Annotated in this window: 97 protein-coding genes and 1 pseudogene (1 of these 98 only partly in view); 54 read left to right on the top strand and 44 right to left on the bottom strand. The window is 72.2% G+C overall.

Going from position 1 to position 115,343, the window contains the following annotated elements; genetic code table 11:
* The 7 genes from ACNYS0_RS00705 to ACNYS0_RS00675 form a co-directional block, all read right to left on the bottom strand.
* On the bottom strand, positions 1-1,177 hold the 5' portion of the coding sequence (locus ACNYS0_RS00705; protein WP_422470634.1) for a Gfo/Idh/MocA family protein. It extends 56 nt beyond the left edge of the window; the window shows 1,177 of its 1,233 coding nt (coding positions 1-1,177); it begins with the start codon at positions 1,175-1,177; its stop codon lies off the left edge, out of view.
* Positions 1,174-2,262, bottom strand: coding sequence for a glycoside hydrolase family 130 protein (locus tag ACNYS0_RS00700; RefSeq protein WP_422470633.1), 1,089 nt, complete (start codon positions 2,260-2,262; stop codon positions 1,174-1,176). Before ACNYS0_RS00700 ends, ACNYS0_RS00705 begins: the two co-directional genes overlap by 4 nt.
* 8 nt (positions 2,263-2,270) lie before the next feature.
* Positions 2,271-3,101 (bottom strand): carbohydrate ABC transporter permease, encoded by an 831-nt coding sequence (locus ACNYS0_RS00695; protein WP_422470632.1) that lies wholly within the window; start codon positions 3,099-3,101, stop codon positions 2,271-2,273.
* A 1-nt stretch (position 3,102) separates the two neighbouring features.
* Positions 3,103-3,987 (bottom strand): carbohydrate ABC transporter permease, encoded by an 885-nt coding sequence (locus ACNYS0_RS00690; protein ID WP_422470631.1) that lies wholly within the window; start codon positions 3,985-3,987, stop codon positions 3,103-3,105.
* Positions 3,984-5,276: an extracellular solute-binding protein gene (locus ACNYS0_RS00685; protein WP_422470630.1), complete on the bottom strand. Its 1,293-nt coding sequence runs from the start codon at positions 5,274-5,276 to the stop codon at positions 3,984-3,986. Before ACNYS0_RS00685 ends, ACNYS0_RS00690 begins: the two co-directional genes overlap by 4 nt.
* 95 nt (positions 5,277-5,371) lie before the next feature.
* On the bottom strand, positions 5,372-6,394 hold the full coding sequence (locus ACNYS0_RS00680; RefSeq protein WP_422470629.1) for a LacI family DNA-binding transcriptional regulator: 1,023 nt from the start codon (positions 6,392-6,394) through the stop codon (positions 5,372-5,374).
* A 166-nt stretch (positions 6,395-6,560) separates the two neighbouring features.
* Positions 6,561-7,811, bottom strand: a complete 1,251-nt coding sequence (locus tag ACNYS0_RS00675; protein WP_422470628.1) for an MFS transporter — start codon at positions 7,809-7,811, stop codon at positions 6,561-6,563.
* 134 nt (positions 7,812-7,945) lie between these two features.
* Here ACNYS0_RS00675 and ACNYS0_RS00670 point away from each other — a divergent pair, with 134 nt between their 5' ends.
* Complete coding sequence (locus ACNYS0_RS00670; protein ID WP_422470627.1) at positions 7,946-8,839, top strand: LysR family transcriptional regulator; 894 nt, start codon at positions 7,946-7,948, stop codon at positions 8,837-8,839.
* Between the two features lie 323 nt (positions 8,840-9,162).
* Here the strand turns inward: ACNYS0_RS00670 and ACNYS0_RS00665 are convergent, their stop codons facing one another.
* From ACNYS0_RS00665 to ACNYS0_RS00625, 9 genes are all read right to left on the bottom strand, one after another.
* The gene (locus ACNYS0_RS00665) at positions 9,163-10,815 is read right to left on the bottom strand and encodes a thiamine pyrophosphate-binding protein (protein ID WP_422470626.1); all 1,653 of its coding nucleotides are present in this window, start codon (positions 10,813-10,815) and stop codon (positions 9,163-9,165) included.
* A gap of 2 nt (positions 10,816-10,817) precedes the next feature.
* Positions 10,818-11,621 (bottom strand): cyclase family protein, encoded by an 804-nt coding sequence (locus ACNYS0_RS00660; protein ID WP_422470625.1) that lies wholly within the window; start codon positions 11,619-11,621, stop codon positions 10,818-10,820.
* Positions 11,622-11,734: 113 nt separating this feature from the next.
* A complete protein-coding gene (locus ACNYS0_RS00655; protein ID WP_422470624.1) occupies positions 11,735-12,280 on the bottom strand; it encodes a DinB family protein in 546 nt (181 codons plus the stop codon).
* 103 nt (positions 12,281-12,383) lie between these two features.
* Positions 12,384-13,946 carry a PucR family transcriptional regulator gene (locus ACNYS0_RS00650; RefSeq protein WP_422470623.1) on the bottom strand — a complete coding sequence of 521 codons (1,563 nt, stop codon included), beginning with the start codon at positions 13,944-13,946 and terminating at the stop codon, positions 12,384-12,386.
* On the bottom strand, positions 13,943-15,010 hold the full coding sequence (locus tag ACNYS0_RS00645) for a DUF917 domain-containing protein (RefSeq protein ID WP_422470622.1): 1,068 nt from the start codon (positions 15,008-15,010) through the stop codon (positions 13,943-13,945). The genes ACNYS0_RS00650 and ACNYS0_RS00645 overlap by 4 nt, the downstream gene beginning before the upstream one ends.
* Before the next feature lie 117 nt (positions 15,011-15,127).
* The gene (locus tag ACNYS0_RS00640; RefSeq protein WP_422470621.1) at positions 15,128-16,246 is read right to left on the bottom strand and encodes a DUF917 domain-containing protein; all 1,119 of its coding nucleotides are present in this window, start codon (positions 16,244-16,246) and stop codon (positions 15,128-15,130) included.
* A gap of 36 nt (positions 16,247-16,282) precedes the next feature.
* Positions 16,283-17,836 (bottom strand): hydantoinase/oxoprolinase N-terminal domain-containing protein, encoded by a 1,554-nt coding sequence (locus tag ACNYS0_RS00635; protein ID WP_422470620.1) that lies wholly within the window; start codon positions 17,834-17,836, stop codon positions 16,283-16,285.
* Positions 17,837-17,848: 12 nt separating this feature from the next.
* Positions 17,849-19,264: a purine-cytosine permease family protein gene (locus ACNYS0_RS00630; RefSeq protein ID WP_422470619.1), complete on the bottom strand. Its 1,416-nt coding sequence runs from the start codon at positions 19,262-19,264 to the stop codon at positions 17,849-17,851.
* Between the two features lie 170 nt (positions 19,265-19,434).
* Positions 19,435-19,962: a TIGR03086 family metal-binding protein gene (locus ACNYS0_RS00625; RefSeq protein ID WP_422470618.1), complete on the bottom strand. Its 528-nt coding sequence runs from the start codon at positions 19,960-19,962 to the stop codon at positions 19,435-19,437.
* Between the two features lie 104 nt (positions 19,963-20,066).
* Between ACNYS0_RS00625 and ACNYS0_RS00620 the strand changes: the two genes are divergently transcribed.
* On the top strand, positions 20,067-20,876 hold the full coding sequence (locus tag ACNYS0_RS00620) for an SAM-dependent methyltransferase (RefSeq protein WP_422470617.1): 810 nt from the start codon (positions 20,067-20,069) through the stop codon (positions 20,874-20,876).
* Between the two features lie 21 nt (positions 20,877-20,897).
* Here the strand turns inward: ACNYS0_RS00620 and ACNYS0_RS00615 are convergent, their stop codons facing one another.
* From ACNYS0_RS00615 to xsc, 6 genes and pseudogenes are all read right to left on the bottom strand, one after another.
* The gene (locus ACNYS0_RS00615; RefSeq protein WP_422411953.1) at positions 20,898-21,182 is read right to left on the bottom strand and encodes a cupin domain-containing protein; all 285 of its coding nucleotides are present in this window, start codon (positions 21,180-21,182) and stop codon (positions 20,898-20,900) included.
* A gap of 62 nt (positions 21,183-21,244) precedes the next feature.
* A complete protein-coding gene (locus tag ACNYS0_RS00610) occupies positions 21,245-21,682 on the bottom strand; it encodes a VOC family protein (RefSeq protein WP_422470616.1) in 438 nt (145 codons plus the stop codon).
* Positions 21,683-21,798: 116 nt separating this feature from the next.
* Positions 21,799-23,259, bottom strand: coding sequence for a sodium:solute symporter family protein (locus tag ACNYS0_RS00605; protein ID WP_422470615.1), 1,461 nt, complete (start codon positions 23,257-23,259; stop codon positions 21,799-21,801).
* Positions 23,256-23,441, bottom strand: a pseudogene (locus tag ACNYS0_RS00600) (DUF3311 domain-containing protein); the annotation flags it as partial. The gene ACNYS0_RS00605 and the pseudogene ACNYS0_RS00600, both read right to left, overlap by 4 nt.
* 72 nt (positions 23,442-23,513) lie before the next feature.
* On the bottom strand, positions 23,514-25,193 hold the full coding sequence (locus tag ACNYS0_RS00595; protein WP_422470614.1) for an amidohydrolase: 1,680 nt from the start codon (positions 25,191-25,193) through the stop codon (positions 23,514-23,516).
* An 88-nt stretch (positions 25,194-25,281) separates the two neighbouring features.
* Complete coding sequence (gene xsc / locus ACNYS0_RS00590; RefSeq protein ID WP_422470613.1) at positions 25,282-27,108, bottom strand: sulfoacetaldehyde acetyltransferase; 1,827 nt, start codon at positions 27,106-27,108, stop codon at positions 25,282-25,284.
* 232 nt (positions 27,109-27,340) lie between these two features.
* Between xsc and ACNYS0_RS00585 the strand changes: the two genes are divergently transcribed.
* Positions 27,341-28,111: an IclR family transcriptional regulator gene (locus ACNYS0_RS00585; RefSeq protein ID WP_422470612.1), complete on the top strand. Its 771-nt coding sequence runs from the start codon at positions 27,341-27,343 to the stop codon at positions 28,109-28,111.
* A gap of 31 nt (positions 28,112-28,142) precedes the next feature.
* Here the strand turns inward: ACNYS0_RS00585 and pdxR are convergent, their stop codons facing one another.
* Positions 28,143-29,615 (bottom strand): MocR-like pyridoxine biosynthesis transcription factor PdxR, encoded by a 1,473-nt coding sequence (pdxR, locus tag ACNYS0_RS00580; protein WP_422470611.1) that lies wholly within the window; start codon positions 29,613-29,615, stop codon positions 28,143-28,145.
* A 253-nt stretch (positions 29,616-29,868) separates the two neighbouring features.
* On the opposite strand from pdxR, the gene ald reads away from it, so the two are divergent.
* The 8 genes from ald to ACNYS0_RS00540 all read left to right on the top strand — a co-directional run bounded on the left by ald (position 29,869) and on the right by ACNYS0_RS00540 (position 39,791).
* Positions 29,869-30,984, top strand: coding sequence for an alanine dehydrogenase (ald, locus tag ACNYS0_RS00575; RefSeq protein ID WP_422470610.1), 1,116 nt, complete (start codon positions 29,869-29,871; stop codon positions 30,982-30,984).
* 29 nt (positions 30,985-31,013) lie between these two features.
* Positions 31,014-32,381: an aspartate aminotransferase family protein gene (locus ACNYS0_RS00570; protein WP_422470609.1), complete on the top strand. Its 1,368-nt coding sequence runs from the start codon at positions 31,014-31,016 to the stop codon at positions 32,379-32,381.
* Positions 32,382-32,532: 151 nt separating this feature from the next.
* Complete coding sequence (locus ACNYS0_RS00565) at positions 32,533-33,975, top strand: amino acid permease (protein WP_422470608.1); 1,443 nt, start codon at positions 32,533-32,535, stop codon at positions 33,973-33,975.
* Between the two features lie 17 nt (positions 33,976-33,992).
* Positions 33,993-34,301, top strand: coding sequence for a hypothetical protein (locus tag ACNYS0_RS00560; protein ID WP_422470607.1), 309 nt, complete (start codon positions 33,993-33,995; stop codon positions 34,299-34,301).
* 169 nt (positions 34,302-34,470) lie between these two features.
* Positions 34,471-35,916: a CehA/McbA family metallohydrolase gene (locus ACNYS0_RS00555; RefSeq protein ID WP_422470606.1), complete on the top strand. Its 1,446-nt coding sequence runs from the start codon at positions 34,471-34,473 to the stop codon at positions 35,914-35,916.
* On the top strand, positions 35,913-36,917 hold the full coding sequence (locus ACNYS0_RS00550; RefSeq protein WP_422470605.1) for an extracellular solute-binding protein: 1,005 nt from the start codon (positions 35,913-35,915) through the stop codon (positions 36,915-36,917). Before ACNYS0_RS00555 ends, ACNYS0_RS00550 begins: the two co-directional genes overlap by 4 nt.
* 21 nt (positions 36,918-36,938) lie before the next feature.
* Complete coding sequence (locus ACNYS0_RS00545) at positions 36,939-38,630, top strand: ABC transporter permease (protein ID WP_422470604.1); 1,692 nt, start codon at positions 36,939-36,941, stop codon at positions 38,628-38,630.
* A gap of 15 nt (positions 38,631-38,645) precedes the next feature.
* Positions 38,646-39,791, top strand: coding sequence for an ABC transporter ATP-binding protein (locus ACNYS0_RS00540; RefSeq protein ID WP_422470603.1), 1,146 nt, complete (start codon positions 38,646-38,648; stop codon positions 39,789-39,791).
* Here the strand turns inward: ACNYS0_RS00540 and ACNYS0_RS00535 are convergent.
* Positions 39,736-40,425 (bottom strand): FadR/GntR family transcriptional regulator, encoded by a 690-nt coding sequence (locus ACNYS0_RS00535; protein WP_422470602.1) that lies wholly within the window; start codon positions 40,423-40,425, stop codon positions 39,736-39,738. The two genes, ACNYS0_RS00540 and ACNYS0_RS00535, sit on opposite strands and share 56 nt — an antisense overlap.
* Positions 40,426-40,600: 175 nt before the next feature.
* Here ACNYS0_RS00535 and ACNYS0_RS00530 point away from each other — a divergent pair, with 175 nt between their 5' ends.
* The 9 genes from ACNYS0_RS00530 (at position 40,601) to ACNYS0_RS00490 (ending at position 53,280) form a co-directional block, all read left to right on the top strand.
* Positions 40,601-41,767, top strand: coding sequence for an aminotransferase class V-fold PLP-dependent enzyme (locus tag ACNYS0_RS00530; RefSeq protein WP_422470601.1), 1,167 nt, complete (start codon positions 40,601-40,603; stop codon positions 41,765-41,767).
* A 240-nt stretch (positions 41,768-42,007) separates the two neighbouring features.
* The gene (locus tag ACNYS0_RS00525; RefSeq protein WP_422470600.1) at positions 42,008-43,339 is read left to right on the top strand and encodes an ABC transporter substrate-binding protein; all 1,332 of its coding nucleotides are present in this window, start codon (positions 42,008-42,010) and stop codon (positions 43,337-43,339) included.
* Positions 43,336-44,316: a carbohydrate ABC transporter permease gene (locus tag ACNYS0_RS00520; RefSeq protein ID WP_422470599.1), complete on the top strand. Its 981-nt coding sequence runs from the start codon at positions 43,336-43,338 to the stop codon at positions 44,314-44,316. The genes ACNYS0_RS00525 and ACNYS0_RS00520 overlap by 4 nt, the downstream gene beginning before the upstream one ends.
* Before the next feature lie 29 nt (positions 44,317-44,345).
* Positions 44,346-45,158, top strand: a complete 813-nt coding sequence (locus tag ACNYS0_RS00515; protein ID WP_422470598.1) for a carbohydrate ABC transporter permease — start codon at positions 44,346-44,348, stop codon at positions 45,156-45,158.
* A gap of 36 nt (positions 45,159-45,194) precedes the next feature.
* Positions 45,195-48,365, top strand: coding sequence for a glycoside hydrolase family 38 N-terminal domain-containing protein (locus ACNYS0_RS00510; RefSeq protein ID WP_422470597.1), 3,171 nt, complete (start codon positions 45,195-45,197; stop codon positions 48,363-48,365).
* A gap of 39 nt (positions 48,366-48,404) precedes the next feature.
* Positions 48,405-50,075 carry a class I mannose-6-phosphate isomerase gene (locus ACNYS0_RS00505; RefSeq protein WP_422470596.1) on the top strand — a complete coding sequence of 557 codons (1,671 nt, stop codon included), beginning with the start codon at positions 48,405-48,407 and terminating at the stop codon, positions 50,073-50,075.
* Entirely contained in the window at positions 50,072-51,001 is a 930-nt protein-coding gene (locus ACNYS0_RS00500) for an ROK family protein (RefSeq protein WP_422470595.1), read from the top strand. Before ACNYS0_RS00505 ends, ACNYS0_RS00500 begins: the two co-directional genes overlap by 4 nt.
* Before the next feature lie 68 nt (positions 51,002-51,069).
* Positions 51,070-52,065: a LacI family DNA-binding transcriptional regulator gene (locus ACNYS0_RS00495; RefSeq protein ID WP_422482394.1), complete on the top strand. Its 996-nt coding sequence runs from the start codon at positions 51,070-51,072 to the stop codon at positions 52,063-52,065.
* A 39-nt stretch (positions 52,066-52,104) separates the two neighbouring features.
* Positions 52,105-53,280: a damage-control phosphatase ARMT1 family protein gene (locus tag ACNYS0_RS00490; protein WP_422470594.1), complete on the top strand. Its 1,176-nt coding sequence runs from the start codon at positions 52,105-52,107 to the stop codon at positions 53,278-53,280.
* A gap of 9 nt (positions 53,281-53,289) precedes the next feature.
* On the opposite strand, the gene ACNYS0_RS00485 is transcribed toward ACNYS0_RS00490, so the two are convergent.
* A complete protein-coding gene (locus ACNYS0_RS00485; protein ID WP_422470593.1) occupies positions 53,290-54,672 on the bottom strand; it encodes a sugar porter family MFS transporter in 1,383 nt (460 codons plus the stop codon).
* A 135-nt stretch (positions 54,673-54,807) separates the two neighbouring features.
* Here ACNYS0_RS00485 and ACNYS0_RS00480 point away from each other — a divergent pair, with 135 nt between their 5' ends.
* The 3 genes from ACNYS0_RS00480 to ACNYS0_RS00470 all read left to right on the top strand — a co-directional run bounded on the left by ACNYS0_RS00480 (position 54,808) and on the right by ACNYS0_RS00470 (position 58,432).
* Positions 54,808-55,989: an ROK family transcriptional regulator gene (locus tag ACNYS0_RS00480; RefSeq protein ID WP_422470592.1), complete on the top strand. Its 1,182-nt coding sequence runs from the start codon at positions 54,808-54,810 to the stop codon at positions 55,987-55,989.
* Positions 55,990-56,051: 62 nt separating this feature from the next.
* A complete protein-coding gene (locus tag ACNYS0_RS00475; protein WP_422482392.1) occupies positions 56,052-57,527 on the top strand; it encodes a sulfatase family protein in 1,476 nt (491 codons plus the stop codon).
* Positions 57,524-58,432 carry a formylglycine-generating enzyme family protein gene (locus tag ACNYS0_RS00470; RefSeq protein ID WP_422470591.1) on the top strand — a complete coding sequence of 303 codons (909 nt, stop codon included), beginning with the start codon at positions 57,524-57,526 and terminating at the stop codon, positions 58,430-58,432. The genes ACNYS0_RS00475 and ACNYS0_RS00470 overlap by 4 nt, the downstream gene beginning before the upstream one ends.
* On the opposite strand, the gene ACNYS0_RS00465 is transcribed toward ACNYS0_RS00470, so the two are convergent.
* Both ACNYS0_RS00465 and ACNYS0_RS00460 read right to left on the bottom strand, forming a co-directional pair.
* Positions 58,420-59,115, bottom strand: coding sequence for a B3/B4 domain-containing protein (locus ACNYS0_RS00465; RefSeq protein WP_422470590.1), 696 nt, complete (start codon positions 59,113-59,115; stop codon positions 58,420-58,422). The two genes, ACNYS0_RS00470 and ACNYS0_RS00465, sit on opposite strands and share 13 nt — an antisense overlap.
* 34 nt (positions 59,116-59,149) lie before the next feature.
* The gene (locus ACNYS0_RS00460) at positions 59,150-59,986 is read right to left on the bottom strand and encodes an EamA family transporter (protein ID WP_422470589.1); all 837 of its coding nucleotides are present in this window, start codon (positions 59,984-59,986) and stop codon (positions 59,150-59,152) included.
* A gap of 159 nt (positions 59,987-60,145) precedes the next feature.
* Between ACNYS0_RS00460 and ACNYS0_RS00455 the strand changes: the two genes are divergently transcribed.
* From ACNYS0_RS00455 to ACNYS0_RS00440, 4 genes are all read left to right on the top strand, one after another.
* Positions 60,146-60,718 carry a helix-turn-helix domain-containing protein gene (locus ACNYS0_RS00455; protein ID WP_422470588.1) on the top strand — a complete coding sequence of 191 codons (573 nt, stop codon included), beginning with the start codon at positions 60,146-60,148 and terminating at the stop codon, positions 60,716-60,718.
* 135 nt (positions 60,719-60,853) lie between these two features.
* Complete coding sequence (dctA, locus tag ACNYS0_RS00450; RefSeq protein ID WP_422470587.1) at positions 60,854-62,242, top strand: C4-dicarboxylate transporter DctA; 1,389 nt, start codon at positions 60,854-60,856, stop codon at positions 62,240-62,242.
* 84 nt (positions 62,243-62,326) lie between these two features.
* On the top strand, positions 62,327-63,232 hold the full coding sequence (locus ACNYS0_RS00445; protein WP_422470586.1) for a LysR family transcriptional regulator: 906 nt from the start codon (positions 62,327-62,329) through the stop codon (positions 63,230-63,232).
* 164 nt (positions 63,233-63,396) lie between these two features.
* Entirely contained in the window at positions 63,397-64,479 is a 1,083-nt protein-coding gene (locus tag ACNYS0_RS00440) for a tartrate dehydrogenase (protein WP_422470585.1), read from the top strand.
* A 129-nt stretch (positions 64,480-64,608) separates the two neighbouring features.
* Here the strand turns inward: ACNYS0_RS00440 and ACNYS0_RS00435 are convergent, their stop codons facing one another.
* Positions 64,609-65,607 carry an endonuclease/exonuclease/phosphatase family protein gene (locus tag ACNYS0_RS00435; RefSeq protein ID WP_422482390.1) on the bottom strand — a complete coding sequence of 333 codons (999 nt, stop codon included), beginning with the start codon at positions 65,605-65,607 and terminating at the stop codon, positions 64,609-64,611.
* A 20-nt stretch (positions 65,608-65,627) separates the two neighbouring features.
* Positions 65,628-66,317, bottom strand: a complete 690-nt coding sequence (locus ACNYS0_RS00430) for a M15 family metallopeptidase (protein ID WP_422470584.1) — start codon at positions 66,315-66,317, stop codon at positions 65,628-65,630.
* Between the two features lie 87 nt (positions 66,318-66,404).
* Here ACNYS0_RS00430 and ACNYS0_RS00425 point away from each other — a divergent pair, with 87 nt between their 5' ends.
* The 10 genes from ACNYS0_RS00425 (at position 66,405) to ACNYS0_RS00380 (ending at position 75,530) form a co-directional block, all read left to right on the top strand.
* On the top strand, positions 66,405-67,094 hold the full coding sequence (locus tag ACNYS0_RS00425) for a response regulator transcription factor (protein WP_422470583.1): 690 nt from the start codon (positions 66,405-66,407) through the stop codon (positions 67,092-67,094).
* Positions 67,087-68,169 (top strand): sensor histidine kinase, encoded by a 1,083-nt coding sequence (locus tag ACNYS0_RS00420; RefSeq protein ID WP_422470582.1) that lies wholly within the window; start codon positions 67,087-67,089, stop codon positions 68,167-68,169. Before ACNYS0_RS00425 ends, ACNYS0_RS00420 begins: the two co-directional genes overlap by 8 nt.
* Positions 68,170-68,238: 69 nt before the next feature.
* Positions 68,239-69,750: an MFS transporter gene (locus tag ACNYS0_RS00415; RefSeq protein WP_422470581.1), complete on the top strand. Its 1,512-nt coding sequence runs from the start codon at positions 68,239-68,241 to the stop codon at positions 69,748-69,750.
* Positions 69,747-70,304, top strand: coding sequence for a TetR/AcrR family transcriptional regulator (locus tag ACNYS0_RS00410; protein ID WP_422470580.1), 558 nt, complete (start codon positions 69,747-69,749; stop codon positions 70,302-70,304). Before ACNYS0_RS00415 ends, ACNYS0_RS00410 begins: the two co-directional genes overlap by 4 nt.
* Positions 70,305-70,420: 116 nt before the next feature.
* Positions 70,421-71,137, top strand: a complete 717-nt coding sequence (locus tag ACNYS0_RS00405) for an MIP family channel protein (protein WP_422470579.1) — start codon at positions 70,421-70,423, stop codon at positions 71,135-71,137.
* A gap of 85 nt (positions 71,138-71,222) precedes the next feature.
* Positions 71,223-71,837 carry a DNA polymerase ligase N-terminal domain-containing protein gene (locus ACNYS0_RS00400; protein WP_422470578.1) on the top strand — a complete coding sequence of 205 codons (615 nt, stop codon included), beginning with the start codon at positions 71,223-71,225 and terminating at the stop codon, positions 71,835-71,837.
* Entirely contained in the window at positions 71,834-72,838 is a 1,005-nt protein-coding gene (gene ligD, locus ACNYS0_RS00395; protein WP_422470577.1) for a non-homologous end-joining DNA ligase, read from the top strand. Before ACNYS0_RS00400 ends, ligD begins: the two co-directional genes overlap by 4 nt.
* Before the next feature lie 2 nt (positions 72,839-72,840).
* On the top strand, positions 72,841-73,488 hold the full coding sequence (locus ACNYS0_RS00390; RefSeq protein WP_422470576.1) for an HhH-GDP family DNA glycosylase: 648 nt from the start codon (positions 72,841-72,843) through the stop codon (positions 73,486-73,488).
* Between the two features lie 56 nt (positions 73,489-73,544).
* Entirely contained in the window at positions 73,545-74,201 is a 657-nt protein-coding gene (locus ACNYS0_RS00385; protein ID WP_422470575.1) for a GntR family transcriptional regulator, read from the top strand.
* A gap of 51 nt (positions 74,202-74,252) precedes the next feature.
* The gene (locus tag ACNYS0_RS00380; RefSeq protein ID WP_422470574.1) at positions 74,253-75,530 is read left to right on the top strand and encodes an MFS transporter; all 1,278 of its coding nucleotides are present in this window, start codon (positions 74,253-74,255) and stop codon (positions 75,528-75,530) included.
* Here ACNYS0_RS00380 and ACNYS0_RS00375 read toward each other — a convergent pair.
* The 5 genes from ACNYS0_RS00375 to ACNYS0_RS00355 all read right to left on the bottom strand — a co-directional run bounded on the left by ACNYS0_RS00375 (position 75,508) and on the right by ACNYS0_RS00355 (position 81,707).
* Positions 75,508-76,467, bottom strand: coding sequence for an Lrp/AsnC family transcriptional regulator (locus ACNYS0_RS00375; RefSeq protein ID WP_422470573.1), 960 nt, complete (start codon positions 76,465-76,467; stop codon positions 75,508-75,510). The genes ACNYS0_RS00380 and ACNYS0_RS00375 overlap by 23 nt on opposite strands.
* Before the next feature lie 168 nt (positions 76,468-76,635).
* Positions 76,636-78,969 (bottom strand): DHA2 family efflux MFS transporter permease subunit, encoded by a 2,334-nt coding sequence (locus ACNYS0_RS00370; RefSeq protein ID WP_422470572.1) that lies wholly within the window; start codon positions 78,967-78,969, stop codon positions 76,636-76,638.
* A 220-nt stretch (positions 78,970-79,189) separates the two neighbouring features.
* Positions 79,190-79,888, bottom strand: a complete 699-nt coding sequence (locus ACNYS0_RS00365; RefSeq protein WP_422470571.1) for a GntR family transcriptional regulator — start codon at positions 79,886-79,888, stop codon at positions 79,190-79,192.
* Between the two features lie 36 nt (positions 79,889-79,924).
* Positions 79,925-80,686 (bottom strand): maleate cis-trans isomerase family protein, encoded by a 762-nt coding sequence (locus ACNYS0_RS00360; protein ID WP_422482388.1) that lies wholly within the window; start codon positions 80,684-80,686, stop codon positions 79,925-79,927.
* A gap of 118 nt (positions 80,687-80,804) precedes the next feature.
* On the bottom strand, positions 80,805-81,707 hold the full coding sequence (locus tag ACNYS0_RS00355) for a maleate cis-trans isomerase family protein (protein WP_422470570.1): 903 nt from the start codon (positions 81,705-81,707) through the stop codon (positions 80,805-80,807).
* A gap of 370 nt (positions 81,708-82,077) precedes the next feature.
* Between ACNYS0_RS00355 and ACNYS0_RS00350 the strand changes: the two genes are divergently transcribed.
* The 3 genes from ACNYS0_RS00350 to ACNYS0_RS00340 are packed head-to-tail and all read left to right on the top strand — an operon-like array spanning position 82,078 to position 85,103.
* Positions 82,078-83,085, top strand: a complete 1,008-nt coding sequence (locus ACNYS0_RS00350; protein ID WP_422470569.1) for a D-2-hydroxyacid dehydrogenase — start codon at positions 82,078-82,080, stop codon at positions 83,083-83,085.
* Positions 83,082-84,554: an amidase gene (locus ACNYS0_RS00345; protein ID WP_422470568.1), complete on the top strand. Its 1,473-nt coding sequence runs from the start codon at positions 83,082-83,084 to the stop codon at positions 84,552-84,554. Before ACNYS0_RS00350 ends, ACNYS0_RS00345 begins: the two co-directional genes overlap by 4 nt.
* Positions 84,555-84,587: 33 nt before the next feature.
* The gene (locus ACNYS0_RS00340; RefSeq protein WP_422470567.1) at positions 84,588-85,103 is read left to right on the top strand and encodes a putative immunity protein; all 516 of its coding nucleotides are present in this window, start codon (positions 84,588-84,590) and stop codon (positions 85,101-85,103) included.
* Positions 85,104-85,110: 7 nt separating this feature from the next.
* On the opposite strand, the gene ACNYS0_RS00335 is transcribed toward ACNYS0_RS00340, so the two are convergent.
* Entirely contained in the window at positions 85,111-88,230 is a 3,120-nt protein-coding gene (locus ACNYS0_RS00335) for an amidohydrolase family protein (RefSeq protein ID WP_422470566.1), read from the bottom strand.
* Between the two features lie 208 nt (positions 88,231-88,438).
* Here ACNYS0_RS00335 and ACNYS0_RS00330 point away from each other — a divergent pair, with 208 nt between their 5' ends.
* The 6 genes from ACNYS0_RS00330 to ACNYS0_RS00305 all read left to right on the top strand — a co-directional run bounded on the left by ACNYS0_RS00330 (position 88,439) and on the right by ACNYS0_RS00305 (position 95,689).
* Positions 88,439-89,395, top strand: coding sequence for a LysR family transcriptional regulator (locus ACNYS0_RS00330; RefSeq protein WP_422470565.1), 957 nt, complete (start codon positions 88,439-88,441; stop codon positions 89,393-89,395).
* 144 nt (positions 89,396-89,539) lie between these two features.
* Positions 89,540-90,832: an FAD-dependent oxidoreductase gene (locus ACNYS0_RS00325; protein ID WP_422470564.1), complete on the top strand. Its 1,293-nt coding sequence runs from the start codon at positions 89,540-89,542 to the stop codon at positions 90,830-90,832.
* Between the two features lie 12 nt (positions 90,833-90,844).
* A complete protein-coding gene (gene ilvD, locus ACNYS0_RS00320; RefSeq protein ID WP_422470563.1) occupies positions 90,845-92,527 on the top strand; it encodes a dihydroxy-acid dehydratase in 1,683 nt (560 codons plus the stop codon).
* Complete coding sequence (locus tag ACNYS0_RS00315) at positions 92,524-93,804, top strand: aconitase X (protein ID WP_422470562.1); 1,281 nt, start codon at positions 92,524-92,526, stop codon at positions 93,802-93,804. The genes ilvD and ACNYS0_RS00315 overlap by 4 nt, the downstream gene beginning before the upstream one ends.
* Complete coding sequence (locus ACNYS0_RS00310) at positions 93,801-94,247, top strand: aconitase X swivel domain-containing protein (protein ID WP_422470561.1); 447 nt, start codon at positions 93,801-93,803, stop codon at positions 94,245-94,247. Before ACNYS0_RS00315 ends, ACNYS0_RS00310 begins: the two co-directional genes overlap by 4 nt.
* Entirely contained in the window at positions 94,244-95,689 is a 1,446-nt protein-coding gene (locus ACNYS0_RS00305; protein WP_422470560.1) for an MFS transporter, read from the top strand. The genes ACNYS0_RS00310 and ACNYS0_RS00305 overlap by 4 nt, the downstream gene beginning before the upstream one ends.
* Positions 95,690-95,754: 65 nt before the next feature.
* Here the strand turns inward: ACNYS0_RS00305 and ACNYS0_RS00300 are convergent, their stop codons facing one another.
* Together ACNYS0_RS00300 and ACNYS0_RS00295 are read right to left on the bottom strand one after the other, a co-directional pair.
* Complete coding sequence (locus ACNYS0_RS00300) at positions 95,755-96,276, bottom strand: DUF3830 family protein (protein WP_422470559.1); 522 nt, start codon at positions 96,274-96,276, stop codon at positions 95,755-95,757.
* A 68-nt stretch (positions 96,277-96,344) separates the two neighbouring features.
* The gene (locus ACNYS0_RS00295; RefSeq protein WP_422470558.1) at positions 96,345-97,829 is read right to left on the bottom strand and encodes an NAD-dependent succinate-semialdehyde dehydrogenase; all 1,485 of its coding nucleotides are present in this window, start codon (positions 97,827-97,829) and stop codon (positions 96,345-96,347) included.
* 164 nt (positions 97,830-97,993) lie between these two features.
* Here ACNYS0_RS00295 and ACNYS0_RS00290 point away from each other — a divergent pair, with 164 nt between their 5' ends.
* The gene (locus tag ACNYS0_RS00290; RefSeq protein ID WP_422470557.1) at positions 97,994-99,262 is read left to right on the top strand and encodes an aspartate aminotransferase family protein; all 1,269 of its coding nucleotides are present in this window, start codon (positions 97,994-97,996) and stop codon (positions 99,260-99,262) included.
* 336 nt (positions 99,263-99,598) lie between these two features.
* Positions 99,599-102,547: an FAD-binding and (Fe-S)-binding domain-containing protein gene (locus tag ACNYS0_RS00285; RefSeq protein WP_422470556.1), complete on the top strand. Its 2,949-nt coding sequence runs from the start codon at positions 99,599-99,601 to the stop codon at positions 102,545-102,547.
* Positions 102,548-102,585: 38 nt separating this feature from the next.
* Here ACNYS0_RS00285 and ACNYS0_RS00280 read toward each other — a convergent pair whose 3' ends face one another.
* On the bottom strand, positions 102,586-103,917 hold the full coding sequence (locus tag ACNYS0_RS00280) for an MFS transporter (protein ID WP_422470555.1): 1,332 nt from the start codon (positions 103,915-103,917) through the stop codon (positions 102,586-102,588).
* Positions 103,918-103,954: 37 nt separating this feature from the next.
* A complete protein-coding gene (locus ACNYS0_RS00275; protein WP_422470554.1) occupies positions 103,955-105,016 on the bottom strand; it encodes a C45 family autoproteolytic acyltransferase/hydrolase in 1,062 nt (353 codons plus the stop codon).
* A 150-nt stretch (positions 105,017-105,166) separates the two neighbouring features.
* Here ACNYS0_RS00275 and ACNYS0_RS00270 point away from each other — a divergent pair, with 150 nt between their 5' ends.
* Together ACNYS0_RS00270 and ACNYS0_RS00265 are read left to right on the top strand one after the other, a co-directional pair.
* Entirely contained in the window at positions 105,167-106,189 is a 1,023-nt protein-coding gene (locus tag ACNYS0_RS00270; RefSeq protein WP_422470553.1) for a LacI family DNA-binding transcriptional regulator, read from the top strand.
* A gap of 116 nt (positions 106,190-106,305) precedes the next feature.
* Positions 106,306-106,878 (top strand): dihydrofolate reductase family protein, encoded by a 573-nt coding sequence (locus ACNYS0_RS00265; protein WP_422470552.1) that lies wholly within the window; start codon positions 106,306-106,308, stop codon positions 106,876-106,878.
* 19 nt (positions 106,879-106,897) lie between these two features.
* Here ACNYS0_RS00265 and ACNYS0_RS00260 read toward each other — a convergent pair whose 3' ends face one another.
* Positions 106,898-107,731, bottom strand: a complete 834-nt coding sequence (locus ACNYS0_RS00260) for an oxidoreductase (protein WP_422470551.1) — start codon at positions 107,729-107,731, stop codon at positions 106,898-106,900.
* A 102-nt stretch (positions 107,732-107,833) separates the two neighbouring features.
* Between ACNYS0_RS00260 and ACNYS0_RS00255 the strand changes: the two genes are divergently transcribed.
* The gene (locus tag ACNYS0_RS00255; RefSeq protein ID WP_422470550.1) at positions 107,834-108,805 is read left to right on the top strand and encodes a LysR family transcriptional regulator; all 972 of its coding nucleotides are present in this window, start codon (positions 107,834-107,836) and stop codon (positions 108,803-108,805) included.
* On the opposite strand, the gene ACNYS0_RS00250 is transcribed toward ACNYS0_RS00255, so the two are convergent.
* Positions 108,720-110,213 (bottom strand): UbiD family decarboxylase, encoded by a 1,494-nt coding sequence (locus ACNYS0_RS00250; protein WP_422470549.1) that lies wholly within the window; start codon positions 110,211-110,213, stop codon positions 108,720-108,722. The genes ACNYS0_RS00255 and ACNYS0_RS00250 overlap by 86 nt on opposite strands.
* Before the next feature lie 137 nt (positions 110,214-110,350).
* Here ACNYS0_RS00250 and ACNYS0_RS00245 point away from each other — a divergent pair, with 137 nt between their 5' ends.
* The gene (locus ACNYS0_RS00245) at positions 110,351-110,818 is read left to right on the top strand and encodes a MarR family winged helix-turn-helix transcriptional regulator (RefSeq protein ID WP_422470548.1); all 468 of its coding nucleotides are present in this window, start codon (positions 110,351-110,353) and stop codon (positions 110,816-110,818) included.
* A gap of 18 nt (positions 110,819-110,836) precedes the next feature.
* The gene (locus ACNYS0_RS00240) at positions 110,837-111,385 is read left to right on the top strand and encodes a putative immunity protein (protein WP_422470547.1); all 549 of its coding nucleotides are present in this window, start codon (positions 110,837-110,839) and stop codon (positions 111,383-111,385) included.
* 15 nt (positions 111,386-111,400) lie between these two features.
* Here ACNYS0_RS00240 and ACNYS0_RS00235 read toward each other — a convergent pair whose 3' ends face one another.
* Positions 111,401-111,877 carry an SRPBCC family protein gene (locus ACNYS0_RS00235; protein ID WP_422470546.1) on the bottom strand — a complete coding sequence of 159 codons (477 nt, stop codon included), beginning with the start codon at positions 111,875-111,877 and terminating at the stop codon, positions 111,401-111,403.
* A gap of 110 nt (positions 111,878-111,987) precedes the next feature.
* Here ACNYS0_RS00235 and ACNYS0_RS00230 point away from each other — a divergent pair, with 110 nt between their 5' ends.
* Positions 111,988-113,631, top strand: a complete 1,644-nt coding sequence (locus tag ACNYS0_RS00230) for an isocitrate lyase/phosphoenolpyruvate mutase family protein (RefSeq protein ID WP_422470545.1) — start codon at positions 111,988-111,990, stop codon at positions 113,629-113,631.
* A gap of 7 nt (positions 113,632-113,638) precedes the next feature.
* Here ACNYS0_RS00230 and ACNYS0_RS00225 read toward each other — a convergent pair whose 3' ends face one another.
* Together ACNYS0_RS00225 and ACNYS0_RS00220 are read right to left on the bottom strand one after the other, a co-directional pair.
* Entirely contained in the window at positions 113,639-114,475 is an 837-nt protein-coding gene (locus tag ACNYS0_RS00225; protein WP_422470544.1) for an acyl-CoA thioesterase domain-containing protein, read from the bottom strand.
* A gap of 11 nt (positions 114,476-114,486) precedes the next feature.
* Complete coding sequence (locus ACNYS0_RS00220) at positions 114,487-115,158, bottom strand: TetR/AcrR family transcriptional regulator (RefSeq protein ID WP_422470543.1); 672 nt, start codon at positions 115,156-115,158, stop codon at positions 114,487-114,489.
* Positions 115,159-115,343: the final 185 nt, after the last annotated feature.

Raw genomic sequence — 115,343 nt, 5'->3', positions numbered from 1 at the left:
GGCCCGTCGCGGCGGCGACCGTGGCCGCCTCGGCGACCGCCACCGCGCCGAAACCGCTGAGCGCGTCCGCTGCCGGCGGGGTGCCTTCGCGCACCGCACGGACGAGGTCGGCCATCGCCGCGCGCACACTCTGCGTGTACACGTACGGCTTGCGGGCCTCGCCGCCGAGGTCGACGACGGCGCGCACATGGTGCGGCGCGGCGCGGTCCTCGCCGCGTCCGCGGGCGGTCGCGGCGGCTCCCGCGTCGCGTGCGACGTGGACCGTGAGCTGTTCGTCGCCGTGCGGCAGGAAGCCGTCGACGGACAGCAACGGTCCGATCTGGAGGGGAAGTTGCTCCCAGCGCCGGGCGCCCGCCTCGTCGGTCCACGCCGAGATCTCCGCGTACGCGGGGATCCAGCCGGTGATCCGCGTCTCCTCGAACCCGTGGTCCAGGCGCATGAGTTGTCGCTCCGCGCGGTGCGCGTGGGTGAAGGAGTGCAGGTGAGAGGCGAGGACGCCACCGGGGTGCACGACATCCGCGCTCACCATGTCGACCGGGCCACCGGGCCGCGCCACCGCCGTGGCCCGCACGCTCACCGGGTCCGAGCCGAGCAGCTCCCGTGCCGCGTCGAAGAAGTGCACGCCGTGCTCGACGAAGATTCCGCCGGAGTGCGCCGGGTCCCAGAACCAGTGGTCGGGGCCGAGGTCCTCGTCGGCGGCGTCGTTCTCGAACAGGAACCGGCGCACGGGCGAGAGCAGCTCCCGCTCCATGAGCCGCCGCACCGCCCGCAGCAGCGGGTTGTAGCGCAGCACGTGGTCCACGACCAGGACGCGGCCCGCGCGGCGCGCCTCCTGGGCGACGGACGCCGCGTCCTCGGTCGTGGTGGCGAGGGGCTTCTCGCAGAAGACATGGCGCCCCGCACGCAGCGCCCGGGTGGCCATCGCGGCATGGGTGGCGGGCGGCGTCGCGATCAGCACGGCCGCGACGTCGTCCCGTTGCAGGAGGTCGTCGAGCGAGCCGAGAGCGGGGACGCCGTGCCTCGCGGCGAGCGCGACGGCGCGCTCGCGCGACGGGTCGGCGACCGCCGCCAGGCGCAGGCCCGGAAGGCCGGCGACCGCGTCCAGGACGAACTCCGCGAAGCCGCCGCAGCCGACCAGTCCGATCCCGAGCGTTTCGTGCGGGGCGCCCGCGGTCATGCGGTGCGCTCCAGGAGGGCCACGCCGATGTGGGCGTCGGCCATGCCGTAGAAGACGTACAGCTCGCCGTCGACCTCCTCGATCGCCGTCGGGAAGACGACGTTCGGCACCGTGCCGGAGATCTCCTCCTCGGTCTCGGGCGCCATCAGCGGGGCGTCCGAGCGGGCGATGATCCTCGAGGGGTCGGCCGGGTCGAGGATCATCGCGCCCGCCGCGTACGACACCTTCTGGTTCTGCGCCCACGGGTCCTCGATGGAGCCGGAGACACCGTGGTGGATGAGCAGCCAGCCCTCGGGCACCCGGATCGGGGCCGGGCCGCCGCCGATCTTCAGCGACTCCCACTCGTACTCGGACAGCGCGACCAGCGTGTGCTGCCGAGGGCGGACGAGGGCGCGGATGTCGGCCTCGACCTCCCTCACCGGCACGTAGCTGATCCAGATGCCGGGCCGCTCGTCCGTGACACCGGCGGGCAGGTGGACGCCCTCCCCCTCGCGGAACCAGCCGAGGTCCCACATCGGGCGGTGCAGCATCGCGTACGACAGCTCGCCGTCGGGGGCCGGGACCGGCTCGGGAAAGTGGACGACGTCCTTGTTCGGGAAGAGGTTGAGGTCGGTGTCCAGGTCCGCCTGGTACTCGAACTGGATCGGGCCGAGGCGCGTCCAGTCGGTGAGGTTCTCGGAGACGGCGAGCGCGGGCTTCGGGCCGAGCGGGCCGTAGGCGACGTAGGACATGACGTGCCGGCCGAGCGAGGGGACCCAAGTGACGCGCGGGTCCTCGACGCCGGCGTTGTTCTTGCCGCGCTCCCAGCCCTCGTCGGGGGAGAGGACGACGCCGCGGCGCTCGACGCCGCTGGGGACGCCCGCCTCGTCGAAGGTGACCTCGGCGAGGCCCACGCGCGAGACGTTGCCCTCCGCGACCAGGCGGGGCAGGAGATGCAGCTTTCCGTCCGGGGTGCGGCCCGCGGCCGGGTTCAGGACGCCCTCGACCTCGTTCGCCTCGCCGGCCAGCGGGGACATGACGACGCCCTTGCGGACCATGCGGTACGGGATGGTGGCGGTGGCGGTGTCAGCGGTGGGATTGCTCATGTGTCGGTTCAGCCCTTGGTAGCGGAGTCGATGTCGGTGGAGGTGAAGTGGCGCTGGAACACGAGGAACAGGACCACCGCGGGGACGGCCAGGACGCAGGCCCCGGCCAGCAGGGCGCCGGCCGGGTTGGCCACCGTGCCCTGAAGATTGGAGAGGAAGCTCGCCAGGGAGACCGCGAGGGGCTGCATGTCGGCGTTCTTGGTGACGAGGAACGGCCACAGGAACTCGTTCCACGGCCCGATGAACGTGAGCAGCAGCGCGGTCAGGATGGCCGGCTTGGCCATCGGCAGCGCGATCCGCCACAGGATCCGCAGCTCGCTCGCGCCGTCGATGCGCGCCGCCTCGAAAAGCGACTGCGGCATCTGCGAGAAGAACTGCCGGAACAGGAAGACGGCCGTGGAGTTGATCGCGAACGGCAGGATCATGCCGAGGTAGTTGTCGCCGAGCCCGTAGTCGCGGACCACGAGCACGTACAGCGGCAGCGTGAGCAGCTGGAACGGGACCATCTGCACCAGCAGCAGCGCGCCGAACACCGCGCCCTTGCCGCGGAACCTCAGCACCGCGAGCGCGTACCCGGCGAGCACACCGAAGACCAGCGTGCACAGCAGGACGCCGATCGTCATGATCCCGGAGTTCAGGAGCGAGCGGCCCAGCGAGATCGTGCTGTTGATGGCCGCGTAGTTGGCGCCGGTCAGGCCGGAGGGGACGGCCGCCGACAGATCGCCGGCCGTGACCTTCCGCAGCGAGCCGACGACCATGTAGTAGAAGGGGAAGAGGAAGACGACCGCGCCGAGCGACAGCAGGACGTGGCGCAGGGCCTTGCCACCGGTGAGCCTCATGTCAGTTGCCCCTCTCGGTGAGCTTGCGGGCGGCGAGCGAGACGACCATGACGAAGGCGATGAGGACGACGCCGAGCGCCGCCGCCACATCGGGATGTCCCTGCTCGATGCCCTTCTGGTACATGAGCAGCACCGGCGACGTGGACGCGTGGTCCGGGCCGCCGCCCCCGGTCAGCAGATAGGGCTCGCTGAACATGTTGGCGCCGGTGATGATCGCGTAGATGACGACCAGGGTCGTCGCGGGGCGCACGCCCGGCACGGTCACCGAGAAGAACTGCCGCACGCGGCCCGCGCCGTCCATGGCGGACGCCTCGTACAGCTCCTTGCCGACGTTCTGGAGCGCGGCGAGGTAGAGCATCACGAAGAAGCCGAGCTGCTTCCAGGTCACGAAGACGGCGATCATCGGCATCGCGAGATGCGAGTTGACCAGCCACGACGGGTCCGGGGCGTGCGAGCCGAGCAGATGGTTGACGAAGCCGTCCTGGCCGAAGAGGAACTGCCACACGGCGACGAGCGCGACGCTCGCCGTCACGTACGGGAGGTAGAACGCGGCGCGGAAGAACGCCCGCCCGCGCAGCTTCGCGTTGAGCGCGGAGGCCAGGACCAGCGAGAGGCCCACCGTCAGCGGCACGTTGATGACCAGGAAGATCAGGATGTTCACGAACGCCTGGCCGACGACCGGGTCGGTGAACACGTCCCGGTAGTTGGACAGGCCCACCCACGGCGCGTCCACGTCCGTGCCGGGAGCCGTGAAGTAGAAGCGGTGGAAGGACATCCACACCGTGTAGACCAGCGGGATCGCGAAGACCACGAGCAGGAAGAGTATGTACGGCGATACGAACAGCGCTCCGACGCGTGCCCTCAGGTGGGCCTTGGGGGCGCTCATGACCGGTCTCCGTACTCGTTCAGCAGGTCGGTGATCTCTGAGGAGGCGTTGCGCAGGCCCGCGTCCGTGGACTCGCGGCCGAAGACGACCGACTTCGTCCACTCGTCGCGGAAGGCCTGCCAGATGTCGACCGAACCCGGCACGTTCGGCACCTCGACGACGCGCTTCGCCTGGTCGGCGAAGGCCCTGTACGTGGGGTGCTTCGTGAAGTAGTCCGCGTAGCGCGTGGTCAGGTCCTCGCGCATCGGCATCTGGCCGGTCGTCTCCAGGAACTTCCCGTCCTGCGCGCTCGACGTCGCGAACCTCAGGAGGTCCCAGGCCGTGCCGCGGTTCTCGCACGCGCTGAACATGGACACCGACTTCTCGTCACTGAACGAGTGCTTGCCCGCGCCGCCCTCGGCGGTCGGCACCGGCGCGACACCGATGTCCACGCTGTTCTTGTACGCGGAGATCGCCCACGGCCCGACGGTGGCCATCGCGGCCTTCCCGTCGTTGAGGGCGTCGCCCGGGTACGCCTCCTGCGGTGCCAGCTTCTGCGCGTAGAGCTTGCGCCAGAACGCGGCGACCTGGCGGCCCGCCGCCGAGTCGAAGCGCGGCTTGCCGTCCTCGATCAGTTGCTTGCCGCCGCTCTGCGCGGCGAACGCGGGATAGAAGTCGTACCAGGGCTGGAAGAAGTCACTGGAAGGCGACGGCCAGATCGCCGCCTTCGCGGCGCCGCTGCGCACCAGCTTCCGGGAGGTCGCGAGGAACTCCTCGTACGTGGCGAGCCTCGGGTGCTCCGGGTCGAGGCCGGCCTTCTTGAACAGCTTCTTGTTGTAGAGGATCATCACCGGGTTGCTCTTCCAGGGCAGTTGGTAGAACTTGCCGTCCGGCGACGTGTACTGCTCGGCGAGGCCGCCGCTGCGCTTCGTCACGTACGCCCTGCCGCCGGGAAAGTCGTCGAGCGGCACGAGCCCGTTCTGCTTCTGGAAGGTCGGCACCGCCGCCGGCGAGGTGTTGAAGGCCAGACAGGCGCTCGTGCCCGCGATGATCGAGGCGCTGATCGCCTCCTCGGACGTCTTGCCCGCGGGGATCTGCTGGGCGGTGACGTGCTGATCGGGATGGCGCTCGTTCCACGCGGCCACCATCCGCTTGCCCCACTGCACCTCTTGGGCGTTGTTGGACAGCCAGACCGTGATGGGGCCGCGCGCGTCGGCGGCCACGGTCGCGTCGGGGGCGGCCCGGCCGCAGGCCGTCGCCGTACCCGCGGCCACGAGCACGAGCAGCGCGGACGCCGTTCTCCTCAGCATGATGATCTCCGAACTGTTCACGCGCGGCCTCGTCGCCGTGCGCAATCACCAGTCCGCGCGCGGGCGCGGCCGAAGTGTGGTGGAGCCCCGGCGGCTCAGTCGCGCGGCGCAGGACCGATGGAGGCGCGGGTAACGAACTCGGCGGGCGGCAGCGCCACGTGCGCCGCTCCCTCGTCCCCGGCGAGCACCGCGTCCAGGGCGCGGGCCGCGGCCTCGCCCCAGCCGCGGGCGTCCGCGCGGGCCGAGGAGAGCGGCGGATAGCTGTAGCGGGTCAGGGGCGCGTCGTCGTAGCCGACGACCGAGAGGCGCTCGGGGACCGGGACGCCCAGCTCCTGGGCGACCGAGAGCCCGGCCATCGCGGCGAGGTCGTTGCCGTAGACGATCGCGGTCGGCGGGGTGTCGAGCGCGAGCAGCTCGCGGGTGGCCCGCGCGCCGCCCTCGGCGCTGAATCCGCCCGGCAGCACCGGGCCCTCGGGCAGGCCGAGGTCGCGCAGCGCCTGCTCCCAGGCGAGGCGGCGCCGGTGGGCGTGCCGGAACTCGCGGGGGCCCTCGACGTGCGCGATGCGCCGGTGGCCGAGGTCGGCGAGGCGGCGGACCGCCGCGGAGTAGGCGGGCTCGTCGTCGAGGCTCACCGTGGGCAGGCCGCCGCCCCACTCGGGCTGGCCCACCACCACGGCGGGCAGGCCGAGCCGGTGCATCAGCGGGGGACGCGGGTCGTCGTGCCGCAGGTCCGTGAGCAGGACGCCGTCCACCTGACGTTCGGCCGCGAGCCGCTCGTACACGCCCTGCTCCCGCTCGGGCGTCGTCACGTGCACCATCAGGCCGTCGCCGCGCTGTCCGATGACGGCCTCGACGCCCGCGATGAAGGCCGGGAAGAAGAGGTCCGCCCCGATCTGCTCCGGATCGCGGGTCAGGACGAGGCCGAACGCCCCGGCCTTGCCGAGCGAGAGGGCGCGGGCCTGCCGGCTCGGCGTCCACCCCAGGTCGGCGGCCGCCGCGAGCACCCGGGCCTTGGTGTCCTCCGCGATGCCCGGGCGGTCGTTGAGGGCGAAGGAGACGGTGGCGCGGGAGACCCCGGCGTGGCGTGCGACGTCCGCGATGGTGGGCTTGCGGGCCATGGCGTGCAGGGCTCCTCGGGGGTGGCCTCCAGATGGGCGTTCAAACCGGTTTGAACGGCCGAACGGCGTTGACTAAACCGGTTTGAACGTGAAGGCGTCAAGGGTTTGGCCGATGTGATCTGCGTCGCTGCGCTCCCGCGGGCTGGGGCTTCCTCGGCTGTCTCCCTCAACGCCCGCCGTGCGAACGGCGGTTGAGGACGGCGACCGCCGTCAGGAGGATGAGGAGAGCCGCGGCGAACCAGGTCATCGCCGAGGTCGCCGAGAGATGGAGCGTGGCGAGTCCGAGCGCGACGGCCGGGCCGCTCAGTCCGAGATAGGCGACCAGGAACAGGCCCGCGAGCGCCTCGCCGCGCCGTGCGGGCGCCGCCATCGCGACCACGGCCCCGACCGCCGCCTTGAACAGCAGCCCCGCTCCGATGCCCGCGACCGCGCCGCCCACCAGGAACGTCGCGAGATTCGCGGTGTGCATCCCGGCCACCAGCGTCAGGAAGCCCGTGCCCTGCGCGATCAGCCCCAGCGTCGACTTCGTCCGCGGCGCGAGCCGGTTGGTGAGGATCTGCGCGAGCGCCGCGCCGCCGAACACCAGGAAGGAGATCGCTCCGGCCAGCAGGTGCGACGGGTGGTGCAGGGAGCGCGCGACGAACCCGGCGGCGATCGACGAGAACAGGCCGAACACCGCGAAGGACGCGAACGCGGCGGCGGCCGCGGCCACGTACCCGGCCCGGTCGCCGTGGTCGGCGCTCACCCGCTGCGGCCGGTAGCGCGGCCTGACCGGCAGCTCGCGCACGGTCTCCGGGGTACGGGACAGGGCCACGGCCACGGCCACGAGGAGGACCGCGAACACGAGATACGGCAGCCGCAGCGGAGCCGTCACGTACTGCGCGAGAAAGCCGGACACCAGCGGGCCGAGGCCGAGACCGCCGATGTTGGCGGCCGTCGCCACCGTCTCGAAGCGCTGCGGGGAGGCGGCGGGACGGTGCGCGGCGTGCAGTTCGGCGAGGTGGGCGGTGGCCGTCGCACTGAGCATGCCGATGCCGAGACCGCTCACGAACCGGGCGACGAGCAGCACCGGCAGCTCCGGGCTCGACAGGAACAGCAGGGCGGCGACGAACTCGAGGCCGAGCGCCGGCAGCAGGATCTTCTTGCGGCCCACCCAGTCCGACACGTGCCCGGCCAGCAGCAGGCTGACCACCACGCCCACCGCGTACACGGCGAAGACGACGGTGACCATGAAGGTCGAGAAGCCGTCCCGCTCCTCGTGCAGCGGGTACAGCGGGGTGGGCACCGTCGAGAACGCCATCGACGTGAGGAAGGCGAGCGCCACGGTCCAGAAGCCGATGCCGTGGCGGCGTGCGCCCACGGTGGGCCGGGCGGCGGGGGAGGGCGACGAGGTGCGGACGCGCGTCGGCGTGGCCATGCGGCAGAAGTCCGTTCGGCTGGAGGGGGATCGGGTGGGCATGTCCCACTGTCCGCCCGCACAGCCATCACGTCCAACGAATCTTCCAGCTCGCAACGATCGCGATCAGAGATGGTTGCTGCGATAGTCGACGAGTGGAACTACGGCATCTCGAGTACTTCGTAGCGGTCGCCGAAGAGCAGAACTTCACCCGCGCGGCGGCCCGTTTGCACATCGTCCAGTCCGCGGTCTCCGCCGCGGTCAAAACGCTGGAGCGCGAACTGGACGCGCGCCTCCTCGACCGCAACTCCAAGCGGGTGCTGCTGACCGACGAGGGGCGGGCGCTGCTGCCGCGCGCCCGCGTCGTCCTCGATGCCGCGCGCGACGCCGCCGACGCCGTCGCCGAGGTGCGGGGCGCGCTGCGCGGCACCCTGCGGCTCGGCACGCTCACCTCGATCCGGCTGATCGACCTGCCGGGTCTGCTGGGCGAGTTCCACCGCCGGCACCCGGGCGTCCAGGTGCAGATCACGGTCGCGCCGACCGGCTCCCAGGGGCATCTCACGGCGCTCGCCGAACGCCGCCTCGACCTGGCCCTGGTGTCCCTGCCAGGGGCAAGCCCCGCCGAGGTCGAGCTGACGCCGCTGGCCGGCTCGACCCTCGACCTCGTGGTGCCCGCCGGGCATCCGCTCGCCGGGCGCGACAGCGTGGCGATCCGCGAACTGGCCGGGCTGCGGTTCATCGACTGCCCAGTGGGGTACGGCAACCGGTCCGTCGCCGACCGTGCCTTCGCCACTGCGGGCGTCCCGCGCCACGTCACCATCGAGATCACCGACCTCGCGACCAGCGCCGACTACGTCAGGGCGGGACTGGGCGTGGCCCTGGTGCCGCGCTTCCTCGCCGACACCGCGCACGGCCTGACCGTCCTCCCGGTGACGGACGCGGACCTTGGCTGGTCGCTCTATCTCGCGACGCCGGCCGACCGTCCGCCGAGCGCCGCGGCCCGCGCGCTCACGGAGCTGCTGCGGGTTTCGGCCGCCGCGTCCGGATGACGACGTGAAGACGGTCTTGAGACGCCGCTGGCATGTGCCATACGTTTGAACGCCCCGAAGGGGGTTACCTTCTTCAACGCCCCTGGCCCCCGGGCAACTTGACTGTAGACGCCACAGTCGCATCGCCGACAACGCGACTGTGGTAATCCGTCCGAAGGGTCCCGGCCGGGGCTTCCTCCCGCGGCCCCGCGGCGTCATCGGACGGAACAGGCGAGGAAGTGCGTGAAGGGGAGCCGTGCTTTCTCGTGGGTGACCCCCGCCGATGTTCGTACGCGATTCCCGGCGGGGGTCGCCGCTGTCCTTCCGGAGCGGCCGGGTCGGTGTCAGTGGCCGAACGCCTCCTGCAACCACCAGGCGCCCTCGTCGCGCGTCGTCTTGGCGTCGATGACCATCGGCCGGTCCGGGGCGGCGAGCCACTCGGTGAGCGGGGCCAGGTCGTCCGGCCCCGTCACCGTCAGGGCCGCGCAGCCGTATCCGCGGGCGAGCGCCGCGATGTCGGTGTCGGGGAACGTGACCGTGGACAGGTCCGCCGCCTCGCCCGGGTGACCGAAGTGGTGGACCTCCGCCCCGTACATGGCGTCGTTGTAGACCACCACCAGAAGGGGCAGCCCGAGGCGCACGGCCGTCTCCAACTCCGATACGCCCATGAGGAATCCGCCGTCGCCGCAGGCCGCCACCGGGAGCCGATCGGGCCGGGCGAGCGCGGCGCCGATCGCCGTCGACAGGCCCAGGCCGATCGACTGGAACGCCTGCGTGAAGCACAGCCCGTACTGGTCGGGCACGTCGAGGTACATGCTCGGGTAACCCATGAAGTTGCCCGAGTCGACGGCGACCGTGCGCTCCGCCGGGAGCATGCCGCCCAGCGCCAGCGTGAGCGTACGAGGGTCGATGCGGCCGTCACCCGAATCGTCCTCGAACGGGACCTGGGGCCAACTCCCCTCAACGGCCAGGCGCTTGGCGACGTCCGGCGTGCGGCAGCCGGTGGCGGCAGGACCGTCCACCAGGAGCGAGGCGACCTCGTGCGCCGTCTCCGTGACACCGGCCCACAGGCCCAGGTCGATGTCCCGGGTGCGGCCGAGGGCGTCGCGGTCGACGTCCACCTGGACGACCTTGGCGGTCTCCGAGATGAGACGCCCGTGGCGCATGGTCCACATGTTCAGGGCGCAGCCCCAGCCCACGATCAGGTCGGCGCCCGAGATGAGCTCGGCGGCCAGCGGCGTGGCGAAACCGCCCGCCACGTCCAGGCACCACTCCTCGCCCGGCCGTCCGTTGAAGAGCCCGCGCGCCACCGCCGACGTCGCGAGCAGCGCGCCCGTCCGCGAGGCGAGCGCGGCGATCGCCTCACCGGCCTCGTCGGAACGCGCACCGCGACCGGCCACGAACACCGGGCGTTCGGCGCGGCGCAGCAGCTCGGCGAAGCCCTCCGCGTCGGCGGCGGCCGGCCGCGGCAGACCGGGCGCCGGGCGACGCCGGGGCGCCACCGCGTCCGCGGGCAGCGGCACGTCCTGTACGTCGATGGGGACGTTGAGGACCACCGTGCGACGCTCCTCGGCGCACAGTCGAAACGCGCGTGTGACGTCGTCGAGCGCCGTGCGCGCGGAGCGGACCCGCGCCGACACCGCCCCGACGCCCTCGGCGAGGGCCGGCTGATCGACGTGGAAGTTCGAGGTCCGCTCCGTCGCCTCCGCCGTCACGACCAGCAGCGGCGTGCGGCTCTTCGCGGCCTCGGCCACACCGGTCAGCGAGTTGGTGTAGCCGCAGCCCTGGTGCACGCTGAGGACGGTGACCTCGCCACTGGTGCGGGCATGGGCGTCCGCCATGACCGCCGCGCCGCCCTCGTGCCGCGCCGCGACGAAGCGGGCGCCCGCGGCCACGAGCGCGCCCGTGACATGAAAGTTGCCGCTGCCCACCACGCCGAACGCGGTGCGCACACCGAGCCGGTGGAGCTCGCGGCCGATGGCTTCCCGTACCAGCATGCTCACTTGCCTTCCGCGGCGGGCACGAGCGCCAGAACGCGCGTGGGACTGCCGGAACCGCCGACGATGCGCAGCGGAGCGACGACGAGCACCGCGCCGACCGGCGGAAGCTCCCCGACGTTGCGCAGCTGTGTCACGCCGTACTTTCCGTTGCCGAGCATGAAGTGGTGCACGGGGAAGGGCGGTTCGAAGCGGAACGCCTGACCCGCGTCCGTGCCGACGGTCTCCACGCCGATCCCCACGATGCCGGTCTCCTCGGCCAGGTAGCGGGCGCACTCCGCGGTCAGGCCAGGCGTGTGCGGGCCGTTGTCGTCGGCGTTGAGGAAGGCCGCCTGGTCGTCGGAGCGGGTGTCCCAACCCGTGCGGTACACCAGCCAGCCGCCCTCGGGCAGCGCGCCGTGCTCCCGCTCCCACGCCTTGAGCTCGTCGAGGCCCAGCAGGTAATCGGGGTCCTTGGCGCACTCGGCCGACCTGTCCACGACCGCGGCGGGCCCCACGAGCCGCGCCGCCGGCACACTGCCCACGTCCTCCAGGTCACGGCCGGACGACCAGTGCACCGGGGCGTCGAAGTGGGTGCCCACGTGCTCGCCGGTGTGGATGTGGTTCTGGAAGGAGATCTCGCCCGGGTCGTCCCAGTCGTTGAGCTTCTCCAGCTCGAAGCGGGGTATCGGGTGCATCGGCTCGGGCAGCGGAAGGATCGGCGTCCCGGACGACAGCGGGGCGGTGAGATCGACCACGCGGAGCGAACCGTCGGCGAGCGAGGCGATCAGGTCGGTGGCGGCGGAGGTGTGCGGACGTGATGTCATGGCGGACATCATCAGTCCTCCGGGTGCCGCGGCGATACCCGGTGTGCCGCCGCTCGTCCGCGTGAACGCGGCGACCGTCGCACACCGGGACCTGAACGTGCGGGCCCCTGGGGTCAGCCCATGCTCTTCGAGCCGTCCAGGGACTCGCGGATGATGTCGGCGTGGCCCGCGTGCTGCGCCGTCTCGGCGACGAGGTGCATCAGGACCCGGCGCACGGACCACTCCGCGCCCGGCTCGTTCCACGGAGCCTTCGGCAGCGCCCACCTGCGGTCCAGGTCCGGCACGCTCGCCACCAGCTCGTCGGTCCTGGCGGCGGCCTTCTCGTACGCGGCGAGCACACCGGCCAGAGTCTCGTCGGGCAGCAGCCGGAAGGTGTCCGCCCGGGCCGCGAAGTCCGCCTCGGTCATCGCCGTGAAGTCCGGCATGGCGGCGGCGCCTTCGAGGATGAAGCCCGCCCAGCTCTGCTCCACCTCGGTGAGGTGCTTGATCAGACCGCCGAGACACAGCTCGCTCGCCGTCGTCCGCTGCCGGGCCTGGTCGTCCGTCAGGTCCCGCGTGGTGAAGGTCAGGAAGTACCGCTGCTTGGCCAGTGCCTCCAGAAGGTCCGCGCGTTCGCCGGTGACGGTGGGGGCGTTGGTGCTCGACTCGCTGGTGGTCATGGTGTCCGCCTCTCCTGCGGGAATGCCCGCTTGCTGTTCGGTGCCGTCACAGTAATCAGCGAGTAGGTCAGATCGTGACCTACTTGGTCCTGCCGGACCCAACTCATCCTTCGACGGCCGTCCGGCACGCCAGATGCAGGGCCAGGCGCTCGTCCGGATCCGCGAGATCCACGCTCAGGAGCTGCTGTACGCGGGCGATGCGCGCCGCGACCGTGTTGCGGTGCACACCGAGGACCGCGGCGGTCTCGGCCGTGGAGGACTCCGCGTCGAGGTACGCGGTGAGGGTGCGCACCAAGTCGCCGGGCTCGCCGGACAGCGGCTCGAGCAGGGAGCGGGCCGCGGGCTGGAAGGTGTCCGTGCGGGTCCAGGCGAGGAGCAGCTGGGCGAGGCCGAGGCGGTCGACGTGGAAGAAGCGCCCGCTCGTCTCCCGGCCCTGCGCCAGGCGCGCCGCGTCGGCCGCCTCGCCCAGGCTGCGGGCGATGCCGGCGGGACCCGGGTGGGCGCGGCCCACCCCCACGTACGCGTGCACCACCTCCGGCAGGCGGCGCTGCACGCGGCGCACCGCGGCGGCGTGCCGCTCGATGTCGCTGGTCGACGGCTCCTGGTCGGCGCTGGTCCAGGCGGACCAGCCGTCGCCCTGCTCGACGACCTGCGCGCCGAGCCGCTCCGCCGCGAACGCGTCGGTGACCTCGGCGCGCAGACCCGCCACGTCCACGTCGGGCCCCGTGCCGATGCGGATGCCGGTGTGCCAGCCGTCGAGGCGCCAGCCGAACTCGACCGCGTGCCGGCGCACCGCGTCCGGGATCTCGCCGCCCGCCGGGCGCAGCAACTCGCCGAGCAGAGAGGTGCGGTGACGGGCACTGCGCTCCAGGTCGAGGCGGCGCAGCGCGAGCCGCTCCCGCACGGCGCCCGACGCCACCTCCAGGGCGGCGGCCACCGCGTCGGCCTCAGGAGCGAGCCGGGCGGGCAGGCGCACCGCGAGGCGGGGGCGGGTGCGTTCGGTGCCGACGGGGTGGGTGAGGAGGCGGGCGCCGCCGGGGAGGTCGAGCGGGCGGGGGAGCGGTGGACCCGTCAACTGCCGCGCCACCGTGTCCTGTTCGGCGGGTTCCACGGTGGCCGGGTCGCCCGCCAGGTGCCGGGCGTCCGCGGTGAGCAGGGCGACCGGGCGGTGCAGCAGTGCGCCCAGGTCGGTGAGCAGCGCGTCCACCGTCTCGTCCGCGCGGGCGCACACCTGCGCGGTGCGCAGTGCCGACTCGGCGCGCAGCAGCCCCGGTTCGGCGGTCATCCGCTCCAGGGCGAGGTACGCGGCCAGCGGATCGGGGGAGCCGAGAACGGGCAGCCGCAGTCGCTCGGCGAGCAGCGCCGACGACATGCGCAGCGCCGACACCCCGGGAACCAGCAGTGCCGCGACACCCGCGCCGTGCGCACGGCGCAGCAGTGCGTCCAGCCGCCAGTCACCACGGTCCGCGCCGCCGAGCAGCACCAGGAGCCTGTCGGTGGACTCCTCGGGGAGCGGGTGTGCCAAGTCCTGTGCGGCTACCGGGTGGTGGAGGGCGCGGGTGCTCTCGGGGCCCGCGAGGAGCGCGACGTCGTGCCACGAGGGGTGGGCGAGCATGGCGGTGAGGGAGACACCGCCGGAGGAGCCGCTTCGGGCGGTACTGGTCATGGTGTGGCGGCCTCGAATCCGACGACTCCCGCGTCCAGGCCGAACGCGCGGGGCGAGACGTACGGCTCCGTGTCGGGCCGCCGCCAGAACTCCGGGCCCGGCAGCGTCGCCGCGACGACCTCCTGGCCGGGACGGACCCGGTCGATGGCCAGAGGCAGCGCCGTGCGGCGGTCCAGGAGGCAGATGACGTCGGGGACGGTCGCCGCGACCTCGCCGTCGCGCAGGGCCAGCAGGATCTCGTTCTCGGTCTCCAGGCGGACGACCGTGCCGGACGCGGCATCGGTGATCGTGACACTGCCCCGTCCGAAGCCGGGTCCCTCGCTGCGCGCGACCTCCCGGATCCGGCCCGCCGCGAGGACCCGGCAGCCGAGCGCGCTCTCCACGGCGTCCCTGTCCGGGCGGTGCGGGAGCGCGGCGTGCGCGCGGCCCAGGGCGAGGGCCCGGGTGAGGGAGCCGTCGACGCAGGCGTCGCGCACCTCGCTCAGCCGCACCGGGGCGAGCGCGAGCGCGGCCCAGCCGCCCGCCGCCGCGAGGAAGCCCCGCACGGTCCGCTCCAGGCCGCGGGCGTCCGTACGGTCCACCACCAGGAGCTGGCCGCCCGGCTCGGCCAGCGCGCACGGGGTGACGGGGTGGCCGCGCACCGCCCAGCTGAGCTGGTCGAGCCGGGGCAGGGCGCGGCCCATCAGGTCGACGTCGACGACGGGGAGGCCGAGGTCGAGCGCGGCAAGCAGCACCGTGAGGGCGTTGGGGCCGCCGGCCTCCACGGCCATCAGGGCGTCGGGGGCGCGGCTGCCGGTCCATCGGGTGACCGCGGTGATCGCCTCGCGGAACTCCCGGCCGTTCGGGAGCTTCTCGCTCAGTACGTTCACGGCGCCCACGACGCCGACCGGGACGATCAGGGGGTCGTGGGGACCGGGTTCGTGCCAGGTCACCGTGCCGGTTTCGCCCAGTGCGCGCCGCAGCATCGACGCGAATGCCGCGGCGTCGCCGCCTCCGCCGCAGCCCAGCACGTTGACGCCGGTGACCAGGGGGGTGACGTCGGCGGAGGTGATCGTTTGTGGCACGTCGCCGATTCTCGCAGCGTGAGCCGGTCCCTGCGTCTCGGGGCTCCGCCCCGGACCCCGCTGTTCAATCGCCGAAGGGGCTTGATTGGTCCCCCTGCCCCGGGGCGGCCGGTCTGCTCAATCGCCGCAGGGGCTCTCATTCGGCAGTATCTCCTCCACCGGATGGAACTCGAACGGAAGACCGAAGCAGCCAGGGCCGAAGACCTCCAGTGCCTCCGGTGTTCGCATGATCTCGGGGGCCGCGATGCCGATCACCGTGACCCGCTGGCCGTAGCGGAGCGCCTCCGTCGTGATGGGTTCGCCCGTGTCCGCCTCCAGGACGCACACCAGGTCCGGGACCACGCAGATCGGCTCGCCGTCGCGCAGCGCCGCCAAGTGCTCGTTCTGGAAACGGAGTTCGAGCCCCGATGCGCCCTCGAACGCCGCGAACGTGGCGCGGCCGCGCGCGAAACCGCCCTCCGTGCGCCGCTCCACATCGGTCACCTTGCCGCGGAACAGCACCCGCAGGTGACCGTAGATCGTGCCCTCCACCGCCTCGCCGAGCGCCTCCACCGGGTCGCGGTGCGCCTCGCGCGCCTCGCGGACCGCCCGGCCGAGCGACAGGGCCAAGGACAGGGTGCGCGGCACCGCGGTGCGCTTGAGCTGTTCCCCGGTCATCGAGTACTCGGCTATCGCGGCACCGCCGCCGAGCCCGACCGTCACCCGGCGTGCCAGATCCTCCAGGCGCTTGGTGTCCTTGCCGGTGTCGAACACGCAGGTCTCGCCGTGCTCGCCGGCCATCGCGAGCGGCGAGGCCGGGATCCCGTACACGTGGAAGGTCTCCATCTGGAGTTCGGGGAAGGCGCGGCCCATGCCGTCCGCGTCGACGACCGGCAGCCCCGTGCGGGCCGCGACGATCAGCGGGATCAGGGAGTTGCTGCCGCCGCACTCGATGGGCATCGTCGCGTCCGCCGTCCGCCCGGTGAACGCCTCCAGGGCGCGCAGCGCGGCCACCGGCTCGTCGGCGCCCGGCAGCTTCTCGACCATCACGGTCGGCGCGCCCATGTTCGCGACCGGGACGACGAACGCGTCGTCGGCCACCTCGTCCGGGTCGAGGACGGTCACGGGACCGTGCTCGCGCATCGCCTCGCGCACCAGCAGGCGGCCGATGGTCGGGTCGCCGCCGCCTCCGGTGCCGAGGATCGCGGCGCCGCGCGCCAGGTCGTCCAGCTGCTCGGGGCCCAGGGTCCAGCTCATGTGCTCGTGCTCTCCTTACGGGGGTGGGGGCGGGGCTCAGTCGACCTGTTGCAGGTCGCCCACGGCCTTGCAGCGGATACGGGTCGCGTTGCCGGGAAGGTAGGGGACGGGGACCTCGTCGAACTCGACGATGCGCACCCCGGAGGGGTTGGCACCGGCCGCCACGGCCCGGTCGACCGCCTCCTGGCGCGCCTCGTCGAGCACGCTCTCGCGGCGCCCCGCGTCGATCGCGTAGACCCGGTCGACCTCGCCGCCGACCTGCGCGATGGCCGCGCCGATCGCGTTCGCGACCGCGAAGTGGTCGGGGCGGTGCACCGCCCCGGAACCGGGGAGGGTGTCCGGGAGCAGCACGGAACCGCCGCCCACCGCGACCACCGGAAGCGGCTCGGGAGAGGTCCGCATCGACTCGACCGCGCGCGCCACGTCGGCGGCGATCGTGTCGAGCGCCTCCTTGACGAGGCGTGCGTCGAGGTGGGCCACCGCCGAGCGGTCGCCGATGTCGGTGAGCCCCGCCGCCACCGCGACATCGGTGGCGGTCAGCGTGGAGCCGCCGAACACCAGGGCATCTTCCGTGAGCCGGTAGCCGACCGAGCGAGGGCCGACCGTGACGCGGCCGCCGTCCTCCACGACCAGTGAGCCGCCGCCGATGCCGATGCTGTGCACGTCCGGCATGCGGAAGTTGGTGCGCACCCCCGCCACGTCCACGGCCGTCCCCGCCTCGCGCGGGAAGCCCTGCGTGAGCACGCCGACATCGCTCGTCGTGCCGCCGACGTCGACGACCGCGCAGGTGTCGAGGCCGGACAGCACAGCGGCGCCGCGCATCGAGTTCGTCGGGCCCGAGGCGAACGTGGCGACCGGGTAGCGGCGCGCGTACTCCAGGTCCATCAGCGTGCCGTCGTTCTGGCTCAGGTAGAGGGGAGCGGTGATGCCGAATCCGGCGACCGCCCCGGCGAGGCCGTCGACGATCCCGGCGGCGAGCTCGCGCAGCGCCGCGTTCACGGCGGTCGCGTTCTCCCGCTCCAGGAGTCCGATGCGCCCGATCTCGTGGGACAGAGACAGCGCCACGTCCGGGCCCAGCTCCGCGCTCAGGATCTCCGCCGCGCGCACCTCGAACTCGTCGCTGACCGGCGAGAACACCGAGGAGATCGCCACCGACCTGACGCCGTGCGCGGCCATGTCGGCGGCGTGCCGGCGCAGCTCGTCCTCGTCCAGGTCGGCGATCTTCCGCCCGTCGAACTCGTGCCCGCCGTGCGCCAGGTACGGGCGTCCGGCGACGGCCCGCGTCAGCCGCTCCGGCCAGTCCACGAACGGGGGCAGCGCGGACGTCGCGGGCAGGCCGAGGCGGAGCGCCGCCGTCGGGGCGAGTCCCCGCGCCTCGACGAGCGCGTTGAGGAAGTGGGTGGTGCCGATCATCACGGCGCCGACCGCCGCCGGGTCGAAGGCGTGCTGCGCGTGCAGCGCCTTGAGCGCGGACACGATGCCCGACGTGACGTCCTGGCTGGTCGCGGACTTGGTGGTGGCGAGCACCTGCGGTCCTTCGAGCAGGACGGCGTCGGTGTTGGTGCCGCCGACATCGATTCCGATACGCACGGAACTGGCTCCTTAGCGGGAGGCGCCGCTGGAGGCGGCGGAGACGTGAGGGGTCTGGGAGGCGGGGGAGTCGTCCTCGGTCGCTTCGCCCCGCTCCCCATCGGACACCGGCGCACCGGCTCCCATGTCGCGGGACACACCGACGCCGCGCACCAGGCCGAGCCGGCCCAGGACGACGTAGCCGACGAACGCGAAGACGACCGAGTTGATGCTGGGCAGGCCCCAGTCGACGAACTCGCCGACGCAGAAGGAGAGCACCCACACGACGATCGTCGCCGGGACCCAGGTCGGGGCGGTCGCGGGCAGCGTGCCCGCGGCCCGCGAGGCCTCCAGGTCGCCGCGCCACCGCTTGACCACGAAGTATTCGGCGATCATCACGCCTGCGATGGGCGGGAAGGCGACGCCGAGCAGCGTCAGGAAGTCGGCGAACCGGTCGAGGATGCCGGCCGCCGCGAGCAGGCTGCCGACGATGCCGAGGAGGACGGTGACGGTGGCGCGGCCCACCTTGCGGCCGAAGACCGACTCGATGAAGTTCACGACGCCGAGTCCCGAGCTGTACAGATTCCAGTCGTTGATCTTCAGGGCGCCCATGACGACGACGAGGGTGCCGACCCAGCCCACCGAGGACACGGCGATGGCGGTCACGTCGGCGGAGCGGGTGGCGTGCGCGAGGAGCACACCGGCGAGCCCGACCACGTACTCACCGAGCGAGATGCCCACCACGGTCTGCTTGACGACGTCGGCGGTGGTGCGGTTGAAGCGGGTCATGTCGGGCGTGATGATGGCGCCCGCGATGGCGCCGCCGGCGACCAGCGTCGTGCCCTGGACCAGGGAGAGGTGCGGGCCGGGCGGCGCGGAGGCGACCAGGTGCCCGATGTCGTAGCGCGTCAGCTCGTGCACCGTGGACCAGCCGACGAGCAGCAGGAACGCGGGCACCGTGATGTACGCGGCCCAGTTCATGGAGCCGAAGCCCCACAGCACGACGGCCGTCACACCGAGCCCGAACAGGACCGACCACACGGGGGCCGGGAACACCCCGACCAGCCCGGCGAGCGCGTCGGCCGAGATCGCCGACTGGATGCCGAACCAGCCGATGAGGCTCAGCGCGATGGCGAGCCCGATCAGCGAGGACCCGATGCGCCCGAACCCGGTCCAGCGCGCGAGCACGGACGTCGGAAGCCCCTCCCGTACGCCGATGATCCCCACGAAGATCGACAGCACCTCGACGATCACCGAGCCGAGGGTGAGCGCCCAGAACGCCGTCCAGAAGTCCATCCCGAAGCCCAGCGTCGCCCCGAGCACGAACTGGCTGAGCCCGGAGATCTGCCCGAAACGTTGCAGGGCTACGGACCACCAGCTGTAGCGGGCGGAGCTGGGCACTCTGGTCAGGGCGTGATCGTCCACCCCGACGGCGCGTGCGGCGGCCATCGAACCTCCAAGCGACTGCGGTTGCCCGCACGCTACGGCGGCCGCCGGACGGGCGGGGTGGGCGCAGTGCCCGGTGGGGCGCAGGTGGCTGTGCAGAGTGCACGGTGAGGCTTCGGGGTGTGCCAGAGGCGCATGCCTCGCCACTCAGGGCGGTGGCTCCGGGTGGCAGTTCAGGGGCGGCGCCCCGTCAAGCCCACGATGCGGTCGATCAGCGGCGCGTCGGCGGGTGTCTCGACCGGCGGCCCCCAAGCCGGCGGCGCCGCCTCGGTCAGGAACCCCGAGACATGGTCGTGGCAGGCGCGCAGGGTGTCCTCGGGCAGGTCGAGGGTTTGGCCGGTGGCCCGGGCGAGGTCCCAGCCGTGCACCACCATCTCGGTGAGCGCGACCTTGCCCCATTCCTCGTTGGTCAGCGTGATCCCCGGGCCTTCCGACTCGCCGTGCCAGGCGGCCGGGTCGTCCCAGGCGTCGCCGAGCGCCCGCACGCTCTTCAGCGCGCTCTCCCGCCGGTCGCCCGGCTCCGCGGGCAGGGGTGCTTCCTTGCGGGCGAAGCCGGTGAAGGCCCGCGCCGCGTCGTCGACGTGGGCGATGAGCTCGAGCACGGTGTAGTCGGGACAAGGGGTGGGCCCTGACAGCTGCTCGTCGGTCACGGCGGTCAGTACCTCGGTCATCCGGGCGCAGGCCGGCTTCAGGTCGATCACGGAAAGTCCTCCTCGGGTGGCACGCGGTGGTGATATTGATGCAGACCGTCGGCAGAGCCCGAACTCATCGGCGCGCCCGGCGTGTTGTGTGTGAAGCTGAGGCCATGGATCAGACGCATGGCGAACTCCGCGACAGGCTCCAGACCGACCGCCCGCACTCCGCCCGGGTGTGGAACTACCTTCTGGGCGGCAAGGACAACTACCCCGTCGACAGCGAGGTCGGCGAGGCCATTCTCGCCACGTTCCCCGAGTTCGCCACCGTCGCGCGGCTCCAGCGGCAGTTCCTCGTGCGCGCGGTGCGGTACCTGGCGGGCGAGGCGGGCATCCGGCAGTTCCTCGACATCGGCACGGGCCTTCCCACGGCCGACAACACGCACGAGGTGGCCCAGCGCATCGCCCCGGACAGCCGGATCGTGTACGTCGACAACGATCCGCTGGTACTGACCCACGCGCGGGCCCTGCTCACCAGCACCCCCGAAGGGGCCTGCGCCTATCTGGACGCCGATGTGCGGGACCCGGAGCGGATCCTGGCCCAGGCGCGCGAGACCCTGGACTTCGACCGGCCGATCGGACTGACCCTGCTCAGCATCATCGGGCAGCTGTCCGACGACGATCACCCCGAGGACGTGGTGGCCGCACTGCTCGAAGGGCTGCCGCCCGGCAGCTATCTGGCCCTGACCGACGGCACGAACACCAACGACGCGCTCAACAGGGCCGTCGCGGGGTACAACGAGCAGTCGGTGCACACCTATCACCTGCGGTCACCGGAGCGGATCGCCGCGTTCTTCGACGGCCTCGACCTCGTGGAACCGGGGGTCGTCCACACGTCGGCCTGGCGCCCGGACCCGGACGCCCCGAAGCCCGAGGCGTCCGCGGTCGAGGCGGCGATGTGCGGGGTGGCACGCAAGGCGTGACAGCGCCCTGGAGGTGGGGCGCTACTTGCGCTCCACCTCCACGAAGGCCAGCGGAGCCTGCCCCGCGTTGACGACCTCGTGCTCGCTGCCCGCCGACCGCGCGTAGGAGCGGCCCGCGAACAGCTCGTTGCGCGTGACCGTGCCGTCCGGGGTGATGACGTCGGTCCGGCCGTCCGTCACCGGGACCACGACGTAGTCGTACTCGTGCACGTGGCGGCCGGTGCTCTGCCCCGGCTCGAAGTCCCAGCGGGTGACCCGCGTGCGCTCGTCCTCGTGCTGCACGGTGGCGCGGGCGGTGGTGGTCATGTGTCACGGCTCTTTCGTCGGGCGGAACGGTGGCGGCGGGGTACGTCGCCGCGGGTGGCAGGCTAACCGGCTCGGACCGCGAAGAGCTGCTCCAGGTCGGCGAAGGCCTTGAACTCCAGTGCGTTGCCCGCCGGGTCGAGGAAGAACATCGTCCACTGCTCGCCCGGTTCGCCCTGGAAACGCACAGAGGGCTCGATCACGAAGTCCGTACCGGCGGCGGTCATCCGCTCCGCGAGCCGCTGGAACTCCGGCACCGACAGCACCAGACCGAAGTGCGGCACCGGCACCTCGTGCCCGTCGACCGGGTTGGTGCCCGCCCGCCGCTCGCGCGGTGTCCCGTCCCCGACCTGGTGGGTGACCACTTGGTGGCCCCCGAAGTTCCAGTCGATCCACCGGGTGTCCGAGCGTCCCTCGGCGAAGCCGAGCACCTTGCCGTAGAAGTCTCGGGCGGCGGCGAGGTCGTCGACCGGAACGGCGAGATGGAAGGGTGCCAGCGACATCGGGAACTCCTTGTGCGGTCGGTGAGCCGGGGCCGGGGAATCCCTGTCCCGGTGGGCGCGCCGGTATGCCTCCCGCGCAGAGGACGGCGGGCGCCGCACCGGGAGCGCCGCAGCTGTCAGCGCACGGCCGCCGCCTCCTCGTCCGGGGTGTCCGGGGCATCCGGCCGGGGCGCGGGCGCCGACACCAGCGGCGGCTCGGTCGCGCACGGGCGGGACCTCGCCAGGGCGCTGAGGCCGAAGGTGAGCGCCGCGTTCAGCACCACGGTGAGCAGGCCCGCGTTGACCCCGCCGAGGTCGGGCTCCACCACGTACAGGACCAGGGATGCGGCGACACCCGCGATCATGCCGGTCGCCACCGCCCACGCCCGCACCCGGCGGAAGAACAGCAGGGCGAACCAGCCGGGGATCAGCTGGCCGAGGAGGTAGTACGTCAGGTTGAGCACGGTCAGCATCAGCGAGGACGCGGTGAGCGTCAGGACGGCGGCCGCGACGAGGAACACCGCGACGGCCAGCGTCGTCCACCGGCGCTGCGCCTCCGGGCGCAGGTTCGGCGCGAGGTTGCGGGAGACGATGCCGCCGATCGACAGCGCCGTCACCGCGAGCACCAGCACACCCGAAAGGCCCGCCCCGCCCGCGACCACACCCACCAACCAGTTCGGCAGCACATCACGGACGACGTCCATGAACACCGTGTTGGGATCGGCGACATGCTTGCCGGCCGTGTACGCGAAGTACGCCGTGGCCACCAGGAACGGGTACATCAGCATGTACGACGGCATCCACACCGTCGAGGACTTGATGGCCCGCTCGGAGCGCGCGGTGAAGATGTAGCCCGCGGAGAAGCCCAGATAGAAGGTGACCGCCTGGAAGACGATGGTGGTCAGCGCGAACACCATCGGGCTGCCCGACATGGTGACCTGCGCGTGCGGCACGGCCGCCGGATCGGTGACCGCCTCGATGCCACCGCCCGCGACGAGCGCGGCGACACCTGCTGCCACCACGCCGAGCACCATGAGCCCGTCCTTGAGGATGGACACGAACGCAGGCGAGCGCACCCCGGACACGGCGACGTACAGGAACGCCATCACGCCCGCGAGGATCACCGCCTGCACCGGAGTGATCGGCAGCCCGAGCGCCGTGAGCACCACCTGCATGCCGATGAACTGGTACTGGCCCCACGGCACCAGCGCCGTCAACAGGGCGAACGCCGTGATGAGTTCGAGGCCGCGGCTGCGGAAGTGGCGGCCGAAGACGTCCGGGATGGTCATCGCGTCGTAGCGGACACCGGCCCGCCAGATCAGCGGCGCCACGTAGTAGCCGAGCGGATAGGCCAGCAGGATGTAGCCGAGGAACCAGACGCCGTAGCTCGCGCCCCTGGCGTAGATCCCGGCCGGGAAGCCGATCATCGTGCCGATGCTGTAGACCTCGCCGACCGCGAGGAAGTACAGCAGCCAGGGCGGGAACGAACGGCCGCCGACCAGGTACTCGCTGATGGACACCTTGCGGATGCCGCGCCGGGCGCTGAACGCCACGAGGACCGAGAGCACCATGATGACGAAGAAGACGCCTGCGATCATCGGGACACCTCTTCCGAGGGTTCCGGTGTGTCCTCGGGGTAGTGCTTCTGGTCCGTCCGCCATGCCAGATACAGGCACAGACTGGTCAGCGGGAAGCAGGCGAACACCCACAGGAACAGCAGTGGGATGCCCGCCACGTACACGTCCGTGTTGGCGAGCAGCGGCATGACCACGAGGAGCGCGAACGAGGGGGACGCCGAGGCCGAGCCACAGGCTGCGCGGGAGCCGGCGGGTGGGTTCGGTCGATGGTGAACTCATCGCGTGCCTCCGGGAGTTCGCTCCCAGACGACGTCGCCGCCGATGACCGTCGCCTCGACCGTCAGATCGCGCAGGCCGCGCTCGCCACCGGCCGTCGGGTCCGCGGACAGGACCGTGACATCGGCCAGCTTGCCCGGCTCCAGGGTGCCCTTGCGGTCCTCCTCGAAGGCCAGCTTCGCGGCCTCGCTGGTGTAGGCGCGCAGCGCGGTCTCCGCGTCGACCCGCTGCTCGGGTCCGAGTTGGTGGCCGTCGCGGGTCATCCGGTCGACCGCGCACCACATGCCCTCCAGCGGCGGCACCGGCACCACGGGTGTGTCCGAGTGCAGGCCGAAGGTGACACCGTGGCGGCGGGCCGAGGCCAACGGGTCGATGCGGGCCGCCCGTTCGGGTCCGAGGAAGCGGTCGCGGTGCCGGTCGCCCCAGTAGTAGACGTGCTTGACGAAGAACGAGGCGTGCACCCCAGCCCGTGCCATGTCCGCCAACTGCCGCTCGCCCGCCATCTGGCAGTGCTCGATGCGGTGGCGCCGGTCCGCGGACTCCGGGTCGAGACCGAGCTTCTGGTACGCGTCGAGGATGGCCTGGATCGCACCGTCGCCGTTGCCGTGCACGGCGACCTGCCACCCCGCCTCGTGCAGCGTCGCGATCCGCCGGGACAGGTCGTCCGGCGGGAAGATCAGCAGCCCGTGCTTGTCCGGGGCACACGCGTAGCCGTCCGAGACACACCCGGTCAGGCCCTGGATCGAACCGTCCGCCCACATCTTGACGCCGGCCACCCGGAACTCGTCGTCACCGAGCCCCGCGACGGCCGACTCCACCGGGCTGAGACGCCCCTCGGCCAGCTCCGGGAACAGGTCCTGCACGAGATAGGCCTGGACACGGTTGCGGAAGCGGCCGGTGAGCCGGGCCCTGCGGTAGGCGTCCAGCTCGCCGGGGCCGCCCATCAGGCCGAGCCCGGTGTCGTGCACGGTGGTGACACCCGCCTCCAGGTACGCGTCACCGGCCCGGCCGAGGGCGTCGGCGAGGTCGTCGACGCCCGGGTGCGGCATGCTCGCGTACGCGGCGAACGCGGCGGTCTCCGCGAGCACACCGGTCGGCTCGCCCTTCGCGTCGCGCACGATGGCGCCGCCGACCGGATCGGGAGTGTCCCGGCCGATGCCCAGGCGCCCGAGGGCCGCCGAGTTGAGCACGCAGAAGTGGCCCGAGATGTGTTGCAGACACACCGGGTGGTCCGGCGAGACCGGGTCCAGATCGGTGCGGGTGGGGTGCCGGTCGTCGGCGAGAAGTGTGTCGTCGTAGCGGTAGCCGCGGATCCACTCGCCCCGCTCGGTGTGCCCGGCGGCCTGCTCCACCCGGGCCACGATGTCGGCGATCCGGTCGTTCGGCGGACTGCCCGCGTCGACCTCCGCGGCGAGGGTCAGGCCGAAGAACGTGGGGTGGTTGTGGGTCTCGATGAACCCCGGCACCGCGCACTGGCCGCCCAGATCGCGCAGCGTGGTCGCGGGCCCGGCGAGGGTCAGGATGTCGGCGTCCGAGCCGACGGCGAGCACCTTGCCGTCGCGGGCCGCGAGCGCCGTGCCGGTGTGCCCGGCGCGGTCCAGGGTGCGCACGGTGCCGCCGTACAGGATCGTGTCGGCGGCGTGCAGGGGATCGGCGGGGCGGGGAAGCGGGCTCGGCACGGATGATCACCACCAGGGGAGAGGGACGGAGGATGGGGCGCCCGCACCGACCGCGGGCGCCCCGGACGTGCTCGTACGGCTACAGCGGTCAGACGTAGTCCCGGTACTTGTCCAGGTGCCTGACCGGCTTCGACAGGGCGTCGCGGCGGAACGGGTCGCCCAGCTCACGGGTGGTCATGACCTCGATGACGGTGGTGCGTCCCTCGTTCATCTGCGCGGCGACCGCCTTGCTCAGCGCCGGGCCGACATCCTCGAGACGGTCGACGATCACGCCGTCGGCGCCCATCGCCCGGGCGATCCCGGCGAAGGACTCGCTCTCCAGCTCGCCCGCGACGAACCGGCGGTCGTAGAAGTCGACCTGGTTCTTCTTCTCGGCGCCCCACTGCCGGTTGTGGAACACCACGGCGGTGACCGGGATGTCGTGCCGCACCGCCGTCATGATCTCGCCCATGCTCATGCCCCACGCGCCGTCGCCCGCGTAGGCGACCGCGGGGCGCTCGGGCGCGGCCAGCTTGGCGCCGATGATCGTCGGCAGCGCGTAGCCGCAGTTGCCGAAGGACATCGGGGCGAAGAAGGAGCGCGGCTCCTCGAACCGGAGGTAGCTGTGGGCGATCGAGTTGATGTTCCCGATGTCGGTCGAGACCATCACCCGCTCCGGCAGCGCCTTCTCCAGCTCGCGCAGCACCTGACGCGGGTGCAGCCACGAGCCGTCCTCGCCGTCCTGCTCGGCGATCATGTCGAGGCTGTACTGGTCCGTCTCGTGGATCCAGCCGTCCAGCTCCTTCTCCCAGGCGTCCTTCTCCGCCTGGATCGTCGCCGAACGCCGGGCTCGGGTCTGCTCGCAGACGAGGTCACGGCCGTCGAGCCGGTGCACCAGGGACTGCGCCGCGGCGCCCGCGTCCCCGCAGATCCCGACCTCGATCTTCTTGACGAGGCCGAGCATGCGGTGGTCCGCGTCGATCTGGATGATCCTGGCGTCTTTGGGCCAGTACTCCATCCCGTACTGCGGCAGCGTGCCGAACGGGCCGAGCCGGGTACCGAGCGCGACCACCACGTCGGCCTGCGCGAGCAGCTTCATGCCCGCCTTGGAGCCCTGGTAGCCGAGCGGCCCGCACCACAGCGGGTGGCTCGCGGGGAACGAGTCGTTGTGCTGGTACGAGTTGACGACCGGCGCGCCGAGGCGTTCGGCCAGCGCCTTCGCCTGCTCGACCGCGTCGCCCATGACCACACCGCCACCGGAGATGATGACCGGGAACTCGGCCTCGGCCAGCAGCCGCGCCGCCTCCTCCAGGCTGCGCTCGCCGCCCGGACCCCGGTCGAGCCGGGACGGGCGCGGGATCTCGGCCTCGATGTCCCCGTAGAAGTGGTCGCGCGGGATGTTGAGCTGCGTCGGGCCCATCTCGCTCATCGCGCGGTCGAAGGCGCGACCCGTCAGCTCCGCCATCCGGCGCGGATTGTTCACGTGCGCCTGGTACTTGGTGAACTCCTCGAACATCGGGAGCTGGTTCGTCTCCTGGAAGCCGCCGAGTCCCATGCCCATCGTGCCCGCCTCGGGCGTGACGATGACGACGGGGGAGTGCGCCCAGTAGGCCGCCGCGATGGCCGTGACGCAGTTCGAGATCCCCGGCCCGTTCTGGCCGATGACCACGCCGTGGCGGCCGCTGGCCCGTGCGTAGCCGTCCGCCATGTGGCCCGCGCCCTGCTCGTGCACGACCGGGATCAGTTGGATGCCGGCCGGCGCGAAGATGTCCATCGCGTCCATGAAGGCCGAACCCATGATGCCGAAGATGTCCGTGACGCCGTGCGAGACCAGGGTCTCCACGAACGACTCGGAAGGGGTCATCCGTTGCACACCGGCGGCCACCTGACGGCCGTCCTCGGTCGTGAACTGCGGTTGGGGCGCACTGCTGGTCATGGATTTTCCACCCTTCGACGTGCTGTCGGTCCTTGTGCGGGGTGGCGCATGTTCGCTGGGGAGAGCGGGTTCCGGGATCCGGTACGCGGTGTTCCCGAAAGCGGGACACGTCGAGGACCGTAGAGCGGGCGTCTCGGCAGCGTCAACCGTGCGTACCGAAATCCGGGACGTGCTGCTACGTTCGGGGGCTCATCAACTGGCATCCATCACAGTGGAGTTGAGGATGGTGCACATGGAGGACGGAACCCCGGCCCTGCGCCTGTTCGCCCTGCTGGAACACATCGCCCGCACCGACCGCCTGGTCACCCTGACCGAGCTGGTCGCCGAGACCGGCCTGCCCAAGCCGACCGTGCACCGGATGCTCCAGCAGCTGGAGGGCGCGGGCCTCCTCGACCGTCAGGGAGACGGCCGCCGCTACGGCGCGGGCGGCCGACTGCGCGCGTTCGCCGAGGACCTGCTCAGCCACGGCACCCACCACGCGGCGCGGCACGCGGTGCTGCGCCACCTCGTCGACGAGATCGGCGAGACCTGCAATCTGACCGCGCCCGCCGGTCCTGAGGTCGTCTACCTGGACCGGGTCGAGACCCCGGAGCCACTGCGCTTCGCCCTGCGGCCGGGGTCCCGCGTCCCCGTGCACTGCAGCGCGAGCGGAAAGCTGATCCTGGCGTTTCTGCCCGCCGCCCAGCGCCGCAAGATCCTCACCGCGGCCCCGCTGAAGGCGTTCACCGCGCGCACCCGCACCGACCCCGACGCCCTGGAGGCCGAGCTGGGGCAGGTGCGCAGGGACGGATTCGCCCTGGACGACGAGGAGTTCCTGCCCGGCCTGGTGTGCGCCGCCGTGCCCGTGCCCCGCCGGCCGGGCGTCGACCCGTCGGCGTCGCGGGTGCGCCAGTGCGTGGCACTCCAGGCGCCCGCGGTGCGCGTCGACGTGGCGCGGGCCGTGAAGCTGGTACCGGTACTGCGGCAGGCGGCCGAGCGGATCGCGCGCATCGAGGCGGAGTGATGTTCGCGAGCCGACGGCGGCTGGCCGAGCCTCACCCCGGCGGCAGCAACTCCCGCACCACGTCTCCGAGAACCGCGATCCCCGGCTCGATGACGTCGGCACGCGGCGCCGCGAACCCGATCCGGAAGTGCCGCAGCGCGTCGCGGTCCGGGCCCTCCAGGAAAAAGATGTCACCGCGCTCGATCAGCACACCCCGTTCGCGGGCACGCCGCACCAGCTCCCGGCAGTCGAGCCCCCGCGGCCCGGACATCCACAGGCTCACCCCGCCCGGCGCCGGTGAACTCGGCCACGGTAGCGAGGTGTTCACCGCGTCCCGCATGAGCCGCCACTTCCTCCCCAGACGCGCCCGGCTGCGCCGCACCGCCCACTGATAGTCGCCCGACTCGATCATCAGGCCCAGGGCCCGCTGGAGATGGCCGGAAGGATGGCGCACCGAATAGCGGCGCAACTCCCGCAGATGCGTGACGAGTTCGGCGGAGCCGACGAGATATCCCAGCCTGAGCCCGGGCGCGAGGAACTTGGAGAACGTGCCCAGGTACACCACCTGGCCCGTGGTGTCCTGCGACTTGAGCGCGGGCGTCGGACTGCCCTCGTAACGGAACTCGCTGTCGTAGTCGTCCTCCACGACGACGGTTCCCGCACCCCTGGCCGCCGCGAGCAGCGCACGTCGTCGCGCCGGACCCAACGTCACATTCGTCGGATGATGGTGACTGGGCGTCACATGCAGCAGGTCGGCCCCGCGCAGCGTGTCCGGCGGACACAGGCCGTCCGCGTCGACCGGCAGCGGGTGCAGTCGCGCCCCGGCCCGCAGGAAGATGTGCCGCGCGTCCAGATATCCGGGATCCTCCACCGCGGCCACCGAATCGGGCCCGAGCAGTGCCCGCCCGAGCAGATCGAGCCCCTGCTGCGAGCCGATGGTGACCAGCACCTCGTCCGCCTCCGCCGCCACGCCGCGTGCGGGCAGCAGATGCGAACGGACCATCTCCACCAGCAAGGGATCGTCGTCCGCCACGCAGTCCTGCAACGACCAGGCGGCGTGCGGCCGGTCGAGCGCCCGGTTCAGGGCGCGCGCCCAGGCACGTGCCGGGAAGGCCCGCGTGTCGACCTGCCCGGCGGGAAACGGAAACGGGTAGCGCGCCCAGTCGTGATGCTTCTCGATGTGCGGAAGCCGGTCCCCTTCGCGCCCGCGCAGCCGTCCCGACCAGTCGAAGGCGTCCTCCCGCGAGGGCGCGGGATCCGGCTCGGGGCGCTGCGGCATCCGCGGATTGACGAAGAGACCCGACCGGGCCCGGCTCTCCACGAACCCCTCGGCCACCAGCTCCTCGTAGGCGGCCGTCACCGTGTTCCGGGACACCCCCAGCTCCTGGGCGAGCAGCCGCGAGGACGGCAGTCGGCCGCCCGCGTCGAGCCGCCCCGACGCGATGCCGTGCTCGATGGCCTGCCGCACCTGCCGGTACAGCGGCTCCCCGCGGCCCCGCTCGATCTCGATCAACGTACGTGGCATGTACCGCCTCCGTCTCGCCGTCGGCCTGGCACCCTCAGCGTGCACGCAACTGGACCTGTTGCGGTCGCCGCCTCGTTCGGCACGGTAGCCGTGGTGGCCCCGGCGCACGAGAGCGCCCGTCGGACGCCACTCACCACGCAGGCTCTGCCCAGCCGTCGCTGCCTCCACCCCAACTCGTGTCGAGCGCGCAAGACCACGCCTGTCGCACCGCGTCCGCGCCGCCATCAGGGCCGGACCAGAGGGGAGTCGAACCGTGAGGATCGGTATTCCGCGGGAAGTCAAGAACAACGAGTTCCGCGTCGCCCTGACCCCGGCGGGGGTCCACGAACTGACCGCACACGGCCACACCGTCACCGTCGAAGCGGACGCGGGAGCCGGTTCCGCGCTGCCCGACGCAGATTACGCCGAGGCCGGCGCCCGGGTCCTGCCACGGGCCGACGACGTGTGGGCCGGGGCCGACCTGGTCCTCAAGGTCAAGGAGCCGGTGGCCGAGGAGTACCACCGGCTCGGCCGGGACCAAGTGCTCTTCACCTACCTCCACCTCGCCGCGTCCCGTGCCTGCACCCAGGCGCTGCTCGACGCGGGCACCACCGGCGTCGCCTATGAGACGGTGCAGGCGGCGGACGGTTCGCTGCCGCTGCTCTTCCCGATGTCCGAGGTCGCGGGGCGGCTCGCGCCGCAGGTCGGGTCGTACCACCTGATGCGGGGCGGCGGCGGGCGCGGCGTCCTGACCGGTGGTGTCTCCGGCACCCGACCGGCCCGCGTCGTCGTCATCGGCGCCGGAGTCGCGGGCATGAACGCGGTCGCCGTCGCCACCGGCATGTGGGCGGACGTCGTGCTGCTCGACACCGACCTGAACAAGCTGCGCGCCGCCGACCGGATGTACCAGGGCCGCATCACGACCCTCGCCTCCAACCGGCTCGCCCTCGAACAGGCCGTGCTCGAGGCCGACCTGGTGATCGGGGCCGTCCTCGTCCCCGGTGCCAAGGCACCCCGCCTCGTGAGCAACGACCTGGTCGCCCGCATGAAGCCCGGCGCCGTGCTCGTCGACATCTCCGTCGACCAGGGCGGCTGCTTCGAGGACACCCGGCCCACCACCCACGCCGACCCCGTGTACCGGGTCCACGACACCCTCTTCTACTGCGTGGCCAACATGCCCGGCGCCGTCCCGCACACCTCGACCCACGCCCTCACCAACGCCACGCTGCCCTACGTCCAGGCCATCGCCGACCACGGACTGCGCGCCGCGGCGGCCGCCGACCCGGCGCTGAAGCGGGGCATCAACACGCTCGGCGGGCGGCTCACCTACCGCCCGGTCGCCGAGGCCCACGACATGAAGCACGTCGACGTCGACCAAGCCCTGCTGTGACCGCGAACGTGACTGCGAAGGAGCGCACCGTGCCCCAGGACCCCACCCTGCATGCCAAGGCCCAGCGTCACCTCGGCCCGCACTTCACCCGCAAGGACAACTGGTACGACACTCCGCCGCCGGTCTACGTACGCGGTGAGGGCTGCTACCTCTACGACGACGAGGGCAGGCGCCACCTCGACGGTCTCTCCGGGCTGTTCTGCGTGAACATCGGCCACGGCCGCGGCGACGTGGTCGCCGCCGGTGCCAAGCAGATGGAGACCCTCGCGTACTCCACCAACTGGGGCGCGGCCCACCCGCCCGCCATCGAGGCGGCGAGCGTGATCGCCGAACTCGCTCCCGGGGACCTGGACGTGACGTACTTCGTGAACTCCGGTTCGGAGGCGGTCGAGACGGCGATCAAGTTCGCCCGCCAGTACCACCGCTCGCAGGGGCAGCCGGAACGCACGAAGATCATCAGCCGGTCGATGGCGTACCACGGTGTCACCCTTGGCGCCCTGTCCGTCACCGGTCTGCCCAAGATCCGCGACCCGTTCGGCCCGCTTCTGCCGGGTGTCCGTCACGTCCCCAACACCCTTGGATTCACCGGGGATTGCGGACCTGCGGCGGAACTCGACTGCGTCCGGGCGATAGAGCGGGCCATCGCGGAGGAAGGCCCGGAGACGATCGCCGCGGTCTTCGCCGAACCCGTGCAGAACGGCCGCGGCGCCCTCGTCCCGCCCGAAGGCTACTGGCGCGAACTGCGCCGCATCTGCGACGAGCACGGCATCCTGCTCGTCGCCGACGAGGTCATCTGCTCCTTCGGCCGGCTCGGCCACTGGTTCGGCAGCGCCGCCGAAGGCATCGTCCCCGACCTGATCACGTTCGCCAAGGGAGCCACGTCGGGGTACGCCCCGCTCGGTGGCGCCATCGTCCGCGAGCCCCTGGTGCGCGGCCTGTACGACTCGCCGCTCGGCGGCACCTTCACCCACGGCGCGACCTGGGGAGGACACCCGGTGTCCACGGCAGTCGCGGTCGCCAACATCGGTGCCATGCGCGACGAGAACATCCCCGGCAACGTACGGGACCTCGGCCCGGCCCTGCGGGCCGGACTCGACGAGATCGCGGCACGCCACCCGGTCGTCTCCGACGTCCGCGGCACCGGCTTCTTCCACGCGGTCGAGTTCACGGCCGACCGGGACAGCGGCCGTGAACTGACCGAGGACCAGTCGACGCGCATCCTGCGCGAGGTGCTCCCGGACGCGATGCGCCGCACCGGCGTGATCCTGCGGCCCGACGACCGCGGCGCGACGATGCTGATGGTTGCTCCGCCGCTGGTCGCGGACCGGACGGTGCTCGGCGAACTCCTCGAAGGCGTCGACGAGATGGTGGCCTCGGTCGCCCGCGCCGTGGCCTGACACGCCGTTCGTTTCGACCGTGTGAACGGTTCGTTGAACGCACCCGGCCGGGCCTTCGGGTGTGCCAAGACTGTCCGTCGGCGCCGCATGATCATCACGTCGCGGCGCCGCCGGGCAGGCCCACGCCAGACGTACGGAGAAAGAGGCGGACGTGACCGACACCAGCGACAGAACCCTGCGGGACGACGGCGGCGCGACCGAACCCTCCGGCGGCCCCGGCCTGCGCAGCGCCCTCAAACAGCGCCACATGACCCTGATCGCGATCGGCGGTGTCATCGGCGCGGGTCTTTTCGTCGGCAGCCGCGTCGTCATCCAGGACACAGGACCCGCCGCCGTGATCTCCTTCGCGCTCGCCGGCGGCCTGGTCATCCTCGTGATGCGGATGCTCGGCGAAATGGCGGTGGCGCGCCCGGCCGTCGGCTCCTTCCACGCCTACGCACGCCTCGCCCTCGGGCCGATGGGCAGCTTCACCATCGGCTGGCTGTACTGGTACTTCTGGGTCAACGTCGTGGCACTCGAAGCCGTCGCGGGCGCCGAACTCGTCCGCGCCTGGCTCCCCGGCCTCCCGCTCTGGACGATCAGCCTCGCCCTGATGCTGATCCTGACGGCGGTCAACATGCTGTCGGTGAAGACCTTCGGCGAGTTCGAGTACTGGTTCTCGTCGATCAAGGTGGCCGCGATCACGGTGTTCCTGGTCGTGGGCCTCGTCTTCGTGGTCGGCCTGTGGCCGGGGGCGCACGACGCGGTCGGCGTCGACAACCTGACCGCGCACGGCGGCTTCCTGCCGATGGGAGTGGGACCGGTCCTCACGTCCATCATCCCGGCGGTCGGCTTCTTCACCGGTGCCGAGATCGCCGCGCTCGCCGCGGCCGAATCCGCCGAACCCGGCCGCAACGTCGCACGGGCCACCCGCTCCGTCGTCCTGCGCGTCCTGCTCTTCTACGTCGGCTCGATCTTCCTGGTCGTCGCGATCGTCCCGTGGAGCTCGGACAAGCTGAACGGCGGCCCGTACATCGCGGCCCTCCAGGAGATCGGCATCCCCGGCGCGGACACGATGATGCGCATCCTGATCCTGATCGCGGTCCTCTCCTCGCTCAACGCGGGCCTGTACTCGGCGTCCCGCATCGTCTTCGCCCTGACACGCGAGGGCGAGGCACCCCGCGGCCTCACGAAACTCAGCCGCAGCGGAGTCCCGCGCCGGGCCATCCTCCTGGCCACGGTCCTCGGCTACGTGGCCGTGGTCTTCGCCTACGTCTCACCGGACACCGTCTTCTCCTTCATCGTGCACTCCTACGGAGCGGTCGCCCTCTTCGTCTACCTCCTGGTGGCCCTCTCCCAACTCCGCCTCCGCAAGCGCCTGGAACGCGAGGACCCCGACTCCCTGACCCTGAAGATGTGGGGCTACCCGTACCTGAGCTGGTTCACGATCGGCGCGATGGTCGTCGTCATCGCCGCGATGGCGATCCTCCCGGCCACCCGCGCGGACTTCGCCGCCAGCCTGCTCACGGTCGTGGTCGTCCTGGCCTCCTACGCCCTCCTGCGCAGGCGCCGCCGCGCGCAGGCGGAAGCGGGGCTTGACCTCAAGTCCGATTGAGCTTCTAGGTTCGCCCCATGAAGACACTGGTGCTGGGAAGGACGCCCGCCAGGGTGACCGAGGTGCTGTCCACGCTGCACGCGGACGGCTTCGAGGCAGAGGGGGTGAGCACGGACGACGAGGCGCGGGGACTCCTCGAAACCGGGCAGTTCACGGTGCTGATCATCGGAGGCGGGGTGGGGCCGGAATCCCGTGTGGCACTCAAGGAGTTCGCGGCGGAGCACGGGGTGGGCCGGGTGATCGACGGCGCGCTGACGGCACCGTTCGACGCCTACGTGCGGCGGGAGTTCGAGCCGCTGATCCGCGAGGCCGCTGCCTCCTCGTGACGGCGGGGCCGCACCACCTGGCCCGGCGAGCAATCCTGCTCACTCGCTGGCGCTTCACGACGAAGCATGCTCAACTGTGCGCACGTTCTTGCAAGTTGGTGAGCGAGTCTGCGCAGCCTGGGTGATCGGCCGGGGCAGGCGGGGCTCGCGGGCGCTTCAAGGAGGCCGGGTGAGCAGCCGCCGTGTTCTGCGGGAGACCCGCACCATCGACCCCGCGTCGATCACGGAGCAGTATCTGGACCGTGACCTCGTCCTCCCGGAGGGCGTGGGCACTCTCCGCGTCGAGCTGGACTTCGAGAAGGTCACCGACTGCTTCCAGCTCTACGCGGCCGCCCTCGACCCCGCCGGGTTCCTGCGCGGACATGTGCAGTGCCCCGGCGACCCCGGGCCCCGCCGGCTGTCCTTCGAGGTGGGGGAGGAGCACGCCGATCCCGGATGCCACGCGGGCCCGCTACCTTCCGGGAACTGGACCATCCGCATCGACCTCGACCGGTTCACACAGGGCGGGAGCTACGAGCTGCGGGTGTACGTGGCCGATGCGGATACGCGTGCCTCAACACGCCTCGTACGCCGACGGGTCGAGACGACGGAACCGGTTCCGGAGGCGCCCGCCACCTGGCTCCGCGGTGAGCTCCACTCGCACTCCCTGCACAGCGACGGGTCCGCTGACCTCCCCGCCCTCCTCGACGCCGCACGCGCCGCCGGGCTCGACTTCCTCGCCGTCAGCGACCACTTCACGTCGAGTCACTGGGCGGAACTCGAGCGCCTGGAGGAGCAGGGGGCGGCCGACGGCCTTGTCCTCCTCCGCTCCATCGAGCTGACCTCGCACTTCGGCCACGCGAACCTGCACGGACTCTCCCGCTGGCCCGGCACCTACGTCGACGCCGACGGCTGGGACTTCGCGGACGCCGCCCGAGAGGTGCACGCCCAGGACGGGCTCGTGGGCATCAACCATCCCTTCAGCGGCCGCCAGGCGTGGCGCAGGGACGACCACACCTGGGACGACGTCGACCTCCTGGAGATCGACAACTTCGGGCAGGGCGCCAACAACGACGCGGCCGTCGGACTGTGGGACCGGCTCCTCGTCTCGGGACACCGCGTCACCGGCGTCGCCGGCACCGACTGCCACCACCCGCAGAAACCCGAACACCGGCTGGGCCAGGTCACCACCGTCGTACGGGCCGAGCGCAGCCGCGAGGGCATCCTCGGCGCGCTGCGGGCGGGCGAGGCATATGTGTCGCGCGGGGCCGGGCTGCGGCTCTCCGCCCGGACCGACAGCGGGGAGTGCGGGATGGGCGGAACCGTGCCCATGGCCCCGGGCGGGCCCGTCCACCTCGACGTGGAGATCGACACACCTCGCCCCGCCGTGCTGTTCATCCTGCGCGGCGGACTGCTCTGGCACATGGAACCGGTGGCGGCCGACGGGCCCACGCGCGTCCGCGTGAGCGACCCGCGCCCGCTCCCCGGCCCGTACCGCGCCGAGCTGCACGCCTCCAGCGACGACCCGTACTTCTGGGCCTCGTGCAACCGCTCGCACGCTTCCTCGCTCGCCGTCTCCAACCCCGTGTGGGTCGCCGCCACGACCTCGCGGGAAGCAGAAAGGCACTCCGCATGAGATCCGTACGTGTCTGTGTCCTCGCCGTCACCGCGCTCGCCCTCACCGCCTGCGGCTCCGTCGTCGGCGGGCAGAAGTCCGGCGACAGCAAGGGACTCGTCGTCTACACCTCCTCCGGGCCCGAGGTGACCGGCCCCATCGTGAAGGCCTTCGAGAAGGCCCACCCGGACATCAAGGTGACGCTCACCGCGATCTCCGGCACCGGCCCGCTGATGAGCCGCATCCAGGGCGAGAAGGCCAACCCGCTCGGCGACGTCGCCTGGGGCGGCTCCATCGAGAACTACAAGGCCGTCGCGGGCAAGGGCATCTGGGCGTCCGCCCGACTCGACCAGGACGAGCACATGGTGGCGACCGACCCCAAGCACCAGTGGCACGCCACCGACCTGCTCTACCAGGCCATCGCCGTCAACACCGACCGAGTCAAGGACCCGGCCGACTACCCGAGGACGATGGACGACCTCGCCGACCCGAAATGGAAGAAGCGGGGCGGCATCGGCTTCGCCAACCCCCGCTCCTCCGGGACCGGTTACTCGGTCCTCGCTGCCATGGTGAGCAAGTACGGCTGGGACTACGTCGACAGGTTCCTCCCCAACGCCAAGGTCACCGACAGCAGCGACGCCATGTTCAAGGGCGTACGAAACGGCGAGTTTCCCGTGGCCTTCATCAACGAGGACCTGGGTAACGCCTGGGTGAAGGCCAAGGCGCCGCTCAAGCTGATCTATCCGACCGACGTGGTCTCCAACCAGATCGGCGCCGCGGCCGTCATCAAGGACGCGCCCCACACCGCCAACGCGAAGACCTTCGTCGACTACCTGATGTCCGCCGAGGGACAGAAGGTCATGAGCGACGCCGTCGGCCGCCGCTCCGCCCGCACCGACCTGCCCGCGCCCGCAGGGCTCGCCGAGGGCAAGAGCCTGCATCTGGCCAAGTCGCCCGAGGAGTTCGTGAACGAGCAGCCGAAGGTGCTCGACAAGTTCGACGCCGCGTCGGGCGCCAAGTAGCGGCGGGGCCCGGAACGCCATATGACCACGACCGACACCCGGCCCGAGGAGCGGACCACGGCCGCCGCCGGACGGCCACGCCGCTGCCCCGGCATCTGGGTCCTCATCGCCGTCCTGCTCACCCTGCTGCTGCTCGCCATCGTCGTGCTGCCCCAACTGCGCATCGTGACGGCGGCGTTCAGCGACGGGCACGGCGGGGCGACCCTCGCGCACTTCGCCGAGTTCTTCACCACCGCCCGCTTCACCGAGGCCCTGTGGCACTCGGTGGTGGTGTCCCTCGCCGCCGGGCTGCTGTCCTGCCTGGTGGGGATTCCGGCGGCGTATCTGCTCGCCCAGTACGACCTGCCGCGCCGCGGCCTCTTCCTCACCCTCGCGACGATGGCGACCGTCTCGCCGCCGTTCCTCGGCGCCTACGCCTGGGTCATGCTCCTTGGGCGCGGCGGCATCCTCACCGATGTCCTCCCGCTGCCGTTCGACACCATCATCGGGCCGGGCGGCATCGTCTGGGTCACCATCTGGGCCACCCAGTCGATGACGTTCCTGATCGCCTACGACACCTTCCGGTCCATCGACCCGAGCCTCGACGAGGCCGCCGCAAGCGTGGGCAGCAACCCGTGGCGCACCCGGCTGCGCATCGTCCTGCCGCTCGCCGTTCCGGCCCTCGTCACCGGCTTCTACACCGCCGCGATGAAGATCTTCGCGGACTTCGGGACCCCGCTCATCATCGGCGGCGGCTTCCGCATGCTCCCGGTGCAGGTCTACAACGAGTTCCTCAGCGAGGTCAGCACCAATCCTGCCCTCGCCTCCTCCGCCAGCCTCGTCATGCTCGCGGTCGCAGGAGCCACCCTCGCCGTGCAGCAATGGGCGCTGCGGCGCAGGACCTACGCGTCGGTGGGCGTGCGCACCCGGCCGCTCCAGCCGGTCGGCCGGGCCCAGAAGCTCCTCATGACCGGCTGGCTCTGCCTCGTCTTCTTCCTGTCCTTCGTGCCGCACCTGGTCGTCATCGGGACCAGCTTCCTGACCTGGCAGACCGGCATCCTGACCTGGACGCCCACCCTCGCCAACTACCGGCAGCTGTTCGCCGAGGACCTGGGCACCATCCTCACCAGCTTCGTCCTCGCCGGCATCGGCTGCGTGCTGTGCGTCCTCGTCGGCGTCCTGACCGCGTACATCACGGTGCGCCGCCGCTACCGGGTCCTCGCCCCGGCGCTGAACGTCATGGTGATGATCCCGTACATCCTCCCGGGCACCGTCCTCGCCATCGGCCTCATCCTGAGCTTCAACAGCGCGCCGCTCATCCTCACCGGGACGGCGACCATCATCGTGCTCGTCTATCTGACCAGGCGCCTGCCGTACTTCATGAAGTCGGTCGAGGCCGCCATGACCCAGGTGCACCCGGCCCTCGAAGAAGCGGCGATCAGCGTCGGCGCCAAGCCGCTGCGGGCGTTCCGGCAGGCGACGCTGCCCGCGATCCGGCCGGCCGTGGTCTCCGGCGGCACCGTCGCCTTCCTCCAGATGATCACCGAACTCAGCGCCACGATCATGGTGTACGCGGTCCCCTTCGTCACGATGACCGTCGTGATCTTCAACAACGCGGTGCAGCCCGGCAGTCCGTTCGGCGTCGCCTCCGCGATGACCGTCGTCCTGATGGTCAGCGTCTACGTGCCCCTGTACTTCGTCCGGCGCCGCTTCTCCGAACTCAGAACCTCGTGACGGGACCCACCCACCATGGCCACAGACCTGCCCGCATCCGGCGCCTCCGTGGGCGTCACCATCTCCGGTGTCCGCAAGCAGTTCCCCAAGCACCTGGCGCTCGACGGCATCGACCTGTCCGTCCCCGCCGGGTCCTTCACCACCCTGCTGGGACCCTCCGGCTGCGGGAAGACGACGCTGCTGCGCATCCTCGCCGGGTTCGAGACGGCGACCAGCGGTTCGGTGAGCTTCGGGGACCGTGACGTGGCGACCGTTCCGGCGTGGAAGCGCGACGTCGGATTCGTGTTCCAGAACTACGCGCTGTGGCCGCAGATGCGGGTGAGCGAGAACGTCGCGTACGGCCTGAAACTCCGCAAGCTGCCGAAGGCGGAGATCGCCCGCCGCGTGCACGGGGCCCTCGACCAGGTCGGCCTCGCCCGGCGCGCCGACGCCTTCCCGGGCCAGCTCTCCGGTGGTCAGCAGCAACGCGTCGCGATGGCCCGCGCCCTGGCGCTGCGCCCGACCGTCCTGCTGCTCGACGAGCCGCTGTCCAACCTCGACGCGAAGATGCGCGTCGACATGCGCCACGAACTGCTCACCCTGCAACGCGAGGCCGGGATCACCGCCGTCTACGTCACCCATGACCAGGAGGAGGCACTGGAGATGTCCGACGTCGTCGCGGTCATGAACGACGGCCGCATCGAACAGGTGGGTTCGCCGTCCGACATCTATGAGCGTCCCGCGACCTCCTTCGTGGCGTCCTTCGTCGGCCAGGTCACGCTGCTCGCGGGCCGGCGCACGCCGACGGGCTTCGTGCCCGAACTGCCGTCCGCGCAGCCATTGAGCGGCATGGCCGAGACGGTGCAGGGCACGTACGACTCCGGGCCCTGCCAACTGGCACTGCGCCCGGAGGACATCACCGTGGTCGAACCCGGGCACGGCGAGTGTCACTGGGAGGGCACCCTTGAGCGCACCACGTACCACGGCAGGGGCCGCACCAGTTCGGTCCGCCTCGCCGACGGGACCCGCTGCCTGGTCGCCCATCGTGCGCCGCTGACGGCCCGCCCCGGTGACACGGTCGGGCTCCGCGCGCTCGGCGGCTGCCTGGTCCCGCTGGAGCGCCGCGTCAGCCCGGTTCCGGCGCAGGGCGCAACTGCCGCAGCCAGCTCTCCGTCCGGGTGAGGTGCGCGCCCGCCGCCGCTGCCGCCGCGGTGGGGTCGTGGGCGGCCAGCGCGTCGATGAGCGCCTCGTGGCCCTGGTCGCTCGCGGCGCGGACCGCGGCGCCCTGCGCGGAGCCGTACACGTTGTAGTGGCGGCCCCGGGAGCGCAGGACACCGGCGAGCGCGGCCAGGGTCTCATTGCCGGAGGCCTCGCAGATCGTGGTGTGGAACGCGTGGTCCAGGTCGTGGAGCTCCTGCTCGTCCCCGGTCGCGCTCAGCCGCGCCTGGAGCTCCCGCAGCCGCGCTACCACCCGCTCGTCCGCACGGGCCGCCGCGAGCGCGGCCGCGTGGCACTCCACGGCGCGGCGCGTGTCGAAGAGTTCCAGAATGCCGTCGAGGGGCAGTACGTCGACCGTCGCGGCGAAGCCCGCCAGCATGTGTGCCGGACGCAGGGCGGAGACGAACGTGCCCGAGCCGTGCCGGGGTTCGAGCATCCCGAGCGCCGCGAGCGAGCGCACCGCCTCGCGCAGTGAACCGCGTGACACCCCGAGCCGGGCGCACAGCTCGGGTTCCGGCGGCAGCTGCGCGCCCGGAGCCAGTTCACCGCTCGCGATCATCGCCCGCAGCCCGGCCGCCGCCGTGTCCGTGGCCGTCATCGCCCCGCCCCTTCGTCCTCGCCCAGCCCGAGAAGTCATCCGATGAATCCGGCAGTGGGACGCGAGAAGAGATCTCGCGATTCACAACTGCCCCTGTTCAGTGAGCAAGTTACCGCTTACGGTCCTGCGAGTACGACTCGACCGGACACAGTCATCGGATGACTCGCGGAGTGACATGTCTTCTCACCCCCTCGACGCCTGGGCACTCGACCCCGACGTACGCCACCTCAACCACGGCTCCTTCGGCGCCGTGCCCCGTGTCACCCTCGACGAGCTGCGGGCGCTGCGCACGGAGATGGAGGCCAATCCGTGCCGGTGGTTCCGCGGACTCCCGGAGCGCGTGGCGCGGGCCCGAGCGGACATCGCCGGGTACCTGCGCGCCGCCCCGGACACCGTCGCGCTCGTGCCCAACGCCAGCTCCGGGGTCAGTACGGTGCTGGGATCGCTCGAACTGGAGCCGGGCAGCGAGGTGTTGCTGACGGACCATTCCTACGGCGCCGTGACCATGGGGGTGACACGGGCCGCCGAGCGTGCGGGCGCGCACGTCAGGACCCTGCACATCCCGCTCGACGCGACAGCCGCGCAGATCGCCGCCGTCTTCGCCGATGCCCTCGGTGACACCGGCGCGCCGACCTCCCTCGTGGTCGTCGACCAGATCACCTCCGCCACCGCCCGGCTCTTCCCGGTCGCCGAGATCGCCGCGCACGCCCACGCGGCAGGCGCCCTCGTCCTCGTCGACGGGGCCCACGCCCCGGGCATGCTCGCCGACCCCCTCGCCGACGCGGGCGAGGCCGACTTCTGGGTGGGCAACCTGCACAAGTGGCCCTGCGCGCCCCGCGGCACGGCGGCCCTCGTGGCACGCGGCGACCGGGCGCAACGGCTGCACCCGCTGACCGACTCCTGGGGCGCGCCCTACCCGTTCCCCGAGCGCTTCGACCAGCAGGGCACGGTGGACCTCGCCCCGTGGCTCGCGGCGCCGCGCTCCCTGGCATTCATCGAGGAGGAGTTCGGCTGGGACGCCGCGCGCCGCCACATGGTCGAACTGGCGGGGGAGGCGCAGCAGTTGCTCGCGGACGCCCTGGGCGCGGACACCGCGCCGGTCGGCGGCAGCCCGGCCCCGGCCATGCGTCTCGTGCCGCTGCCCGAGGGCGCGGCGGCCGACCAGGAGGCCGCCCACGCGCTGGGACGTCGCCTCGCCGACGCGATCGGCTGCGAGACGGCCGTCACGACCTGGAACGGCCGCGGCTTCCTCCGCCTGTCCGCCCACCTCTACAACGACCGCAAGGACTACGCGTACCTGGCCGACCAACTGCCGACGGTGCTGGCGGGGACCACCGCGTAAGCCACGTGTCATGGCCCGTGGCACCCGCCGAACCGCGGTGGGTGCCACGGGCGTCGGCGTCCGTGCCCGTCCGCGGCGCCCGCCGACACCCCGTCACTTCGTGCGGGAACACCACGTCAGGCCCCCTCCCCAAGATTCGCCCCGCCGCGCCCATTGACGCCCCTGGCGTCCGAGCGCCATGCTCCCGGCATCGCGTGTTATCGATAACACGATCTTGAGCCCGCCTGAGGGAGCCGCCCCATGACAGGCCGTCAACCGTCCAACGGTCCCGCTCGTCCAGCCGCGCAGCCCGCCAGGCGCGCCGTCCTGCGGGCGGCCACAGCCGGCGCCGTCGCCACCGCCTCGGCGCCGCTCCTCACGGCGTGCGGCACCGCTTCCGGCCAGCCTCCCGGGAAGGTGGCCCTGCACGGGGACAACCAGACGTGGGCGCCGCCGATCAAGGCGGCAGGCGAGGCGATGCGCAAGGTCGACGGCATCCGGCTCGTGCCCGAGGTCATCCCCTCCCTGGAGTCCTTCGAGCAGGTCGTCAAGTCCTCGCTGCGCACCAACAAGACCCCGGACATGCTCAAGTACTGGTCCGGCTACCGGCTCCAGGACCTCGCCCGCACCGGCGGCATCGAGGACCTGTCCGACCACTGGGCGGGCGCCGTCCGCAGGGGCTGGGCCGACCCGGCGCTGCGTCCCGCGCTCAGCCACCGCGGCCGCGTCTACGGACTGCCGATGAACCTCGCCTACTACGTGTTCTTCTACAACCCGGAGGTCTTCCGGGCCAACGGCCTGAAGAAGCCGGAGACCTGGGACGAGTTCCTGCACGCCGCCGACCGCCTCAAGCGCGCGGGCATCACCCCGCTGCACGCGACGACGGCCGGCCGGTGGCCCGCGTTCATCTGGTTCCAGGAGATCCTCACCCGGCAGAACCCGCGGTTCTACGAGGACCTGCTGAACGGCCGCGCCCGCTACACCGACGAGCCCGCCCGGCAGGCCATGCGCACCATCGGATCCTTCGCGGACAAACACTGGTTCACGTCGCTTGACATGGACCACTCCACGGCCGCCGCCGGTGTGCTGCACGGCAAGGTCGGCATGGTGGCCTGCGGCTCCTGGCTCCTCGGAACCTTCGCGGGCGTCGGCGGCAAGCCCGGCAAGAACGTCGACGCGTTCGTGCTGCCGATGCAGAACACCCGCGTCCGCCCCGCTGTCGTCTTCGAGACCAGCGCCCTGGTGTGCACGGTCCGCGGACCCGACCGCGCGGAGGCGCTGCGCGCCGCGGGCGCCTGGACCCATCCCCAGGTCATGAAGGCCTTCTCGCACGCCCTGGGGGACGGCTGCCCCAACCCGGCCGTCCCGCCCGCGAACGTGACGATCGACGGTGTCACCCGCACCGTGCGCGAGACGAAGGCCCGCAAGCTCAACCGCTTCTGGGAGCTGGGCCCGCCCGAACTCGTCGAGTCCACCGTCGACGACCTCGCCGCCGCCCTCATCAACCCGTCCTCGTACCGGTCGGTGCTGCGGACGATGCAGGGCCGCGCCGACGAGGCATGGCCGGTGTGGCGGGAGGCGGAGGCGGCATGACCGAGACCGTGCGCACGACCGCACCCGTCGAAGCCACCAGGATGACACCACCCCGCCGCCGGATCCCCACCCGCACACCGCACCAGGCGGGCGGCGGCCGCAAGGGCACGGGCCGGCTCGGCGGGCCGCTCGCCGGGGTCCCGTGGGCGATGCCCGCCCTGCTCTTCGTGGGTGTGCTCCTCGTCTACCCGTTCCTGCGCAGCATCTACGGCAGCTTCTTCGAGGACAACGGCTTCACCAGCCACTTCACGGGCCTCGACAACTTCACGCGGCTCGCCGACGACCCCATCTTCGGCCGTTCGCTGCTCAACACCCTGATGTGGGTGGTGGGCACCCTGCTGCTCCCGGTCCTCGCGGGACTCGCCATCGCCGTGGCCACCCACCGGATGCGCTTCGGGCTGATCGCGCAGACCGTCATCGTGCTGCCGTACGCGGTCTCGGGCGCCGCGACCGCCGTGCTGTGGAAGTTCATCCTCACCTCGGAGGGCTCCCTCAACCAGGTCCTCGACGCCGTCGGACTCGGCTCCCTCGGCCAGGCCTGGCTCCTTCAGTGGCCGCAGAACACCCTCTCCATGATCGTGGCCAGCACCTGGCAGGCCACCGGGCTCAACGTCGTCCTCTTCGCCATCGGCCTGCGCGCCATCCCGCGCGAGACCGTCGAGGCCGCCGAGCTCGACGGGGCGCGCGGCTGGCGGATGTTCCGGCACATCACCCTGCCCCAACTGCGGTCCGTGACCGTGGTGGTGGTCGGCATGGCCATCGTCAACAGCCTCAAGGCCTTCGACATGATCTGGGTCCTCACCCAGGGCGGCCCGGCCCGCTCCTCCGAGACCCTCGCACTGACCATGTACCGCGAGGCGTTCCGGCTCTTCCACATCGGCTACGGCTCCGCGATCGCCCTCGTCCTGTCCGTCATCGTCGTCGCGTCCTCGTGGCTGTATCTGCGCCGCCAGATGCCCGAGACGTCCGCGCGCTGACCCGAGCCGTCCGACAAGGAGTGACACCCGTGGGAAAGACCTTCCGCAATCTCTTCGTCGCCGGCTGCGTGGTGCTCTGGCTGGTCCCGCTGTACCTGCTGGTCGTGAACGCGCTGACCCCCGTCGCCTCGTACAGCGGCAACGCGGAATGGACGCCGAACGGCTTCGCGCTGTGGGACAACCTCGTGACCGCCTGGAGCGACGCCGGTATCGGCCAGAGCTTCGCAGGCTCCCTCCTGTACGCGGTGGTGTGCGGCGCTGCCGCCGTGCTCGTCGCCGCCATGGCCGCCTTCGCCGTGGTCGTGCTGCCCATCCCGAGGCCCACGTTCTGGTTCTGGCTCATCTACTCCGGGACCCTCTTTCCGTTGCAGATGTTCCTCGTCCCGCTGTTCGGCATGTACGCCGACGGGAACCTCTACGACACCCGGCTCGGCCTCATGCTGATCTACGTGGCGTGGTCGATCCCCTTCGCCTTCTTCCTCATCCGCAACCAGATGACCACGATGCCGCCCGAGGTCACCGAGGCCGCGATGATCGACGGTGCCTCGTTCCGGCGGATCTTCTGGCGCATCCATGTGCCGCTGATGGGCTCCAGCCTCGCGGCCGCGTTCATCTTCCAGTTCACCGCCGTCTGGAACGACCTGCTGTTCGGCATCACCCTCAGCCGCACCCCCGACGTGCAGCCGGTGATGGCCGCACTCACCAGCCTCAACAACGCCTACGCCTCGTCCGGGCCGCCCGTCATCCTGGCAGGCGCGCTCATCGTCTCGCTGCCCACCCTCGTCGTCTTCCTCACCTTCCGCGGCCTGTTCCTGCGCGGTGTCACCGCCGCCACCCGCTGAACCCCCGCACCCGCACCCAGAGTTGGAGAAGTCCGCATGACCACACGGGCCCTCGTCCGCACCACCGACTGGGACAACGACCGCATCCGGGAGAGCCTGCGCGGCTCCGTCGTGAGCGCCGAAGGCAGCCTGTCCGGCAGTCCTTTGCGGCTCACCGTCGAGCCCCTCATGCGCCGCGCGGAGGGCGGCGGACTGTTGCAGTCGCTGCGCGTGGAGGCGGTGAACGGCGGCGCGATCCCGGCCGAACTCACCGTCCGCACCGAGTCAGGTACAGCACTGCCCGCCGAGCGCATCTCCGGGCCCAACGGCTCCGTGCGCCTGCTGCTGCCCGCCGTCGACACCGCGCAGCGGGTCACCCTGGTGTCATCGGGCCAGGGTGGCATCGACGTCACCCTCACCCCGCAGCGCGAGTGGACCATCCACCTCGTGCATCACTCGCACCTCGACATCGGCTACACCGACCCGCAGGGCAAGGTCCTCGCCGAACACCTCTCGTTCCTCGACTCCTGCCTGGAACTGACGCGGGCCACCGACGACTGGGAGCCCGAGTCCCGGTTCCGTTGGTGTGTCGAGTCCCTGCTCTCCTTCCAGCAGTGGGCCGAGGCCCGCCCCGCCGAGCAGGTCGAGGAGTTCGTGCGCCGGGTGCGGGAGGGCCGCATCGAGCTGACCGCCCTGCCGTTCAACCTGCACAGCGAGACCTGCTCCACCGACGAGCTGCACGAACTGCTGCGCCTGGCCCACCAGGTGCGCGACGAACACGGCGTCGAGTTCACCTCGGCCATGCAGACCGATGTGCCCGGCCACGTCGTCGGCATGGTCGACGCGCTGAGCGCCGCGGGCGTCACGTACCTGTCCGTGGCGCACAACTGGGCCGGCCGCTCCGTGCCCCACCTGGTCGGCGGGGAGAAGCTGCCACGCCTGTTCCGCTGGCAGGCGCCCAGCGGCAACAGCGTGCTCGTCTGGATGACCGACACCCCGCACGGCCTCGCCTATATGGAGGGCCCGCTGCTCGGCTTCGACACCGACTACTCCTCGGTGGACGATCTGCTGCCCGCCTACCTCACCTCGCTCGCCTCCCACCCCTACCCGTACCGCGGTGGTGTCTTCGGCTGGGCCATGGACGAGCGGGAGATCAAACGTGAGCCGTACCCGTGGGACATCCTGCACCTGCGCGTGCAGGGCAAGTTCGGTGACAACGCGCCGCCGCGCCGCATCATCGCGGAGACGGTGCGCCGCTGGAACCAGACCTGGGCCTACCCGCAGCTGCGCCTGTCCCGCAACGAGGACTTCTTCACCGACGCCGAGAACCGGCTCGGCGACGAGATCCAGACCTTCGAGGGCGACTGGACGGACTGGTGGGTCGACGGCGTCGGCTCCGGTGCCCACCCGCTGTCCATGGCCCGCACCGCCCAGTCCGTCGTCGCCGACGCGCAGACATTGGGCACCTTCGCGGGCGTCCTCGGCGCCTCGGGAGCGGCCGACGACACACGTGACTCGGCCGGTGTGTACGAGGCGGTGTCCCTCTTCGACGAGCACACCTGGGGCGCGGGCGACCCCTGGACCCACGGCCACGACCACGGCCACTCCGGCGAGCAGCAGTGGCACTGGAAGTACGGCCAGGCCGTCCGCGCCCGCGACGACGGCCAGTCCCTCCTCAACCGCGCGAACGCCCGCCTCGGCCAGCGCCTCGCCCGGCCCGCGAACACCCCGGCCGCGTACCACGTGGTGAACACCTGCTCCTGGCCGCGCACCGAGGTCGCCGAGATCTTCCTGCCCGAGTCCAGCGTCCCGCTCGACACGGCAGTGACCGTCCACGACGCGCGCACCGGCGCCGAGTTGGCGCACGAGGAGCGCCCCCAGGTCAACGAGGAGCACCGCGACGCGGGCCGCTTCCTCCTCGTCCGTGTCGACGACGTACCCGCCGCCGGCTCCGTACGAGTCGACATCCGCGCCGCCGACACCTCGGGGGGCTCCGGGCAGGAGAGCACCGCCGTCAAGGCGGCCACCGGCTGGAACTCCACCGGCGGCAGCGAGCGCGAGAACCCCGCCGACACCGCCGCCGCGGCCCACGCGCACCCGGACCCGCTGCTCCTGGAGAACGAGCACCTCGCCGTCCGCGTCGACCTGGCCCGCGCCTGCATCGCCTCCGTGATCGACAAGACGACCGGCCGCGAACTCGTCCGCGCCGACGCCATCACCGGCTTCAACGCCTACATCCACGACAGCTACACCACGTCCGGAGGCTTCAACCACAACTCCAGCCGCACCACCGCCTCCGACCGACTGGAACACCTCGGCAACCGCTCCGTGGCCCCGCCCGCCGCGCTCATCGCCCGCCGCACCACGGCCACCGCCGAGACCCTCACCTACGAGACCCGGCCGCCGGGCGCCAACCGGGTGCGCACCACGCTCACCCTGCCGCACGGCATCGGCCGCCTCGACATCGAGAACCAGGTCGACAAGGACGCCACCCTCGGCAAGGAGAGCGCCTACTTCGCGTTCCCCTTCGCCTTCGAGACACCCACCGTGCGCATGGAGGCCACGGGCGGCGCGACCGGCACCGACCTCCCCGTCGTCCCCGGCTCCGCCCTGCACATGCGGGCCGTGCGCCGCTGGGTGACGCTCCAGGAGGGCGACCTCGCCGTCGGCTGGGCCACGCAGGACGCACCGCTCGTCCAGTTCGGCAACATCGCCCTGCCGTACGCGCCGTTCCCGAAGACGATGGACCACGACGAACCCGCCACCGTCCATTCGTGGATCCACAACAACCTGTGGGACACCAACTTCCCCAGCGAGCAGGCCTTCGAGTTCACCTTCCGGTACTCGCTGTCCTGCGCCACCGGTGCCGACGTCGCGGGACTCGGCCCGCGCACCGCAGCCGGTACCTCGCGCCCGCTGCACGCGGTGCGGGCCCGCGGCGCGGTCAGTGCGGACGCCGCCGACCAGCTGGCCTTCGCGACCGTCGGCGACCCGCGTGTACGGCTCGTGGGCGCCACCACCCCGGACGCCGAAGGAGCCGTGCTGCTGCGCCTCCAGTCCTTCGCCGAGGAGCCCGTCGCCTGCCCGGTGCGCGCGCTGTTCCCCGTCGCCTCGGCGCGAGTGGCCGACTACCACGGACGGGCCGGGGAGGAGCTGGCTGCGGCGGACGGCGAGGTGACGGTCGACGTCCCCGCGTTCGGCACCATCGCCGTGCTGTTCCGGCGCTGACGACGGCGACACCGCGCACCTCTGCGTAAAGGAGACCCTGTGTACCGGCACGACCCGCGCTACGCCCCCGCTCCCGACACCGTGCTCGCCGCCGGGTGGGAGCGGGTGGCGGCCCAACTCCCTTCGGCACCCGCCGTACTGGCGATCGACGGATCGCCGTCCGCCGCCTGGGACGCGCTCGCCGCACACCTGTCGGGCGCGACCCTCGTCGACGTACGGAACCACTACGCGCCACCCGTACGGCTCCGCGCCCGCGTCGGCCACCCGGAGGGCGCGGACGACCCCTACTTCCGCAAGCTCGCCGAGAACCCGCTCGACGACCTCTTCGACGCGGTGCCCACACCCGAAGCGCCCACCGGGGGAGTCCTCGTCGTGTACGGTCCCGGCGCCGCGCTCGTCGAGCACGACCTGCTCTGGTACGCCGACGTGCCCAAGCGGCACGCGGAGGCGGCCACGGTCGCGGGCACCACAGGTGCCAATCTCGGCCTCCCGCACGAGAGGCCCGACCTGCGGCGGCTGTTCTACACCGACTGGCCCATGCTCGACCGGCACCGCGACACCCTCGCCCCCCGCATCGACGGCTGGCTCGACCTCCAGGACCCCGGCAACCCGACCTGGCTCGACGGCCCCGGCCTCCGCGCGACCTGCGCCGCACTCGCCCGACAGCCCGTGCGCACCCGGCCGTTCTTCAACTCGACGCCCTGGGGCGGGCATTGGGCACAGCGTGAACTCGGCTTCAACCCCGACGCCCGCAATACGGCGCTCGGCTATGAACTCATCGCCCCCGAGGCGGGCATCCTCGTCGGGACAGGGCCGCAGGCGCAGGTCGAGGTGCCGTTCCAGCTGATGTGCGCACTGGAGCCGGAGCGTGTCCTCGGCGCGGAGGTGCACGCCCGCTTCGGCACCTCGTTCCCGATCCGCTTCGACTACCTCGACACCGTCGGCGGAGGCAACCTCTCGCTGCACTGCCACCCCCGAGAGACGTACATGCGCGAGAAATTCGGCTGGCACTACACCCAGCACGAGACCTACTACATGACCATCGGCAGCCCCGACACCAAGGTGTTCCTCGGCCTGCGCGAGGACGCCGACGTCGACGCCTTCCGCAAGCAGGTCGAGGCGGCGGCCACCCAGGGCACACCCATGGACATCGAGGACCACGTCCACGCCTTCCCCGCCGAACAGGGCCAGTTGTTCCTCATCCCCGCCGGCACCCCGCACGCCAGTGGCGCGGGCAACCTGGTCCTGGAGATCAGCGCCACCCCGTACCTGTACAGCCTGCGCTTCTACGACTGGCTCAGGCCCGACGCCGACGGCAACCCGCGCCCCCTCCCGTACGAGCACGGTCTCGCCAATCTCGACACCACCCGGCGCGGCGAGGCCGTCGCCCGAGACCTCGTGCAGCAGCCGCGCACCGTGCGTGAGGGGAACGGCTGGCGCGAGGAGGTCATCGGCGCGCTCGACGAGATGTTCTACGAGGTCAGGAGGTACGTGCTCGACGCGGGCACCGCGGCCGACGACGACACCGCGGGGCGCTTCCACGTCCTCAACGTGGCGGAGGGCGACGGCGTGACCCTGCACACCGAGGCCGGTGACACCCACGAGCTGGCCCACGCGGAGACACTCACCGTGCCCGCCGCCGTCGGCCGCTACCGGCTGCGGGCCGCCGACGGAGGTCCCGTACGGGTCGTGAAGGCGCTCGTCCGGTGATCCCGGTCATCGAGGCCGGCGGCACCCATGTCACCGCCGGCCTCGTCGACCCGGCCGACGGCAGGATCGAGCGGCGCACCCACCGGCCGCTCGATCCGGGCGCCCGCGCCGAGGACATCCTCGGCGCGGTGTGCCGCTGCGCCGACGCGCTGGACACGCCCGCAGGCACCACCTGGGGAATGGCCCTGCCCGGCCCCTTCGACTACGCGCGCGGCATCGGACTCTTCGCGGGCGTCGGCAAGTTCGAGGCGCTCTACGGGGTGGACGTGCGGGCCGCGCTGCTCGACGGCATGGCACGGCGGCCGGGCGGCATCGTCTTCCTCAACGACGCGCACGCGTTCCTGCTGGGGGAGTGCTCGGTGGGAGCCGGTGTCGGACACACCCGTGTCGTGGGCATCACCCTCGGCACCGGGGTCGGCTCCGCATTCCTCGCGGACGGCCGCATCCTGCACCAGGGACCGGGAGTTCCGCCCGAGGGGCGCATGGACCTGACGACCGTCGACGGGAGACCGCTGGAGGAGTCCGTGTCCCGCCGCGCCCTCCTGGCGCGATACGGCGACCCGGCAGCCGATGTGCGCGACATCGCCGAACGGGCCCGCGCCGGGGAGCGCTCCGCCCGACGCGTCCTGGACGAGGCGTTCGGCACCCTGGGCGCCGTCCTCGGCCCGCGCCTCGCCGCGTTCGAGGCGACCGCCCTCGTCGTCGGCGGCTCGATGGCCGGCTCCTGGGACCTGGTCGCACCGGCCCTGCACACGGGGCTCGCCAAGGGCGGCTGGACACCGGACAAGGCCGACGTGAGCGGACGGCCTCCCGCGCGGCATACTCGTGCGATGCGCCCCGCCGCCCTCGCCGGTGACGCGGCGCTGCTGGGCGCGGCGCGCGCGGTCGCGGCCCGGCACACGAACCGAACAGGGCCGGGGTGGTAGCGGCCACCCAGACGGGCAAGGGGAAGACATTGGGCACGTCCGGCGCCGCCAAGGATCCGCGTCCCACGGTGCGGGACGTCGCACAGCGGGCACGGGTCAGCGCCATGACGGTCTCGCGTGTGCTGCGCGACGACCCGAAGGTGCTGCCCGCCACCGCGGAGCGAGTACGCACGGCGGCGGCCGAACTCGGCTACCGGCGCAACGAGATGGCGCGCAGCCTGCGCCTGGGCAGCGGCACCGGACTCGTCGGACTCGTCGTCACCAACCTGGCCAACCCCTTCTACTCCCGGCTCGCCCTCGGCGTCGACGCCGTCCTCGGCGGGCACGGCCTGAAGACCGTCATCGGCAACACGGGACACGACCTCGACAGCGAACGCGATCTCGTCGAGGACCTGGTGGCCCGGCGCGTCGACGGCATCATCGCGGTGCCCGCCGACGACGACCAGCGCCACCTCGCCGCCGCCGCGGCCGGTGGTGTGCCCGTCGTCGTCGCGAGCCGGCCCCCGAACGGATTCGACGCCGACTGCGTCCTCGTCGACGACCACGGCGGGGCCCGCACCGTCACCCGGGAACTCCTCGGCGCCGGGCACCGCCGCATCGGCTTCCTCGGCTCCCCACCCGCCGTGTACACGGGCGCGGAACGTCTGCGCGGCTTCACCGACGCGCTCACCGAGGCGGGCGTCGAGCGCGCGCCGCACTACGTACGCCTCGGGCAGCAGCAGACCGCCGAGGCGACGCGCGCCGCCGCCGATCTGCTGGCCCTGCCCGAGCCGCCGACCGCCCTGTTCTGCTCCAACAACCGCAACACCATCGGAGCCTTCCGCGCCATCAGAGCCGCCGGCGCCCCCACCGCCCTCGCGGGTTTCGACGACTTCGAACTCGCCGACGTCCTCGGTCTGCCGCTGACCATCGCCGCGTACGACAGCGACGAACTCGGCAAGGAGGCGGGCCGGTTGCTCGTCTCGCGGCTCGACGAGCGGGCCGCGGCAGGCGGCAAGCAGGGCAACACTCCGGCCGCCGCGCGGCGCGCCGTGGTGCCGACGACCCTCGTCCGCTACGGATAGGGTCGAAGGCCCGCCCCACCACGCAGGAGCCCGCCACCGATGCCCGACACCCCGCAGGCCCCCGTCATCCACGGCAACGTTCCCGGCTCCTTCGCGCGGAGCGTCCTCGCCGAGCGGCATCCCGCGCTCATCGAGAAGGTGCGTGCCGCGTTCCCGTACGGACCGGCGCAGCACCGCGCCCTGGACGCGCTGCTGCGGAACACGGCGGACGGCGTGATCGAGCCGCTGGGCGAGGGGGCGCACGACCGTGGGCGCTGGGACGCGTGGGGGAGCGAATGGTTCGGGGTGTCGTGGTTCGACGCGCCGTTCCTGTGGGCCGAGAGCTACTTCTACCGCCAACTCCTCGACGCCGTGGGCTACTTCACGCAGGGGCCCTGGCGGGGCGTCGACCCCTTCCAGCCGTTCAAGCGGGCCGAGCTCGACAGCCCCGAGACCGACGCCGAGCTGGGCGCGGTCGACTGGCTCGCCTCCGTGTCCCTGGCCGAACAGGAGCGCGGGCTGCTGCTCGGGTCCCTCTGGGGCAACCGCGCCGACCTCGGCTTCCGCGTGACCGCCGATGGGGCTGAACCGGGCGCGGACACCCAGCTCGTCGCCGACGACTCCGAGGCGTTCTGGGCCGCGCTGCCGCGGGGCGGCGGCGCCTCGATCAGCCTCGTCGCGGACAACGCGGGGCGTGAACTCCTCGCCGACCTGCTGCTCGTCGACCACCTGCTCGCGCACGGGCGCGCGGCCCGCGTGACCGTGCAGCTCAAGCCGTACCCGTACTACGTCTCGGACGCCATGACGGCCGATGTCGTCGACTGCGTGCGGCGGCTGCACCGGGCCGGCGGCGCGGCGGCCGAGGCCGGCGGCCGGATCTGGGCCGCGCTGGGGGACGGCCGGATCGCCCTGCGCGCCCACTCCTTCTCCTGCGCGCCGCTGCCCTACGTGGACATGCCCGACGACCTGCGCGCCGAGTTCGCCGCCACGACGCTCACCGTGCTCAAGGGAGACCTCAACTACCGGCGCCTGGTGGGGGACCGCATGTGGGAGCCCACCACGCCGTTCGCCGACCGCACCGCCTACTGGCCGACCCCCGTGGTCGCGCTGCGCACACTCAAGTGCGACGTGATCACGGGCATCGACGCGGCCACCCGAGACGCGCTGGACGCCGCCGAACCGCACCAGAAGTGGCGGGTCAGCGGCGCCCACGCGCTCGTACAGGCGCGCATGTGACGTGACGGCTCAGGCCGCGGCCCGCTCCAGCGTCTCCAGCGAGCGGCCCGCCGTCTCCCGGACGAACGCCACCGTGAACGCGAACGCGAGGACGCAGATCCCCGCGAAGAGCGCGAAGGCGGCGCCCGCCCCGGCCGTGAGGAGCACCGGGAAGACCAGCGAGACGGCGAAGTTCGCCGCCCAGTTGGTCCCCGAGCCGACACTCACACCGACGCTGCGCACCCGCAGCGGGAACAGCTCCGGCAGCATCACCCACAGCAGCGGCGCCCAGCTCAGCGAGTAGGCAACCTTGAAGACGGCGAGGCTCGCGACGGCCGCGACCTGGCCGAGCGTCTGGTGCAGCAGCCCGAGCGAGAACACCGCGCACAGCGTGCTCATGCTGACGATCATCAGGACGAGCCCGGTGAGCAGCAGCGGTTTGCGGCCGACCCGGTCGACCAGGCGTCCGGTCAGATACGTGGTCACGATGGAGAGAACGCCGAGGCCGACGCTGTTGAGCAGCGCGGCGGAGTCCCCGAAACCGGCCGCCTTCAGAATCGTCGGCGCGTAGAAGACGATCGTGTTCGAGCCGATGACCTGCTGGATCACCGCCATCGCGACCGCGATGCAGAGGCCGCGCCGCACCCGGCGGTCGGCGAACAGCTCCCGCACGCGGCCCCCGCGCTCGTGCGGGCCGTTCGCGGCGGCGCGGATGTCCGCGAGTTCGGCGTCGGCCTCCTCCTCGGTGTGCAGACGAAGGAGCACGGTGCGGGCCTCGTCCCCGCGGCCGTGCGCGACGAGCCATCGAGGTGTCTCCGGCTGCGTCCACATCCCCGCGAACAGCACGGCGGCCGGCACGATCGCGAGACCGAGCATCCAGCGCCAGGCGCCCGCGTCGGACAGCAGGTAGGAGATGAGGTACGACACGAAGATGCCGACCGCGATCATCATCTGGTTGAGCGTCGACACCCGGCCACGGATGGCGGTGGGGGCCAGCTCGGAGAGATAGCTGGGGATCACGGACGAGGACAGGCCGACGGCCACACCCGTGAGGACGCGAAACGCGATCAGGATCCAGGGGCCCGTGGCCACCGCCATGCCCAGCGCGCCCGCGCCGAACACCACGGCCGTGCCGAGCATGACCGGACGGCGACCCCAGCGGTCCGTGGCGGGCCCCGCCGCGCAGCAGCCCGCGATGGCACCGATCATGAGCGAGCTGACGAACGCGCCCTGCATCCAGGCGCTCAGGCCCAGGTCGCGGGTGAGGAACAGCTGGGCACCCGCCACGATCCCCATGTCGTACCCGGACAGCAGACCGCCGAAGGCACCGCAGAGATAGAGCAGAAGCGTGCGGCGTGAACGGACGTCCGCGCCCGGTGCGTCGGACACCGAGGTCCGGGTGACGGCAGGCATGACGAGCTCCCTTGCTGGTCGGCTCCGCATCATTAGCGTCAACACTCCGACGAAAATCAAGGGGTATCGACCAGCGGTTTTGATTTCTGTCGTGAGTCTTGACGAAAATGCGGGGGCCGGGGGAGTATCCGACCCATGGCAGTGGTCAAGAACCCCACCGTGCTGCGCCAGTTGCGGTACGGGAACGTGGAGCGGGTCCTCCAAGTGCTGCGCAGGCAGGGCCCCAGCAGCAGGGCCGACGTGGCCACCGCCACGGGACTCTCGCGCACCACGCTCTCCGGCATCGTCGGGCAGTTGCTCGCCGACGGCGTCGTGACGGAGGAGCCCGCGGGCCCGCCTTCGGGCCGTGGCCGCCCGGTGCACCGGCTCACGCTCAACCCGCGCTCCGCCCAGGCGGTCGGCATCGAGGTGGGCCGCGAGCGCATCACGGTCGCCATCGCCAACGCGGCGCACGAGGTCACCGCCTTCGCGGGCACCCACCACGCACCCCGCTCCGGAGCACGTGAGCAGGCGGCCGCCGCCCTCGACCTGCTGCGCGAGCTCGCCGCCCGCGAGGGCATCGACCTCGCGGGACTCGGCGGCGTCGGCATCGGCACCCCGGGCCCCGGAGACACCACGGACCGCAGACAGACCGTCGCCGACGCCGTCTCCGAAGCGCTCGACGTGCCGGTGCTCGCCGACAACAACACACGGCTCGCCGCGCTCGGCGAGGCCATCTGGGGCGCGGCCCGCGGCGCGGGCGACGCCCTGCACCTCACGCTCTCGTACGGCATCGGCGGCGGGCTCGTCGCCGGCGGACTGCTGTTCCGCGGTGCGCAGGGCGCGGCGGGCGAGCTCGGACACATCAGCGTCGACGCCGAAGGGCCGCGCTGCTGGTGCGGAGGCCACGGCTGCCTGGAGCAGGTCGCCGCCGTGCCCGCGCTGCTGCGGGCGGCCGGGCGGCGCAGCTGGGAACGGTTCACGGAGGCGTTCGCGGCGGGCGCGGACACCGAGCGCGCGGTCGTCGAACGCGCCGCGCTCGCCGTCGGCCGCGCGCTCGCCGCCGCGTCCAGCACCGCCAACCCGCGCCGCATCGTGCTCGGCGGCGAGGTCGCCGACCTTGGCCCGGTCTTCCTCCGCCCCGTCGAGGACGCCTTCCGCCGCTACACCGCGACCCGCGTCCACCACGGCGTGGAACTCGTGCAGGGCGTGCTCGGCGAGCGCTCCGGCGCGCTCGGCGCACTCGCCCTCGTCTTCCACGAGTCACCGCTCCTGGCGGGGTACGCGACGGCCGAGGCGGCGGCACCCGAGGAGGACGCCGCCACCCACGCCTCGTAGCAGCCGCCCTGAACCGACACACCCCCTCGTACGATCCGAAAGGCACCGCCGTGCGCCACAACATGCTCTTCCTGATGACCGACCAGCACCGGGTCGACACCCTCGGTGCCTACGGCAACCCGCACGTGCGCACCCCGAACCTCGACCGGATCGCCGCCGAGGGCACCCGCTTCGACAGCTGCTACACACCCACCGCCATCTGTACCCCGGCCCGCGCCAGCCTGCTGACCGGCGCGGCCCCCTTCCGGCACAAGCTGCTCGCCAACTACGAGCGGAACGTGGGCTACTTGGAGGACCTCTCCGACGGCCAGTTCACCTTCGCCGAGCAGCTGAAGGGCGACGGCTACAACCTCGGCCTGATGGGCAAGTGGCACGGAGGTGTGCAGCGCACCGCCGCCGACTACGGCTTCGAGGGACCGAACCTGGAGGGCTGGCACAACCCCGTCGACCACCCCGACTACCTCGACTACCTCAAGGAGCGGGGCCTGCCCGAGTACGCCATCAGCGACCGGATGCGCGGCACCACCCCCAACGGCAGCCCCGGCAACCTCCTCGCGGCCCGCCTCCACCAGCCCGTCGAGGCCACCTTCGAGTACTACCTCGCCACCCGCACCATCGAGATGCTCCGCCGGTTCGCCGAGCACGAGCGCGGCGGCGAGGGCAACCCGTTCTTCCTCGCCACCCAATTCTTCGGCCCGCACCTGCCGTACATCCTGCCGAACGAGTACTTCGACATGTACGACCCGGCCCTCGTCGAACTGCCCGCCTCCATGGCCGAGACGTTCGCGAACAAGCCGCCGGTGCAGAGCAACTACAGCCAGCTGTGGGCCTTCGACACCATGCCGATCGAGGACAGCCGCAAGCTGATAGCCGCCTACTGGGGCTATGTCACCCTCATCGACGAGCAGATCGGCCGCATCATGCAGGCCGTCCGCGACCTCGGTCTCGACGAGCGCACCGCCGTCTGCTTCACCGCCGACCACGGCGAGTTCACCGGCGCCCACCGCCTGCACGACAAGGGCCCCGCCATGTACGAGGACATCTACCGGATCCCCGGACTGCTCCGCGTCCCCGGCGGCGAGGCGGGCCAGGTCCGCGACGAGTTCGTCTCCCTCACCGACTACACGGCGACGATCCTGGAACTGGCCGGCGCCGACGCCGCTCCTGCGGTCGACAGCCGCAGCCTGCTCCCGCTGGCCCGTGGCGAGCACCCCGAGTGGGACGAACACCACCTCGCCGAGTACCACGGTCACCACTTCCCGTACCCTCAGCGCATGCTGCGCACCCGGCGCTACAAGCTCGTCGTGAACCCCGAGTCCCACAACGAGCTGTACGACCTGGAAGCCGACCCGGACGAGTTGCAGAACCGGTACGAGCACCCCGAACTGCGCGAAGTGCGCACGCAGTTGATGCACCGCCTGTACCACCTGCTGCGCGACCGCGGCGACAACTTCTACCACTGGATGACACCGATGTACGACGTGCCGACCGACTACGACACGACGCTGTCCGCGTTCGAGTCGGAGGGCGTGGCGTGAAGAGCTGCTGCTCGCCCTCGCGCGAGGGCGGCCCCGAGGCCACGGGCGCGGGGCCGGTCGCCCGCACGCTCGCACCCCGCGACGAACCGGCCTACGACACCCGCGTCGACCTGCCCGGCGGCACCTTCCGCATGGGCAACGAGGACTCCGAGGCGAACCCCGGCGACGCGGAGGGGCCGGTGCGCGCGGTGCGTGTGAAGGCCTTCGCCATCGACGCGTACGCCGTCACCACCGCCCGCTTCGCCGCGTTCGTCGAGGCGACCGGACACCGCACCGAGGCGGAACGCTTCGGCTGGAGCTATGTGTTCGCCAAGTTCCTGCCGGGCCACCTGCGCAAGATCTCGCCGCGCCCCGATGCCACCCCGTGGTGGTGCGGCGTGGAGGGCGCCACCTGGCGCACCCCCGAAGGCCCCGGCAGCGACCTCGAAGGCCGCTGGGACCACCCCGTCACCCACGTCGGCTGGTCCGACGCCGCCGCTTTCGCCAAGTGGGCGGGCGGCCGGCTGCCCACCGAGGCCGAGTGGGAGTACGCCGCACGCGGCGGCCTCGACCAGGCCCGCTACGCCTGGGGCGACGAACTGACCCCCGGCGGCGAGCACATGTGCAACATCTGGCAGGGCATCTTCCCCACCAAGAACACCGCCGAGGACGGCTACGCGGGCACGGCCCCCGTCCACGCCTTCCAACCCAACGGCTACGGTCTCCACAACGTCGCGGGCAACGTCTGGGAGTGGAACGCCGACCTGTGGGAGCCGGGCGGCGACCCGAACACCCGCGTGATGCGCGGCGGTTCGTACCTGTGCCACCACTCGTACTGCAATCGCTACCGCGTGGCCGCCCGCACCTCCAACACGGCGGACAGCACCTCGGGCAACACCGGGTTCCGGGTGGCCTACGCGGTCTGACCCACGTACTCGACGGTGACCTGCTCGGCGTGCGGCGCGAGCAGGTCGCGCAGTTCCTCGGCCGCCGCCTTCAGCAGGTGCCCGTCGCGGTCCGCGCGCACGGTCTCCATCAGGAACGCGACCCGCGTCGAGTCCTCGGTGACACACGTGCGCTGCGCGTCGCGGTGGTTCCAGTGGCGGGTCAGTACGCCGGTGGTGTCCGCGTAGATGATCTCGCCGGGCTTGGGGTGCTCGACGGTGTCGGGCTCGCCGAGCGGGGTGAACTCCTCGGTGCCGTCCGCGTAGCGGATCTCCACCACGTCGCCGGTGACATGGTCGAGGTCGAAGGCTCCGGCGGGCAGGCCGTGGCGCACGGAGACGGCGTTGTAGGAGTCGACCGCCGGATTGATGCGCGGCAGCGCGCCCTTCTTCGCCATGCGGCGGCCGAGCGCGTCGACGCTGGGCCGGATGCGGCGCGGGTTGGTGCCGAAGGAGCGGTACGCGGTGTGCCACGCCTCGATGCGCGGGTCGGACTCGTCGGCGGGCTGCCACGAGCCGTCGGCGAGCTCGCGCTCCAGGACCTCGACTGCGGTGACGGTCGACGGCCAGAGCTCGTGTCCGCGCAGGCCAGTGGCCGTGACGACGGCGATCCGGGTGTCGGGGAAGGCGTCGGCGACGGCGGGGGTGAGGTGGAAGGCGGGCATCGGGGACTCCGTATCTGGGGGTGAGGAGAGAGGGTCAGGTGAGGGCGAGGAGGCTGACGGCGACGGCGGCCGTGCCGAGGCCCACCAGCTGCCCCCGGTGGATCCGTTCCGCCAGTACGCCGCGCGCGAGCAGCACCGTACCGGCCGGGTAGAGGGCCGTGATGACGGCGACGACCGCGAGGTCGCCGCTGCGCGCCGCCAGCAGGAACAGCAGGTTGGCGATCGAGTCGAGCACACCCGCGGCCGCCGAGATGCCGTACGCGGGCTTCTCCGCCCCGAGCCGCCTGGACAGGACGCCTGCCGCGCCCAGCGTGACGAGCGACGACACCGCCCTGCCGACGATCAGCGGTGCCACGCCACTGTCCGAAGGGGCCTGGTGCAGGCAGACCAGCTGGAGCGCGATGGCCGCGCCCGCCCCGAAGGCGAGCAGCAGCGCCGTGCGCGAGGGGCGGGACGAGCCGACGCCGCCCCCGGCGCTGACCAGGACCACGGCGATCAGCGCCAGCGGCAGCCCGACGAGCCCCGCCGTGGCGAGGTGCTCGCCCTGCGCGAGCCCCACGGAGACCGGCAGCGCGGCGGACACCAGCGCCGTCACGGGGGACAGCACGTTCATCGGCCCGATGGCGAGGGTCTTGTAGAGCAGCGCGAACGCGGCGGCCGAGGCGACACCGGAGGCCACGCCCCAGCCCACGGCGGCCGAACCGAACGAGGCGCCGAGGAACGGCCACAGCAGCAGCTCGACCGCGAGGCTGGCGGGAGCCGCGACCATCACGGTGCGCAGTACGTGCGCCTTCCGGGCGCCGAGGCCGCCGAGGAAGTCGGCGCATCCATAGGCGAGAGAGCTGCCCAGGGCCAGCAGCAGAGCGATCACGAGACTTTCCCTTGTCATCCTTGCGCTGGGCATCCGTACAACATCCATACGCTTCAGTGGAACGACCAAACCGTACAATGAACCGACCGTGACGTGTCAACCGAACGACCGCGCGGTACATTCCATTGGCCAGTCGGTGGTGAAGCGGAAGGTGGTCAGGTGACCGAGACAGAGGCAGCCCTGCGCACGCTCGCGCACAACGTCAGGACGGCCCGCTCGCGCGCGGGCCTCTCCCTGGACGAACTCGGCCGCCGCGCCAAGGTCAGCAAGGGGGCCCTGGTCGGCCTGGAGAAGGCGCAGGGCAATCCGAATTTCGCCACCCTCGTCCGGCTCGCCGACACCCTCGGCGTCTCGGTGTCGGCCCTGCTGGAGGGGCCGGCCGAAGGGCGCGTGCGGGTCGTGTCGTCCGACGAGGTCATGCCGCTGTGGGTCGGGGAGAGGGGTGGCGAGGCCCGGCTCATGCTGACGACCACGGGCGCCTCCCCGGTCGAGGTGTGGCGCTGGCGCCTCGAACCGGGCGAGGAGTATCCGAGCCACCCCCACCAGGCCGGCGTCGTCGAGACGGTGAGCGTCACCAGCGGCCGGATGGTCCTGGTCGTCGACGGCGGCGAACATCCCGTGGCGGCCGGGCAGACCGCCACCTTCGACGGGGACGCGGCGCACACCTACCGCGGCGCGGGCGAGGGAACCTGCCACCTGATCATGACGGTGCAGCTGCCGGCGGGGTCATAGGCGCCACCTATCCGGGGCATCGATTTTTGGTCGTGGACCTCCGTGCACGCAAACCGCTTCACTGACGCGGTAGTTGGGGCGGCGCCGGACGGGCCCGGTGCCGCAGCTCCCAGCCGTGCCCGGATGGAGGTTGCAATGACGCATGCCCCGGACGCCGCCGCAGGCGCCACCCCCACGGTGAAGACCAGGCCGTGGTACCGGCAGCTGTACGTACAGGTGCTGGCGGCGATCGTCGTCGGCATCGTGCTCGGCTGGCGGTGGCCCGACCTGGGCACGGCGATGGAACCGGTCGGCACGACCTTCGTCACGGCGATGAAGATGCTGATCGCGCCGATCGTCTTCCTGACCGTCATCGGCGGCATCGCGGGCGTGGCCGACCTCAAGAAGGTGGGCCGCACGGGCGTCAAAGCGCTCGTCTACTTCCAGGTCGGCACGATCGTGGCGCTCGGCTTCGGCCTCCTCGCCATCAACCTGTTCCCCCTCGGTCAGGGTGTGCACGCGGATGTCGGCGACCTGCACACCTCCGGTGACGCGAGCCAGTACGTTCAGCAGGGCGAGGAGCAGCACTGGTGGGAGTTCCTCACCAACCTGGTGCCGGACAGTTTCTTCGGCGCGTTCGTCGAAGGTGACATCCTCCAGGTCATCTTCCTCGCCGTGATCTTCGGGATCGCCCTGAAGATGGTCGGTCCGGTCGGCGAGCCGATCATCGCGTCCGTCAACCGCCTCACCGAGGTGGTCTTCAAGGTTTTGTCCTTCGTGATGAAGGCGGCACCCGTGGGCGCCTTCGGCGCGATGGCCTTCGCGATCGGCAAGTTCGGCCTGTCCACGCTGACCAGCCTCGGCTCGCTGATCCTGCTGTTCTACGTCACGTCCATCGTGTTCGTCGTCGTGGTCCTCGGCGCCGTCCTGTCCCTGTACGTGAAGCTGAACCTCTTCCAACTGCTGCGCCACTTCAAGGAGGAACTGCTGCTCGTCCTCGGCACCTCGACGGCCGAGCCCGCGCTGCCGGGACTGATGCGCAAGCTCCAGTTCATGGGAGTCGACCGGTCGACGGTCGGCCTCGTGGTGCCGACCGGCTACAGCTTCAACCTCGACGGCGCCGCGGTCTATCTGTCCCTCGCCACCCTCTACATCGCCCAGGCCACCGACACCACGCTCTCCCTCGGCCAGCAACTCGGCCTGCTGGCCGTCATGTTGCTGACCTCCAAGGGGGCGGCCGGGGTCGCGGGCGGCGGGTTCATCGCGCTGACCGCGACCCTGTCGACCGTGGGACATGTGCCCGTCGCGGGCATCATGCTGATCTTCGGCATCGACAAGTTCATGTCCGAGTGCCGGGCCCTGGTCAACTTCTGCGGAAACGCCGTCGCCACCCTGGTCGTCGCCCGCTGGGAGAACGCCCTCGACCTGGAGCGGGCGCGCCGTGTGCTGGCGGGGGAGCGGGTCGAGGAGCCGCCCGCGGCCCCGGCCGGGGCGACGACGGTGCCCGTGCAGCAGTCGGTGCCCGCGCCCGCCCCGCCGGTCTGAGCCCCGGCCGCGCGCACTCCCCGCAAGGGCGACCTGTCGATGTGTCGATAGGTTGCCCTTATGGCGGCAGGCGGAGGAGGCCGGATGGACGCGCGGCAATTGCAGTACTTTCTCGCCATCGTGGAGCACGGCGGCTTCAGCAGAGCGGCCGCCGCGCTCCACGTGGCGCAGCCCTCGTTGTCGCAGGCGATGGCCAACCTGGAGGCGGACCTCGGTGTCTCGCTCTTCCACCGGATGGGCCGCGGCGTCGTCCTGAGCGAGGCGGGCGCCGAACTCCTGGAGCCGAGCCGCCGCGTACTGCGCGACCTGGCCGCCGTACGCGAACGGGCCGCCGCCCTCACCGGACTCGGCAGCGGCACCGTCGAAGTGGCCACCATGCCCTCACCCGGCATCGAACCCATGGCCACGCTGATCCACCGGTTCGCCCAGCTGCACCCGGATGTCACGGTCAGCACCCGGGCCGCCTTCACCCCCGAGGAGACCGTCGAACTCGTCCGCAGCGGCGCCTGCGAGCTGGGGCTGCTCGGCGCCGACAAGCCGGTGACCGCGCCCGGCATCGACATGCTGCCCGTGGAGGAACAGCCGTTCGTCGTGGTGGGCGCGGCCGACGGGCCCTTCACCGACGGCGCCGTGCTGCACCCCCAGGACCTCGCCGGGCACAAGCTGATCGCGTCCCGCCCCGGAAGCCTGATGCGCGGCATCGTCGACGACATCACGGCCCGCAGCGGGGACACCGAGATCGTCGCCGTCGTCGACCATCGCACCTCCATCCTCCCGCTCGTACTCACCGGCGTGGGCATCGCCGTGCTGCCCGCGGCCTGGACCCGGCTCGCCCGCCGCTGCGGCCTCGCGGTCGCCTCGCTCGTGCCGACCGCACACCTGCACGTCGCCATGATCAGCCTGCCCGCGCATCTCACCCCCGGGGCGCGCGCCTTCCTCGAACTGACCCGCTCGTTGGCCGAGCGCCGTGCGCGGACCCCGTCGACGTAACGCCTCGGGAGAGGGCGCGGCACCTATCAGTCGCGCCTATGTGTCGCATCGGAAGCATGTCTTGGACGCCCCGTGAACCGGCCTGTTGACTCGGGAACACACCAACCGCCGCCCGGCCAGGCGCTCTTGAGCACGGGCGTTTCCCGCACTTCCTGGAGGCCCTCGTGTCCGAGACCCGCACCTTCCGCATCGCCGCCGTCCCCGCCGACGGCGTCGGCACCGAGGTCGTGGCGGCGGGCCGCGCAGTCCTGGACGCCCTCGCCGCCGGTTCCGACGGGTCCTTCGCCTTCGACTGGCAGGAGTTCGACTGGGGCTGCGCGTACTACGCCCGTACCGGCAAGATGATGGCCGACGACGGTCTCGACCAGCTCAAGGACTTCGACGCCATCTACTTCGGCGCGGTGGGCTGGCCCTCGGTCCCGGACGACGTCAGCCTGTGGGGTCTGCGCCTGAAGATCTGCCAGAACTTCGACCAGTGGGCGAACGTCCGCCCCGTGCACTTCCTGCCCGGCGTGCTCAGCCCGCTGCGCAAGGCCGACGACACCGAGCTGGATTGGGTCGTCGTCCGCGAGAACAGCGAGGGCGAGTACGCGGGTCTCGGCGGCCGCAACCTGTCCGGCCGCGGCCCGGGCGGCGAAGTGGCCGTCCAGTCCTCGCTGTTCACCGAGGTGGGCTGCGAGCGCATCATCCGCTTCGCCTTCGACCTGGCCCGCACCCGCACGCGCCGCAAGGTCTCCTCCGTCACCAAGTCCAACGCCCAGCAGTACGGGATGGTGCTCTGGGACGACGTCTTCAAGCGGGTGGCCGCCGAGTACCCGGACGTGGAGACGGAGAGCGTCCTTGTCGATGCCATGTCGGCGAAGTTCGTGCTCAAGCCCGAGGACCTGTCCGTCGTCGTCGCCTCCAACCTCAACGCCGACATCCTCTCCGACCTCGGCAGCGCCCTGGCCGGCAGCCTCGGCCTCGCGGCGAGCGCCAACCTCAACCCGGAGCGGCGCTTCCCGAGCATGTTCGAGCCGGTGCACGGCTCGGCCCCGGACATCGCCGGGCAGGGCCTCGCGAATCCGATCGGCGCGGTCGGCAGCGCCGCGCTGATGCTGGAGCACTTCGGCCTGCCCGACCAGGCGGCCCGCCTCAACAAGGCCATCGAGACCGTCACCGGCGCCGGGACGCTCACCCGTGACGTCGGTGGCACCGCCACCACCGAGGACGTCACCAAGGCGCTGATCGACGCGCTGGCCGACTGACCCCCGTACGTACGGCGACACGAGCGTCCCGGCCGGTCCTCGGGTCGCGCCGACAGGCCGGGACGGCCGCTCCGAAGCGGCCACCCCCGGTGCCGGGCCCTCCTTGTGGGGCCCGGCACTCGCCGTTTCCTACCAGCTGATGCCGGCCGCCACCGGCCGGTGGTCGCTGCCCGTCGCGGGCAGCACCCAGGAGCGGTCCGCCGTGACGCCCCGGAGCAGGATCTGATCGATGCGCACCACCGGGAAGTCCGCCGGATAACTGAAGCCGAAGCCGTCCCCCGCCTGCTCCTGCGCGGATATCAACTGTGTGGTGAGACCGGCGAACGCACGGTCGTCCATCGTGCCGTTGAGATCCCCGAGCAGCACCACCCGCTTGCTGTCCTCCGCGGCGATCGCCTCGGCGAGGGCCTGCGCGTTGCGGTCCCGGCTGTCCGTCCAGAAGCCGCCCCGGGGCATCACGCGTACCGAGCCCAGGTGGGCCACGTACACCGCGACCGGACCCCGGTCCGTGGCGACCGTGGCACGCAGCGCCCGGTTGCAACCCGCCTTCACGGCCGCGGACTTGGTGGCGCCCAGCGGCCCGACGTCGATCCTGGTGTCGACCGGCTCGACGCCGGACAGCGGCAGCTTGCTCCACAACCCGACCGTCCCCTGCACCGTGTGGTGCGGATAGGCCGCGGCCAGCGCCTTCTCGTACGTGCCCCGGGCCTGCGCCGTGATCTCCTCGAGCGCGAGCACATCGGCCCCGGAGGCGGCCAGATCGCGGGCCGTGCCCGCCGGGTCGCGGTTGTCGGCGCCGACGTTGTGGCTGACGACGGTGAGGTCGCCGGCGTCCGCGTGCGCCTTGTCGCCGAGGACGCCACCGAAGAGCCCCGCCCACACCACGGCCGGCAGCAGCACCGCCACCACCGCGGAGGCCGACCGCCGCCACAGCGCCCCGGCGAGGAGCACCGGCACCAAGAGACCGAACCACGGCAGGAAGGTGTCCACCAGACTGCCGATCCCCCCGCGGTCCGTGACGTGCGCGTGCAGCAGCAGAAGCAGCCCGAGCAGCAGGGCGAGGGCCGCGAGCACCCGGCCGCGCTTCCAGGGGCCGGGTCGGGAGAGGGCACGGAGCGACCGGCTCATTCGTGTGCGCTTGCTGTCGGTCACTTCTGCATCCTCGGGTCCTCGGTGGGGTCGGCGTAGGGGGTCGGGCAGCCGTGATCGGCGGCCTCGGGACGGAGTTCGTAGTGCCAGGGCTCGTTGTCGTAGATCCGGCAGAGCCCGTACGCGGCGCCGTGTGCGGACAGCCACGCCGTCGCCTCGGAGCGCCCGAGGTCGACCGCGTCGCCGGACACATGCGGCGAGGTATCGGCGGTGGCCACCCACCGGGCGGCCTCGGCCTCGGAGCCGTACTTCGAGACCGCCTCGTCGAGCAGCCGGTTCTGGTACTCGGGGGAGCGCCAGCCGCTGTTGACGTGGAACGTGACGCCGTCGTCGGAGGCGTCCGTCGCCGCCTGGCGGAGGGACTTGAGCAGGTCCGGGCCGAGCCTGCCGACGGCCGGGACGGTGTCGTCGAAGACCGTCACGCCGTCGGGGACCGCGCCATCGGCCTCGCCCACCGCGTTCTGCCCGCCGCGCTCCCGAGAAGCCATGGGGGAGGGCACCGAGGCGGACGAAGGCGTCGGGGGAGCCTTCGTCGGCGGCGAGGCCGACGAGGTCCTGGGCGACCGAAGGCCGAGGACCGTGGCGATCACCGCCGCGGCGACGGCGAGACAGACGGCGAGGCCGACGGTGAGGAGCAGCGGGCGCTTCCGGCCGGCCATGGGTGTGCGAAACATGGGCGTACGAGTCATGCCGCCAGTCAAGACAGCGTGATGTTGCCCCAACGTCTGCGTTTTTCGATATGCCGCCGATACACGCCGACTCGTAGCGTGAAGGGCATGCGTGTGCTGATTGTTGAGGACGAGCGGTATCTGGCGGAGGCCGTGCGCGACGGGCTGCGCCTGGAGGCGATCGCCGCCGACATCGCGGGGGACGGGGACACCGCCTGGGACCTGCTGAGCGTCAATACGTACGACATCGCCGTCCTCGACCGCGACATCCCGGGGCCCTCCGGAGACGAGATCGCGGGCCGCATCGTGGCCTCGGGCAGCGGGATGCCGATCCTCATGCTGACCGCGGCCGACCGCATCGACGACAAGGCCTCGGGGTTCGAACTCGGCGCCGACGACTACCTGACGAAACCGTTCGAGCTCCAGGAACTCGTGCTCAGGCTGCGGGCGCTCGACCGCAGACGCGGTCACAGCAGACCGCCCGTGCGGGAGAGCGCGGGCGTGCGCCTCGACCCGTTCCGCAGGGAGGTCTACCGGGACGGCCGGTTCGTCGCGCTGACCAGGAAGCAGTTCGCCGTGCTCGAAGTCCTCATGGCCGCCGAGGGCGGAGTCGTCAGCGCCGAGGAACTCCTCGAACGTGCGTGGGACGCGCACGCCGACCCGTTCACCAACGCCGTCCGCATCACCGTCTCCGCGCTGCGCAAACGGCTCGGCGAACCCTGGATCATCGCCACCGTGCCGGGCGTCGGCTACCGCATCGACGTGCGGCCGCAGGGCGGGAGCGAGGACCGTGCCTAGGGAGCGCGGGCTGAGCGTCCGCCTCAAGCTCACCCTGAGCTACGCCGGGTTCCTCATGGTCGCCGGCGGCCTGTTGCTCGCCGCCGTGGGGTTCTTCTTCGTCCGAGAGGGGTGGCTCCAGACCAACGAGCAGGGAGCCTGGCGAGTGAGTCCGGGCACCACCTTCGTGCGCGGGTTCGCCCCGCTGGCGGCTGGGGTGATGGTGTTCCTGCTGGTGTTCGGCCTCCTGGGAGGGTGGCTTCTCGCCGGCCGTATGCTCGCCCCCTTGAACCGCATCACCGACGCGACCCGCACGGCCGCGACCGGATCGCTCTCCCACCGCATCCGGCTGCCGGGCCCCCAGGACGAATTCCGCGAACTCGCCGACGCCTTCGACACCATGCTCACGCGGCTCGAGGCCCATGTTGCCGAACAGCGCCGCTTCGCCGCCAACGCCTCCCACGAACTGCGCACCCCGCTCACCGTCTCGAAATCGCTCCTCGACGTGGCCCGCGCCGACCCCGAGCGCGACACCGAAGAACTCGTCGACCGGCTCAGCGCCGTCAACACCCGAGCGATCGACCTCACCGAGGCGCTGCTCCTGCTCAGCCGTGCCGAACAGCGCGCCTTCACCCGTGAGGACGTCGACCTCTCCCTCCTGGCCGAGGAAGCCGTCGAGACGCTCCTCCCGCTCGCGGAGAAGAGCCGCGTCGCCCTCGAAACCAGCGGCGACATCGCCCGCGCGTCCGGATCGCAGCCGCTCCTGCTGCAACTGGCCACGAACCTCGTGCACAACGCGATCGTCCACAACCTGCCCGAGCGGGGCACCGTATGGATCACCAGCGGCGTCCGCCCCGGCTCAGTGGTGCTCACGGTCGAGAACACCGGCGAGACGCTGGCCCCGGACCTGGTCGCCACCCTCACCGAACCCTTCCAGCGCGGCACCGAGCGCGTCCGGAGCGACCACCAGGGTGTCGGTCTCGGTCTCGCCATCGTCCAGTCCATCACCCGCGCCCACGACGGCACGCTCACCCTCACCCCGCGCGCCTCCGGCGGCCTGCGCGTCACCGTGGAACTCCCGGCGGCCGACATGTGAGGTCGGCCACCGAAACCGCCCCGAGGGCCAATAACGGTCAAGAACCCCAGGTCACCATGTCATCATGCGATGACATCGCTTGATGACATGAACGGGAAGACCTTGCAGCCCTCCATATCAGTGCCCGCGCCGAGCCCCGCCCCGCCGCTGCGCCACCCCCGCGCGCTCGTGCCGGTGCTGGTCAGCCTCGGAATGCTGGTGGCCGTCGTCAGCAGCCTCGGCGCCCCGCTGATCCCCACCATCGCCGCCGAGGACCACGTCGCCGTCTCCACCGCACAGTGGGCGCTGACGGTCACCATGCTGGTCGGCGCCATCGCGACCCCCGTCATGGGACGGCTCGGCGACGGGCCGCACCGCAAGCGCGTCATCCTCGGCGGGCTCGCCGCCGTCTTCGTCGGCAGCCTGCTCGCGGCGCTGCCGGTCGGATTCGCCTGCCTCCTGGTGGGCCGCGCGCTTCAGGGCGTCGGCATGGGCCTGGTCCCGCTGGCCATCGCCACCGCGCGCGACGCGCTGCCGCCCCACAAGGCGCGCGGAGCGGTCACGACGCTGTCGCTGACCACCGCGGCGGGCATCGGCCTCGGCTACCCGATCACCGGGCTCTTCGCGGAGTACCTCGGCATGTACGCCGGATTCTGGTTCGCGCTCGGGACGGCGGCCGCGGCGTTCCTCGCCGCGCTGATCGTGGTGCCCAGGCCCCCGCACCGGCCCAGCACCCCGATGGACGTACCCGGAGCGCTGCTGCTCGCCGGCGGCATGGCGGCGCTGCTTCTCGCGCTCGCCGAGGGGGAGCGGTGGGGCTGGCTGTCCGCGCGGCTCCTGGCGCTGGCCGTCGCGGCGATCGTCCTCCTCGCGGGCTGGATCGCGCACTCGCTGCGCTCCACGCACCCCCTCGTGCGTGTCCGCCTCGTCAAGGACCGCGGCGTCCTCGTCGCCAACCTGACCACCATGGTCGGCGGCGTCGGCACGTATCTGCTGATCTCCCTGGTGACCCGGTACGTGCAGACCCCCGAGGCCGGCGGCTACGGCTTCGGCGCCTCCATCGTCGTCACCGGCCTGCTGCTCGTGCCGTTCTCCGCGGCCAGCCTCGTCACCGGGCGCCTGGTGCGGGCGATGGGCCGGGCCGCGACCCCCGCCCGGATGCTGCCGCTCGGCTGTCTGCTCTCGCTCGGCTCGCTCGTCTGCTTCCTGCTCGCCCGCTCCAGCCTGTGGGGCATCGGCGCGATGATGGCGCTCGCCGGACTCGGCGTGGGTGTCACGTTCGCCGTCACGCCCGGCCTCATCGTCGGCGGTGTGCCCGCGGCGGAGACCGGCAGCGCGATGAGTTTCAATCAGGTCGTGAAGTACATCGGATACTCGACCGGCAGCGCGCTCAGCGCCGTCGTCCTCCAGGCCTCCACCCCGCTCGGCGCGGCCCTCCCCACCGACGACGGCTACCGCAACGCCGGACTCGTCGGCTGCGCCGCGTTCCTCGCGACGGGGGTCATCGCCGTCGCGCTCACCCGGGGCGGCGCCCGACCGCGCCCCTCACTCGTCGCGGCGGGCGGCACCGCCGAGGCCCGCACCGAACCGAGCCGCACATGACAGGCGAGGCCCCCGACCGGCGCCGCAACAGCGCCCGCAGCCGCGACGCGCTGCTGCGGGCGGCCACCGAACTGTTCTCCGAGCGCGGCTACGACCGCACCACCATCCGCGAGATCGGCGAACGGGCCGGCGTCGACGCCGCCCTCATCTCCCGCTACTTCGGCAGCAAGGCGCTGCTGTACGTGGAGGTGCTGCACGCCGAACACGGCGACTCCGTGCCGGACGACCTCCTCACCGGACCCCGGCTGCGCGAGGTCGCCGCACGCGCGGAGCGGCGCGGCCCGGTGCCGCTGCTGCGCGTCGCCGTGCAGTCCTCCAGCGACCAGTCCGCGCAGGACGCGGCCCGCGCCGCGCTCCAGGCCCGGCTCGTCGAGCCGCTGCGCGCCCGCTTCGTCCGCGAGGGCCGCGACCGGCCCGGACTGCGCGCCGACGTCCTGGTCGCCTCCGTCGCGGGCGTACTCCTCGCCCGGCACTCCGGCGCCTTCGACGACCTGGCGGACGCCGACCTCGACGCCGTCGTCGACATACTCCTGGAGGCGTGGGGCAGCGACTGACCCGCACCTTTCACCCGACTGGCGGTATCCAAACCGCCTCGCTCTGCGCCGACCGGCAAGGCACGTGAGCCTCGCAAGTAACTGTCCGTACTTTCGAGGTGGTGGAGATGCAGGAGATGCAGACGCGAGCTCTCATTTCGGAATTCCTCGGCACGTTGCTGCTGGTGTTCTTCGCCGTCGGATCGGCGGTCCTGGGCGCCCAGTTCATCGGCACCCTCGGCATCGCCCTCGCCTTCGGCTTCACGCTGCTCGCCCTGGCGTACGCCCTCGGCCCGATCTCGGGCTGCCACGTCAACCCGGCCGTGACGCTGGGCATGCTCTGCGCCCGCCGCATCGACGTCGCGACCGCCGTCCGCTACTGGATCGCCCAGTTCGTCGGCGGCATCGTCGGCGCGGCCCTGCTGTTCCTGCTCGCCAAGCAGGTGCCGGGTCTCCAGACCAAGGGGGCGTTCGGCTCCAACGGCTACGGCGACCGCTCCGACGTGCACATCAACATGGGCGGCGCGTTCCTCGCCGAGGTCGTGCTCACCTTCCTCCTCGTGTTCGTGGTGCTCGCCGTGACCCACCGCGTGGCCGTGGTGGGCTTCGACGGACTGCCCATCGGCATCGCCCTCGCGGTGATCCACCTGGTCGGCATCCCGCTCACTGGTACGTCCGTCAACCCGGCGCGCAGCCTCGGCCCGGCGATCTTCGCCGGCGGCGACGCGCTCTCCCAGCTCTGGCTGTTCATCGTGGCGCCCCTGGTCGGCGGCGTGATCGCGGCCCTCGTCCACCAGCTCACCCACCCCACGGGCGAGGAGCGCACGATCGCCGACGAGGCGTCCGCGGCCTGATCGATCGCGGCGGCCGTGTGCTCGTGACGATCACGGGTACCCGGCCGCCGCGGAAGAGGAGCGGCCCCGACGGAAGGGAGCGGCCGTGAGCGGGAAGGACCGGCTCGGGACCTATCGCGGCAATCGGAACTTCGACGCGACCGCCGAGCCCGCCGGCGAACAGAGCACGGACAGGGACGGGGAGGAGCCGGTGTTCGTGGTGCAGATCCACGACGCGAGCACCATGCATTTCGACTTCCGCCTGGAAGTCGACGGCGTGCTCAAGTCCTGGTCGATCCCGAAGGGGCCCTCCACCGATCCCCACGACAAGCGGCTCGCCCTGCCCACCGAGGACCACCCTCTCGACTACCGCGACTTCGAAGGGGTCATCCCGCACGACGAGTACGGCGGCGGCACCGTCATCGTCTGGGACCGCGGCACCTACAGCCCGGCCGCTCACGACAAGAAGAACCGGCCCGTGCCGTTCGACGAGGCGCTGGAGAACGGCCACGCCACGTTCGACCTGCACGGCGAGAAACTGCGCGGCCGCTACGCGCTCACCCGCTTCAAGGGCCGCGAGGACAAACCCACCTGGCTCCTCGTCCGTGAGGGAACCGGCGGCAGCGGCGGCACCCCCGATCCGCGGCGCGCCCGCTCGGCCCGCAGCGGCCGCACCCTGCGCCAGGTCGCCGAGGAGGCCGAAGGCGGCGACGACACATGACAGGACTCCTCGACACCCTCCCGCCCGACCTGGAGAAACGCATTCGCGACGCGGCTCCCGGCGTGGAACTCGCGGCCTCCCCGATGCTGGCGACGCTCAGCGACCGCCGCGAGTTCGCGAAGGGCTGGCTCTTCGAGCGGAAGCTGGACGGCATCCGCGTCCTCGCCGTCCGCGAGAACGGCCGCACCACGATCCGTTCCCGCTCGGGCCGCCGCCTCGACGCCACGTATCCCGAGATCGTCGAGGCCCTCGACGCGCAGGACGCCGCGGACTTCACCGTCGACGGCGAGATCGTCGCGTACGCGCACGGCCGCACCGACTTCTCCCGCCTCCAGCAGCGCATGGGACTGACCAAGCCCCGGGAGGTCGCGGCGAGCACCGTCGCGGTGAAGTACTACGTGTTCGACCTGCTGCGTGTCGACGGCGCGGACGTCCGCCGCCTTCCGCTGCGCACTCGCAAGTCCCTGCTCCGTAAGACCCTCACCTTCACCGACCCCCTCCGCTTCAGCACCCACCGCAACGAGGGCGGCGCCGAACTCCTCGCCGACGCCTGCGGGCGCGGCTGGGAGGGACTCATCGCCAAGCGGGCCGACAGTACGTACCAGCCGCGCCGCTCCGGCGACTGGCTGAAGCTGAAGTGCGCCCACGGGCAGGAGTTCGTGGTCGGTGGCTTCACCGAGCCCACCGGCAGCAGAGAGGGCATCGGCGCACTGCTGATCGGCTACTACGAGGGCGACCGGCTGCGCTACGCGGGCAAGGTCGGCACCGGCTTCGACCGGCGCACCCTCCTCGCCCTGCGCGAACAACTCGACGAACTCCAGCAGTCCCGCTCCCCGTTCACCGACCGCGTCGCCGAACGTACCGCGCACTGGGCGCGGCCACGGCTCGTCGCACAGATCGAGTTCTCCGAATGGACCCGCGACGGCATGCTGCGCCACCCCCGCTACCAGGGACTGCGGGACGACAAGGACCCGACCGACGTCGTCAGGGAGCACACGTAACCATGGCAAGCGACAAGAAGGTGCTGCGCGAACTCCTCGCCACCGAGGGCAGGACCTACGCCGCCGAGGCGGGCATCCGCCTCAAGAACACCCCACAACCCCTCTACCGCACGCTCGTCCTCGCGAGCCTGCTCAGCGCCCGCATCCGCGCCTCGGTCGCGGTCGCCACGACACGCGCCCTGTACGGGGCGGGCCTGCGCGACCCGCGCAGCATGGCCGAGGCGACCTGGCAACAGCGCGTCGACGCACTGGGGGAGGGCGGCTACCGCCGCTACGACGAACGCACCGCGACCCAACTCGGCGAGGGCGCCGAACTGCTGCTGGACCGCTGGGGCGGCGACCTGCGCACGATGCGCGAGGAAGCCGACGGCGACGAGAAGCGGATCCGCGCCCTCCTGCGCGAAACCCCGGGCCTCGGCCCCACGGGAGCGAGCATCTTCCTGCGCGAGGTCCAGGACATCTGGCCGGAGTACGCCCCGTTGCTCGACGCCAAGACCCTCCAGGGCGCGGAACGCCTGGGTCTCCCGAAGAACCCCACCACCCTGACCCGCCTCGCGGGCGACACCCCACGGGCCGAACTGTCGGCGGCCCTGGTGCGGGCCGCGCTCGACAAGCACGTGGTGGAGGAGTGCCTGGAGCGGGCGGCCTGAACGCAGGGGAGGGGGCATAGATACAAGCTTGTATCTATGCCTGCTAGGGTCCAGGCATGCCCCGGACCCAGCCACACCAGACGAAACCGACCTCGGCGGCCACCACGGTCTACGCCGTCACCAAGGAGCTGATCCTCACCGGTGAGCTGCCCGGGGGCAGCCTCATCAGTGAGGGGGAGATCGCCGAGCGCGTGCAGGTGAGCCGGACCCCCGTGCGGGAGGCGTTCCTGCGGCTCGAGTCCGAGGAGCTGCTGACGCTGCATCCCAAGCGCGGCGCCGTCGTCGTGCCCGTCCCGCCGGGGGAGGCGGCGGACGTGCTGGAGATGCGGCAGGCCGTCGAGCAGTCGGCCGCCGAACGCATCGCGCGCGTCGGGCTCGCCCCCGAGGACGAGGAGCGGCTGCGTGAACTCATCCGCCGTCAGCGGGAGTTGGCGGGGGAGGGGGACGTACGCGCCTTCGCCGTCGCCGACGAGGCCTTTCACCGGGGCGTCGTCGAGGCCTCGGGGAACGCGATCGCCGCCCGTTTCTACGCGACCCTCGGCGACCGGCAGCGCCGCATGAGCGTCTCCGCGCTCGGCCACCGTCCCGAGCGGCTGCCCGGCCTCGCCGACGAACACGAGGCGCTGCTCGGCCACCTCCGCGCCCGGGACGGCGCCGCGTTCGCCGAGGCACTGCGCGCGCACCTCGCCGCGACGCACGGCCCCCAGCACTGAACAACCCCAGCACCGCACACCCCCCACCCCCGAAAGAGCCCTGCCCTCACGATGCTCGACACGCACACCACCCAGCAGCCGGCCGCCCCGGCGGCTGCTCCCGTACGCCCCGGCCAGTGGCGGACCGTCGCCGCGGCGATGTTCGTCTGCGGCTGGGGCGGCAACCAGTTCACACCGCTCCTGCTCATGTACCGCGAACTGGGCGGCTATTCGACACTCAGCGTCGACGCCTTCCTCGGCGCCTACGTCGTCGGCCTCGTCCCCGGGCTCCTGCTCGCCGGGCCGATATCCGACCGGCGCGGACGACGACCGGTGATGATCGCCGGGGCCGTCGCCTCCATCCTCGCGAGCCTCGTCCTGTGCTTCGGCGAACACAGCGCCTGGCCCATCTACGTGGGCCGCCTGATGACCGGCGTCGCCGTCGGCATCGCCATGGCGGTGGGCAGCAGCTGGGTCAAGGAGCTGTCGACCGGGGCGGACGCGGGTGCCGCAGCGCGCCGCGCCTCCCTGTGCCAGACGGCCGGCTTCGGCCTCGGCGCGGGTGTCGCCGGAGCCCTGGCCCAGTGGGGCCCGTGGCCGATGGTGACGCCCTACGTCGTCCACATCGCGCTCACCGCCGCCGTCCCGGTGCTCCTGCTGCGCATCCCGGAGACCCGGACCGCGGTGCGCGGCGCGGCGGGCTCGCTCCGGGAGCTGCTTCGTGCACTCGCCGCCGACCTGCGCATCCCCGCCCCGGCCCGCCGCCGCTTCCGCTGGGTGGTCCTCCCGATGGCGCCCTGGGTGTTCGGCGCCGCCGGACTCGCCTACGCGGTGATGCCCCAGCTCGTCGACAACCGGGTCGGCCACTGGGGCCTCGCCTACGCGACCGCGCTCACGGTGCTGACCCTGGGCACCGGCGCCGCCGTGCAGCCGCTGGCCAAGTGGCTCGACGGCCGCAAGGGCTCCCGCGGCGGACGGGCGCCGGTCGCGGCCATGTCGGTCATGCTGCTCGGCACCGTGCTGTGCGCCGTCAACGCCGCCGTGCTGTCACCGTGGCTGGCCGGTGCCGCCGCCGTCGCGCTCGGCGCCGGATACGGCATCGCCGTCGTCTCCGGGCTCCTGGAGATCCAGCGGATGGCGGGACCCGACGACCTCGCGGGCCTGACCGGCATCTACTACACGCTCGCCTACGCCGGGTTCCTGCTGCCCACCGTCCTCGCGACGCTGTCGGCATGGCTGCCCTATTCGGTGATGCTCGCCGCGATCGCCCTCGTCGCCCTCGGCTGCCTCGTGCTGGTCACCGTCGGAGGGCGCGCCACGCGGGAGGTCAGCGCCCCGGCTCGTACGTGAGCTGCTTGACCTGACGCACGAACAGGGCGCTCTCCACGGACCGCACGCCGGAGAGCGCCCCGATGCCCTCGCTCACATAGGTGTACAGCTCGCGGGTGTCGCGGTGCACGGTCGCGGCGAACACCCCGGCCGTCCCGGTCACCGCCGCGGCGAACCGCACCTCCGGGTGCGCCGCGAGCGACTCGCCCACGGAGGCGAGCGCGGAGGGGGCGACGGTCAGCCACAGCGCCGCCATCACCGAGCGGCCGAGCAGTTCGTGGGTGTGCTGGACGTCGAAGTAGAGGACGCCGCTCGCCCGCAGCCGGTCCAGGCGGCGCTTGACGACCGACTCCGACTGGCCCGCGGCCGCCTGGAGCTCGGTGAGCGCCACCCGGCCGTCCCGGCGGAGCAGCGCGAGGAGCGTCTCGTCGACCTCGTCGGGGACCGGCGGGGGAGCGGACGGTTCGGCGGTCGGCGCCCGCAGCGCGGCCTCCTGCTCCGCGTCCAGCGCATTGATCTTGTTGAGCCAGCCGACCGGGCCGCCGTAGAAGGGGTGCAGGACGCACTGTGCCGTCGCCGAGGTGACGAGGGGCGTGCGCTGGAGACGGGCCAGGAGCAGCTCGTCCTCCTGACCGCCGCGCGGCTTGATCGAGCACAGCACTTCCGTGCCGCCGGAGAGCAGACCCACGTACGACGTGTCGGCGCGCCGCGCGAGGGCCCCCGCCAACTGCTCCGCGCCGTCCGGGGCACAGCGCAGCCGCACCAGCCAACTGCTGCGCCCGAGCAGCGCCTCGTCGGTGACGCCGATGACCCGCAGACCCACACTCCCGCGCAGCCGGCGAAAGCGCCGGGCGACGGTCTGGTCGGAGACGCCGAGGACTGCCGCGATCCGGCTGAAGGGCGCCCGCCCGTCGAGTTGCAGCGCCTGCATCAATTGCAGGTCGAGTGCGTCGAGCACGGGCGGCTCCGATGGGGCGTTGTCGTGACGTATGGGCCTACGCGTGATCGTAAAGGAGCCGGGAGGGGCGGCGGGCGGCGGCACCTGCGCGAAGGCAGCGGCGGCCTCGCGAAACGCGTTGAGCCCGGGACCGCCGCCTGACGCGGTCCCGGGCTCATCGCCTTCCCCTCAGCCGTGCGGGTGCGCGAGGTCCAGGTCGAGGGCCTCCACGGCGCGGCCGTTCACGGACACCGTCCGGGTCGAGGCCGGGTATCCGGTGGCGACCAGCGCGTACTCGCCCGCGTCGAGGTCACCGAAGGCGTACGTGCCGTCCGAGCCGGTGGTCGAGGTGCCCACCACGTTCCCGGCCGCGTCGAGCAGTGTCACGCGCGCGTCGGACAGCGGCCGCAGCTCCGCCCTCGTACGGATCCGGCCCTGGAGACGGACGCCCTGCCGCAGCTCGATGTCCGGCTGGACGGTGGCGGACTTGGCCGCCTGCGCCGCGACGGCGGTGGGCCGGAAGCCTTCGGCGGTCACGGCGATCGTGATCTCGCCCTCGGCGATGTCCCCGAAGACGTAGCTCCCCGCGGCGTCGGTGATGCCGGTCGCCAGGACGTCGCCGCGGGCGTCCGTCACCGTGACGACGGCGTGGGCGACGGGGAGTCCGTCGTCGGCGCCGACGACCTTGCCGGTCATGCTGCCCGCGCCGGAGAGCAGGATGTCGTGCTCGGCCGGGCGGTCGGTGAGCACGAGGTTCGACGCGTGCGGGTGGTGGCCGTCCGCCGTCGTGATCAGCACGTGGGCGCCGGGACCGAGAACGGTCACGCGGTAGGCCCCGTCCGCCCCGGCGACGGCGCGCGCGAGCTGCCTGCCGGTGGGCGAGATGAGGGTGAGCACGGCTCCCGCGAGGCCCGCTCCCGACGCGTCGCGCACGGTGCCGGACAGGGCGGGCTCGGCGGTGTCCACCGCTTCGACCGGCTCGGGCGCGGGCGCCGCCGGCTTCGGACGCCGCAGCAGCACCGCGCCGACCAGCGCCGCGAGCACGGCCAGCGAACCGGCCACGATCAGGCACAGCTGCATTCCGTCGAGGAACGACGCGGAGAGCGCGCCGAGCGCCCGCCCCCGCTGCGCCCCGAGGTCCAGCTGGGCGACCGCCCCGAGCCCCTGCGCCTCGGCCGCACCGACGATCCGCTCCGCCGCGGAGCCGGTGACCCCGGCATCGGCCAGGTGATCGCCCAGCGACCCCGTGGACTTCGACGTGAGGAGCGCGCCGAGGATCGCGGGACCGAGCGCGCCGCCCACCTGCCGCAGCGCGTTGTTGCCCGCGGCGGCCATGCCCGCCAGGTGGTGCGGCACGGAGGACACGGCGGTCGCCGTCATCGGGGTGACGACGAGACCCATGCCAAGACCGAGCAGGGCGAGACGCCAGGCCATCGGCCCGAACGAGGTGTCGGCGGTCAGCGACGTCAGCGAGAACAGCGCACCCGCCGCGCACAGCAGACCGACGGTGATCAGCACGCGCGGCGAGATCCGGTGCATCACACGCCCGGCCACCGGGCCGACGAAGAAGCACACCCCGGTCACCATCAGCAGCCGGTACCCGGCGTCGAGGGTGTCGAGCTGCTGCACCATCCCGAAGTAGAGGCTCAGCACGAAGAAGAAGCCGATGAGGCCCATGAAGGTGATCATCGCGATCAGGCTCGTCGCGCTGAATCCCGCGCTGCGGAAGAGCTTCAGGTCGAGCATCGGACTGGCGCTGCGCCGCTCGAAGACGACGAAGGCGACCAGGCCGACCACGGCGAGCCCGAGCGCCACCAGCACGCGGGTGTCCGTGAAGGATCCGGCGCCGCCCTCGATCACCCCGTACACGAGCGCCGTGATGGCGACCGTCGCGGTGATCTGACCGGGCCAGTCGAGCGCCCGGGCATGCGGGGAGCGGGACTCCGTCACGAGGCGGGCGGCGACCGCCATGGCGAGCAGGGCCACGGGTATGGACGGCAGATAGATCCAGCGCCACTCCTGGTGGGCCAGGATCACGCCCGAGATCAGCGGGCCGACCGCCAGCGCGGCCATCAGGGACGACGCCCACAGGCCGACGAACTTGCCGCGTTCACGCGGATCGGGCACCGCTTGGCTGATCATCGCCAGTGTCGTCGGCAGCAGGGCCGCCGCACCGATCCCGGCCAGCGCCTGACCGGCCCACACCACCTCGACCGACTGCGCGCACAGCGCCGTCGCGGCGCCGACGGCGGTGAACCCCAGGCCCGCCTGGAACACCTTCTTGCGCCCGTGCACATCGCCGAACACGCCCGCCGTCAGGATGAGCGCCGCCATCGGCAGGACGAACGCGTCGGACACCCAGGACAGCTCGGACGTCGACGCGCCCAGGGCGCGCTGGATCGCCGGGAGACTCACCGACACGGAGGTCACCGGCAGATAGGCGACGAACACCCCGACACAGGCCATGACGAGGGTGACGGCCCGCCGCTCCTGTGTTCCGTTCGCCGTTGTCGCCACGTTCACGAAGACCCTCTCCTGCGGCGCCGTGCGCCGCGCTCGACTTTCCGACCTGGTGCACCTTCCGTCCTCGGGCGGCATCGAGGCCAGCCAGCGTCGCCGAACCCCGGAAAACCGATGCGGGGGTGCCCGGATTCACGGATTTCCGACAGGCGGCCGGGTATGCGCACACGAGGAGGGCCCCGGCGATACGTCGCCGGGGCCCTCCTCGTATGCGGTGCCGCGGTCAGCCCGCCACCGCGTCCGGTTCCGCCGCCGCCTGCACGGCCCCGCCGGTGAGCCGGTTGACGGCGTCCTGCATGTGCGCGTCGAGGAGCGTGAGGAGGCGCTCCTCGTCCTCGGCGCGCATCGCCTCGATCAGCTCCGCGTGCTCCTCGACCAGCGCGTCCGGGTCGGGGTGGTCGTCGGTGAGGACCGACAGGCACATCCGCGTCTCCACGAACAGGGTCTGCGCGATGCGCTGGAGGCGCGGGCTGCCGGACTCCGCGACGAGGACCTGGTGGAAGTCCATGTCGGCGGCGCTCAGCGCCGCGTCGTTGCCACGCCGCGCCGCCGACTCCATCCGGCGGTGCGCCTTCTCCAGATGGTCCGCCGTCGACTGCGGGTCCTGCTGGAGCACAAGGCGGCAGGCCGCGGACTCCATGGCCGTGCGCGCCAGATAGATGTCGCGCACGTCGTCCTCGTCGAGGCGGGTCACGAAGACGCCGCGATGCGGTGCGCTGACGGCGATGCCCTGCTGCACGAGGCGTTGCAGCGCCTCGCGCAGCGGGCCCCGGCTCACGCCGAGCTGGCCCGCCAGCTCGGCCTCGCCCAGCTGGGTGCCGGGCGCCAGGGTGCCGTCCATGATCGCTTCGGTGAGCTGGGCGGCGATGACCGTCGCCGCGGGTTCACGCTTGACCGGTCGCAGTGTCTTCGCAGTGGCCATATTCAGTTCGGTCCTCTGATCGGCGCGGCCGCCGCTTCAGGCGCTCGCGGGTGTCGGGGAATGGGGGGTACGGGAGAGCCGGAACAGCGAGCCGAGGCCCTCGCGGGGCATCTCGTCGCCCGCGAGCCGCAGGCCCTCCCAGGCGGTGACCTGGTTGGCCGTCAGGACGGGCTTGCCGACGGCCTCCTCCAGGTCGTCGAGCCAGGCGGCGCTGTGCAGCGCCGTGTCCGGCAGCAGGATCGCCTCGGCGTCCGGGTGGTCGTTCTCCCGCGCCAGCGCGATGACCTGCTCGCGGCCCAGCGTGCCGACCTCGGCGGCGGTGATGATGCCCTGCCCCGACACCGAGACGACCTCGGAGCCATGGTGCTCCAGGAACCGGACGAAGTAGCCCGCCACGTCGTCCGGGTACGTCGCGGCGATCGCCAGGCGGCGCACCCCGAGCGCCTGGACGGCGTGCGCGAACGCGAAGGACGTCGAGGAGGCCCGCTCGGCCGGAAGGCCGGCCGCCTCGGCGAGTTCCGCGACCTGCTTGCGGGCGCCCTCGGGGCCGAAGATGAAGCTGGCGCTGGTGCACGCCCAGATGACCACGTCCTGCGGCTGGGCGAGCAGCTCGCCGAGCGCCGCCTTGAGACGGTGCGTGGAACCCATCTCCAGGAGGTCGTCCACCCGGTGCGCGTCCACGCCGATGTCCGTGTGGACGAGCGTGAGCCGGGCGCCGCCGCCGATCATCCGCTCGAGGCGCGGGTAGTCGTCCTCCGCGGAGTAACCGGGGTACAGGAACCCGACTCGGGTGGTCATCTCGCTCATACGTGTGACGTCCTTTCGTGCAGGCAGTGTACCGGCGATCCGGTCAAATGTAGATTGTTGACAGTGTGAAGAGCGGCAGCGCCACGGTGTGGCGCTGCTCAGGGCCTGCTCAGCCGAGGTCGAGGTCCGCGGCCGGCTCGTCCGGGGGAGCGGCCGCGGTCGTCTCGGGGGCGGCGATCTGCTCCCAGTCGGCGGCCTCCCGCACGACGGCCGCCGCGGCGGCGGGCGGCGGCGGAGCGATGCCCCGCCCCTGGTAGGGCGAGAGCGCCGCACGGGCCGCCGGGTCGATCAGCGACTGGTAGTCGCCCGCCGCGCGGGCGCCCGCGCGCCGCAGTGCGGCCCACATCGTGACCTGGTTCGCGGAGATCACCGGGATCCTGAGCTCCGCCTCCAACTGCGGGATCACGTCGTACGTCGCCAGGTTGGTGCAGCTGATGAAGAGGCAGTCCGCGTGCGTCAGGTCCGCCGAGCGGGCCAGTTCCACCACGTTGCGATAGCCGACCTTCCAGATCTCCCCGGTCAGGCCCATGTACTGGCGCCCGACCACGTCCACGTCCGCCTCGCCCAGGAAGTCGGCGAGCGAGTCCGTCAGGGACGCCGTGTACGGCGTGATGACGCTGACCCGGCGCGCGCCCAGCTCGCCGAGGGCCTCCAGTACGGCCCCGGAGGTGGTCACGGAGGGCGCGCCGCCGCCCGCCCCGCTCATGGACACGCACATCGCGCGTTCGTGCGCGGTGCCGCCGACGAAGCTGCCGGATGTGCAGGCGTACGCGTAGGACGCGGGGCGTACCGCGTCGAGCGCCATGACGGCGTTGTGCAGGGTCTCGTGCTCGCTGATCAAGCGAGCCATGTCCACGCTGACCTCCACGGGAACGTACGGGGTGCGGGTCAGGTGGAGGGAGATCTCCTCGGGGGTCCACCGCCACAGCTCGCGATCGAGCGCGAAGTCGAACGGGGCGACTACGCCGATGCCGAGCTGCGGGACGGGTCCGCCGAAGGTCGTGATGTCCAATGCAGTGCCCCTTCGTGGCTGCACGCGTACGAGCCGCGGTCCGTACGCCTGAGGTGGACGTGTGATGACAGGTGGTGCGGAGGGGAGTTGTTTCGCCGAGCGGCCCTTGGGTAGCAGAGTAGGCCCGCGGTTCGCCTGTAGATTGTTGACAACGTAAAGATCGGCTGCTTAGCGTGTCAATCCCCTACGCGGGGCGGCTCGTTCGCTGTGGTGAAAGCCTCGGTAAAGAGCCGGGGAAATCAGCCCAGGGGATGGCCCTTCCCCAGCCCTCGCGGGGCCTTCGTCCCTCCATGGTCAACCCTCGACCCGCACCTCGCATACCGTCCGCTCCAACCGTCGCACGATCCGTCGCGCGACCCGAAGGACCGCCGTGCCGAAGACCGAGAAATCCCGCGTCCTGGTGCTCGCCGATCACCGGCCGAACGGCCTGGAGGAAGTGGCCGCCCACGCCGAGCTCGTCTGCATCCCCGAGGACCGGCTCGCCGCCGAACTGCCGCACGCCGACGCGCTGTTGGTGTGGGAGTTCGGCACCGAGGCGTTGCCCGGGGCCTGGCCCGAACGGGGCGGGCCGCGCTGGGTGCACACCGCGAGCGCCGGAGTCGACCGGCTGATGTTCCCCGCCCTGCGCGACTCCGACGCGATCCTGACGAACTCGCGCGGCGTCTTCGAACAGCCCATCGCCGAGTACGTCGCGGGCCAGCTCATCGCCCTCGCGAAGGACTTCGCCGGCACCTACGACCGCCAGCGCGACCACGTCTGGCGGCACCGCGTCACCCAGCGCGTCTGGGGAACCCGTGCGGTCGTGCTCGGCGGCGGGCCCATCGGCCGCGCCGTCGTGCGCACCCTGCGCGCGCTCGGCATCGACACCGAGCTGGTCGGGCGCACCCGCAGGGAGGGCGACCCCGAGGTCGGCACTGTGCACGCGTTCGACGAGCTCGACGGCCTGCTCGCCCGCGCCGACTGGGTGGTCTGTGCGGCGCCGCTGACCGAGCAGACGCAGGACCTGTTCGACGAGGCCACCTTCGCCCGCATGAAGCGCGGCGCCCGCTTCGTCAACGTGGGGCGCGGCCCGATGGTCGTCGAGAAGGACCTCCTCGCCGCCCTGGAGGAGGGCCAACTGGGTGGCGCGGCTCTCGACGTGTTCCGCGAGGAGCCGCTGCCCGCGGACAACCCGCTCTGGGACGCCCCGAACCTGCTGGTCTCCCCGCACATGTCGGCCGACACCGACACCTGGCTCGACGACCTCGCCGAGGTCTTCGCCGACAACTTCGCGCGGTGGCGCGCCGGCCGGCCGTTGCGCAACGTCGTGGACAAGGAACTGGGTTACGTACCGGTCACGGACGCCCCGCGGGCCGCAGCAGAGGAGGCCTCCCGATGACCAGCACCACCGACGCGACCGCCACGGCCGGAGCGAGCACGCCGGCTCCCCAGGAGCCCTACGCGCTGACCGCCACCGAACTCCTTGCAGCCTACGAGAGCGGCGACCTGTCCCCGGTCGAGGCCACGGTCTCCGTGCTCGACCGCATCGAGTCCGTCGACCCCAGGCTCAACGCGTTCTGCCTGGTCGACCGCGACGAGGCGATCGCACAGGCGAGGGCGAGCGAGGAGCGCCGCCGACGCGGAGAGGCACTCGGCCTCCTCGACGGCGTGCCGACGTCCATCAAGGACCTGATGCTCACCAAGGGCCACCCCACGCTGCGCGGCTCGCTGACCATCCCGGCCGACCGCGACTGGGACGAGGACGCGCCGTGCGTCGCCCGGATGCGGGAGCACGGCGCCGTGTTCGTCGGCAAGACGACGACGCCGGAGTTCGGCTGGAAGGGCGTCACCGACAATCCGCTGACCGGCGTCACCCGCAACCCGTGGGACCCCTCGACCACCGCGGGCGGCTCGTCGGGGGGCAGCGCGTCCGCCGTCGCGGCCGGCATGGCCCCACTGTCCATCGGCACCGACGGCGGCGGCTCCGTGCGGATCCCCGCCGCGTTCTGCGGCATCTTCGGCATGAAGCCCACGTACGGGCGGATCCCGCTCTACCCGGCCAGCCCCTTCGGCACGCTCGCCCACGCGGGCCCCATGACCCGCACCGTCGAGGACGCGGCCCTCCTGATGGACGCCGTGACCGGCTTCGACAGCCGCGACTGGTCGGCCCTGGAGGCGCCGCGCCACAGCTACCGCGCCGCCGTCACCGAGGCCCTCGCCGACGGCTCCCTGCGCGGACTGCGCATCGCCTACGCCCCGACCCTCGCGGGCGCCCCCGTGGACCCACAGGTCGCCGAGCGCGTCGCCGCCGTCGCCCGGCTCCTGGCCGACCTCGGAGCGGACGTCGAGGAGGCCGACCCCGGCTTCAGCGACCCCGTGGAGGCGTACCACACGCTGTGGTTCTCCGGCGCCGCCAAGGTCGTCGAGCACCTGGGCGCCGAGCAGTTCGCCCAACTGGACGCCGGGCTCCAGGAGGCGTGCCGCGAGGGCGCCGCGAAGAGCGCGCTCGACTACCTGGGCGCCGTCGACACGCGCATGGCGCTCGGCGTGCGCATGGGGCGCTTCCACGAGACGTACGACCTGCTGCTCACGCCCGCGGTGCCCATCACCGCGTTCGAGGCGGGCGTCGAGGTGCCGGCCGGCAGCGGCCACAAGCGCTGGACCGGCTGGACCCCGTTCACGTACCCCTTCAACCTCACCCAGCAGCCCGCCTCCACGGTGCCCTGCGGCGTCACGGGCGCGGGTCTGCCGGTGGGCGCGCAACTGGTCGCCGCGCGCCACGGCGACGAGCTGGTGCTGCGCGCGTCGGCGGTGCTGCACGCGGCGCTGCGCGGATCCGGGGTGGTGGGCACGGCGCCGGTGGGCTGAAGATCAAGCACCCGCGCGCCGTAGGGTTGCCCCGTGATCCTGCCCACGATCCGCGACCCCCGGTTCATCACGCTGCGCCGCGGCGGGACGCTCACCGACGAGGACCATCACCTTCTGGCCCTGTGGGCGGCCGACTGCGCGGAGCACGTGCTGCCGCTGTTCGAGATGGTGGAGCCGGCCGACCCGCGTCCCCGCCGGGCCATCGAGCAGGTCCGGGCGTGGACGCGCGGCGAGATCCGGATGTCCGACTCCCGGGCGGCGGGCGGTCACGCGATGGCCGCGGCCCGCGTGCTCACGGGACCGGCCCGGCACGCGGCGTTCGCGGCGGGGCAGGCCGCCGTGGTCGCGCACGTCGCCGCTCATGAACTGGGCGCGGCGGCCTACGCGATCAAGGCGGTCAGAGCGGCGGCGCCCAAGGACGAGGCCGAGGAGGCGGGCCGGGACGAGTGCCGACGGCAGCGGGACCGGCTTCCCGACGCCATTCGGGCACTCGTCCTGGACGATCAGCGGCTGCGCAACGACATCTGCTGGTCGGTCTTCGACTGCTGATGCCGCGTCAGCAGCAGCCGTGCACCGCGTGCTCCGGCCGGTGCCACCAGTACCGTTCGAGGACCGGGCGCTGCGGCACGTCCTCGGCGGAGGCGCTGCGCGGCGCCGCCGACGGGGTCGCCGAATCGTCCCCCTCGACCAGGTCGGACACCTCGTGCACCACGCCCCCGGCGACCACCGTGCGGACCGCCGCCGCGGCCGTGACGTCCTTCAGCGGATCGCCCTCCACCAGCACCAGGTCGGCCAACTTGCCCGGCTCGATCGTGCCCAGATGCTCCGTCACCCCGAGCGTGCGGGCGCCCTCCGCGGTCGCCGAGCGCAGGGCGTCGGCGGGGGAGACCCCGTAGCGGACCATGGCCTGCACGTTGAGGTGGTAGTAGACCGCCGGGGGCACCAGGGGACTGTCCGTGCCTACATGGACGTGCGCGCCGTTCTCGATGAGGCGCCGCACGGTCTCCCCGTGCCGGGCGATGAACCCGAGTTCGGCCGTGGGCTCCTCGCTCTGCGCGGCCCGCACGCCGTCACGGAACTCGTCGTACGACTCCGAGGGCAGCAGCGCCTTCAGGCGCGCGTCGTCCAGGGCCCACCCCGCGAACCGGTACAGCGCCGCCCGCACGCTCGACAGACCGAGCCCGGAGAGGCCGAGCGTCGGTGTGATCGGCATGCCCGACGCGATCAGCGGGGCCGTGACGTCGTCGTAGGAGTGTCCGAGGTGGGTCTCCTTCTGGCGGCGGCCGTAGCGGCTGGTGCCGCCCAGGTGCTCGACGCCGTCGGCCCCGAGCGCCAGCGGACCGAACAGGTAGTGCGAGGTGGCGGGCAGGCCGATCCGGTGGGCGCCCGCGACGGCCTCCTCCTGCAAGGCGGAGGGCAGCCTGACGTACGTCTTGACCAGGTCGTGCCCGAGCGCCTCGTGCTTGTCCAGCTCGCGGCGCAGCTGCTCGCGGTCGGTCACGGGCCGGGCGGAGGAGTAGTACACCCGCGAGCCGTCGATCAGCTCACCGGCGGTGAAGACGCGCGGGCCCACCCGCCGGCCGGACTCCACGGCCTCCTTCGCCTCCACCAAGTGGTAGTGGCCGCTGCCCGGCGAACGCAGCGAGGTGATGCCGAACGCCAGCCACAGCCGGGACGTCGCGTCGAGCTGCCACGGCCCGTGCTCGTGCGCGGCGATCATGCCGGGGATCGCGGTCAGCCCGCCCGCCTTCACGACCTTGTCCCCGGGGCGCACGGCCGTCGTGCCGGACTTCTCGATCGCGGCGATGCGGTCGCCGTCGAGCACGATCTCGACGTCGTGCCGGAGCCGCGACCCGGCCCCGTCCCACAGCGCGCCGACGCGCACCACCGTGCGCCCGGTCGGCCTCGCCGGACGCCACGTCAGGTCCAGCGGCACCGCGGCGCCGCGGCCACCGCGCGCGTCAGCGATCCGCAGCCGGCCCGCGGACAGGTACAGCAGTGAGCGCGAATCGCCGCTGAAGGACGGGAAGTCGGCGCTCTCGCTGTTCACGGTGCGGGCCTTGCCCGCGGGCAGCCCGGCCGCGTCCACCGGCACCACGCGCAGGGTGCCGTCGACGACGCAGGCCAGGTGTTTCCCGTCCGGGGAGTACACCGGGCCCGCGTACTCCCGGTTGGCCAGTGAGGAACCGGGCACCGGGTCGCTGTACCGCGCCTCGCCGGTGGCCAGTTCGACGGTGAGGACCCGGTTGTAGCCCTCCCGGAAGCGCGCGGTGACCGGCGCGAGCGCCGCCACCGACACCCGGCTGCCGTCCGCGGTGAAGGAGGGACGGCCGGGCGAGTTGAGCGGACCGACGACCTTGCGGACGGTGCCGCTCTCCACGTCCAGGGTGTGCACGCCGGAGTCGGCGACGAAGGCGACGGCCGCACCGTCGTGGCTGACCGCGGGCAGGGTCGCGCCGCCCACGTCCGTCAGGCGACGGGTGGCGCCGTCGGCGAGGGTGCACCGCCACAGTTCCTGGGTGCCGGAGCGGTCGCTGACGTACACGAGGGAGTCACCGTCGGGCGACCAGGTGGGCGAGGTGTTGTGGCGCCCGTCGGAGACCACCGCCTCGGGCCGGGCACCACGCCGCATCACCCAGATGTCGCCGAGCGCGGCGAACGCCACGCGCTCGCCGTCCGGGGAGAGTTCGGGCCCGACGACGCCACGCACCGGTCGGGCGGCGGTGGAGTCGAAGTCCCTCGGGGCGGGACGCTCCTCGACGGTCGGCACCTGCACCGAAGCCGCGAACGGGATGTCCTTCGCCGCGTCCGTGCCGAGCGAGCGGCGACGGATCTTCCCGTCCGCCGTGTACAACAGCTCGTCCGTGCCGACCCAGCGCACCGGCAGCGGGAAGACATCCTCGTCCGGGCCCGACACCACCTCGCCTTCCACGACCACCGAGGTGCCCGCGGAGGTCAGGTGCGCGTAGGCGAGACGTTTTCCGTCGGGGGAGAGGGAGGGGCCCGCGACGAAGCCGGAGTCCACCTCGGCGAGGACCTTGCGGGCGCCGTCGGACGCGACCCGCTCGATCGACCGCGGCGCGCTGCCCGTGCCGGAGGTGAACACGATGGCCTTGCCGTCGGGCGCCCACGCGGGCTGTGCCTCCTGCGCGCCGCCGTCGGTCCACACCCGGCGCTCGCCGCCGTCGGCGGACAGCACATGCACGGCGTAGCGGCTGCCGGTCTCGACGGCGCAGGCGATCCGCGTGCCGTCGGGGGACCAGCGGGGCTCGCGGTGGTCGTCGGTACCGTCGGTGAGTCGACGCAACCCTCGACCGTCGGAGCCGACGACCCACAACTGGAAGGTGCCGCCGGTGTAGGCGGAGAACACGACGTGCCGCCCGTCGGGCGAGAAGTCCGGCTCCACGGCCTCCAGCGCGCCCCCGGTGAGCCGCTTCGCGTCACCGCCCTCGGCCGGCACCGTCCACAGCGTATTGAGCAGGTCGAACACGACGGTGCGGCCGTCCGGCGCGAGCGCGGCGGAGCCGTTGGTCATCCCGGTCACCGTGACCGCCGCGTTCCTCCCCGCGGCCGCCGCACCCGGCGCGGCCACGACCGCGCCGCCCGCCCCCACGAACGCGGTCCCGGCAGCGACGAGGCCGTTCCGCTTGACGAAAGCACGGCGTGTGAAAGCCACGGTCGACCAACCTCCCGAAGATCAGCAACAGTTGACGGGAGGCTACGTACACCGCGCGTCACCGCATCCGCACAGGCGGTGGATGTGACGTGAAAGTAATGCGCCGGCACACCGGACCGACCCACCGGCGGCCCCGGCCCCGAAAAGCCTTCCGCCGGGCGGAAGTCCTGCTGATCCGCAGGGCCGACTGCGGCACAATACGGCGCCCATGAGCCACCGCCCGTCCGGCCCCGCGCACCTCGCCAACCTCGACCTCAACCTGCTCGTGACGCTCCGCGCGCTGCTGCGCGAGCGGAACGTCACCCGCGCCGCCCGGCAGCTGGGCGTCACCCAGCCCGCCGTCAGCGCCACACTGTCCAGGCTGCGCCGGCATTTCGCGGACGAGCTGCTCGTCCGGGTCCAGGGCGGCTACGTGCTGTCGCCGCTCGCCGCGCAACTGGCGGGGCAGACCGAGGCGGTGTGCGCGGCGGCCGAACGGCTCTTCGCCACAGGGCGGGCCTTCGACCCGGCCACCACGGAGCGGGAGTTCACGCTCCTCATGGCCGACTACCCGGCGAGCGTCCTCGGCCCCGCGCTGTCCCGCCTCTTCGACCGCGAGGCACCGCACGCGGCACTGCACCTCCAGCTCGTCAGGGAGACCATCGGCAGCGGCGCCGGAGAGACCATCCGGCTCGTCGACGGCATGGTCTCGCCGCCGCTCGGCCACTTCCGCACGCCGGGCGTGGCCTCCGTCCCGCTCTTCACCGACCGCTGGGTCTGCCTCGTCGACGCGGCCAACCCGCTGTGCGGGGCCGCGTCGTTCGGCATCGAGGACCTGGCGCGGCAGCCGTGGGTCGTGCCCTACCACCGTGACGACGGCTATCCCTCGGCCGCGCCCGCGACCCGGCAGCTGACCGCCCTGGGGATCCGGCCGCGGATCGCCGTCCGCGTGGAGAGCTACCGCGCCGTGCCCGACTTCGTCGCGGGCACCCGCCGTGTGGCCCTCGTCCCCGAGCGCCTCGCCGCGCCGCTGACCTCGGCGCACGGTCTTCGCGCCCTCGACTGCCCGGTCGTGCTCGACCCGTTGGACGAACACCTGTGGTGGGACGCGAGTCACGACGAGGACCCGGCACACACCTGGCTGCGCGACCTCGTGGCCCGGGCGGCGGCCGGCCTCGCACCATAAACGCCGTTGATGGCGGCCAGTCGAACGCTCTATTGACCTGGGCATTCCCCACGGCGAGTGGTGCTCCCTACGGTGCGCAGGAGCGGTGGGAGCCGCACACCGGCCCGCCCGAACACCCGCACCCCCTCGCACCGGGAGACCTCCATGCCCCATGCCCTGACCGAGCTGAAGGTCCACACCGTGACCAGGCCCGAGGGCGCCGCGCACCATGAACTCGACGCCGACGTCCTTGTGGTCGGGGCGGGCGTCGCCGGTGTCTCCGCGGCCGTCGAGAGCGCCCGCCTCGGCCGCGACGTCGTCCTCGTCGACAGCCTGCCCGTGCTCGGCGGACAGATGGTCAACTCGCTGATCGGCCTGTTCTGCGGCGTCTACGGCAACGGCCCGGAGTACCGGCAGCTCACCCACGGCATCTTCGACGACATCTTCGCCGACCTCGGTGCCTCCGGGGATCTGCACCACAACCGCAGCCACACCATGACCGTCAGCTATGACGAGGTGGCCCTCGGCCGATGGGTGGAACGGCGCATCCGCGAACTCGGCGTCCGCGTCGTGCTCGGCGCCTCGCTGACCGGTGTCGAGCGCGCGGGCCGGCGCATCAACGCCGCGTCGTTCGCGACCCGTTACGGGCCCGTACGGGTCACCGCCCCCGGGATCGTCGACGCCTCCGGCGACGCGGCCCTCGCCTGGGAGGCCGGGCTGCCCTGCCGGGTGCCGGAGCGCACGATCTACGGCTCGCAGCAGATCGTCCTGGAGCACCTCGACGAGGACCACAAGCCGGGCCGCGAGGAACTCGCCGAACGCGTCCACGGCCAGGCCGCCGACTGGGGCCTGATCCGCCGCGACGGCCTCGCGTTCTTCTTCCCCGGCCGCGGCACCGCCGTGCTCAACATGACCCACGTCCCGGCCCCGCTCGACCCGGTCGAGGCCTCGGCCGCCCAGCTCGACGGGCGCGAACAGGCCGACCGGGTCGTGGAGTTCCTGCGCGCCGAGTTCCCCAAGGCGTTCGGCGAGGCCAGGGTCCGCTCGTACGGCTTCCCCGGGCGGCGCCAGACCCGCTGGATCAAGGGCGTCCACCAGCTGTCCCTCGACGAGGTCCGCTCCGGGACGCGCTTCGAGGACGCCGTCGCCCGCACCGCCTGGCCCGTCGAACTCCACGACCGCGCCGACGGATACGTCTGGGAGACCTTCGGCCCCGACCACGTCCACTACGTTCCGCTGCGCTCCCTGCTCTCGCCCGACTGCGACAACCTCGCCGCCGCCGGGCGCTGCGCCGACGGAGACGCCGCCGCGCTGTCCAGCGTCCGCGTCATGGGCCCCTGCGCGGCGATGGGCGCGGGCGCCGCGCACGCCCTGGACCTCGCGGGACCCGACGGCAGCGTGCACGCCATCGACCTCGCCGCCCTGCGCGCCCGCCTTGCCGCCAACGTCGACGACTGAGGAGCCGCTCCCGTGACCGAACTCCGCAGCAACTACACCGTGGGTACCTCCCCGTGGGCCGTCCGCAGGGCCCAGTGGCGGGCGCTCGGGCTCACCGACGAGGACATGGCCAAGCCGAAGATCGCCATCGTCAACTCCTCGTCCCAGCTGGCCACCTGCTACAGCCACCTCGACGACATCGCCGCGGCCGCCAAGGAGGCCATCGCCGAGGCCGGTGGCATCGGCTTCGAGATCCGTACCGTCGCCCCCAGCGACTTCATCCACAGCGCCGGCGGCCGGGGCGGCTACATCCTCTCCGCCCGCGACCTGATCAGCCACGACATCGAGGCGGCCGTCGAGGGCGCCCAGCTCGACGGCATGCTCACCCTCGCCTCCTGCGACAAGACCGCCCCCGGCCAGCTGATGGCGGCGGCCAGGCTCGACCTGCCGACCGTCGTCGTCGGCTGCGGCTACCAGCCCTGCGGCACCTTCGCCGGACGCCACTGCGACATCGAGGACGTCTTCCTCGGCGCGGGACACCACGCCCAGGGCCGCATCACCCTCGATGAACTCACCGGCATGAGCGAGAACGCGGTGGCCGGGCCCGGGGTCTGCGCCGGCATGGGCACCGCCAACTCCATGCACATCGCCTGCGAGGCCCTCGGCATGGCCCTGCCGGGCTCCACGCCCGTGCTCGCCAACAGTCCGAAGATGTGGGACGACGTGCGGGCCGCGGGCGGCCGAATCGTCGAGCTCGTACGGCAGGACATCAGGCCGCGCACCCTGCTCACCCCGGAGGCCTTCGAGAACGCGGTCACCGCGATGCTCTCCGTGAGCGCCTCCATCAACTCCGTCAAACACCTCCAGGCCGTCGCCGAGGAGGCGGACACCGGCGTCGACGTCTACGGACTGTACGAACGCCTTGCCGACCGGGTACCGCTGCTCGCGGCCGTGCGGCCCAACGGGCCCGTCTCCATCGAGGAGTTCGAGGCGGCGGGCGGCGCGTCCGGACTGCTCTGGCAACTGCGCGAGCTTCTGCACACCGATGCCCGAACGGTCGGCGGACACACCCTCGGCGAGGCCCTTGAAGGACGGCACCCTGCCGACCCCGAGGTGATCCGCCCGCTCGACAAGCCGCACGGCCGCCGCCCCACCATCGTCCTGGTCCGCGGTTCCCTCGCCCCCGCCACCGGCATCGTCAAACTCGCCGTCGACGAGGAACGCCCACCCTCGTTCTCCGGCCCCGCCAAGGTGTACGACACCCCACAGGAAGCCCTCGACGGGCTCAAGGCCGGAGACGTGCGACCCGGGCAGGTGCTGGTACTGCGCGGCCTCGGGCCCACCGGCACCCCCGGCATGGGCATGGCCTCCCGCCCCGTCTTCGCGCTCGACGGTGCCGGGCTCACCGGCAAGGTCGCCGTCGTCACCGACGGGCAGCTCTCCGGCCTCGTCAACAAGGGCATCGTCGTCGGCGAGGTGTCTCCGGAGGCCGCCGCGGGCGGGCCGTTGGCCCTCGTGCGGGACGGCGACACCATCTCCGTCGACCTCACCGCCCGCCGCGCCGACCTCCTCGTACCGGACGAGGAGCTGGCCGCCCGTACCCCCGTCACCGCCTACGCGGACGGCGGGCGCGGCTGGCTGTCCGTCTACCGCCGCACGGTCCGCCCCCTCCAACAAGGCGCGGTCACGCTCGAGGAAGGACCCACGCCCGCGTGAAACTCAACGACTCCGACAAGGCCCTGCTCGACGGCGCCGAGGGCCCCGCCGCCGCGGCCGCCATGGACCTCCTGGTCCGCTACGGCCGCGCCCTGGACGCCGAGGAACTGTGCGACGTCCGCAATGTCGCCGGCACGATGACCCAGCCCTCGCCCGCCAAGGCCCGCCTCGTCGCGGAGGGCGGCTGGAACAAGGCGTACGCCGTGCTCAATCTCGACAGCGACGGGGACTTCGCCGTCCCCGACATGAAGGTGCCCACCTGTCAGCTCCAGCACGGCTTCGGCCCCGACGCGCAGGGCACCGTGCCCTACCCGAAGGAACTCGTCGAGTTGCAGACGGACGCCGAGGCCTTCTACAGCAAGAAGGGCGTCAGTATCCTCGCCACCTGCACGCCGTACCAGGTCGGCAACATCCCCGTACGCGGTGAGCACGTGGCCTGGATGGAGTCCTCCGCGGTCGTCTACGCCAACTCGGTGCTCGGAGCCCGCACCAACTGCGAGGGCGCCGCCTCCACCGGCGCCGCCTCGCTCACCGGCCGCATCCCCTGCTGGGGCAACCACCGTGCGGAGAACCGCCACGGCACCCACCACATCGACGCCCGCACCCGGATCGCCGGGCCGCTCGACTGGGGCATGCTCGGCTACTTCGCGGGCGGCCTCGTCCAAGAGGAACGCCCGGTCGTCACGGGCGAGTTGGCCCATCCGGACCTGCTCGACCTCAAGCACTTCGGGGCCGCCGCGGCCTCCTCGGGCGGCGTCGAGATCTACCACCTCCCCGGCATCACCCCCGAGGCCCCCGACCTGCGGTCGGCCTTCGGCGGGCGCGCCGTGCCCGAGGCCGTGCCGTACGGGGAGCGCGAGCGCCGCGCCGTCTACGAGGACCTCAACTCCCAGGGCGACAGCACCGACGTCGACTTCGTCCTCCTCGGCTGCCCGCACGCCTCGCTCGACCAGGTCCGCGACACCGCCCGGCTCCTGGACGGGCGGCGGCTGAACTCCGCCACCCAGCTGTGGCTGATGGTGCCGCGCGCCCTGCGCACCGTCGCCGACCGCAACGGCTGGACGGAGACCATCGAGCGCGCGGGCGCCCGCGTCCTCACCGACTCCTGCCCCGCGATGTCCCGTGCGGCGCCGCCCGGCACCCGCGTCTTCGCCACCGACTCGGCGAAACAGGCCCACTACCTGCCCGCGATCCTCGGCATCGAGGCCTGGTTCGGCACCCTCGCCGACTGCGTCGACGCCGCCGTCACCGGCACCTGGAAGGGAGAGCTGCGATGACCGAACCGAGCCTGGTGCTGCGCGGCAGGACCGTCGTCCCCGGCGTCGTCGAGGGCGAGGCACTAGTGTCGCTTGAGACGATCTCCGGCTGGGGCGGCATCGACCCGGCACGCGGCGTCGTCATCGAACGCCGCCACGCCCTGTACGGAGTGTCGTTCGCCGGGAAGATCCTCGTCTTCCCCGGCGCCAAGGGATCCTCAGGCTGGTCCGGCTTCTTCCAGGCCACCCGGCTCGCAGGCACCGCGCCCCTCGGCATGATCTACACGACGACGACCAGCAAGGCGGCGCTCGGCGCCGTCGTCACGCGCGTCCCCACCGTGACCGATCTGGACCGCGATCCCCTCACCGTCATCCGCACCGGCGACCGCGTCCGCATCGACGCCGAGCACGGCACCGTCACGGTCCACCCCGTCGCACCACCGTCCCCCGAGGAGACCCCGTGAGAGATCCCGTGAGCGCCTCACCACCCGTCGTGGAACTGGCCCCGGTCATCGAGCGCCAGCACGCGAGCCGCCGCTGGCTGCTGATGTACGCGGTCTGCTTCGTGATCACGTTCCTCGACGGATTCGACTTCCAGATCCTGTCGTTCGCCGCCACCTACATCCGCAAGGACTTCGATCTGACCGGGACCCAACTGGGCACCCTGGGCACCGTCGGTCTCTTCGGCACCATGATCGGCGCCCTGATCATGGGCTACCTCGCGGACCGAATGGGACGGCGCCCCACCATCACGATGTCCGTCGCGGGCTTCGGCATCTTCATGATCGCCTTCGCCTTCGCGGACACGTACGGGCACCTGTTCGTGCTGCGCTTCGTCTCCGGCCTGTTCCTCGGCGGTGTGCTCCCGCTGACCTGGGCGCTGGCGGCCGAGTTCGCGCCGAAGCGGTTCCGGGTGACGTCCGTCGCGATCATCATGGTCGGCTACACGCTCGGCGGGGCGGCCGGCGGCCCGGTCTCCAACTGGCTGATCCCGGACCACGGCTGGCGCACGGTGTTCGTCGTCGGGGGCGTCTGCTCGCTGCTGACCCTCGCCGGGGTGCTGGCCCTTGTGCCCGAGTCGGTGCGGTTCCTGGCACTGAAGTCCCGCCCCGGCAGCGACGAGCGCATCGCACGTATCCTCCGCCGCTTCCAGCCGGGCCTGACCTTCGCGCCCGGGACCCGCTTCACGGCCGAGACCCCGGGGCAGGCGTTCGCGGGGAAGCGGTTCACCCCCGCCCAGCTCTTCCGCGGACATCTCGCCGCCATCACGCCCTTGTTGTGGCTGGTCTACCTGCTGTCGTCCGCGCTGATCTACTTCCTCGTCTTCTGGACGCCGATGATCAACGAGCAGATGGGCTTCAGCGTCAGCGCGGCCGCCACCATCGCCGCGCTCGCCAGCGTCGCGGGCGCCGTCGGGCAGCTGTTCATCAGCCGGTTCGTCGACAAGAAGGGCGCGGGCACGATCCTGTGGATGCCGCTGGCCGCCGTTCTCTGCATGCTCGTCCTCGGCAGCGGCGTGCTCGCGCCTGCCGTGTACGTCGGCTTCGTCATCGGCGCGAAGATGTTCGTCAACGGCGGGCACGGCGGCATCACCAGCATCGCGGGTACCTTCTACCCGACGGAGATCCGCGCCAACGGCGCCGGTTGGGCCTCCTCGGTCGCCAAGGCCGGCGCCATGCTGGGGCCCTGGCTCGGCGGCGTCATCCTCGACGCCGGCCTCGGGGCGCAGGGTGCGTTCAGCATCTTCGCGATCTGCCCGGCCGTGATGGTCCTGGTGCTGTTCGTCCTGGGCCGGGTGCAGCGCCGGATGCCCGCCGACGCCGAGGGCGCGCTGAACAGTGCGGTGGACGCGGCGCCCGTCGCGCCGGTCACCCCGCCGTCGCGGGCGGGTTCGTCCCCGGCCTGAGTGCGGCGGAACGCACGAGGGGCGGGCCGGTCGACCGGCCCGCCCCTTTCGCTCTGCCTAACGGCTCACTCCGCGCGCTTGAACTGGAGCGACTCCCCAACGGCCCCTGCCCGCCACAGGTCCTGGCAGGCCTCGGCGAGCCGGTCGAGGCCCTCGGTGATCGTGCCCCAGACGATGCCGGGCACCCAGCCCTGGTCGCCGTTGATGAGGAGGTTGTTGCGCTCATAGAACAGGGCGAGGTCGACGACGATGTCGCGCTCCGCGTGGGCCGCCTGGCTGCCCTGCTGCTCGGCGGCGGCCTCGTAGCCGTAGGAGGCCGTGCTCATCTGGGTGTTGGAGAACGTGAAGTAGCACAGGTCGCCGGGGATCGGCGTGATCGTCGGGTTCTCCAGCGGGGGCTCCTGCGGGGCGAAGGCCGGTACGAGGGTGTAGATCTCGTTGCGCGCGTACTTCGCGTGGTAGACGTCGCTGCCCAGCGGCAGGGCGTTCCAGATCGCCTCGCAGGTGATCGGGGCGCGGTCGTCGAGCAGCTTCGCGGTGGCGGTGACGCCGCGCTTGGGCAGGGAGACCTCGATGAAACGGTCCATGGATGCAGTCGCTCCGGTCTGGTCGATGATCAACGTACGTGGACGGTAGGTCGGTTGGCGTCCGCCTGTCAGCCGAGCGGCATCGCCAGGTAGCGCGTCTCCAGGAATTCGTCGATACCGACCCGGCCGCCCTCACGGCCGAGGCCCGAGGCCTTCACTCCGCCGAAGGGGGCCGCGGGGTTGGAGACGACGCCCTTGTTGAGGCCGACCATGCCGGTCTCCAGGCGCTCGGAGAGCCGGAAGGCGCGCTCCAGGTTCTCCGTGAACAGGTAGGAGACCAGGCCGTACTCGGTGTCGTTGGCCGCGGCCACGACCTCGTCCTCGTCCGTGAAGGTCAGGATCGGGGCGACGGGGCCGAAGATCTCCTGGCTCATCAGGGCGGAATCGGGGGAGACGCCGGTGAGGACGGTCGGGGTGTAGAAGTAGCCCTCGCCCTCGGCGCGCTCTCCACCGGTGAGGACCTTCGCGCCGCGCTCGACGGCGTCGGCGACCAGCTCCTCGACCTTGCCGCGGCCGTCCTCGTCGATCAGCGGGCCGACCGTGACGCCGTCCTCGGTGCCGCGGCCGACCGCGAGCGCGGCCATCCGGGCGGAGAGCTTCTCGGCGAACTCGGCGGCCACCGACTCGTGCACGTACAGCCGGTTCGCGGCCGTGCACGCCTCGCCGATGTTGCGCATCTTCGCGGCCATCGCGCCCTCGACGGCCTTGTCGAGGTCGGCGTCCTCGCACACGATGAACGGCGCGTTGCCGCCCAGCTCCAGCGAGACCCGCAGCACGTGCTGGGCGCTCTGCTCGATGAGCAGGCGGCCCACCGCCGTCGACCCCGTGAACGACAGCTTGCGGATGACGCCGCCGCGCAGCAGCGGCTCGACGACCTCGCCGGGGCGGGACGTGGTGAGCACGTTCAGGACGCCCGCGGGCACACCCGCCTCGGTCATGATCTCGGCGAGCTTCAGCATCGTCAGCGGCGTCTGCTCGGCGGGCTTGATGATCATGGTGCAGCCGGCCGCGATCGCCGGACCGATCTTGCGGGTGCCCATGGCGAGCGGGAAGTTCCACGGCGTGATCAGCAGGACCGGGCCGACCGGGCGCTTCATCACGACGAAGCGGTCCTTGCCGTCGGGGGAGGCCTGGTAGCCGCCCTCGATCCGGACGGCCTCCTCGGCGAACCAGCGGAAGAATTCGGCGGCGTACGCCACCTCGCCGCGCGCCTCCGCGAGCGGCTTGCCCATTTCGAGTGTCATCAGGAGGGCCAGCTCGTCCTGGCGCTGCATGATCAACTCGAACGCGCGGCGCAGGATCTCGCTGCGCTCGCGCGGCGCGGTGGCCGCCCAGGACTCCTGCGCGGCGCCCGCCGCCTCCGCCGCGGCGCGCGCGTCCTCGGCGCCCGCGTCGGCGACGGTGCGCAGCTCACGGGCGACCGAGGGGTCCTCGACGCCGAAGGTCGCGCCCGAGGCCGCCGGGCGCCAGCTGCCGCCGATGAACAGTCCGTCGGGCACGGACGCGACGACGGCCCGCTCGCGGTCCGTCTGCTGTTCGGTCACTGCACTCACTTCGACTCCCGTGGTTTGGAACTCCCGGCCCGGCACACTCGTGGACAGCCGCCGAATTGCATGCTTGCATGAGTGTAGGTTGTTGACAATCCTACGACGCAGCCTGATGTTGATCTCCGTAGAAGATCCGTGAACCACCGTGGTCACCGAGCGAGGAGCCGTCCATGAGTGCCTTGTCCCCCGTCCTCAAGCAGGCCACCCCCGTCCTGGCCGAACGCGGCGAGGGCGTCCGTCTCTACGACGAGTCCGGCCGCGCCCACCTGGACTTCACCGCCGGCATCGGCGTCACGTCCACCGGGCACTGCCACCCGAAGGTGGTCGCCGCGGCGCAGGAGCAGGTCGGCAAGCTCATCCACGGCCAGTACACGACGGTGATGCACAAGCCGCTGCGCACGCTCAGCGCGCGCCTGGGCGAGGTGCTTCCGAACGGACTGGACTCCCTCTTCTTCGTCAACTCTGGTTCCGAGGCCGTCGAGGCCGCGATGCGCCTCGCCAAGCAGGCCACCGGTCGGCCCAACATCGTCGCCTTCCAGGGTGGCTTCCACGGCCGTACGCTCGCCGCCGCGTCGATGACCACGTCGGCCACCAAGTTCCGCTCCGGGTACGGACCGCTCATGTCGGGCGTGGCGCTCGCGCCGTTCCCCAACTGCTTCTACTACGGCTGGGACGAGGAGACCGCGACCAAGTTCGCGCTGCGCGAGCTGGACCAGTTGCTCGCCACCGTCACCACGCCCGCCGACACCGCCGCGTTCATCGTGGAGCCGGTCCTCGGTGAGGGCGGCTACGTTCCCGCGAACACGGCCTTCCTGCGCGGCCTGCGCGAGCGCGCGGACCGGCACGGGATCCTGCTGATCATCGACGAGGTGCAGACCGGGTTCGGACGCACCGGCAAGTTCTGGGGCCACGACCACTTCGACGGCAAGCCCGACATCATCGTCACCGCCAAGGGCCTGGCCAGCGGTTTCCCGCTGTCCGCGATCGCCGCGTCCGAGGAGCTGATGTCGCGGGCCTGGCCCGGCTCGCAGGGCGGCACGTACGGCGGCAACGCGGTGTCGTGCGCCGCCGCCATCGCCACCCTCGACGTCATCCAGGAGGAGAAGCTCGTCGAGAACGCCGCCGAGCGCGGCCAGCAGCTCTTCGCCGGCCTGCGCGAGGTCGCCGAGTCCTACCCGGTCGGCGGCCAGGGCGGCATCGGTGACGTCCGCGGCCTCGGCCTGATGGCGGGCATCGAGTTCGTGACCGCGGACGGCGAGCCGGACGGCGCCACCGCCGCCCGCGTGCACGCCGCCGCCTCCGAGCGCGGTCTGCTGCTGCTCACCTGCGGGACACAGGGCCAGGTCGTCCGGATGATCCCGCCGCTCGTCGTGAACGGCGAGGACATCGACGAGGGCCTGCGGCTGTGGCGCGAATCGGTCGCGGCGGTCCTCGGCTGACACCTCCGGTGGGAACCGGGGCGGCGTTCCGACGCGGCCCCGAGTGCCGTCGTCGCCCCGGCCGGCCCCGCCGCGCCGGGGCGACGTGCTTCCCCGGCGCGGTCGGGCCGGCCACGTGAGCAACCGGACGGCCGTCGCCGCCGCGGGTGATCGGGCCGGCCCTCCGGGGCGGAGCGGGTGGACAGCGGGGCCCCTGGTGCGGGCAGCACCCACGCCCCGGCACCGCCCGCCCTACAGGCCGCACGGCCCGCGTTGCCGCGATTCCGCCACCCCGCCGCAGCGATCTTGAGACGCTCTCCACCAGCAGCACCACCCCGCCCGCCCGAAGGAGCCACCATGTCCGCCCCCGTCGCCACGACCGGATCCGCCGCGCCCCGCCCGGACGCGCCCGACCCGGCAACGCTGGAGAAGCTGGAGCGCGCGCTGCGGGAGGCCGTGCCGCACGGCGAGGTCGCCTTCGGCAAGCGGCGGCGCGCCGAGTACGCGCAGGACGCCTCCGTGTACCGGCAGGTCCCCGCGGCCGTCGTGCTGCCCGCCGACACCGACGAGCTGGCCGCGGCGCTCGCCGCCTGCCACGGCCTCGACGTCGCCGTCACCCTGCGCGGCGCGGGCACCTCCATCGCGGGACAGGCAGTCGGCGACGGCGTCGTCATCGACACCTCGCGTTCGCTGAACCGCATCCTCGACATCGACGCCGAGGCGCACACCGCCCGCGTCGAACCCGGAGTCGTCCTCGACCGCCTCCAGGACGCCTGCAAACCGCACGGCCTGCGCTTCGGCCCCGACCCCTCCACCCACGCCCGCTGCACCATCGGCGGCATGATCGGCAACAACGCCTGCGGCACCCACTCGGTGGCCTGGGGCCGCACCGCCGACAACATCGTCGAACTCGAGGTCCTCACCTACGACGGCGAGCGCATCCGGCTCCGCTCCCTGGACGCCGACGAACTCCAGCACGTCGTGGACGAGGGCGGCCGCACCGGCGAGATCCACGCCCGCCTGCGCGACCTGCGCGACCGGCATCTGGCCATGCTGCGCACCGAGTTCGGCCGCTTCCGCCGGCAGGTCTCCGGCTACAGCCTCGAACACCTCCTCCCGGAGAAGGGCTTCGACCTCGCGGCGGCGCTCGTCGGCACCGAAGGCACCTGCGCGGTCGTCGTGTCGGCGACCGTCAAGCTCGTCGACCTCCCGGCCCGCCGCACCCTCGTGGCGCTCGGCTTCTCCGACCTGCCCGCCGCGGGCGACGCCGCACGCCACGTCCTGCGCCACGAGCCCATCGCCTGCGAGGGCCTGGGCGGAGACCAGGTCGCTGCGCTGCGCCGCAACGTCCCGGACGCCCGCCCCGAGGAGATGCTCCCCGAGGGCGCCGGCTGGCTCCTGTGCGAGTTCGGACACGCGGACGCGACGCCCGACCCGGAGGCCGAACGGGCCCGCGCCGAGGCCCTGTTGAAGGACACCGGCGCCGTCGACGTACGCCTCGTCCAGGACCCCAAGGAGCAGGCGGCCCTCTGGCGCATCCGCGAGGACAGCTCGGGACTCGCCACCCGCGCCCCCGACGGCTCCGAGGCCTGGCCCGGCTGGGAGGACTCCGCCGTCCCCGTCGAACACCTCGGCGATTACCTGCGCGACCTGGCCGCCCTGCTGGAGTCGCACGGCCTCCAGGGCACCCCGTACGGCCACTTCGGCGAGGGCTGCGTGCACATCCGTATCGACTTCGACCATGAGACGGCCGAAGGAGTGCGGATCTTCCGGACGTTCATGAAGGACGCCGCCGAACTCGTCGCCCGGCACGGCGGCACCCTCTCCGGCGAACACGGCGACGGCCAGGCCCGCGCCGAGTTCCTGCCGCTGGTCTACAGCGAGGAGGCGATGGAGGCGTTCGGCGAGTTCAAGGCGGTCTGGGACCCGGAGAACCGGCTCAATCCCGGCATCCTCGTCCACCCGCGCCCCGCCGACGAACGCCTGCGCATCACCGCGGGCCACCGCCCCACCCTCCAGCTCACCACCACGCTCGCCCTCGCCGAGGACGACGGCGACCTCACCAAGGCGCTGCGCCGCTGCGTCGGCATCGCCAAGTGCCGCACGTCGTCCGGCGGCGTGATGTGTCCGAGCTACCGCGCCACCGGGGACGAGAAGGACTCCACGCGCGGGCGCGCACGCGTGCTCTACGAAATGGTGCAGGGCGACGTCATCACCGACGGCTGGCAGTCCGAGGAGGCCGCCGAGGCTCTCGACCTCTGCCTGTCCTGCAAGGGCTGCAAGAGCGACTGCCCCGTAGGCGTCGACATGGCCTCCTACAAGGCGGAGTTCCTGCACCACCACTACCAGGGCAGGCGCCGCCCCGCCTCCCACTACGCGCTCGGCTGGCTGCCCCTGTGGTCGCACCTCGCGGGGCTGGCGCCGGGCCTCGTCAACGCCGTGACCCGCAACAACAGGGCCGCCCGCCTTCTTAAGAAGGCGGGCGGCATCGCCCCGGAGCGCCCGGTCCCGCCGTTCGCCGGACGACGCTTCCGTACGAGCTTCAAGAGGCGCCAAAACGTCCCGACCCCGGGCAGCCGGGGCAAGGTCCTCCTCTGGCCCGACACCTTCACGGAGTTCATGTCGCCCGAGGTGGGCCGCGCGGCGGTCATCGTCCTCGAACACGCGGGCTTCGAGGTGGTCCTGCCGCCCGATCGCTTGTGCTGCGGACTGACCTGGCACACCACGGGCCAGCTCGACATGGCCAAGAAGGTGCTGGAACGCACCCTCAAGGCCGTCGACCCCTACCTCCAGGAGGGCATGCCGCTGATCGGCCTGGAACCCAGCTGCACGTCCCTGTTCCGCACGGATGCCACGGAGCTGTTCCCGAACGACCCGCGCGCCGAGCGCCTCGCCGCCCAGACCATGACGCTCGCCGAACTCCTCGACCAGCGCGCCCCCGACGTCGACTTCGGCCGCCTCGACGACGTCACCGCCCTGACGCAGACCCACTGCCACCAGCACGCCACGCTCGGCAGCAAGGCGGACGACCGGGTGCTCGCCCGTGTCGGCGTGGACAGCGGCCGCCTCGACTCCGGCTGCTGCGGCCTGGCCGGCAACTTCGGCTTCGAGGACGGCCACTACGACGTGTCGGTCGCGGTCGGCGAACAGGCCCTCCTCCCGGCCCTGCGCGAGGCCGCCGACGACACGGTGGTCCTCGCGGACGGCTACAGCTGCCGCACCCAGATCACCCAGCTCTCCGACCGCCGGCCCCGCCACCTCGCGGAACTCCTCAGGGACGCGCTGAGGGCGCGACGCGGCGACTGACCGGGTCCCACCTCAGGAGCTCTCCCCGGAACGCGCGCTCACCCGCGTTCCGGGGCCCGGTCGTGCTCCGTTCCGCCGAGCTCGCTCGTCGGCACCCGGAACGTCTCCCGCAGCCCCCACGCGCACAGCGCCAGGACGAGTGCCGCCGCCGCGGAGTACAGCCCGACGCCGAGGGGATCGCCGTCGAAGGCGATCAGCAGCGCGGTCGCCGTCGTCGCGGCCGTGCCCCCACCGAGCGCCGCACCGACCTGATACGTGGCGGAGATCGAGGAGTAGCGGGTGGCGGCGGAGAACTGCTCGCCGAGGAACGCCGGGATGCATCCCTGGGGCGCCGCCATCAGCACGTTCACCACCACGTACGCGAGCGTGGCCGACAGCAGCACATGGCCGTCCACCATCGGGAAGTACGCGAAGAAGAAGGCGCCGTACGCGAGGGTCCCGAGGATCACCACCGGCTTGCGGCCGAAGCGGTCGGAGACCAGCGCCATGACGGGCACCGCGACCATGAAGGCGACGGAACCGGCGACCTGGAGAAGCAGCGACTGCGTGTGGCTGTAGCCGCGTTCCTCCGCGTACGTGACGGTGAAGATCGAGCCGATGTAGGCGAGGGTGTTGTAGCCGAAGGCGACGCCGATGGCGAGCATCATCTGACGCGGGTGCCGCTTGACGGCGTCCAGGATCGGCACGCGCGGAGCGTGCTCGGTGCGGCGCTGCTCCTGCGGCATCCGGGACCGGGCCACGACACCGACCAGGACCAGAAGCCCGCCCAGCCAGAACGGCACCCGCCAGGCCCAACTCTCCAGCTCCCGCTGCGGGAGCAGGGTCACCAGCGTGAAGACACCGGTCCCCAGGAGGCTGCCGATGCCGATGCCCGCGCTGGTGAAACTGCCCCACAGCCCGCGCCGGTGCTCGGGCGCGTTCTCGATGCCGAACAGGGAGGCGCCGCCCCACTCGCCGCCGGCGGCGAAGCCCTGCACGAGGCGGAGGGCGACGAGCATGACCGGCGCGGCGACGCCGAGGGCGCCGTACGTGGGCAGGCAGCCGATGAGGAACGTACTGGAACCCATCACCACAAGGGTGAGGACGAGCATCGCCCTGCGGCCGATCCGGTCGCCGAAGTGCCCGATGACGATGCCGCCGAGCGGACGTGCCACGAAACCGCTGCCGAACGCCGCGAAGGCCACGAGGGTGCCCACCGTGGGGTCGAAGCCGGGGAAGAACACCTTGGGGAAGACGAGGGCCGCGGCGAGCCCGTAGATGATGAAGTCGTAGAACTCGAGCGCGGTGCCGAAGCCGGAGATGAAGAACGTACGGGTCACGCTCAGGGAGCCGGCCCGCTGTGCCGAGCCTGGTCTGACGGTCTGTGTCATCGCTGATCCTTGGAGGGCGGCGGGGGAGCGGACGGCGTCAGAAGCGGCTGAAGCCCCGAGCGGCGGCGGAGGCCGGGGTGCCGACCGCGTAGTCGAGCGCGCCGCCCGCGACGTCGAGACCGACGGTGAAGAGGGTGCCCCACTGCTCGTGCGGGGGCTTCGCGGCGTCCGGCCGCATGCACACGACGGCGCCCGCCCCCTCGCTCCCGCACAGCGCCGAGGCCCGCTCGGCGGGCGAGAGCCCTGGCAGCGCGGCGCGGACCGTCCGCAGATGGGCCAGGCGCTCCGCCGTCGACGAGTCACCGGGGCACACATCACCGGCCGCGAGTTCCGGGTCGAGGAAGTGGTTGGTGTGCAGCAACCAGCCGTCCGCGCCCGGCCGGACCACGGCGAGCCCGCGCGGGGACAGTTCGAGGCTCGCGGCGCCCTCGGCGGTGACGACGGTGAGCGAGGTGGAGGCGGTCACCCGCGCCGAACCCGCGATCTCCACGGCCTGGCCGAGGGTGTCGGCCTCATCGAGGATCCGGCGCGCGACCGCGTGCACGGGAACACCGCCGCCCTCGCCGTCGGCACGGTGGAACAGGATGTTGAAGTGCACACCGAGCCCGGCGCCGTTCACCCCGATCTTCGCCGGGGCGCCGAACTCGGTGAACAGCTTCACCGTGCGGCCCTCCGCAGGGGTCAGCTCGTGCAAGAGGGCGTCGGGGACGAGGAGTTCGTGCCAGTCCCACGTCTGCACGGTCTGCGGGGCCACGCCCCCAGGTGCGTACACGGCCGTCGAGCACTCGCCCTCGCCGGCCGGCGGGCACAGCGCGAGGATCTCCGTTCGGGCGCCGACGGCGGCGACCTTCCAGCGCTCGACGCCCGCCGCGTCGGCGCAGGCGTCCGACTCCTCGGCGAGCCCCGGAGCCCACTGGCGCAGCGCCTCGTGGCTGCGCTCGGCGAGCTCGCGCACGCGCGCCGCGGGGAGGCCGAGCGCGGCGAAGTGCTCCACGTACAGCGTGCTCACGCGGCGTATCTCGCCGCCGAACCGGTCACCGAGCAGCGCGCCGCGCTCGCGCGGGTCGACCGTGTCGGTGGTCAGGGTGTGCAGATCCACGAGTGTTCCTTCCGGGCCCACGGGGCCATGTGTCGGTGCGGCGCCGATCACGGTAGGAAGGTAAAACGTTTTATACAATGCCTGGTCGAAACAGATGCGTGGTCGAATCACCGCCAGGTCGAACCGGCGCGGCGGAGGAGGGCGGGAGGCGTGGCGCGCACCCAGGGCATCACCATCAAGGACGTGGCACGCAGGGCCGGGGTGTCGATCACCGCCGTCTCGCACGCCCTCAACGGCAAGGGCACGCTCAGCGCCGCCACCCGCGAGCACATCCGCGAGGTCGCCGACGAGATGGGCTACGCCGCGGACGCCCTCGCCCGCGGCATGCGCAGCTCCACGATGGGCGCGGTCGGCCTCGTGCTCCGCTCCCTCGACGCGCTCGGCGACTACAAGCCCGAAGGCGTCGACGTCTTCGAGAAGTTCGTCGGCTCCGCCGCCTCCCAGGCCCTCGCCCGCGGCCTGAGCCTGATGCTGGTGCCCGACCTGACCCGGGCGCCGGTGCCGCCCCTGACGTTCTCCATGGACGGCTACATCGTCACCAATCCGCACCGCGACGACCCGGTCGTCGCCCTGCTCGACAAGCGCGGCATCCCCTACGTCACCTACGGCAGCGCCCCCGGCCGCCCCGACTTCCCGTACTGGGCGTCGGAGGACGACGCGGCCTCGGCACGCCTGGTCCTCGACCACCTCGAGGCCAGGGGAGCCCGCGGCGTCGCCCTCGTCCGCGGCACCGACACCAACGCCTGGAACGACGAGCACGAAGAGGCGTACGTCTCGTGGTGCGCGGACCGGAACATCCCTGCCCGCCTCTACGAACTGGCCGAACGCGCGGGCGTCGAGGGCGGCGTCGACCTCGCCCGCCGGATCGCGGCCGACGGCCTGCCCGACGCCGTCTTCTGCCTGACGGGCCGGCACGCGGCGGGCGTCCAGGAAGGCCTCATCGCCCAGGGGGTCGAGGTCCCCGGCCGGGTGATGGTGGCCGCCGGCTCCGACTCGGAGCACTCCCGGAACGCCCGCCCCACCATCTCCGCGCTCGAACTGGACCCGGTCGGCAGCTCGGGCGCGCTCCTGGACATCCTCCAGGCCCTGATCGCCGGTACGGAGCCGGTCGCCCCGCGCATCACGCGGGCACATTTGAGGGAGCGGGAGTCGACGCGGAGACGACCCCGCTGATCGAATCTTGTCCGCGGCCTGTCGTATACCGATGAGTTCTGCCACATCCGCCGGTCCATGAGTGTTAGTTGGTGAAGAGCCGACAGCGATGAATGAAAGAACCAGGGAGATCCGACATGCGCACGCTGATCAGCACGGCCTTCGTGTCCCTCGACGGAGTCATGGAGGCGCCGGGCGGCGAGCCCGGATACCGCAACTCCGGATGGACGTTCAAGGGCATCGACTTCGTGCCCGAGGCGTTCGAGATCAAGGGCCGGGAACAGACCGAGGCCACCGCGATGCTCTTGGGCCGGGTCAGCTACGAGGCGTTCAGCCCGGTGTGGCCGGGCATGGAGGAGTTCGCCGAGTACAAGCCGATGCCGAAGTACGTCGTGTCCACCACCCTCAAGTCCGGTGACCTGGTGTCCGGTTGGGGCGAGACGACGATCCTTCGCTCGCTCGACGAGGTCGCCGCGCTCAAGGAGACCGAGGGCGGCCCGATCATCATGCACGGCAGCGCCACCCTCAATCAGAACCTGTCGGACGCGGGCCTCATCGACCGCTATCACCTGCTGGTCTTCCCGCTGCTGCTCGGAGCGGGCAAGCGACTGTTCAGCGCCACCGACAAGGACACCCAGCACCTGAAGCTCGTCGAGCACGAGGCGTACGCGAACGGGCTCCAGAAGAACGTCTTCGACGTCGTGCACTGAGGTCGGTCGGGGCGCCGCGTCACCCGTCGAAGTCGGTGGAGCGGGCGAGCTTCTCCCAGGCGCCCAACTCGGCGCGGGAACCGTCGAGATGGGCGGTGATCGCGTCGACCGCGTCATTGCCGAGCGGCAGTCGCAGCGGAGGCTCCTCGGAGTCCACGGCGGCCAGGATCGCGGCCGCGGCCTTCGCCGGATCGCCCGGCTCCCGGCCGCTGCCGCCCGGCAGCGCGGACAGGACGGGACCCACGGTGTCCTGGTACGCGTCCAGCGTCGATACGGGGGTCAGATCGGCGGAGCCCGCGAAACCGGTCCGGAACGCGCCGGGCTCGACGATCAGCACGCGGATGCCGAGCGGCGCCACCTCGGCGGCCAGCGCTTCGGAGAGTCCCTCCAGGGCGAACTTGGTGGCGCAGTACGCGCCGACTCCGGCGAACGCGAACCGCCCGCCCATGCTGGTCAGTTGGACGATGGTGCCCGAGCCGCGACCACGCATGTGCGGCAGCACGGCACGGGTGAGCGCGGCGGGCCCGAAGAAGTGCAGGTCCATCAGGTCCCGCAGCTCCGCGTCCGAGGCCTCCTCGACCGCCCCGACCATGCCGCGGCCCGCGTTGTTGACCAGCACGTCGATCCGGCCGTGCCGGGCGGCCACCCCGTCGACCGCGGCCTGCACGTCGCCGATCGCGGTGACATCCAGGGCCAGCGTCTCGACCTGATCCGGGTGCGCGGCGACCAGATCGTCGAGCGGAGCGGTCCGCCGCGCGGCGGCCACCACGACATCGCCCGCGGCCACCGCCGCCTCGGTGATCGCCCGGCCGAACCCACTGCTCGCTCCCGTGACCAGCCATACCCTGTTCATGGTGTTCCCCCTCGGTCCGCGGGCCGCCGCTGTCGGCGACCCGTCCGTGAACCACCTTGCTGTGCAATCCAGTTGCCCGTCCAAGATCTGCCGTGATAGCCGATGGTTATGGACGTTCACGGGCGGGACCTGAGGTACTTCACCGCGGTGGCCGAGGAGCTCCACTTCACGCGTGCGGCCGAGCGGCTGTACGTCTCGCAGCCCGCGCTGAGCAAGCAGATCAGGATGCTGGAGAAGCAGGTGGGGGCCGCGCTCTTCGAGCGGGACCGGCGTGCCGTCCGGCTGACCGAGGCCGGTGCCGCGCTGCTGCCGCACGCCCGGCGGATGGTCGAGGAGTGGGAGGCGGCCCGGGAGTCGGTCGCCAAGGTGATGGCCGACCGGGCAACGGCCCTCGTGGTGGGGATGAGCACGAGCCCTGGGCGCGGCGGCATGCTTCCCGCGATCCGCTCCCGGTTCACCGCCGAACATCCCGGCACGCGGCTCAGGGTCCGGCAGGTGACCTGGGAGGATTCGACCGCGGGGCTCGCCGACTGCACGAGCGACGTCGCGTTCGTCTGGCTGCCGCTGCCCGATCAGGAGCGCTACCGGTGGGTGCCGGTCGCCGAGGAGCCCCGCCTGGTCGCCATGGCTGACACGCACCCGCTGGCCGGCAGCCGATCCGTCGATTTCGCGGACCTTCTCGACGAGCCGTTCCTCGCCCTTCCCGAGAGCGCCGGACCGCTGCGGGACTACTGGCTCGCCGCCGATGCCCGCGGCGGGAAACCGGCCGTCATCGGCGCGGAGGTGGCCAGCACGGAGGAGACGTACGAGGCGCTCGCCGCGGAACTCGGCGTCGTGCTGCTCGCGGCGGGCAACGCGCCGCTGGTCACGCTCGGCGGTGTCGTCACCCGCCCGGTCCACGGCGTCTCGCCCAGCCGCTTCGTTCTGGCCCGGCGTGCCGACGACCGCCGCCCACTGGTGCACGCGTACGCGCGCGCCGCCGAGTCCCTCAGTGCCCAAATCCGTACTCCGCCCACTTCTCGACCACGCTCCGCCGCACGTCCTTGGGGTACGAATTCCGGAACGAGGCGGTGATCCCCGGTGCGGTACCCGCAAGTTGGGAGGGGAGCAGGCAGCTGATGACGGCCTTGCCGCCGCGTCCCGTGCGAGCCTCCTCCGGGGTGAGGTAGGGGACCATCGGGATGCCCGGCGCCCGCGGGTGGACGTACTCGCCCGTGCCGGGGTGGTAGCGGGTCGCCATCGCCCACACCAGCTGGTCGATGTCGGTGACGTCGATGTCGTCGGCGACCAGGATCACCTTCGGGACCAGCCATCCGGTGTGCGAGCCGAACAGCACCTCGGCGACGGCATCGGCCAGTTGGCGCTCGCTCATCCGCGCCCCGGCCAGCCGCTCGATGTCGACCGCGACGGCGATCCAGCACGTCGCGGCCTCGTACGAGCACCAGGCCATGGAGACCGGCAGCCCGCTCGAACGCAGCAGGTCCAGGCTGGTCGCCGAGATCATCGTGCCCCAGATGGTGTGGTTCTCCTCCGGTGGCAGACCCGCCACGCACACCGGCAGGATCGGGTCGTCGCGGTGCGTGACGGTCTCCACGTGGAAGACGGGCTGCTGCTTGCTCTCGGCGAACGAGTACCCGTGGTACTCGCCCATCGGCCCCTCGGGGGCGGTCTCGTCCGGGCTGATCCAACCCTCGAGGACGATCTCGGAGTTGGCGGGCACGTACAGGTCGTGCAGCTCGGTGCGGACGACGTCGACGGGGCTTCCGGTGAGGGCGCCCACGTACCCGTCCTCGTCGACCTCGGCGGGCAGCGGCATGCCCGCGGCCGCGAGCGCGGCGGGCGGGGCACCGAGGACCATGGCCCAGGGCGTGGGCTCGCCCCGCTCGCGCCACATCTGGTGGATCATGCCGAGGTGCTGCTGCGGCATCGCCGGCCCGACGAGCGTGCGCGGCCCGTGCAGCATGGTGCGGCTGACGGACCAGCTGGTCCACTTCCCGTCGGGCGTGCGCACCACATGGAAGCCGTACGTCCCGAAGTACCGTCCGCCGTCCTCGGCGTGCAGGAGCGGTACGGGGAAGCGGGTGAGATCGACGTCCTCGCCCGTCAGGACGTTCTCCTTGCAGGGGCCGTCGGCCACGACGCGCGGGGCGAGCGGATCGGCGTGCATCGCGGAGATGAGCCGCTCCAGCAGCTCGCGCGGCGTGGTGTCACGCGGGAGCCCGAAGTGCGCGGCGAGCCGCCCGTACGCGCCGTCGGCTCGGCCGGTGAGACCGGCCGGCGCGCCGAGGATGCGATGCCCGGGGGCGCCCTCCGTGAGGTTGCTGAACAGGGGAGCGGGGCCGCGCGTCTCGTACACGCGCCGCGTGATGGCGCCGACCTCAAGGGTGGGGCTGACCGCCTGTCGGATGTCGAGCGCGTCGCCCGCCTCGATCAACTCCTCGACGAAGTCCCGGAAGTTGAGCGCGCTGCCGCGTTGCGTCATGACAGACCCTTTCCTGCGGGCGAGGGCCGGTGGAATCGACCTCCCCGATGTCGTTACAGACAGTTATTACGTACACGTCCTACCTTCCTCACGGTAAAGTACGTGTACGTCCTAATCAAGCGAGAGGTCTCCACCCGATGCCCCGTCCGACGTCCCGCAAGAGCGCGCACGCCGAGGCCGTCGAGGCCGCACTCGACGGGCTCGGGCCGCTCGCCCGCCAGCTGAACCAGCTGCACACGCGGCTCTGGTACGAGCAGGTCCACCAAGACCTGACCGGCCCCCAGTTCACCGTCCTGAGCCTGCTCGACCTGCACGGAGACATGGACCAGGGCACGCTCGGCACCCTGGCCCACCTCGACAAGTCGACGGCCGCCCCGCTTCTGGAACGACTGCGCCGCAGGGGCCTGCTGGACCTGGAGAAGGACGAACGCGACCGCCGCCGCAAACTCGTCCGCATCACGCAGAGCGGCCGCCACCTGGTGGCACGCCTGGCGCCCGGCGTCACGGACGTGAGCGACCAACTGCTGGACGTGCTCACGGCGGAGGAGCGGGAGGAGTTCCTGCGGATGCTGCGCCGGGTGACGACGCGCCCGGAGGTCCCCTGACGGTGAGAGGATCGGGCCATGGCGACGACGACCGTGACCGGGGACTTCGACCTGACCATGGACGAGCTGCGCGCGGTCGCGCGGTACGCCGCGCAGAGCGCAGAGCAGGTCCTTCCCGTGTACGAAGCGGCGTCGCCGCACGACCCGCGGCCCCGCGCGGCCGTCGACGCCGCCTGGGAGTTCGTCAAGGGCGCGAACCGGTCCCGATCGCAGCGCGTGACCGCGCTCGACGCGCACCGGGCCGCCGCGGAAGCGGACACGGAAGCCGCGCGGCTCGCCGCGCGCGCCGCCGGTGACGCCGCCTCCGCCGCGTATCTGCACCCGATCGCGAAGGCCACCCAGGTCGGGCACATCCTGCGCGCCGCCGCCTGCGCCGCCCGTGTCGAGGAGTTGGCCGCGGGCGGCGATCCGGAGGCGGGGGAGCGGCACATCGAACAGGCCCGGCGGCGCGCCACACCGGTCCTCGTGGACGTGCTGAGCCGGTACCCCGTGGCGCCTGAGGGGAAGGGGCGTGTGGCGCACCTGATGAGCGCGCTCGACGCGTCGTTGCGCGGCACGCGCCCCTAGGGGGTGTCGCGGACCTCAGCCGGAGCCGGAACCCGGGTCCCTCTCCACGAGGCGGGCGAGGTTCTCCAGCGCCATCCGCGTGCCCGTCTCGTTCTGGTCGACGGGAACGACGTCGGGGATCCCCTCGTGCAGCATCCGCACCTCGGTGCCGCCGTCGGCGTCGACGAGCGTGGTGGTCATCGTCATCGTGTCGCGCAGTGCGGGATCGTCGGATTCAAAGGCGAGCACCTCGACCACCTGCTCGTCGGGCACCAGCCTCGCGAAGTGGCCGTGGTACGTGTCGGTGTGCGAGGCCGACTTGCCGCTCTCGTTCGGCGCGTCGTAAGTGAGCGAGACGCGGAACCTCCCGCCCTCGCGGGCGTCGAACTCGTGCACCTGGCTGGTCATGCCGGCGGGCACCCGCCAGTGCGCGATGGCGTCCGCGTCGATGAGCGCCCGGTAGACGGCGGCACGCGGCGCGTTCACGTGCTGGGAGAGCTCGGTCGAGTACATCGGCCGAGCGTAGCGTCCGGGCCGTCGCGGGGCCCGGGAGGACGCGGGGCCGCGGGGACGCGGGGACGCTTCGGCGGGTCCCGAAGTGTTCCGCGCCTAGCGTCGGCGGCATGAACCGAACCGTGCATGAGATCTCCCGCTACGAGGACGCGCGTGCGGCGCTGGCCTGCCCGGATCTGGTGCCGGAGGTGCCAGAGGTGCCGGAGGTGCCAGAGGTGCCAGAGGAGTCTGAGGTGCCCGAGACGCCGTCCGCTGTCGACGGGAAGGAAGGCGCGTCCATGGGCTGGCTGCGGGCCTCGGTGCCCCGGTTCGGCTCCGGCGCGGCGCACGCGCGGCGCCGCGCGCTCGTGGAGGCCGAGCTGGCCCGCCTCGACGTGGCACGGCTGCGGGCGGCGGCCGCCCGGTGGCCCGAGGGAGAGGACGCGGCCCCGCACGTCGTTCGCACCCTCGCCGAGGCGCTGGGGTACCGCGAGCCCGACGCGGTGACGGAGGCGGTCGCAGCCGTGGCGCCCGTCTACTTCGGCGGCGAGGCCCCGGAGGCCGACGCGGCGGTGGCACGCCTGATGGAGCTGCTGACCCCGCCGGGGCATCGGCAGGAGGAGAGCCATGGTCGGCCGTGCCCCGATGGCGCGTCGGACGACGCCGAGGTCGCGGCCGCCCGGATCTGTCTCCTCGTGCAGGCCCGGGACGCGACCGCCGCCCTGGTGCGGCACGCCGACGCCGCTCCCGCCGCCGCCCGCCCCGTCGAGCGGCTGCTCCGCGACACGCTGCGCGACGACCCGCCCGTCCGCGTCCTGCGTCGCGTCGCCGCCCGCGACACCCGCGTCGCCGGAAGGGACATCGCCGCCGGAGACCTCGTCCTCCTGGACGCCACGGCCGTCACCCCCACGGACGCCGACGCGCCGCTCGCCTTCGGGGCGCCGCCGCGCGTCTGCCCCGGCCGTGATCACGCCATGGCCCTGGCCGCGGGCGCCCTCGCGCACCGCCGCCCCACGCGCTTCGCCGACCTGCACCGGGGAGACACTCCGCTGCTGCTGCCCAACGCCTGGGACCGCGCCTCCGCCGCCGCGCTCGCCGACGCCGGCTTCGAGGCCGTCGGCACCACCAGTCTCGGTGTGGCCGCCGCGGCCGGGCTCCCGGACGGCGCGGGTGCCACCGCCGACGCCACGCTCGCCCTGGCCCGCGGGCTCGGGCGCGCCGCGCTCCTGTTCACCGTCGACATGGAGGGCGGGTTCAGCGACGATCCGGACGAAGTGGCCGCACTCGCCCGCCAGTTGAGCGCCGCGGGCGCCGCCGGGATCAACCTCGAGGACGGGCGCGCCGACGGCAGCCTCACCCCCGCCGACCAACACGCCGCGAAGATCGCGGCGGTGAAGGCGGCCGTCCCCGACCTGTTCGTCAACGCCCGCACGGACACCTACTGGCTCCGCAGGAATCCTGACCACGAGGACACCGAGAAGCGTCTCGCCGCGTACCAGGACGCGGGCGCCGACGGCCTGTTCGTACCCGGTCTCGCCGAACCCGACCTGATCCGCGCCATCGCCGCCCGCTTCGAGCGTCCCCTCAACATCCTCTACTCACCCACCGGCCCTGCCCTCGACGAACTCGCCGCGCTGGGCGTCCGCCGCGTCAGCCTCGGCTCGCTGCTCTACCGCAGGGCGCTCGGCGAGGCCGTGGCCACCGCGCGGGCCGTCCGCGAGGGGCGGCGGCCCACCGGCGACACACTCTCGTACGAGCAGGTGCAGGAGCTGTAGGCGGCGGTCAGCGTTCCGGCGCGGGATTCGCGAGCGCCGTCGTCGTGCAGTAGCCGATCGGGCCCGCCGCGTCGTACAACGTGCAGTGCCCGACGGCGATGCCGTCCTCAGCGGTGTGCCCCGTGGCCTCCAGGCCGATCTCGTCGCTGAGGGGGAGGCGGCTCAGGGACAGGGTGTAGTCGGCGTTGATGTAGCGCAGTCCGGCGTCGCCCGCGTGGGCGAGCGGGCTCGCCGTGTCGGCGGCCAGCGCGGCGCGGACCAGCGGCGACAGCGCCTCCCCGCCCACCAGTGGCCGGGCATCACGTATCCAGGAGCGCCGCCGCTGATCGCCGCTCCACTCCCGTACGGGCCGCGACTCCTCGTCGAAACGCAGGAATTGGGTGCGCCCGTGCGGGGCCAGCAGCTCCTGGGGCGGCGGCGCGTCCCACGGGCCGGTCGCGGGAATGTGTCCCGGCGGCGGTGCGGCGGTGCGCGGCAGGACGGCACTGGCCCGCGCCAGCGGCCTCCCGTCGGCGCCGTGCACGGCGGCGTCGGCGACGCGGATCCGCCGTCCGTCGCGGACCCGCTGCGTGGTGACACCGACCGGCGCGAAGGGCGCGGTGCGGAACAGGTCGACGGTGAGCCGGGCGAAGTGCAGCCCCTCCTCGGCGTGTTCGCGCTCAAGCGCCCGCGCGAGGAGACCGCCCAGGAGTCGGCCGTGCACCGTGCCGGGCGCCCACCAGCCGCGCGCGTGCGACTCGGGCACGAAGCTCTCCACGGAGTCCGCGGTCTCCCGGACGACCGCGAGGTTCACCGGCTCCGTGCTCCGCGTGAAGTAGGGCGCCTCGTCCTCGGTCTGTGCCACGTGTGTTCCTCTCAGTGCGTCGTACGTCGGTGCATACGGGGGTCGGCGATCCGGAGCGGATCGATGTGCAGCGGGTCCAGCCTCCGGATGAGGGCGAGCGTGGCGTGACAGATCGCGTCCGCGTCCCGTTTGCGCGCACACGTGGCGATCTCCCGGCCGGCCTCCCCGATGACGGAGGTGAGCACGCCGACCACCAGCCGGTCCACGGGTTCGCTGCCCGCTTCGAGCAGCACCGAGTTCTGCCGGATCCACTCGCGGCCCCGCGCCCTGCGCATCAGCTCGAAACCGGGCGGCCCGTCGCCGTCCATCCACAGCTCGATCAGGTCGCGCCGCCGCCAGCAGCCCTCCAGGAAGCTGCGGGTGCCGACGAGGAACAGTTCCAGCGGATCGCTCTCGCCCGCCGCCCGCGCCGCGGCCACCGCCTCGGCCGCCTCGCGCTCACGGGAGTCCTCGTAGTCCTCCCACAGCGCGACGAACAGCTCCGTCTTGCCGCCGAAATGGTGGTAGAGACTGCCGACGCTGGACCCGGCCCTGCGCACCACCGCGACGATCGCCGTGTCGGTGAACCCCTGCTCGCAGAAGACCTCGCGGGCGGCGTCGAGGAGGGTCCGGCGGGTCTGCTCCGTGCGGCTCCACTGCCAGGCGCTGTCCTTGGCCGCGAGCCGCTCCGCCTTGCGTGTCATCCGGTCGTCACCCCCTGCGCACCCACGTCCGTACCGAACCGAATTTTAGAATCAGCCGATTCCGAGCGCCAGAAGCCCGGTCGAACTCGTTCCGACCTCTTGACCGACCGCCGGGGCGCGGGCAACTTGAACTCATTCCTAGATTCCCGTTCCAGGATTTCCGGGCTTCCCGTTCAAGGATTGAG

Source organism: Streptomyces anthophorae, assembly GCF_049310305.1.
Taxonomy (GTDB): Bacteria; Actinomycetota; Actinomycetes; order Streptomycetales; family Streptomycetaceae; genus Streptomyces.
This window is presented reverse-complemented; position numbering and strand designations above follow the sequence as displayed.

Excerpts from the sequence above, each read along its gene's own strand:
- ACNYS0_RS00310 (WP_422470561.1), top strand. The coding sequence starts at position 93,801 with ATGACCGAACCGAGCCTGGTGCTGCGCGGCAGGACCGTCGTCCCCGGC.
- ACNYS0_RS00665 (WP_422470626.1), bottom strand. The coding sequence starts at position 10,815 with ATGCTGGTACGGGAAGCCATCGGCCGCGAGCTCCACCGGCTCGGTGTG.
- dctA (WP_422470587.1), top strand. The coding sequence starts at position 60,854 with ATGACGCATGCCCCGGACGCCGCCGCAGGCGCCACCCCCACGGTGAAG.
- ACNYS0_RS00550 (WP_422470605.1), top strand. The coding sequence starts at position 35,913 with ATGAGATCCGTACGTGTCTGTGTCCTCGCCGTCACCGCGCTCGCCCTC.
- ACNYS0_RS00255 (WP_422470550.1), top strand. The coding sequence starts at position 107,834 with ATGGTTATGGACGTTCACGGGCGGGACCTGAGGTACTTCACCGCGGTG.
- pdxR (WP_422470611.1), bottom strand. The coding sequence starts at position 29,615 with ATGCCACGTACGTTGATCGAGATCGAGCGGGGCCGCGGGGAGCCGCTG.
- ACNYS0_RS00675 (WP_422470628.1), bottom strand. The coding sequence starts at position 7,811 with ATGGCCACGCCGACGCGCGTCCGCACCTCGTCGCCCTCCCCCGCCGCC.
- xsc (WP_422470613.1), bottom strand. The coding sequence starts at position 27,108 with ATGACCAGCAGTGCGCCCCAACCGCAGTTCACGACCGAGGACGGCCGT.
- ACNYS0_RS00525 (WP_422470600.1), top strand. The coding sequence starts at position 42,008 with ATGACAGGCCGTCAACCGTCCAACGGTCCCGCTCGTCCAGCCGCGCAG.
- ACNYS0_RS00405 (WP_422470579.1), top strand. The coding sequence starts at position 70,421 with ATGCAGACGCGAGCTCTCATTTCGGAATTCCTCGGCACGTTGCTGCTG.
- ACNYS0_RS00540 (WP_422470603.1), top strand. The coding sequence starts at position 38,646 with ATGGCCACAGACCTGCCCGCATCCGGCGCCTCCGTGGGCGTCACCATC.
- ACNYS0_RS00475 (WP_422482392.1), top strand. The coding sequence starts at position 56,052 with ATGCTCTTCCTGATGACCGACCAGCACCGGGTCGACACCCTCGGTGCC.
- ACNYS0_RS00680 (WP_422470629.1), bottom strand. The coding sequence starts at position 6,394 with ATGGCCCGCAAGCCCACCATCGCGGACGTCGCACGCCACGCCGGGGTC.
- ACNYS0_RS00610 (WP_422470616.1), bottom strand. The coding sequence starts at position 21,682 with ATGTCGCTGGCACCCTTCCATCTCGCCGTTCCGGTCGACGACCTCGCC.
- ACNYS0_RS00445 (WP_422470586.1), top strand. The coding sequence starts at position 62,327 with ATGGACGCGCGGCAATTGCAGTACTTTCTCGCCATCGTGGAGCACGGC.
- ACNYS0_RS00285 (WP_422470556.1), top strand. The coding sequence starts at position 99,599 with ATGTCCGCCCCCGTCGCCACGACCGGATCCGCCGCGCCCCGCCCGGAC.
- ACNYS0_RS00485 (WP_422470593.1), bottom strand. The coding sequence starts at position 54,672 with ATGCCTGCCGTCACCCGGACCTCGGTGTCCGACGCACCGGGCGCGGAC.
- ACNYS0_RS00385 (WP_422470575.1), top strand. The coding sequence starts at position 73,545 with ATGCCCCGGACCCAGCCACACCAGACGAAACCGACCTCGGCGGCCACC.
- ACNYS0_RS00660 (WP_422470625.1), bottom strand. The coding sequence starts at position 11,621 with ATGACATCACGTCCGCACACCTCCGCCGCCACCGACCTGATCGCCTCG.
- ACNYS0_RS00545 (WP_422470604.1), top strand. The coding sequence starts at position 36,939 with ATGACCACGACCGACACCCGGCCCGAGGAGCGGACCACGGCCGCCGCC.
- ACNYS0_RS00265 (WP_422470552.1), top strand. The coding sequence starts at position 106,306 with ATGCGCACGCTGATCAGCACGGCCTTCGTGTCCCTCGACGGAGTCATG.
- ACNYS0_RS00620 (WP_422470617.1), top strand. The coding sequence starts at position 20,067 with ATGGATCAGACGCATGGCGAACTCCGCGACAGGCTCCAGACCGACCGC.
- ACNYS0_RS00465 (WP_422470590.1), bottom strand. The coding sequence starts at position 59,115 with ATGCCCGCCTTCCACCTCACCCCCGCCGTCGCCGACGCCTTCCCCGAC.
- ACNYS0_RS00640 (WP_422470621.1), bottom strand. The coding sequence starts at position 16,246 with ATGAGCTGGACCCTGGGCCCCGAGCAGCTGGACGACCTGGCGCGCGGC.
- ACNYS0_RS00430 (WP_422470584.1), bottom strand. The coding sequence starts at position 66,317 with ATGACTCGTACGCCCATGTTTCGCACACCCATGGCCGGCCGGAAGCGC.
- ACNYS0_RS00605 (WP_422470615.1), bottom strand. The coding sequence starts at position 23,259 with ATGATCGCAGGCGTCTTCTTCGTCATCATGGTGCTCTCGGTCCTCGTG.
- ACNYS0_RS00510 (WP_422470597.1), top strand. The coding sequence starts at position 45,195 with ATGACCACACGGGCCCTCGTCCGCACCACCGACTGGGACAACGACCGC.
- ACNYS0_RS00345 (WP_422470568.1), top strand. The coding sequence starts at position 83,082 with ATGACCAGCACCACCGACGCGACCGCCACGGCCGGAGCGAGCACGCCG.
- ACNYS0_RS00520 (WP_422470599.1), top strand. The coding sequence starts at position 43,336 with ATGACCGAGACCGTGCGCACGACCGCACCCGTCGAAGCCACCAGGATG.
- ACNYS0_RS00380 (WP_422470574.1), top strand. The coding sequence starts at position 74,253 with ATGCTCGACACGCACACCACCCAGCAGCCGGCCGCCCCGGCGGCTGCT.
- ACNYS0_RS00585 (WP_422470612.1), top strand. The coding sequence starts at position 27,341 with ATGGAGGACGGAACCCCGGCCCTGCGCCTGTTCGCCCTGCTGGAACAC.
- ACNYS0_RS00325 (WP_422470564.1), top strand. The coding sequence starts at position 89,540 with ATGCCCCATGCCCTGACCGAGCTGAAGGTCCACACCGTGACCAGGCCC.
- ACNYS0_RS00425 (WP_422470583.1), top strand. The coding sequence starts at position 66,405 with ATGCGTGTGCTGATTGTTGAGGACGAGCGGTATCTGGCGGAGGCCGTG.
- ACNYS0_RS00365 (WP_422470571.1), bottom strand. The coding sequence starts at position 79,888 with ATGGCCACTGCGAAGACACTGCGACCGGTCAAGCGTGAACCCGCGGCG.
- ACNYS0_RS00230 (WP_422470545.1), top strand. The coding sequence starts at position 111,988 with ATGAACCGAACCGTGCATGAGATCTCCCGCTACGAGGACGCGCGTGCG.
- ACNYS0_RS00245 (WP_422470548.1), top strand. The coding sequence starts at position 110,351 with ATGCCCCGTCCGACGTCCCGCAAGAGCGCGCACGCCGAGGCCGTCGAG.
- ACNYS0_RS00330 (WP_422470565.1), top strand. The coding sequence starts at position 88,439 with ATGAGCCACCGCCCGTCCGGCCCCGCGCACCTCGCCAACCTCGACCTC.
- ligD (WP_422470577.1), top strand. The coding sequence starts at position 71,834 with ATGACAGGACTCCTCGACACCCTCCCGCCCGACCTGGAGAAACGCATT.
- ACNYS0_RS00490 (WP_422470594.1), top strand. The coding sequence starts at position 52,105 with ATGCCCGACACCCCGCAGGCCCCCGTCATCCACGGCAACGTTCCCGGC.
- ACNYS0_RS00220 (WP_422470543.1), bottom strand. The coding sequence starts at position 115,158 with ATGACACGCAAGGCGGAGCGGCTCGCGGCCAAGGACAGCGCCTGGCAG.
- ACNYS0_RS00615 (WP_422411953.1), bottom strand. The coding sequence starts at position 21,182 with ATGACCACCACCGCCCGCGCCACCGTGCAGCACGAGGACGAGCGCACG.
- ACNYS0_RS00300 (WP_422470559.1), bottom strand. The coding sequence starts at position 96,276 with ATGGACCGTTTCATCGAGGTCTCCCTGCCCAAGCGCGGCGTCACCGCC.
- ACNYS0_RS00700 (WP_422470633.1), bottom strand. The coding sequence starts at position 2,262 with ATGAGCAATCCCACCGCTGACACCGCCACCGCCACCATCCCGTACCGC.
- ACNYS0_RS00235 (WP_422470546.1), bottom strand. The coding sequence starts at position 111,877 with ATGTACTCGACCGAGCTCTCCCAGCACGTGAACGCGCCGCGTGCCGCC.
- ACNYS0_RS00480 (WP_422470592.1), top strand. The coding sequence starts at position 54,808 with ATGGCAGTGGTCAAGAACCCCACCGTGCTGCGCCAGTTGCGGTACGGG.
- ACNYS0_RS00655 (WP_422470624.1), bottom strand. The coding sequence starts at position 12,280 with ATGACCACCAGCGAGTCGAGCACCAACGCCCCCACCGTCACCGGCGAA.
- ACNYS0_RS00690 (WP_422470631.1), bottom strand. The coding sequence starts at position 3,987 with ATGAGCGCCCCCAAGGCCCACCTGAGGGCACGCGTCGGAGCGCTGTTC.
- ACNYS0_RS00685 (WP_422470630.1), bottom strand. The coding sequence starts at position 5,276 with ATGCTGAGGAGAACGGCGTCCGCGCTGCTCGTGCTCGTGGCCGCGGGT.
- ACNYS0_RS00360 (WP_422482388.1), bottom strand. The coding sequence starts at position 80,686 with ATGACCACCCGAGTCGGGTTCCTGTACCCCGGTTACTCCGCGGAGGAC.
- ACNYS0_RS00650 (WP_422470623.1), bottom strand. The coding sequence starts at position 13,946 with ATGACCAGTACCGCCCGAAGCGGCTCCTCCGGCGGTGTCTCCCTCACC.
- ACNYS0_RS00280 (WP_422470555.1), bottom strand. The coding sequence starts at position 103,917 with ATGACACAGACCGTCAGACCAGGCTCGGCACAGCGGGCCGGCTCCCTG.
- ACNYS0_RS00630 (WP_422470619.1), bottom strand. The coding sequence starts at position 19,264 with ATGGCCGCCGCACGCGCCGTCGGGGTGGACGATCACGCCCTGACCAGA.
- ACNYS0_RS00560 (WP_422470607.1), top strand. The coding sequence starts at position 33,993 with ATGAAGACACTGGTGCTGGGAAGGACGCCCGCCAGGGTGACCGAGGTG.
- ACNYS0_RS00410 (WP_422470580.1), top strand. The coding sequence starts at position 69,747 with ATGACAGGCGAGGCCCCCGACCGGCGCCGCAACAGCGCCCGCAGCCGC.
- ACNYS0_RS00390 (WP_422470576.1), top strand. The coding sequence starts at position 72,841 with ATGGCAAGCGACAAGAAGGTGCTGCGCGAACTCCTCGCCACCGAGGGC.
- ACNYS0_RS00695 (WP_422470632.1), bottom strand. The coding sequence starts at position 3,101 with ATGAGGCTCACCGGTGGCAAGGCCCTGCGCCACGTCCTGCTGTCGCTC.
- ACNYS0_RS00240 (WP_422470547.1), top strand. The coding sequence starts at position 110,837 with ATGGCGACGACGACCGTGACCGGGGACTTCGACCTGACCATGGACGAG.
- ACNYS0_RS00435 (WP_422482390.1), bottom strand. The coding sequence starts at position 65,607 with ATGAGCCGGTCGCTCCGTGCCCTCTCCCGACCCGGCCCCTGGAAGCGC.
- ACNYS0_RS00250 (WP_422470549.1), bottom strand. The coding sequence starts at position 110,213 with ATGACGCAACGCGGCAGCGCGCTCAACTTCCGGGACTTCGTCGAGGAG.
- ACNYS0_RS00415 (WP_422470581.1), top strand. The coding sequence starts at position 68,239 with ATGACATCGCTTGATGACATGAACGGGAAGACCTTGCAGCCCTCCATA.
- ACNYS0_RS00290 (WP_422470557.1), top strand. The coding sequence starts at position 97,994 with ATGAGTGCCTTGTCCCCCGTCCTCAAGCAGGCCACCCCCGTCCTGGCC.
- ACNYS0_RS00530 (WP_422470601.1), top strand. The coding sequence starts at position 40,601 with ATGTCTTCTCACCCCCTCGACGCCTGGGCACTCGACCCCGACGTACGC.
- ACNYS0_RS00535 (WP_422470602.1), bottom strand. The coding sequence starts at position 40,425 with ATGACGGCCACGGACACGGCGGCGGCCGGGCTGCGGGCGATGATCGCG.
- ACNYS0_RS00260 (WP_422470551.1), bottom strand. The coding sequence starts at position 107,731 with ATGAACAGGGTATGGCTGGTCACGGGAGCGAGCAGTGGGTTCGGCCGG.